100 protein-coding genes (1 of these 100 only partly in view) are annotated in these 104,992 nt (G+C 67.1%); 39 read left to right on the top strand and 61 right to left on the bottom strand.

Annotated features, from left to right (window positions below; all coding sequences use genetic code 11):
- The 4 genes from ASF81_RS13800 to holA form a co-directional block, all read left to right on the top strand.
- Nucleotides 1–438, top strand: the 3' portion of a protein-coding gene (locus ASF81_RS13800) for a DUF3576 domain-containing protein (RefSeq protein ID WP_017505409.1). Its footprint begins 27 nt before the window's first position; only the last 438 of its 465 coding nucleotides appear in the window; the start codon falls outside the window, past its left edge; its stop codon occupies nucleotides 436–438.
- Between the two features lie 158 nt (nucleotides 439–596).
- Entirely contained in the window at nucleotides 597–3,176 is a 2,580-nt protein-coding gene (gene leuS, locus ASF81_RS13805) for a leucine--tRNA ligase (protein WP_055809571.1), read from the top strand.
- Complete coding sequence (gene lptE / locus ASF81_RS13810; protein ID WP_055809574.1) at nucleotides 3,176–3,655, top strand: LPS assembly lipoprotein LptE; 480 nt, start codon at nucleotides 3,176–3,178, stop codon at nucleotides 3,653–3,655. Before leuS ends, lptE begins: the two co-directional genes overlap by 1 nt.
- Nucleotides 3,652–4,704 carry a DNA polymerase III subunit delta gene (gene holA / locus ASF81_RS13815; RefSeq protein ID WP_055809577.1) on the top strand — a complete coding sequence of 351 codons (1,053 nt, stop codon included), beginning with the start codon at nucleotides 3,652–3,654 and terminating at the stop codon, nucleotides 4,702–4,704. Before lptE ends, holA begins: the two co-directional genes overlap by 4 nt.
- A 2-nt stretch (nucleotides 4,705–4,706) precedes the next feature.
- On the opposite strand, the gene ASF81_RS13820 is transcribed toward holA, so the two are convergent.
- The 11 genes from ASF81_RS13820 to hemE all read right to left on the bottom strand — a co-directional run bounded on the left by ASF81_RS13820 (nucleotide 4,707) and on the right by hemE (nucleotide 15,120).
- Nucleotides 4,707–4,889, bottom strand: coding sequence for a hypothetical protein (locus ASF81_RS13820; RefSeq protein WP_055755069.1), 183 nt, complete (start codon nucleotides 4,887–4,889; stop codon nucleotides 4,707–4,709).
- 26 nt (nucleotides 4,890–4,915) lie between these two features.
- Entirely contained in the window at nucleotides 4,916–5,806 is an 891-nt protein-coding gene (locus ASF81_RS13825) for a ParB/RepB/Spo0J family partition protein (protein WP_082503581.1), read from the bottom strand.
- A gap of 24 nt (nucleotides 5,807–5,830) precedes the next feature.
- Nucleotides 5,831–6,649 carry a ParA family protein gene (locus ASF81_RS13830; protein ID WP_039246649.1) on the bottom strand — a complete coding sequence of 273 codons (819 nt, stop codon included), beginning with the start codon at nucleotides 6,647–6,649 and terminating at the stop codon, nucleotides 5,831–5,833.
- Nucleotides 6,630–7,262: a 16S rRNA (guanine(527)-N(7))-methyltransferase RsmG gene (rsmG, locus tag ASF81_RS13835; protein WP_055809582.1), complete on the bottom strand. Its 633-nt coding sequence runs from the start codon at nucleotides 7,260–7,262 to the stop codon at nucleotides 6,630–6,632. Before rsmG ends, ASF81_RS13830 begins: the two co-directional genes overlap by 20 nt.
- Entirely contained in the window at nucleotides 7,262–9,142 is a 1,881-nt protein-coding gene (gene mnmG / locus ASF81_RS13840) for a tRNA uridine-5-carboxymethylaminomethyl(34) synthesis enzyme MnmG (protein WP_156363287.1), read from the bottom strand. The genes rsmG and mnmG overlap by 1 nt, the downstream gene beginning before the upstream one ends.
- A 102-nt stretch (nucleotides 9,143–9,244) precedes the next feature.
- Nucleotides 9,245–10,555 carry a tRNA uridine-5-carboxymethylaminomethyl(34) synthesis GTPase MnmE gene (mnmE, locus tag ASF81_RS13845; protein WP_055809588.1) on the bottom strand — a complete coding sequence of 437 codons (1,311 nt, stop codon included), beginning with the start codon at nucleotides 10,553–10,555 and terminating at the stop codon, nucleotides 9,245–9,247.
- A gap of 36 nt (nucleotides 10,556–10,591) precedes the next feature.
- On the bottom strand, nucleotides 10,592–10,816 hold the full coding sequence (locus tag ASF81_RS13850; RefSeq protein ID WP_055755073.1) for a DUF6489 family protein: 225 nt from the start codon (nucleotides 10,814–10,816) through the stop codon (nucleotides 10,592–10,594).
- An 82-nt stretch (nucleotides 10,817–10,898) separates the two neighbouring features.
- Entirely contained in the window at nucleotides 10,899–12,332 is a 1,434-nt protein-coding gene (rho, locus tag ASF81_RS13855) for a transcription termination factor Rho (protein ID WP_055755074.1), read from the bottom strand.
- Nucleotides 12,333–12,539: 207 nt separating this feature from the next.
- The gene (locus ASF81_RS13860; RefSeq protein WP_055809591.1) at nucleotides 12,540–13,007 is read right to left on the bottom strand and encodes a CopD family protein; all 468 of its coding nucleotides are present in this window, start codon (nucleotides 13,005–13,007) and stop codon (nucleotides 12,540–12,542) included.
- Complete coding sequence (hemH, locus tag ASF81_RS13865) at nucleotides 13,004–14,065, bottom strand: ferrochelatase (RefSeq protein ID WP_055809594.1); 1,062 nt, start codon at nucleotides 14,063–14,065, stop codon at nucleotides 13,004–13,006. Before hemH ends, ASF81_RS13860 begins: the two co-directional genes overlap by 4 nt.
- Nucleotides 14,062–15,120: a uroporphyrinogen decarboxylase gene (gene hemE, locus ASF81_RS13870; RefSeq protein WP_055809597.1), complete on the bottom strand. Its 1,059-nt coding sequence runs from the start codon at nucleotides 15,118–15,120 to the stop codon at nucleotides 14,062–14,064. The genes hemH and hemE overlap by 4 nt, the downstream gene beginning before the upstream one ends.
- A 449-nt stretch (nucleotides 15,121–15,569) precedes the next feature.
- Here hemE and ASF81_RS13875 point away from each other — a divergent pair, with 449 nt between their 5' ends.
- From ASF81_RS13875 to dnaQ, 5 genes are read left to right on the top strand one after another with little or no spacing between them, the layout of a single operon-like run.
- Nucleotides 15,570–16,439: a pyruvate, water dikinase regulatory protein gene (locus ASF81_RS13875; protein ID WP_055809600.1), complete on the top strand. Its 870-nt coding sequence runs from the start codon at nucleotides 15,570–15,572 to the stop codon at nucleotides 16,437–16,439.
- The gene (locus ASF81_RS13880) at nucleotides 16,436–17,032 is read left to right on the top strand and encodes a nucleoside triphosphate pyrophosphatase (RefSeq protein WP_369814916.1); all 597 of its coding nucleotides are present in this window, start codon (nucleotides 16,436–16,438) and stop codon (nucleotides 17,030–17,032) included. Before ASF81_RS13875 ends, ASF81_RS13880 begins: the two co-directional genes overlap by 4 nt.
- Nucleotides 17,029–17,859, top strand: a complete 831-nt coding sequence (locus ASF81_RS13885) for a shikimate dehydrogenase (RefSeq protein WP_055809605.1) — start codon at nucleotides 17,029–17,031, stop codon at nucleotides 17,857–17,859. Before ASF81_RS13880 ends, ASF81_RS13885 begins: the two co-directional genes overlap by 4 nt.
- On the top strand, nucleotides 17,856–18,488 hold the full coding sequence (coaE, locus tag ASF81_RS13890) for a dephospho-CoA kinase (protein ID WP_055809608.1): 633 nt from the start codon (nucleotides 17,856–17,858) through the stop codon (nucleotides 18,486–18,488). Before ASF81_RS13885 ends, coaE begins: the two co-directional genes overlap by 4 nt.
- A 24-nt stretch (nucleotides 18,489–18,512) precedes the next feature.
- On the top strand, nucleotides 18,513–19,235 hold the full coding sequence (gene dnaQ / locus ASF81_RS13895) for a DNA polymerase III subunit epsilon (RefSeq protein ID WP_055809611.1): 723 nt from the start codon (nucleotides 18,513–18,515) through the stop codon (nucleotides 19,233–19,235).
- Between the two features lie 69 nt (nucleotides 19,236–19,304).
- Here dnaQ and dapB read toward each other — a convergent pair whose 3' ends face one another.
- From dapB to dnaK, 3 genes are all read right to left on the bottom strand, one after another.
- A complete protein-coding gene (dapB, locus tag ASF81_RS13900) occupies nucleotides 19,305–20,054 on the bottom strand; it encodes a 4-hydroxy-tetrahydrodipicolinate reductase (protein ID WP_055809615.1) in 750 nt (249 codons plus the stop codon).
- The gene (dnaJ, locus tag ASF81_RS13905; RefSeq protein ID WP_055809618.1) at nucleotides 20,051–21,253 is read right to left on the bottom strand and encodes a molecular chaperone DnaJ; all 1,203 of its coding nucleotides are present in this window, start codon (nucleotides 21,251–21,253) and stop codon (nucleotides 20,051–20,053) included. The genes dapB and dnaJ overlap by 4 nt, the downstream gene beginning before the upstream one ends.
- Nucleotides 21,254–21,428: 175 nt before the next feature.
- Nucleotides 21,429–23,369, bottom strand: a complete 1,941-nt coding sequence (gene dnaK / locus ASF81_RS13910) for a molecular chaperone DnaK (protein ID WP_255353582.1) — start codon at nucleotides 23,367–23,369, stop codon at nucleotides 21,429–21,431.
- A gap of 257 nt (nucleotides 23,370–23,626) precedes the next feature.
- Between dnaK and ASF81_RS13915 the strand changes: the two genes are divergently transcribed.
- The 5 genes from ASF81_RS13915 to ASF81_RS13935 are packed head-to-tail and all read left to right on the top strand — an operon-like array spanning nucleotide 23,627 to nucleotide 26,855.
- Nucleotides 23,627–23,995, top strand: a complete 369-nt coding sequence (locus ASF81_RS13915) for a hypothetical protein (protein ID WP_055809622.1) — start codon at nucleotides 23,627–23,629, stop codon at nucleotides 23,993–23,995.
- Nucleotides 23,958–24,596 carry an alpha-ketoglutarate-dependent dioxygenase AlkB gene (locus tag ASF81_RS13920; RefSeq protein WP_055809626.1) on the top strand — a complete coding sequence of 213 codons (639 nt, stop codon included), beginning with the start codon at nucleotides 23,958–23,960 and terminating at the stop codon, nucleotides 24,594–24,596. The genes ASF81_RS13915 and ASF81_RS13920 overlap by 38 nt, the downstream gene beginning before the upstream one ends.
- A gap of 43 nt (nucleotides 24,597–24,639) precedes the next feature.
- Nucleotides 24,640–25,398, top strand: coding sequence for a dienelactone hydrolase family protein (locus tag ASF81_RS13925; RefSeq protein ID WP_235559379.1), 759 nt, complete (start codon nucleotides 24,640–24,642; stop codon nucleotides 25,396–25,398).
- 58 nt (nucleotides 25,399–25,456) lie between these two features.
- Nucleotides 25,457–25,936 (top strand): Rrf2 family transcriptional regulator, encoded by a 480-nt coding sequence (locus ASF81_RS13930; RefSeq protein WP_055809629.1) that lies wholly within the window; start codon nucleotides 25,457–25,459, stop codon nucleotides 25,934–25,936.
- Nucleotides 25,914–26,855, top strand: a complete 942-nt coding sequence (locus tag ASF81_RS13935) for an NAD(P)/FAD-dependent oxidoreductase (RefSeq protein WP_235559380.1) — start codon at nucleotides 25,914–25,916, stop codon at nucleotides 26,853–26,855. The genes ASF81_RS13930 and ASF81_RS13935 overlap by 23 nt, the downstream gene beginning before the upstream one ends.
- Here ASF81_RS13935 and ASF81_RS13940 read toward each other — a convergent pair.
- The 5 genes from ASF81_RS13940 to typA all read right to left on the bottom strand — a co-directional run bounded on the left by ASF81_RS13940 (nucleotide 26,852) and on the right by typA (nucleotide 34,852).
- A complete protein-coding gene (locus tag ASF81_RS13940; protein WP_055809633.1) occupies nucleotides 26,852–27,316 on the bottom strand; it encodes an OsmC family protein in 465 nt (154 codons plus the stop codon). The genes ASF81_RS13935 and ASF81_RS13940 overlap by 4 nt on opposite strands.
- Nucleotides 27,316–28,371 carry a tryptophan--tRNA ligase gene (gene trpS / locus ASF81_RS13945; protein ID WP_055809637.1) on the bottom strand — a complete coding sequence of 352 codons (1,056 nt, stop codon included), beginning with the start codon at nucleotides 28,369–28,371 and terminating at the stop codon, nucleotides 27,316–27,318. Before trpS ends, ASF81_RS13940 begins: the two co-directional genes overlap by 1 nt.
- A 125-nt stretch (nucleotides 28,372–28,496) precedes the next feature.
- Nucleotides 28,497–30,092 (bottom strand): murein biosynthesis integral membrane protein MurJ, encoded by a 1,596-nt coding sequence (gene murJ, locus ASF81_RS13950; protein WP_055809640.1) that lies wholly within the window; start codon nucleotides 30,090–30,092, stop codon nucleotides 28,497–28,499.
- A 170-nt stretch (nucleotides 30,093–30,262) separates the two neighbouring features.
- Nucleotides 30,263–32,968: a [protein-PII] uridylyltransferase gene (glnD, locus tag ASF81_RS13955; protein WP_055809643.1), complete on the bottom strand. Its 2,706-nt coding sequence runs from the start codon at nucleotides 32,966–32,968 to the stop codon at nucleotides 30,263–30,265.
- 51 nt (nucleotides 32,969–33,019) lie between these two features.
- Nucleotides 33,020–34,852, bottom strand: coding sequence for a translational GTPase TypA (typA, locus tag ASF81_RS13960; RefSeq protein ID WP_055755091.1), 1,833 nt, complete (start codon nucleotides 34,850–34,852; stop codon nucleotides 33,020–33,022).
- 233 nt (nucleotides 34,853–35,085) lie between these two features.
- On the opposite strand from typA, the gene ASF81_RS15190 reads away from it, so the two are divergent.
- On the top strand, nucleotides 35,086–35,391 hold the full coding sequence (locus tag ASF81_RS15190; RefSeq protein ID WP_162237600.1) for a UrcA family protein: 306 nt from the start codon (nucleotides 35,086–35,088) through the stop codon (nucleotides 35,389–35,391).
- On the opposite strand, the gene ASF81_RS13970 is transcribed toward ASF81_RS15190, so the two are convergent.
- The 5 genes from ASF81_RS13970 to ASF81_RS13990 all read right to left on the bottom strand — a co-directional run bounded on the left by ASF81_RS13970 (nucleotide 35,388) and on the right by ASF81_RS13990 (nucleotide 38,293).
- Nucleotides 35,388–35,885, bottom strand: coding sequence for a GNAT family N-acetyltransferase (locus tag ASF81_RS13970; RefSeq protein ID WP_055809650.1), 498 nt, complete (start codon nucleotides 35,883–35,885; stop codon nucleotides 35,388–35,390). The two genes, ASF81_RS15190 and ASF81_RS13970, sit on opposite strands and share 4 nt — an antisense overlap.
- Nucleotides 35,885–36,319, bottom strand: coding sequence for a DUF1178 family protein (locus ASF81_RS13975; RefSeq protein WP_055809653.1), 435 nt, complete (start codon nucleotides 36,317–36,319; stop codon nucleotides 35,885–35,887). The genes ASF81_RS13970 and ASF81_RS13975 overlap by 1 nt, the downstream gene beginning before the upstream one ends.
- A gap of 6 nt (nucleotides 36,320–36,325) precedes the next feature.
- Complete coding sequence (locus ASF81_RS13980; protein WP_055809656.1) at nucleotides 36,326–37,165, bottom strand: carbon-nitrogen hydrolase family protein; 840 nt, start codon at nucleotides 37,163–37,165, stop codon at nucleotides 36,326–36,328.
- Between the two features lie 3 nt (nucleotides 37,166–37,168).
- Nucleotides 37,169–37,426, bottom strand: coding sequence for a glutaredoxin 3 (gene grxC / locus ASF81_RS13985; RefSeq protein WP_055755096.1), 258 nt, complete (start codon nucleotides 37,424–37,426; stop codon nucleotides 37,169–37,171).
- 72 nt (nucleotides 37,427–37,498) lie between these two features.
- Nucleotides 37,499–38,293: a ComF family protein gene (locus ASF81_RS13990; RefSeq protein ID WP_055809658.1), complete on the bottom strand. Its 795-nt coding sequence runs from the start codon at nucleotides 38,291–38,293 to the stop codon at nucleotides 37,499–37,501.
- On the opposite strand from ASF81_RS13990, the gene ASF81_RS13995 reads away from it, so the two are divergent.
- The gene (locus tag ASF81_RS13995) at nucleotides 38,292–39,194 is read left to right on the top strand and encodes a methyltransferase domain-containing protein (RefSeq protein WP_055809661.1); all 903 of its coding nucleotides are present in this window, start codon (nucleotides 38,292–38,294) and stop codon (nucleotides 39,192–39,194) included. The two genes, ASF81_RS13990 and ASF81_RS13995, sit on opposite strands and share 2 nt — an antisense overlap.
- Here the strand turns inward: ASF81_RS13995 and ASF81_RS14000 are convergent.
- Genes ASF81_RS14000 through ASF81_RS14015 form a run of 4 tightly spaced genes read right to left on the bottom strand, consistent with a single transcriptional unit; the run spans nucleotide 39,191 to nucleotide 42,107 of the window.
- Nucleotides 39,191–39,379 (bottom strand): Flp family type IVb pilin, encoded by a 189-nt coding sequence (locus tag ASF81_RS14000; RefSeq protein WP_039246696.1) that lies wholly within the window; start codon nucleotides 39,377–39,379, stop codon nucleotides 39,191–39,193. The genes ASF81_RS13995 and ASF81_RS14000 overlap by 4 nt on opposite strands.
- 25 nt (nucleotides 39,380–39,404) lie before the next feature.
- The gene (locus ASF81_RS14005; protein WP_055809665.1) at nucleotides 39,405–39,818 is read right to left on the bottom strand and encodes a (deoxy)nucleoside triphosphate pyrophosphohydrolase; all 414 of its coding nucleotides are present in this window, start codon (nucleotides 39,816–39,818) and stop codon (nucleotides 39,405–39,407) included.
- The gene (gene argJ / locus ASF81_RS14010; RefSeq protein ID WP_055809669.1) at nucleotides 39,815–41,209 is read right to left on the bottom strand and encodes a bifunctional glutamate N-acetyltransferase/amino-acid acetyltransferase ArgJ; all 1,395 of its coding nucleotides are present in this window, start codon (nucleotides 41,207–41,209) and stop codon (nucleotides 39,815–39,817) included. Before argJ ends, ASF81_RS14005 begins: the two co-directional genes overlap by 4 nt.
- A 1-nt stretch (nucleotide 41,210) precedes the next feature.
- Nucleotides 41,211–42,107 carry a peptidylprolyl isomerase gene (locus ASF81_RS14015; protein ID WP_369814919.1) on the bottom strand — a complete coding sequence of 299 codons (897 nt, stop codon included), beginning with the start codon at nucleotides 42,105–42,107 and terminating at the stop codon, nucleotides 41,211–41,213.
- A gap of 244 nt (nucleotides 42,108–42,351) precedes the next feature.
- Here ASF81_RS14015 and secA point away from each other — a divergent pair, with 244 nt between their 5' ends.
- Together secA and ASF81_RS14025 are read left to right on the top strand one after the other, a co-directional pair.
- A complete protein-coding gene (gene secA, locus ASF81_RS14020; protein ID WP_055809675.1) occupies nucleotides 42,352–45,201 on the top strand; it encodes a preprotein translocase subunit SecA in 2,850 nt (949 codons plus the stop codon).
- Nucleotides 45,202–45,284: 83 nt separating this feature from the next.
- Entirely contained in the window at nucleotides 45,285–46,445 is a 1,161-nt protein-coding gene (locus tag ASF81_RS14025; protein WP_055809678.1) for an aminotransferase class V-fold PLP-dependent enzyme, read from the top strand.
- On the opposite strand, the gene ASF81_RS14030 is transcribed toward ASF81_RS14025, so the two are convergent.
- A complete protein-coding gene (locus ASF81_RS14030; protein ID WP_055809681.1) occupies nucleotides 46,446–47,342 on the bottom strand; it encodes a hypothetical protein in 897 nt (298 codons plus the stop codon). It lies immediately after the preceding gene.
- A gap of 449 nt (nucleotides 47,343–47,791) precedes the next feature.
- Here ASF81_RS14030 and ASF81_RS14035 point away from each other — a divergent pair, with 449 nt between their 5' ends.
- Together ASF81_RS14035 and ASF81_RS14040 are read left to right on the top strand one after the other, a co-directional pair.
- Nucleotides 47,792–52,648, top strand: a complete 4,857-nt coding sequence (locus ASF81_RS14035; RefSeq protein WP_055809685.1) for an NAD-glutamate dehydrogenase — start codon at nucleotides 47,792–47,794, stop codon at nucleotides 52,646–52,648.
- A gap of 110 nt (nucleotides 52,649–52,758) precedes the next feature.
- Nucleotides 52,759–53,226: a universal stress protein gene (locus tag ASF81_RS14040; protein ID WP_055809688.1), complete on the top strand. Its 468-nt coding sequence runs from the start codon at nucleotides 52,759–52,761 to the stop codon at nucleotides 53,224–53,226.
- Here ASF81_RS14040 and ASF81_RS14045 read toward each other — a convergent pair.
- A complete protein-coding gene (locus ASF81_RS14045; RefSeq protein WP_055809691.1) occupies nucleotides 53,223–53,690 on the bottom strand; it encodes a MarR family winged helix-turn-helix transcriptional regulator in 468 nt (155 codons plus the stop codon). The two genes, ASF81_RS14040 and ASF81_RS14045, sit on opposite strands and share 4 nt — an antisense overlap.
- Nucleotides 53,691–53,815: 125 nt before the next feature.
- On the opposite strand from ASF81_RS14045, the gene ASF81_RS14050 reads away from it, so the two are divergent.
- Nucleotides 53,816–54,235, top strand: coding sequence for an organic hydroperoxide resistance protein (locus ASF81_RS14050; protein WP_369814920.1), 420 nt, complete (start codon nucleotides 53,816–53,818; stop codon nucleotides 54,233–54,235).
- On the opposite strand, the gene ASF81_RS14055 is transcribed toward ASF81_RS14050, so the two are convergent.
- On the bottom strand, nucleotides 54,232–55,347 hold the full coding sequence (locus ASF81_RS14055; protein WP_055809696.1) for an MltA domain-containing protein: 1,116 nt from the start codon (nucleotides 55,345–55,347) through the stop codon (nucleotides 54,232–54,234). The genes ASF81_RS14050 and ASF81_RS14055 overlap by 4 nt on opposite strands.
- Nucleotides 55,347–55,985 (bottom strand): TIM44-related membrane protein TimA, encoded by a 639-nt coding sequence (timA, locus tag ASF81_RS14060; protein ID WP_055809699.1) that lies wholly within the window; start codon nucleotides 55,983–55,985, stop codon nucleotides 55,347–55,349. Before timA ends, ASF81_RS14055 begins: the two co-directional genes overlap by 1 nt.
- A gap of 198 nt (nucleotides 55,986–56,183) precedes the next feature.
- On the opposite strand from timA, the gene secB reads away from it, so the two are divergent.
- Both secB and ASF81_RS14070 read left to right on the top strand, forming a co-directional pair.
- Entirely contained in the window at nucleotides 56,184–56,696 is a 513-nt protein-coding gene (secB, locus tag ASF81_RS14065) for a protein-export chaperone SecB (RefSeq protein ID WP_017505358.1), read from the top strand.
- A gap of 9 nt (nucleotides 56,697–56,705) precedes the next feature.
- Complete coding sequence (locus ASF81_RS14070; protein WP_055809703.1) at nucleotides 56,706–57,656, top strand: DMT family transporter; 951 nt, start codon at nucleotides 56,706–56,708, stop codon at nucleotides 57,654–57,656.
- 53 nt (nucleotides 57,657–57,709) lie between these two features.
- Here ASF81_RS14070 and ASF81_RS15140 read toward each other — a convergent pair whose 3' ends face one another.
- From ASF81_RS15140 to coaBC, 3 genes are read right to left on the bottom strand one after another with little or no spacing between them, the layout of a single operon-like run.
- Complete coding sequence (locus ASF81_RS15140; RefSeq protein ID WP_156363291.1) at nucleotides 57,710–57,883, bottom strand: hypothetical protein; 174 nt, start codon at nucleotides 57,881–57,883, stop codon at nucleotides 57,710–57,712.
- A 15-nt stretch (nucleotides 57,884–57,898) separates the two neighbouring features.
- Nucleotides 57,899–58,354 carry a dUTP diphosphatase gene (gene dut / locus ASF81_RS14075; RefSeq protein WP_055809706.1) on the bottom strand — a complete coding sequence of 152 codons (456 nt, stop codon included), beginning with the start codon at nucleotides 58,352–58,354 and terminating at the stop codon, nucleotides 57,899–57,901.
- Nucleotides 58,351–59,580 (bottom strand): bifunctional phosphopantothenoylcysteine decarboxylase/phosphopantothenate--cysteine ligase CoaBC, encoded by a 1,230-nt coding sequence (coaBC, locus tag ASF81_RS14080; RefSeq protein WP_055809843.1) that lies wholly within the window; start codon nucleotides 59,578–59,580, stop codon nucleotides 58,351–58,353. The genes dut and coaBC overlap by 4 nt, the downstream gene beginning before the upstream one ends.
- Nucleotides 59,581–59,682: 102 nt before the next feature.
- Here coaBC and ASF81_RS14085 point away from each other — a divergent pair, with 102 nt between their 5' ends.
- Nucleotides 59,683–60,195: a hypothetical protein gene (locus ASF81_RS14085; RefSeq protein WP_055809709.1), complete on the top strand. Its 513-nt coding sequence runs from the start codon at nucleotides 59,683–59,685 to the stop codon at nucleotides 60,193–60,195.
- A gap of 35 nt (nucleotides 60,196–60,230) precedes the next feature.
- Nucleotides 60,231–61,100 (top strand): HAD family hydrolase, encoded by an 870-nt coding sequence (locus ASF81_RS14090; RefSeq protein WP_055809713.1) that lies wholly within the window; start codon nucleotides 60,231–60,233, stop codon nucleotides 61,098–61,100.
- A 9-nt stretch (nucleotides 61,101–61,109) separates the two neighbouring features.
- Here the strand turns inward: ASF81_RS14090 and ASF81_RS14095 are convergent, their stop codons facing one another.
- Genes ASF81_RS14095 through sdhC form a run of 7 tightly spaced genes read right to left on the bottom strand, consistent with a single transcriptional unit; the run spans nucleotide 61,110 to nucleotide 66,123 of the window.
- The gene (locus ASF81_RS14095; protein ID WP_055809716.1) at nucleotides 61,110–61,457 is read right to left on the bottom strand and encodes a PilZ domain-containing protein; all 348 of its coding nucleotides are present in this window, start codon (nucleotides 61,455–61,457) and stop codon (nucleotides 61,110–61,112) included.
- A 24-nt stretch (nucleotides 61,458–61,481) separates the two neighbouring features.
- Nucleotides 61,482–62,294, bottom strand: a complete 813-nt coding sequence (locus ASF81_RS14100; RefSeq protein ID WP_082503583.1) for a kinase — start codon at nucleotides 62,292–62,294, stop codon at nucleotides 61,482–61,484.
- Between the two features lies 1 nt (nucleotide 62,295).
- Nucleotides 62,296–62,616 carry a 2Fe-2S iron-sulfur cluster-binding protein gene (locus ASF81_RS14105; protein ID WP_055809719.1) on the bottom strand — a complete coding sequence of 107 codons (321 nt, stop codon included), beginning with the start codon at nucleotides 62,614–62,616 and terminating at the stop codon, nucleotides 62,296–62,298.
- Between the two features lie 53 nt (nucleotides 62,617–62,669).
- Nucleotides 62,670–63,464: a succinate dehydrogenase iron-sulfur subunit gene (locus ASF81_RS14110; protein ID WP_055755116.1), complete on the bottom strand. Its 795-nt coding sequence runs from the start codon at nucleotides 63,462–63,464 to the stop codon at nucleotides 62,670–62,672.
- Nucleotide 63,465: 1 nt separating this feature from the next.
- Nucleotides 63,466–65,250 carry a succinate dehydrogenase flavoprotein subunit gene (gene sdhA, locus ASF81_RS14115; protein ID WP_055809722.1) on the bottom strand — a complete coding sequence of 595 codons (1,785 nt, stop codon included), beginning with the start codon at nucleotides 65,248–65,250 and terminating at the stop codon, nucleotides 63,466–63,468.
- A gap of 7 nt (nucleotides 65,251–65,257) precedes the next feature.
- The gene (sdhD, locus tag ASF81_RS14120) at nucleotides 65,258–65,662 is read right to left on the bottom strand and encodes a succinate dehydrogenase, hydrophobic membrane anchor protein (RefSeq protein WP_055755118.1); all 405 of its coding nucleotides are present in this window, start codon (nucleotides 65,660–65,662) and stop codon (nucleotides 65,258–65,260) included.
- On the bottom strand, nucleotides 65,659–66,123 hold the full coding sequence (gene sdhC / locus ASF81_RS14125; RefSeq protein WP_017506653.1) for a succinate dehydrogenase, cytochrome b556 subunit: 465 nt from the start codon (nucleotides 66,121–66,123) through the stop codon (nucleotides 65,659–65,661). Before sdhC ends, sdhD begins: the two co-directional genes overlap by 4 nt.
- A 206-nt stretch (nucleotides 66,124–66,329) precedes the next feature.
- Between sdhC and ASF81_RS14130 the strand changes: the two genes are divergently transcribed.
- The 3 genes from ASF81_RS14130 (at nucleotide 66,330) to alaS (ending at nucleotide 70,754) form a co-directional block, all read left to right on the top strand.
- On the top strand, nucleotides 66,330–66,923 hold the full coding sequence (locus ASF81_RS14130) for a hypothetical protein (RefSeq protein WP_055809724.1): 594 nt from the start codon (nucleotides 66,330–66,332) through the stop codon (nucleotides 66,921–66,923).
- 52 nt (nucleotides 66,924–66,975) lie between these two features.
- Nucleotides 66,976–67,836 (top strand): pirin family protein, encoded by an 861-nt coding sequence (locus ASF81_RS14135; protein ID WP_055809727.1) that lies wholly within the window; start codon nucleotides 66,976–66,978, stop codon nucleotides 67,834–67,836.
- Between the two features lie 272 nt (nucleotides 67,837–68,108).
- Complete coding sequence (gene alaS, locus ASF81_RS14140; RefSeq protein WP_055809730.1) at nucleotides 68,109–70,754, top strand: alanine--tRNA ligase; 2,646 nt, start codon at nucleotides 68,109–68,111, stop codon at nucleotides 70,752–70,754.
- 379 nt (nucleotides 70,755–71,133) lie between these two features.
- Here alaS and ASF81_RS14145 read toward each other — a convergent pair whose 3' ends face one another.
- The 3 genes from ASF81_RS14145 to ASF81_RS14155 form a co-directional block, all read right to left on the bottom strand.
- Nucleotides 71,134–71,688 (bottom strand): DUF2939 domain-containing protein, encoded by a 555-nt coding sequence (locus ASF81_RS14145; protein ID WP_055809735.1) that lies wholly within the window; start codon nucleotides 71,686–71,688, stop codon nucleotides 71,134–71,136.
- Between the two features lie 50 nt (nucleotides 71,689–71,738).
- The gene (locus ASF81_RS14150; RefSeq protein ID WP_200932977.1) at nucleotides 71,739–72,320 is read right to left on the bottom strand and encodes a DUF2939 domain-containing protein; all 582 of its coding nucleotides are present in this window, start codon (nucleotides 72,318–72,320) and stop codon (nucleotides 71,739–71,741) included.
- Nucleotides 72,321–72,525: 205 nt separating this feature from the next.
- The gene (locus ASF81_RS14155; RefSeq protein WP_055809741.1) at nucleotides 72,526–73,746 is read right to left on the bottom strand and encodes an NADP-dependent isocitrate dehydrogenase; all 1,221 of its coding nucleotides are present in this window, start codon (nucleotides 73,744–73,746) and stop codon (nucleotides 72,526–72,528) included.
- Nucleotides 73,747–73,923: 177 nt separating this feature from the next.
- Here ASF81_RS14155 and ASF81_RS15145 point away from each other — a divergent pair, with 177 nt between their 5' ends.
- The 4 genes from ASF81_RS15145 to ASF81_RS14170 are packed head-to-tail and all read left to right on the top strand — an operon-like array spanning nucleotide 73,924 to nucleotide 76,317.
- On the top strand, nucleotides 73,924–74,091 hold the full coding sequence (locus tag ASF81_RS15145; RefSeq protein WP_156146789.1) for a hypothetical protein: 168 nt from the start codon (nucleotides 73,924–73,926) through the stop codon (nucleotides 74,089–74,091).
- Nucleotides 74,055–74,267, top strand: a complete 213-nt coding sequence (locus tag ASF81_RS14160) for a DUF2945 domain-containing protein (RefSeq protein WP_055809746.1) — start codon at nucleotides 74,055–74,057, stop codon at nucleotides 74,265–74,267. Before ASF81_RS15145 ends, ASF81_RS14160 begins: the two co-directional genes overlap by 37 nt.
- Nucleotides 74,264–75,412, top strand: a complete 1,149-nt coding sequence (locus ASF81_RS14165) for a DUF1176 domain-containing protein (protein ID WP_055809750.1) — start codon at nucleotides 74,264–74,266, stop codon at nucleotides 75,410–75,412. Before ASF81_RS14160 ends, ASF81_RS14165 begins: the two co-directional genes overlap by 4 nt.
- Complete coding sequence (locus ASF81_RS14170; RefSeq protein WP_235559381.1) at nucleotides 75,409–76,317, top strand: NAD(P)/FAD-dependent oxidoreductase; 909 nt, start codon at nucleotides 75,409–75,411, stop codon at nucleotides 76,315–76,317. Before ASF81_RS14165 ends, ASF81_RS14170 begins: the two co-directional genes overlap by 4 nt.
- 9 nt (nucleotides 76,318–76,326) lie before the next feature.
- On the opposite strand, the gene ASF81_RS14175 is transcribed toward ASF81_RS14170, so the two are convergent.
- The 9 genes from ASF81_RS14175 to ASF81_RS14215 all read right to left on the bottom strand — a co-directional run bounded on the left by ASF81_RS14175 (nucleotide 76,327) and on the right by ASF81_RS14215 (nucleotide 87,262).
- Nucleotides 76,327–78,159: a DUF885 family protein gene (locus ASF81_RS14175; RefSeq protein WP_055809756.1), complete on the bottom strand. Its 1,833-nt coding sequence runs from the start codon at nucleotides 78,157–78,159 to the stop codon at nucleotides 76,327–76,329.
- Nucleotides 78,160–78,307: 148 nt separating this feature from the next.
- Nucleotides 78,308–80,542, bottom strand: coding sequence for a polyribonucleotide nucleotidyltransferase (gene pnp / locus ASF81_RS14180; RefSeq protein ID WP_055809759.1), 2,235 nt, complete (start codon nucleotides 80,540–80,542; stop codon nucleotides 78,308–78,310).
- Between the two features lie 297 nt (nucleotides 80,543–80,839).
- Entirely contained in the window at nucleotides 80,840–81,109 is a 270-nt protein-coding gene (gene rpsO, locus ASF81_RS14185) for a 30S ribosomal protein S15 (protein WP_017506665.1), read from the bottom strand.
- Nucleotides 81,110–81,188: 79 nt separating this feature from the next.
- Nucleotides 81,189–82,118, bottom strand: coding sequence for a tRNA pseudouridine(55) synthase TruB (truB, locus tag ASF81_RS14190; RefSeq protein ID WP_055809762.1), 930 nt, complete (start codon nucleotides 82,116–82,118; stop codon nucleotides 81,189–81,191).
- A 43-nt stretch (nucleotides 82,119–82,161) separates the two neighbouring features.
- On the bottom strand, nucleotides 82,162–82,614 hold the full coding sequence (gene rbfA / locus ASF81_RS14195; protein ID WP_055809765.1) for a 30S ribosome-binding factor RbfA: 453 nt from the start codon (nucleotides 82,612–82,614) through the stop codon (nucleotides 82,162–82,164).
- 65 nt (nucleotides 82,615–82,679) lie between these two features.
- The gene (locus ASF81_RS14200; RefSeq protein ID WP_055809768.1) at nucleotides 82,680–83,360 is read right to left on the bottom strand and encodes a DUF2459 domain-containing protein; all 681 of its coding nucleotides are present in this window, start codon (nucleotides 83,358–83,360) and stop codon (nucleotides 82,680–82,682) included.
- Nucleotides 83,357–83,908, bottom strand: a complete 552-nt coding sequence (locus ASF81_RS14205; protein ID WP_055809772.1) for a hypothetical protein — start codon at nucleotides 83,906–83,908, stop codon at nucleotides 83,357–83,359. Before ASF81_RS14205 ends, ASF81_RS14200 begins: the two co-directional genes overlap by 4 nt.
- 71 nt (nucleotides 83,909–83,979) lie before the next feature.
- The gene (locus tag ASF81_RS14210) at nucleotides 83,980–84,663 is read right to left on the bottom strand and encodes an outer membrane lipoprotein carrier protein LolA (RefSeq protein WP_055809775.1); all 684 of its coding nucleotides are present in this window, start codon (nucleotides 84,661–84,663) and stop codon (nucleotides 83,980–83,982) included.
- A gap of 187 nt (nucleotides 84,664–84,850) precedes the next feature.
- Entirely contained in the window at nucleotides 84,851–87,262 is a 2,412-nt protein-coding gene (locus ASF81_RS14215) for a DNA translocase FtsK (protein WP_055809779.1), read from the bottom strand.
- A gap of 140 nt (nucleotides 87,263–87,402) precedes the next feature.
- Here ASF81_RS14215 and ASF81_RS14220 point away from each other — a divergent pair, with 140 nt between their 5' ends.
- Nucleotides 87,403–88,659, top strand: coding sequence for a UbiH/UbiF/VisC/COQ6 family ubiquinone biosynthesis hydroxylase (locus ASF81_RS14220; RefSeq protein ID WP_055809784.1), 1,257 nt, complete (start codon nucleotides 87,403–87,405; stop codon nucleotides 88,657–88,659).
- On the opposite strand, the gene ASF81_RS14225 is transcribed toward ASF81_RS14220, so the two are convergent.
- The 5 genes from ASF81_RS14225 to dapF all read right to left on the bottom strand — a co-directional run bounded on the left by ASF81_RS14225 (nucleotide 88,656) and on the right by dapF (nucleotide 94,054).
- On the bottom strand, nucleotides 88,656–89,471 hold the full coding sequence (locus tag ASF81_RS14225; RefSeq protein ID WP_039246771.1) for a SirB1 family protein: 816 nt from the start codon (nucleotides 89,469–89,471) through the stop codon (nucleotides 88,656–88,658). The two genes, ASF81_RS14220 and ASF81_RS14225, sit on opposite strands and share 4 nt — an antisense overlap.
- A gap of 12 nt (nucleotides 89,472–89,483) precedes the next feature.
- Nucleotides 89,484–89,885 carry a YraN family protein gene (locus ASF81_RS14230; RefSeq protein WP_200932981.1) on the bottom strand — a complete coding sequence of 134 codons (402 nt, stop codon included), beginning with the start codon at nucleotides 89,883–89,885 and terminating at the stop codon, nucleotides 89,484–89,486.
- A 5-nt stretch (nucleotides 89,886–89,890) separates the two neighbouring features.
- Complete coding sequence (gene rsmI / locus ASF81_RS14235; protein WP_055809787.1) at nucleotides 89,891–90,763, bottom strand: 16S rRNA (cytidine(1402)-2'-O)-methyltransferase; 873 nt, start codon at nucleotides 90,761–90,763, stop codon at nucleotides 89,891–89,893.
- A complete protein-coding gene (locus ASF81_RS14240) occupies nucleotides 90,760–93,090 on the bottom strand; it encodes an NADP-dependent malic enzyme (protein WP_055809790.1) in 2,331 nt (776 codons plus the stop codon). The genes rsmI and ASF81_RS14240 overlap by 4 nt, the downstream gene beginning before the upstream one ends.
- 133 nt (nucleotides 93,091–93,223) lie before the next feature.
- Nucleotides 93,224–94,054 (bottom strand): diaminopimelate epimerase, encoded by an 831-nt coding sequence (dapF, locus tag ASF81_RS14245; protein ID WP_055809852.1) that lies wholly within the window; start codon nucleotides 94,052–94,054, stop codon nucleotides 93,224–93,226.
- Between the two features lie 40 nt (nucleotides 94,055–94,094).
- Between dapF and ASF81_RS14250 the strand changes: the two genes are divergently transcribed.
- The 4 genes from ASF81_RS14250 to ASF81_RS14265 all read left to right on the top strand — a co-directional run bounded on the left by ASF81_RS14250 (nucleotide 94,095) and on the right by ASF81_RS14265 (nucleotide 100,414).
- Nucleotides 94,095–94,889 carry a potassium channel family protein gene (locus ASF81_RS14250; RefSeq protein ID WP_055809794.1) on the top strand — a complete coding sequence of 265 codons (795 nt, stop codon included), beginning with the start codon at nucleotides 94,095–94,097 and terminating at the stop codon, nucleotides 94,887–94,889.
- Nucleotides 94,890–94,989: 100 nt separating this feature from the next.
- Complete coding sequence (locus tag ASF81_RS14255; RefSeq protein WP_055809797.1) at nucleotides 94,990–97,176, top strand: prolyl oligopeptidase family protein; 2,187 nt, start codon at nucleotides 94,990–94,992, stop codon at nucleotides 97,174–97,176.
- Between the two features lie 169 nt (nucleotides 97,177–97,345).
- Nucleotides 97,346–99,556 carry a prolyl oligopeptidase family protein gene (locus ASF81_RS14260; RefSeq protein ID WP_055809800.1) on the top strand — a complete coding sequence of 737 codons (2,211 nt, stop codon included), beginning with the start codon at nucleotides 97,346–97,348 and terminating at the stop codon, nucleotides 99,554–99,556.
- Nucleotides 99,557–99,658: 102 nt separating this feature from the next.
- Complete coding sequence (locus ASF81_RS14265) at nucleotides 99,659–100,414, top strand: thioredoxin family protein (RefSeq protein WP_055809802.1); 756 nt, start codon at nucleotides 99,659–99,661, stop codon at nucleotides 100,412–100,414.
- Here the strand turns inward: ASF81_RS14265 and ASF81_RS14270 are convergent.
- Nucleotides 100,411–101,487: a phosphotransferase family protein gene (locus ASF81_RS14270; protein ID WP_055809805.1), complete on the bottom strand. Its 1,077-nt coding sequence runs from the start codon at nucleotides 101,485–101,487 to the stop codon at nucleotides 100,411–100,413. The genes ASF81_RS14265 and ASF81_RS14270 overlap by 4 nt on opposite strands.
- Before the next feature lie 37 nt (nucleotides 101,488–101,524).
- A complete protein-coding gene (glpK, locus tag ASF81_RS14275) occupies nucleotides 101,525–103,054 on the bottom strand; it encodes a glycerol kinase GlpK (protein ID WP_055809808.1) in 1,530 nt (509 codons plus the stop codon).
- Between the two features lie 38 nt (nucleotides 103,055–103,092).
- Here glpK and ASF81_RS14280 point away from each other — a divergent pair, with 38 nt between their 5' ends.
- Complete coding sequence (locus ASF81_RS14280; protein WP_055809812.1) at nucleotides 103,093–104,073, top strand: threonine/serine dehydratase; 981 nt, start codon at nucleotides 103,093–103,095, stop codon at nucleotides 104,071–104,073.
- Between the two features lie 62 nt (nucleotides 104,074–104,135).
- A complete protein-coding gene (locus ASF81_RS14285) occupies nucleotides 104,136–104,603 on the top strand; it encodes a MaoC family dehydratase (protein WP_055809814.1) in 468 nt (155 codons plus the stop codon).
- Nucleotides 104,604–104,992: the final 389 nt, after the last annotated feature.

Raw genomic sequence — 104,992 nt, forward strand, 5'->3', positions numbered from 1 at the left:
AACGTCGCGGTCGTGCTGGTCTCGGGCGTGGCCCTGGGCGCGTCCCTGTCGGCCTGCTCGAGCATTCCCTTCGTCGGCGGCAAGAAGTCTGCGCCCAAAACGAACGTGCAACAGGGCATCGGCGTCAACGCCTTCCTGTGGCGCGCCTCGCTCGACACCCTCAGCTTCATGCCGCTGCTGACCGCCGATCCGTGGGGCGGCGTCATCAACTATGACTGGTACATCAACCCCCAGACGCCGAACGAGCGCTTCAAGGCGACCGTCTTCATCCTGGACACCCGTCTGCGCGCCGACGCGCTGAACGTCACGGTGACCAAGGAAGTGAAGGGCGCCGATGGTCAGTGGACCGCCGCCCCGGTCGCCGCCCAGACCGAGGCCGATCTGGAAAACGCCATCCTAACCAAGGCGCGCCAGCTGAATCTGTCGAACGCCGGCTAAAGCCGGCGCTCGCGTTGTTTGTAGCGCTACCGCCCTTCGGGCTGCTTGAGCGCGACGCGTCCAAGAGTTTGTGGGACGCATTACTTCTTGGGCGCTGTCGTCCTTCGGGCTAGTTGAGCCGGGAGGGCGTCAGCGCCCTTTCTACTTTCAGGACGACCGTGGCCCGTTACGAACCCAAGACCGCCGAACCCCGCCAGCAGGCCCGATGGGCCGAGGCTTCCGCCTTCGTCACGAAGGACACCGGTCGGCCGAAATACTATGTGCTGGAGATGTTCCCCTATCCGTCGGGCAACATCCACATGGGTCACGCCCGCAACTATGTGATGGGCGACGTGGTGGCGCGATCCAAGCGCGCGCAAGGGTACGACGTCCTGCATCCGATGGGCTGGGATGCCTTCGGCATGCCGGCCGAGAACGCGGCCATGGAGCGCGGCATCCACCCGAAAGGCTGGACCTATTCCAACATCGCCAATATGCGCGAGCAGCTGAAGCTGCTGGGCCTGTCGCTGGACTGGTCGCGTGAGTTCGCCACCTGCGATCCGGAATACTACGGCAAGCAGCAGGCTTGGTTCCTTGAGCTGTATCGGCGCGGTCTGGTCTATCGCAAGGATGCGGTGGTCAACTGGGATCCCGTCGACAACACGGTCCTGGCTAACGAACAGGTGATCGACGGACGCGGCTGGCGCTCGGGCGCCCTGGTCGAGAAGCGCAAGCTGAACCAGTGGTTCCTGCGCATCACCGACTATGCTGACGACCTGATCGACGGTCTGAAGACCCTGGACCGCTGGCCCGAAAAGGTCCGGCTGATGCAGGAGAACTGGATTGGCAAGTCCAAGGGCGCGACCCTGTGGTGGGATATCGCCGAGGCGCCGGCCTTCCTGCCCGCCTCCCCCGAGGGCGAACCCAATCACGCCCGCGATCCGATCGAGGTCTACACCACCCGCCCCGACACCCTGTTCGGCGCCAGCTTCCTGGCCTTGGCGCCCGACCATCCCCTGACTAAGGCCATCGCCGAACATCGGCCGGACGTGGCGGACTTCATCAAGGCCTGTGCTCAGACCGGCACCAGCGAAGCCGAGATCGAAAAGGCCGAGAAGCTGGGCGTGGATCTGGGCGTTCGCGTCCGCCATCCCTTCGATCCGGACAAGACCCTGCCCGTCTGGGCCGCCAACTTCGTGCTGTCGACCTATGGTTCGGGCGCGATCTTCGGCTGCCCGGCCCATGACCAACGCGACCTCGACTTTGCCCGCAAATACGATCTGCCGGTGACGCCGGTGGTCAAACCCGACGACGCCGAGACAGTCGAAATCGGAACCGAGGCCTATGTCGGCCCCGGCCGCATCTTCAACTCCGACTTCCTGAACGGCATGGACGTCGAGGCCGCCAAGGCCGCCGCGATCGCCAAGGTCGAGGCCGCCGGCCAAGGCCGCGCCGAGACCATCTATCGGCTGCGCGACTGGGGTGTTTCGCGCCAGCGATATTGGGGCTGCCCGATCCCGATCATCCACTGCCCGTCCTGCGGCGTCGTTGAGGTTCCCGCCGATCAGTTGCCGGTGGTCCTGCCTGATGATGTGACCTTCGACGTGCCCGGCAACCCGTTGGCGCGTCACGCCGCTTGGAAGCACGTCAAATGCCCGTCGTGCGGCGCAGATGCGACGCGCGAGACCGACACGCTGGACACCTTCGTCGATTCCAGCTGGTATTTCGCCCGCTTCACCGATCCGACAGCCGAGGCGCCGATCGACAAGGCCGCCGCCGACCGCTGGCTGGCCGTCGATCAATATATCGGCGGGGTCGAACACGCGGTCCTGCACCTGCTGTACGCCCGCTTCATCACCCGCGCCCTGTCTGACGCCGGCATGCTGTCGGTGAAGGAGCCGTTCGCCGGCCTTTTCACCCAAGGCATGGTCGTCCACGAGACCTATCGCCGGGCCGACGGCGCCTGGGTCGAGCCGACCGATGTGGAGCTGAAGAACGACAACGGCGTCCGCTCGGCCCGCCAGCTGTCGACCGGCGAGACCCTGGTCATCGGCGACATCGAAAAGATGTCAAAGTCGAAGAAGAACGTCGTCGCCCCAGCCGAAATCCTGGAAAGCCACGGCGTGGACGCTGGTCGCCTGTTCGTCCTGTCCGACAGCCCGCCCGAGCGGGACGTGCAGTGGACCCCTGGCGGCGTCGAGGGCGCCAGCCGCTTCGTCCAGCGCGCCTGGACCCTGTTCGACACCTATGACGCCGGTTTCGCGGGCGAGGACAAGGCCAACGCCGAGCTGCTGCGCGAGACGCACAAGGCCATCAAGGCTGTATCCGAAGGGGTCGAAGGCTTCCGCTTCAACTCGGCCATCGCCAAACTCTATGCCTTCGTCGCCACCATTCGCGACAATGCCCAAGCCGGCGGCGACGCCAAGCGTCAGGCCCTTTCGGCGCTGGCCCGTCTGATCGCCCCCTTCACCCCGCACCTGGCCGAAGAAGCCTGGACGCGGCTGGGGGAAGACGGGATGGTTCTGGACGCGCCGTGGCCCGTGTGGGACGCTGCGCTCGCGGCCGACGACGAGGTGGTCCTGCCCATCCAGATCAACGGCAAGCGTCGCGCGGAAATCCGCGTGCCGCGCGGCATGGAGCCGTCCGAGGTCGAAGCCCTGGTCCTGGCCGACGAAACGGTCAAGGCGCGGCTGGAGGGTCTGAGCGTGAAGAAGATCGTCGTGGTCAAGGACCGCATCGTCAATCTGGTGGCCGGCTGATGCGTATTGCGGCGACTTGCGCGGTTCTCGCGTCTCTGGCGGTTTCCGCCTGCGGCTTCACGCCCATGTACGCCGAGCCGGCCGTGGGTTCATCCCTGCGCCGGATCGCCGTCACGACCCAGGATGACCGTCTGGGCTATCGCCTGCGCGAGCAGCTGGAAGACGTCCTCGCCTGGGATCGCGGCGCGACGCCGTTGTATCGCCTGACGACCGAGGTCCAGCAGAACCGCCGCTCGCTGGGTCGCCGCATCGACGACACCGCCACCCGCTATGAACTCACGGTCAAGGCGACCTGGACTCTGACCCCGGCTGCCGGCGGAATGCCTGTCAGCGGCACGGAAACGGTCACCACGACCTACGCCACCGCCGACCAGCCCTATGCCGCCATCGCCGCCCAGCAGGACGGCGAGGAGCGCGCCGCAGCCGAACTGGCTCGCCTGATCCGACTGGATCTGATGCAGGCGCTGTCGAACCCGTGATCCTGGCCAAACGCCCCGAGATCGATCGTTTTCTAAAGGCGCCCGATCCGGCGATCCGGGCGGCGGTGATCCACGGCAAGGACCGGTCCGGCGTCGCCGAGCGGGCCGAGATGCTGTGCAAGACGGTCACGCCCGATCTGAACGACCCCTTCAATGTCACTGTCCTGACCGACAGCGACATCGATGGCGACGAAACGAAGCTGGAAGAAGCGCTGACGGCCATGTCCCTGATGGGCGGCCGTCGTCTGGTGCGCATCCGTCTGTCGGCGCTGAAGCCCGGCGTGGATAAGGCCGTCGCCGCCGCGCTGAAAATCCACGCCGATGGCGGCTACAATCCCGACGCCATGATGGTGGTCGAGGCCGACCAGCTGGGCCGCGAATCCGCGCTCAGAAAGGCGGCCGAGAAGGAGAACGGCGCGGTCGGCATCGTCTGCTACGAGGACGAGACTGGCGATGTCGCCCGCATGGTCCGAGACGCCCTGGCCGCCGACAAGGTGGGCCTGACGTCCGATGCCCTAGACCGTTTCGTCGCGCGCCTGCCGCGCGAGCGGGGTTTGATGCGGCAGGAGATCGAGCGGCTGGCCCTGTTCATCGGCCCCGGCTCCAGCAAGACGCTGGATATGGATGCGCTGGAGCATCATCTTGGCGTCGAGCCGGACGCCTCCCTGTCGGATGCGGCCCTTCAGGCTTTTGGCGCGCGTCCTGGCCCGGCGCAGGCGGGGCTCAGGCGCGCCTTCGCCGAGGGCGAATCGTCGGTGCTGGCCGTTCGCTCCGCTGCGATCCATCTCGGAAAGCTGCGTCGGATCAATATCTTGCAGGCGAACGGCGCGAACGCCAAGGAGGCCGCCAAGGCCGCCGGCGTCTTCTGGAAACAGGAGGCGGAAATGCTGCGTCAGGCGCGATCCTGGCGGCTCGAAGCCCTGGACGGGGTCTTGGACAGCATCAACACGGCCGATGTCGCCACCAAGACGACCGGAATGCCGGACCAACTGATCGCAGAACGCCTGCTGCTGGAAATCGCAAGTCGCGCCAGACGCCTAGGGCTTTAGCCCTAGCCGCGCTTTGACGCCTTGCGGAAGGCGGGCTGGGCCATGGCGACATTGCGCGCCGACACAGCCTTCTCTTCGGCCTTGGCGCCCGGTTGGGCGTTGAACCCATGACCCGCCTTGGCCTTCTTGGCGGCGAGCGCCTGTTTCAGCTTGTCGGCGGCGGTGGGTGTCGTGTCTTCAGTCATATCGACACCCTAGCACAGTCCGCCGCTCAGCCGCGCATCAAACGGCGGCACAGGTCGTCGAGCTGCTCCAGCGAGCCGTAGCCGATCGTCAGTTCGCCCTTCCCGCCCTTGTCGGACAACTGCACTTTCAGGCCCAGCGCATCGGCCAGATCCTGCTGCAGGGCGGCGACATCGGCCGCCCCTTCCCCGCCGACGGCCGCCGACGCCGACTTGGTCTTCGTCGGCTTCGGCCCCTCGACCGCTCGGCGCGCTAGGGCCTCTGTCTCACGGACGCTAAGACCGTCCACAAAGGCGATGTCCGCCAACTGACCCGGATCGGGCGTATTGATCAGGGCTCGGGCGTGACCCGCGGACAGCTTGCCTTCGCGCACATAGAACAGCACCCGCTCAGGCAGTTGCAGCAGGCGCATGGTGTTGGCCACATGGCTGCGGCTCTTGCCGACCACGCCCGCCACCGCATCCTGCGTCCGCCCGAAGCGCTCCATCAGAACGCGGTACGCCTCGGCCTCTTCCAGAGGGTTCAGATCCGCGCGCTGGACGTTCTCGACGATCGCGACTTCGAACACCTCGACGTCGTCCATCTCGTGGACCACGATCGGCACCTGGGTCAGGCGCGCCGCCTGTGACGCGCGCCAGCGGCGTTCGCCGGCGATAATCTGCCAGACGCCCTCCTCACCCGGTTGGGTCCGCACCAAAATCGGCTGCAGAACCCCCTTGTCGCGGATCGACGCGGTCAGTTCCTCCAGATCTTCTTGGCGGAAGGTCTTGCGCGGCTGGTCCGGATTGGGCTTCAGGCTTTCGATCGGTACGCGTTGCACACCGGCGGGCACGGGCGCGTCGGATGCGACCGGCGCCTCGGCGTCCTGTCCCATCAACGCCGACAGGCCGCGGCCCAGACCTCTTTGTCGTTCAGCCAAGATACTGTTCCGTTCTATTAAAACTCAGGCGGCCAGCTTCAGGCGCTGGCGTTCGCGCTTCACCACTTCCTTGGCCAGCCGCAGATAGGCCTGGCTGCCGGCGCACTTCAGGTCATAGATCAGCGCCGGCTTGCCGAACGACGGTGCCTCGGCGACGCGGACGTTGCGCGGGATCACGCTCTCATAGACCTTGTCGCCGAAGTGAGCGCGCACGTCGTTGGCCACCTGGCCCGACAGGGCGCTACGACGATCGAACATCGTCAGGACCAGGCCCTGGATTTCCAGCGACGGGTTGAGGCTGTGCTTGACCATATCGATGGTGCGCATCAGCTGGCTCAAACCTTCCAGGGCGAAGAACTCGCATTGCAGCGGCACCAACACTGCGTCCGCCGCCGCCATCGCGTTCAGCGTCAGCAGGTTCAGCGACGGCGGGCAGTCGATCAGCACATAGTCATACGCGGTAGGGCCGTCGTCGTGCGCGCGAAGAGCATCACGCAGCCGATAGGACCGGCGATCAGCCTGGCTCAGTTCGATCTCGACGCCCGACATGTCGGCATCAGCGGGTACGATCCACAAACCCGGCACCGTCGTCTGCACCGAGGCATCGGCGATGGAGCGCTGATCCACGACAACATCATAGATGGTGACGCGCCGTGTTTCACGTGGAACACCCAGACCTGTGGAGGCATTGCCCTGTGGGTCCATATCCACGATCAGCACGCGCTCACCGATGGCGGCCAGGGCGGTGCCGAGGTTGATGGCTGTCGTCGTCTTGCCGACCCCGCCCTTCTGGTTGGACACGGCGAGGACGCGGGCGGGCTTTCTAGCGCGTTGAGCGGGCACGGCGGAGGCTCCGGATTGTCACGATGCGGCCGCGCACGTCGCTTCGCGACGGGGCCAGTTCAGCGTCGAAATGCCAGAATTTGCGCGCTTCGATCAACTCGGATTCGGCACGCTCCCCCTTCAGGAACAGACCTTGTGCACCCCTTTGGAAGTAGGGCTGTGCATAACCCAGCAGTTTCTCCATCGGCGCGACGGCGCGTGCCGTGACAATGTCACACGTCACAGACTGCGCCTCAGCCCGACCGACGATGACCGTCGCCGGCAAGGACAAGGCATTCACGACCTCCTGCAGAAATCGGCAGCGTTTGGCCAAGCTGTCGATAAGCCAAACATGCGCGCCGTCTCGTCCCTTCAGCATGATGGAAAGCACCAGGCCGGGAAAGCCGGCTCCTGCCCCCAAATCCGCCCAGGTCTTGGCTTCAGGCGCCAGATCAAGCAGTTGCGCACTGTCCCAGACATGGCGGTTCCAGAAGTCCGGCAGACTGTCCGGACCCACCAGATTCATCACCGCATTGGCCTCGACCAACCGCAGCCGAAAGGCCTCGAGGTCGGCGATCTGTTCGGACGACGCATTGGCGCGTGCACGAAACGCCTGTTGTTCGGCCTCCAACATTAGGCCGCGACCGACGCCTTTGGCGCGCGCTTCACACAGGCCAACAGCGCCGTCAAAGCGCCGGGCGTCATCCCCTCGATCCGGCCAGCTTGGCCCAATGTGCGAGGTTGGATGCGCGCCAGCTTTTCCTTGACCTCATTCGACAGACCGCCAACGGCGCCATAGTCGAGATCGGTCGGGAGCATCAGCCCCTCCTCCGCCTTCAGGGCATCCGCATCCTGCGACTGTCGATCCAAGTAGTTGGCGTAGGCAGCGTCGATCTGGACCTGCTCGCGCACGTCAGAGTTCCACGTCGAGATCACAGGCACGGCTGGGACAAATTGTTCCAATGTCACATCAGGGAACGCCAGCAGTTCGCGCATCGAGCGCCGACGACCATCAGCATTGACCGAAATGCCGAGTGCCCCGGCCTCATTGGGCGTGAACAGTGTTTCACGTGAAACAGCACTCGCGGCTACAAGAGACGAGGCTTTGGCTTCAAAACGAATCCGCCGCTCATCGCCGACGATGCCCAGCTCGATTGCAATGGGTGTGAGCCGAAGGTCGGCATTGTCGGCTCGCAGCGTCAGCCGATACTCCGCCCGGCTGGTGAACATCCGATACGGTTCGGTAACGCCGCGCGTCACCAGATCGTCGATCATGACGCCGATATAGGCCTGATCACGCCCCAGGATCACCGGTTCCTGCCCCGCCGCCGACCGCGCGGCGTTCAGCCCCGCCATCAGCCCCTGAGCCGCAGCCTCCTCATAACCCGTGGTGCCATTGATCTGCCCAGCCAAATACAGCCCGGGCCGCTTCTTGACCTCGAGCGCCGCCGTCAGCTCGCGCGGATCGACGTAGTCGTATTCGATGGCGTAGCCGTATCGGAAGACCTCAACCGCCTCCAACCCCGGAATGGTGCGCAAGAAAGCGAGCTGCGTCGGCTCCGATACCGAGGTCGAAATCCCATTTGGATAGACTGTGGGATCGTCCAGGCCTTCCGGCTCCAGAAAAATCTGATGGCTCGTCTTGTCGGCGAACCGCACGACCTTGTCCTCAATCGACGGACAATAGCGCGGTCCCCGGCCCGACAGCTTGCCGCCATAGACGGCGCTCTCGCCAAGATTCTCAGCGATGATCCGATGGGTCTCCTCAGTCGTGTGGGTCACGCCACAGGCGATCTGGTGCACGTCGATCCGGTCAGTCAAGAAGGAGAAGGCTGACGGCGTTTCGTCCGCCTGCTGCATTTCCAGACGGTCCCAGGCGATCGTACGCCCGTCCAGACGTGCGGGCGTACCTGTCTTCAGACGTCCCATCATCAGGTCGGCGGCATGAAGATCGGCGGCCAGACCCGTCGAAGGCTCCTCGCCATGCCGCCCCGCCGGGATGCGCTCGTCGCCGCGATGGATGACCCCGTTCAGGAAGGTGCCGGTCGTCAGGACGACCGCCCTAGCGCCAACCGTCTCTCCCTCGCCGGTCACGACGCCGACCACACGGTCGCCTTCAAGGATAAGCCGCTCGGCCATCCCCGCCATCAGGGTCAGGTTGGGCGTCGCCTGGAGTTCGGCCTGCATGGCCTCGCGATAGAGGCGACGGTCGATCTGGCTGCGCGGACCCCGAACGGCGGCGCCCTTGGATCGATTCAGAAGGCGGAATTGGATGCCGGACACATCGGCCAGCCGGCCCATGACGCCGTCCATTGCGTCGATCTCGCGAACGAGATGCCCCTTCCCCAGCCCCCCGATCGCCGGATTGCACGACATTTCGCCGACCGTCTCCAGCTTCTGGGTCAGCAGAACCGTACGGGCGCCGGCCCGTGCCGAGGCCGCCGCTGCTTCGCAACCGGCATGGCCGCCGCCGATGACGACCACGTCGAAGAGGAGATCAGGGGGAGATATCATCGCCGCCACATAGGGCAAAATAGGTGCGATCGCCAGAGGCGGGCGAGTTTCATCGGTCTGCAACTCACCTCTGTTTCACGTGAAACACCGGTATGGCTAGACCTACTTTCCGATGCAGAAGGTAGAAAAGACTTCGCCCAGAATGTCCTCAACACCGATCGCACCTGTGACGCGGGCCAGAGCATCGGCAGCCCGTCTGAGGTCGTCGCCGCCCATTTCCGGCGCCACATTGAGCGCAGCCCGCGCCGCATCGACGCTTTCCAACGCCTCAAGCAAACGCAGTCGATGGCGCTCTTGTGTCACGGCAGGGAAGTCGGCGCCGGAAAGATCTCTCGCAAGACGGGAAGCAATCCAGTCCCGAAGCTCGATCAGGCCTTCACCGCTCGCGGTGCTGAGCGCTAAAGTCTCAAGACCATCTTCCCCTCCTGACCAAGCACCAAGGTCGGATTTTGTCGCCACGATCAGATCGCCATCCTTGATGTAGTTCGCAGCCACCCCGGCCGGGTCGCCAGGCGCGCGGACCCAGAGACGCAGGTCGGCTTGTTCAGCGCGTACCCGGGCGCGACGAACGCCCTCGGCCTCGACCGGGTCATCGCTGTCTCTCAGGCCGGCTGTGTCCGACAAGGTCACAGCATAGCCGCCGATTACCAGATCGGCATCCAGCACATCCCGTGTGGTGCCGGCGATCGGCGTCACGATGGCCGCCTCACGCGCAACCAACGCATTGAACAGCGACGATTTGCCGGCGTTTGTCTCTCCGATCAGGACGATGCGATAACCGTCCCTCACCCGTTCGCCACGCCGCCCCGTATCGACCGCGCGTCTCAGGTCGGCTCCAAGTCGGTCCAGCACCGGCCCCGCCGTACGGGCCAGGTTGTCCGGCACCTCTTCATCGGGAAAATCGATCTCGGCCTCGACCAGAGCCAAGGCGTGAAGAAGATCACGGCGGAAACCGGCATAGGTCTCGCTGAGCTTTCCGTCCAATTGACCCAAGGCCTGTTTGGCCTGGGCGCTGGTCTCCGAGTCTATCAGATCGGCGACCGCCTCGGCTTGCGCCAAATCCATGCGGCCATTTTGAAACGCGCGGCGTGTGAACTCGCCGGGGTCCGCCGGGCGCAAGCCCAACGCAATCAAGGCCCGGCTCGCGGCCTCGATGACGGCACGACCGCCATGAAGATGCAGTTCGGCGGCGTCCTCACCCGTGTAGCTGTTGGGCGCCACAAAACGCAGCACTAGCGCCTGATCGATGTGATCGCCGGCATGGCTGAGGTCACGCACCGACGCGATGCGCGGCTTCAAACGGGTTGCGCCCAGCGCCGTCAAAGCGGCCTCGACGCCAGGGCCCGACAGGCGGAGAACCGCAATGGCGCCTCGGCCGGGCGGCGTCGCCAAGGCGAAGATGGTGTCGATCATCAACTCAGACCGAGCGGCTCCGGAGCGGGCGGAAGCTCACTTCACCGCCGCTTCCATCAGGCGTCGGAATTGGTCCTGAGCCTGCAGGCCGAAGCTGGTCCAGGTCTTCATCAGTTCCTCAGGCTGCATGGCGGCGACATTGGCCTCCATCCGCTTCTGCATCTCCGCGACCATGGCCTCGTTCAGCGGCGTCACGTCCGGCAGGCCGAGAAAGGCGCGCGCCTCTGCCGGCGTGCAATCGACTTCCACATTGACCTTCATCGCACGGTCTCCTGTTTCACGTGAAACGCCATTTCTACCCTAACGCCACGCGCGCGGCGCGTGGCTGCTTGAGGATGACGGATCAGGTGTTCATCGACTGGAAGAAGTCCGAGTTGTTCTTGGATTGACGCAGTTTGTCGAGCAGGAACTCGATCGCGTCCTGCGGTCCCATCGGATTCAGGATGCGGCGCAGGACATAGGTCTTGGCCAGCTGGTCCTTCGGCGTGATCAGGTCTTCCTTGCGGGTGCCGGATTTCAGCACGTCGATGGCGGGGAAGATGCGCTTGTCGGCGACCTTGCGATCCAGCACGATCTCGGAGTTGCCGGTGCCCTTGAACTCTTCGAAGATCACCTCGTCCATCCGGCTGCCCGTGTCGATCAGGGCGGTGGCGATGATGGTCAGCGAACCGCCCTGCTCCACGTTACGCGCGGCGCCGAAGAAGCGCTTGGGCCGTTGCAGGGCGTTGGCGTCGACACCGCCCGTCAGCACCTTGCCCGAGGAGGGGACGGTGGCGTTGTAGGCGCGGCCCAGACGCGTGATGGAGTCCAGCAGGATCACCACGTCCTTCTTGTGTTCGACCAGACGCTTGGCCTTTTCGATCACCATTTCGGCGACAGCGACGTGGCGGGTGGCGGGCTCGTCGAAGGTCGAGGCGACGACCTCGCCCTTCACCGTGCGCTGCATGTCCGTCACTTCTTCGGGGCGTTCGTCAATCAGCAGGACGATCAGGAAGACTTCCGGGTGGTTGCGTTCGATCGACTTGGCGATGTTCTGCAGCATCACTGTCTTACCGACGCGTGGCGGCGCCACGATCAGGCAGCGTTGGCCCTTGCCCAAGGGCGCGACGATATCGATCACCCGGCCCGAGCGATCCTTCAGCGTCGGATCCTGGATTTCCATGTGCAGCCGCTCTTCGGGATAGAGCGGCGTCAGGTTATCGAACAGGACCTTGGTCTTGACCGCTTCGGGGTCTTCCAGATTGATCGTGTCGACCTTGAGCAGGGCGAAGTAGCGTTCGCCTTCGCGTGGCGCGCGCACGGCGCCATGGACGGTGTCGCCCGAGCGCAGGCCGAAGCGGCGGATCTGCGACGGCGAGACATAGACGTCGTCCGGCCCCGGCAGATAGTTGGCGTCGGAGCTGCGCAGGAAGCCGAAGCCGTCCGGCAGGATTTCCAGCACGCCGTCTGCGATGATCTCGACTTCTTCGTCGGCCAAGGCCTTCAGGATGGCGAACAGCAGATCCTGTTTACGCAGGTTCGAGGCGTTCTCGACCTCCAGCTGTTCGGCGAAGGCGACCAGGTCGGCCGGGGTCTTCTCGTTCAGTTCGGCGAGCGTGATGCGGCCGTTGGCGACGACGGGCTCGCCGTCCTCTTCATCGTCCGCTGTCGTATCCACGCCGGAATCGGCGCCCGCCGCCTCGCCGGCTTCATGCGCAGCGCCGTGATGGGTGGGGGCTTCAACCTCCACGCCTTCGTTCTCGGGGGTGTCGGGATTGGTGTCGCGGACGTCGGTCATGATGCAGGCTCGCGGGCGCACACGGCCAGAAGGCTGCGGCACGGGTCTCTGAAAATGTCTGGCCGGAAGGCCGAAGGGAGGTGCGACGGGCTCCCGCTGGCTCCAAGGCCTGCAGGCGTCACGAAAGAGAGGGACCGCCGGCGCGGGACGCCAAACGGTTCGCCGCCAGCGGAACCACAGGCGGCCGACGAGGTCAAGCGGAGCCGCTTATCGGAACGTCCACTCCGTCGTCACCGACAGCACCATGACGATGGCCAGAACGAAGGGCACTTCGTTCGTCATACGCCAGAACTTGCCGGAATATTTCGACGTGCCGGCGGCGATCTTCTTCCTTTGGGCCGCCAGGAAGCCGTGCCAGCCGCTGAGCAGGAAGACGCCCGTCAGCTTGGCGACCATCCACGGCTCGGCCAGGAAGGCGGCGCCGCGCGCCAAGACGTCGATATGGATCAGCCACAGACCGAACACCCAGGCCAGGATCATCGCCGGGTTCAGAATGATGCGCAGCAGCCGCGTCTGCCACAGGCGCAACAGGGTCTGCATTTCGCTTTTCAGCGGTTCGGGTTTGGCGTTCTGCTCGGCGTCATAGGCGTAGAGCCGAGGCAGGAACAGAAGACCCGCCATCCAGGCGATCACCGCCAGAATGTGCAGCCCGCGTGCGAGATCATAGGGGTTCATGCCGCCTGCCCTCCCTTGCGATGCGGACAGGCCTTCCAGTCCGCCTTGCACCCCTGGCCGAACGGCGCGACGCCCGCGTGGGATAACGCGCCCACTGCCGCGTCAGCTAGGGCGTCAATGAACAGTGGCTCAATCCCGACCGCCGGCGCCCGCAAATAGGGACTGGCCCCTTTTTCGTGGGCCAGTTCGCCATATTCAATATCCAGTTCGACCAAGGTCTCGATATGCTCCGAGACAAAGGCGATAGGCGTGACGACGACCCCAACGCCATCTTTGGCTGCGGTTTCAATGGCTTCAGGCGTTGACGGGCCCAGCCATTTCATCGGCCCGACCCGGCTTTGGTAGCAGATGGCGTGGTCGATCGGCCCGCGCTGCGCCTCGATGGCAGCGATGACGGCGGCGACCGTCGTCTCGATCTGCTCCTGATAGGGATCGCCCTTGCCGGTCACCAGCTTCTCGGGGATGCCGTGGGCGGAGAACAGCACCCGCACCGGCTGACCCACTGCCTCGTCCAGCTTCTCGCCGATCGCCTGGGCCTGGGCCTCAACCCAGCCTGTCGCGGCCGGATAGCAGCAGACGGCGCGGCTGACGCCCGGGCCGGTATAGGCGGCGTTCCAAGCCTTCAGCGAGGATTCCGTCGTCGTGGTCGAAAACTGCGGATAGAGCGGCAGCAGGATGACCTCGTCGGGTCCGAAGGCGGCGACCTCTGCCGCCGTCTCCTCGGTCAACGGATGCCAGTAGCGCATGGCGATGAAGACCTTGACCTCATCGCCATCGAGCCGCGCGCCAACCACCGCCTGCAAAGCCTCGGCCTGACGACGGGTTTCGGGCAGCAGCGGCGATCCCCCGCCCATCAGGGCGTAGTTGGCCTGGGCGCTGGTTTCGCGCCGGCTGGAGATTAGTTTGGCCAGAGGCGTGCGGAAGATCCCCGGAAGGCCGATGATGGCTGGGTCGTTGAACAGGTTGAACAGGAACGGCTTGACCGAAGCCTGATCGTCCGGCCCGCCCAGATTGAACAGCACCACCGCAATGCGGCGGCCGGGGGTCGCATTGCTCATTGGGCGCCGATCCGTCTCAAAACCTGTTCGACATGGTCGATCGGCACGTCCGGCAGGATGCCGTGGCCGAGGTTGAACAGCCAGGGCCCCTGCCCCCAGGCTTCCATCAGCTGATCGACACGTCGGTCCAGCAGATCCCCGCCGGCGCGCAGCAACAGCGGGTCGAGCGCCCCCTGGATAGGCTTGATCTGCTGCACCCGTTTGCCGACCTCGAGCGGGCAAGCGGTGTCCAGGGCGACGGCATCGACCTCGACCGCCTCGGCATACCGCTCTGCGAGCGCCGCAGAGCCCCGTGGGAAGCCGATGAGGGGTACAGTGACCCCCAGCTCCCGCGTGCGCTTCACCAGCGCCTGGTGGGACTTCAGGACCAATCTATCGAACAGATCATCCGGCAGACCCTCGGCCCAGCTCTCGAAAATCTTCAGAACCTGGGCCCCGGCGTCGGCCTGCATCTTCAGATACCTGGCCGTGGCCTCGACCAGAACCTCCAGCGTCTCGTCGACGCGCTCGGGATCGGCATAGGCGTAGGTGCGGGCCTGGGCGCGTTCGCCTTTGCCGATGGTGCGCGCCTGTCCGTCCAGCATATAGGTCGCCACGGTCCAGGGCGCGCCGGCGAAGCCGATCAGGGCGCGTTCCGGCTCCAGGGCAGCGCGCACGATCGACAGGGTCTCACCCACCGCCGACAGTTGCTCGCCCGCCGCCGGAGCCAGTTCGGCCATCCGACCCGGGATCGGCATTTCGCCCAGCCGCGGCCCTTCACCCGTTTCGAACCAGACGTCCTGGCCCAGGGCGCGCGGGATCAGCAGGATGTCGGCGAAGACGATGGCCGCATCGAAGCCGAACCGGCGCATCGGCTGAAGCGTCGCCTCGGCGGCCATTTCCGGGTTCAGACAGAAGGCGATGAAGTCGGGCGCCTCGGCCCTCAGCTTGCGATATTCCGGCAGATACCGACCGGCCTGGCGCATGAACCACACCGGCGGACGCTCCAACGTCTCCCCGCGGAGAGCCCGGAGCACCAAGGGTGTCGGATCGGCAGTCTGGGTCTGATCGGTCATCCCGGAGGATTAAGGTCACAGCCCCCCGCTCTCAATCCCTAATCAGATTAAGAATTAAAAGATTCGAAGTGGCAGGTAGGGCGGTGGAATGGCGGGGATGACTCGATCGGAGGCGGCGGAACAAAAGCGGATATCCACGTCTGCGATATCCCTAACGGGGATGTCGGAATGACCAATCCCGCCGGTGGACAATCCCTAACGAAACCTTAACCGGCAAGGGTTTGCGGGGACTTGCGGCTGTGAACGCGGTTAAGCACCGTTAACCTTTCATTAGGATTTTCCACAGCGGTTGGAAATTCGGTTTCCGCCTTGGGATGATCCGGCGGCGGACGACCAACGCGATCCACCATCATCCCCGCTCGCGGGCGGATCGATCAGCGGCTAAGAAAAACGGCGCCCCGACGGTCCAACGCCGTCCCCCAACTTTCAACAGGGAGACAGACAGTCTCATGAGCCCTGCGAGACCCTCGGGACCGGCCCGTCTGGCCACCTATTTCCACGTTCACCTGGTGTCGGACTCCACCGGCGAGACCTTGAACGCCATGGCCAAGGCGGTGACCGCGCGCTTCGACGGCGTCATTCCGATCGAGCACATCTATTCCCTGGTGAGGTCGGCAAAGCAGATGGAGCGGGTGCTGCAGGAGGTGGAGTCCGCGCCGGGCGTCGTTCTCCACACCCTGGTCGACCGCGATCTGCGCGAGCAGCTAGAAGAAGGCTGCCGTCGCCTGGACATGCCCCAGATCGGCGCGCTGGATCCGCTGGTCGGGGCCATGTCGCGCTATCTCGGCGCGGCCCTGTCCACCCGCGTCGGCGCCCAGCACGCGCTGGACCACGACTATTTCAACCGGATCGCGGCGCTGGACTTCGCCATGGCCTACGACGACGGCCAAGGCTCTCTGGATCAGCTGGAGGGCGCCGACGTCGTTCTGTGCGGGGTCAGCCGGACATCCAAGACCCCCACCTGCATCTATCTGGCCCACCGGGGCATCCGGGCGGCCAACGTGCCTCTGGTGCCGGGCCAGGAGGACGGCGAGCGGCTGACCAAGCTAAAGAACCCCTTGGTGATCGGCCTGACCGTGTCGCCCGATCGGCTGGTTCAGATCCGGCGCAACCGCATCGACAATCTGAACGCCAGCCAGTCGTCGAACTACACCGATCAGGACGCTGTGCGCGACGAGACGATCAAGGCGCGCCGCGCTTTCGAGCGGCGCGGCTGGCCCACCATCGACGTGACCCGCCGTTCGGTGGAAGAGACGGCGGCGGCGATCACCAATCTTCTGAGCGAGCATCGCAACCACAAGATCGGGACGACCTGGTGAAATCTGAAACTCTCATCCTGGCGTCCAAAAGCGCGGCTCGCCGCGCCATGCTGGAAAACGCCGGCGTCGCCTTTGAGGTGCGCGTCGCCGATGTGGACGAGGACGCCATCAAGGCCGTGTCGAGCAACCTGGACGCCGCCGCCCTCGCCGTTCGTCTCGCGGAAGCCAAGGCCTTGGCCGTTTCGCGTGATGACGAGACCGCCTGGGTGCTGGGCTCGGATCAGACCCTGGCCTTTGACGGCGGCCTGGTCTCCAAGGCCAGCTCTCTGGACGCGGCGCGCGAGCGGCTGAAAGCCATGCGCGGCAAGTCGCACCAGCTGCATTCCGGCGCAGCGCTGGCGACCAAGGGCCAGATCGTCTGGTCCGGTGTCGATACGGTTCAGATGCGGATGCGCGATTTCTCGGACGCCTTCCTCGACGCCTATCTGGCGGCCGAGGGCGAGGCCCTGCTGTCCTGTGTCGGCTCCTACCGGCTGGAGGGGCTGGGCTCGCAGCTGTTCGAGGCGGTGGACGGCGACTATTTCACGGTGCTGGGCCTGCCGCTCTGGCCGGTGTTGAAAGAGCTGCGTCGGGCGGGGGTGATCGCGGCATGAGTACGCACCGCATAACCGGGGCCGCCATGGTCGCCGGGATCGCCGGAAATCCCGTCGCCCATTCGCTCAGCCCGGTCATCCACAACGCCTGGCTGGCGGCCGGCGGGATCGACGGCGCTTACGTTCCCTTCGCCCCTGCCGATGCGGCCGGGTTTCAGGCCTTGGTCGCCGCGGGGCGCGCCGGTCTGATCATGGGGCTGAACGTCACCGCCCCGTTCAAGGAACAGGCCTTCGCCCTGGCGGATCAGGCGACGGCGGCGGCGCGGCTGACGTCCTCGGCCAATATCCTGCAGTTCGAAAACGGCCGGGTGCTGGCCGACAGTTCCGACGGAGTCGGCCTGATGCTCGGCCTGAAGGAACAGGCGCCGGACCTGGACGTGGCCGGGCGGCCGGTGGTGATGCTGGGCGCCGGGGGCGCGGCCCGTGCAGGGTCCGGCGCCTTGGTCGAGGCCGGCGCCGAGGTGCGCATCGTCAACCGTTCGCCCGAACGTGCTGAGGCCCTGGCCGCCGATCTTGGACCCTCGGTTCGGGTCATGGCGGACGGCGACGCCTTCGACGGCGCGGCCCTGGTCATCAATGCGCTGAGCGTCCCGCCCAGCATCGACTTCGACCGAATCGCGCCCGGCACGGTGGTGATGGACATGACCTACAAGCCGCTGGCCACGCCCTTCCTGACGGCGGCGCGCGAACGCGGCCTGCGGACAGTGGATGGACTGGCCATGTTGATCGGCCAGGCGGCGCCGTCGTTCGAAGCCCTGTTCCGCCGCCCGCCGCCGCGTCTCGATCTTCGGGTCCTCTTGATGACCTATCTGGGCGAGACGGCATGATCCTGCTCGGCCTCACCGGCTCCATCGGCATGGGCAAGTCGACGACGACGGCCATGTTCGCCGATCTGGGCGCGGTCGTCTGGAACGCCGACGACTCGGTGCACCGCCTCTATCTGCCCGGCGGTGCGGCGGTCGGTCCTGTAGGCCAAGCCTTTCCTGGCGTCGTCGTGGACGGCGCGGTCGATCGCACGCGTCTGGCCGAGGCGCTTGGGAAAGACGACACGGCGTTCCGTCGTCTGGAAGCCATCGTCCACCCCCTGGTCGCCCAGGATCGCGCGGCGGATCTGGAAGCGGCGCGCACGGCGGGTGTGAAACTGGCGGTTCTGGACATCCCCCTGCTGTTCGAGACGGGTGGGGACAGGGCCGTCGACGCCGTCGTGGTGGTCACCGCCGATCCGGCGATCCAGGCGGAGCGCGTCCTGGCCCGTCCCGGCATGACCCGCGAACGGTTCGACGCCATCCTGGCGCGCCAGATGCCGGACGCCGAAAAGCGTGCGCGGGCGGATTTCGTCATCGACACCGGCCGGGGTTTGGAGGCCGCGCGGGCCGAGGTCGAGGCGATCGTGGCCGCCGTTCTGGACCCGTCGTGGATATCTCCCCGGCGAGGCGCGGCGAGCCTTTCGCGCTGAGGCGAATGCCGCCATTAAGGGCGAATGGCGCGCGAGATCGTTTTGGATACGGAAACCACCGGCTTCGACCCCAAGACGGGCGACCGGTTGATCGAGGTCGGCTGTATCGAGATCCAGGACCTGCTGCCGACGGGCCGCACCTTCCACCGGTTCGTCAATCCCGAGCGGCTGATCCCGCCCGACGCCATCCGGGTTCACGGCATCACCGACGAAAAGGTCAAGGATGCGCCCAAGTTCGCCGAGATCGCAGACGAGCTGATCGAATTCATCGGCGATGCGCAGATGATCGCCCACAACGCCGCCTTCGACCGTAACTTCATCGACTTCGAATATGCGCGGTGCGGCCGGCCGATCACCGGCGAGGCGCGCTGGATCGATACGCTGAAACTGGCCCAGACCCGGTTTCCGGGCATGCCCAACTCGCTGGACGCCCTGTGCAAACGCTACAAGGTGTCGCTGGTCGAGCGGACGCTGCACGGCGCCCTGATCGACGCCCGTCTGCTGGCCGAGGTCTATCTGGAGCTTCGCGGCGGCAAGGAGCGGGTGCTGGACCTGTCGTCCGCGCCGGTCGGTCGTGGCCCCGGCGGCGTCATCGAAACCGCCGCCTACGGCCAGCGCCCCCGCCCCCTGGCGCCGCGCTCCACGCCCGAGGAACAGGCCGCCCACGTCGCCTTCCTCGCCAAGGCGCTGAAGGACCGCTCTCTGTGGGAAGCCTACGGCCTGCCGGCGCAGGAAGACGCGGCTTAGTCTCTTTTTAGCGCTCAAGTCGTGAGCGACCGCGTCGCGAACGTAGCGCGGCGCGTCAGCGCCTAAAAACTATGCCTGCCGGAAGCCCAGCACGTCCTGCATGTCATAGAGACCGGGCCCTCGCGTCCGCACCCAGGCGGCGGCGGCGACCGCGCCCTTGGCGAACAGCGACCGATCGATCGCCGAATGGCTCAGGGTCAGCACCTCATCTTCCGACGCGAACAGCACCGTGTGCTCGCCGATGATGCCGCCGGCGCGGATGGAGGAAAAACCGATCTTGCCGCTCTCGCGCTCGCCCTGGACCCCGTCGTAGGGTTTGGAGCGCAGGTCATCCAGATCGGCGAACCGCCCCTCGGCGGCGGCTTCGCCCAGCATCAGGGCCGTGCCCGAGGGTGAATCGACCTTGCGGCGGTGGTGGGCCTCGGTGATCTCGATGTCCCAGTCCTGGGCGTCCAGACGCTGGGCGGCGTGCTGGACCAGGCCGATCAGGATGTTCACGCCCAAGGAGAAGTTGCCGCTCTTGACGATGGCGACCTTCTCGGCGGCCTTCATCAGGTCGGCCTCCTGCTCTTCTGTGAAGCCGGTCGAGCCGATTACCAGGGCCGGGCCGCCGCGCTCGGCTGCGCTCTGGGCCAGGGCCACCGAGGCGGCCGGGGTCGAGAAGTCGATGATCACGTCGCACAGCGACAGGTCGGCGGTCTCGCCCCAATCGAAGCGGGCGGCGACCACCACGTCCTCGCGGGCATCCAGAACCTGAGAGACCGCACGCCCCATCCGGCCGCGATAGCCGGAAATGCCGGCGTGGAAGATTGCGCTCAAACCGCGTTCTCTTTCGACCCGTCCGCGTCCTGACTGCCCAGGATGTCGGCCCAGAAACGCTTCGCCTTTCCGGCAAAGCTGGAATTCCTGGGGTTCTGCCCCTCCCCGAACGACAGGGCAAGCTCTTCCAGCAACTCACGCTGGCGCGCGGTCAGATCGGTGGGCGTCTCGACGAACAGCTCGACGACCAGATCGCCCCGGTTGCGGCCGTTCAGATGGGGCATGCCCTTGCCCTTGATGCGCACGGTCTTGCCGGTCTGGGCGCCGGCCGGCACGGCGACCGAGGCCTTGCACTTGCCGTCGCAGGCCGTGGAGACCAGGCAGGGCGCGTCGATCTCGCCGCCCAGAGCCGCCACCGTCATCGGCACGGGCACGGTGACCAGCAGGTCCAGATTGTCGCGCTCGAACAGGTCGTGCGGCGTGACAGAGATGAAGACGTACAGATCGCCGCGCGGTCCGCCGCGCTGGCCCGCATCGCCCTCGCCCGACAGACGGATGCGCGAACCGTCGTCCACGCCGGCGGGGATTTTCAGGTTCAGGGTGCGGGTTTTGCGAACCTGGCCATGCCCGTGGCAGGTGGTGCAGGGATCGGCGATCATCTGACCCTGGCCGTGGCAACGGGGGCAGGTGCGCTCGACCTGGAAGAAGCCGTTGGCCTGGCGCACGCGACCGGCGCCCTGGCAGGTGGTGCAGGTGACGGGCTTGGTCCCCGGCTTGGCGCCTGACCCCTCGCAGGTGTCGCAGGTCATGGTGGAGGGGATGTCGATCTCGACGTCTTCGCCCTTGTAGGCCTGCTCCAGGGTGATCTCCAGATCGTAGCGCAGGTCCGAGCCCCGGCGTGGTCCGCCCTGCTGGCCCCGGCCCTGACGTCCGCCGAACGCGTCGCCGAACGCATCGCCGAAGACCTGGGAGAAAATGTCGTTGATGTCCGAGAATCCCTGGCCGCCCTGGCCGAAGGGATTGCCGCCCCCGCCGCCGTTCACGCCCGCATGGCCGTAACGATCATAGGCCGCGCGCTTGTTGTCGTCCGACAGCACCGTATAGGCCTCGGACAGCTCCTTGAACTTGGCCATCGACTCTTCCGAACCGCCGTTGCGGTCGGGGTGGTGAACCATGGCCAGCTTGCGGTAGGCGGCTTTCAGGCCGGGGGCGTCGATCGTGCGTTCGACACCCAGAACTTCGTAATAATCACGCGCCATCGGGCGTTCGTCCTCATACTTCCCCGTTCGCTTTCGCCTCGCCTCTTATCGAGCGTTGGTCGAAATCGATGTCCCGGCTGACATGGGGTCCGGGACCAATGATGCAAGTTTCATGAAAAGGCCCCGCCTATCGCAAGACAAGCGGGGCCGTATCATTTCAGCGACCTGTGACGGATCAGGCGCTCTTCTTGTCGTCGCCGTCCGTGTCCGACACTTCCTCGAACTCGGCGTCGACCACGCCGTCGTCGGCCGGCTGGCCTTCGGCGGCGGCGTCGCCCTGTTGCTGGGCGTACATGGCTTCACCCAGCTTCATCGAGGCCTGGACCAGGGTGTTGGTCTTGGCGCGGATGTCTTCTGGATCCGTGCCTTCGCGCGCAGTCTTCAGCTCGGCCAGTCCGGTCTCAATGGCCGTCTTCTCGTCGGCGCCCACCTTGTCACCGTGCTCGGCCAGGGCCTTTTCGGTAGAGTGGATCAGGCTGTCGGCGGCGTTCTGCGCCTCGACCAGATCCTTCTTGGCCTTGTCGGTGGCGGCGTTGGCCTCGGCTTCCTTGACCATCTTGTCGATGTCGGCGTCCGACAGGCCGCCGTTCGCCTGGATGCGGATCGACTGCTCCTTGTTGGTCGCCTTGTCCTTGGCCGAGACGTTGACGATGCCGTTGGCGTCGATGTCGAAGGCGACCTCAATCTGCGGCATGCCGCGCGGCGCCGGCGGAATGCCCATCAGGTCGAACTGACCCAGCATCTTGTTGTCCGACGCCATCGGACGCTCGCCCTGGAAGACCCGGATCGTCACAGCCGACTGGTTGTCGTCGGCGGTCGAGAAGGTCTGGCTCTTCTTGGTCGGGATCGTCGTGTTGCGCTCGATCAGGGGCGTGAACACGCCGCCCAGGGTTTCGATGCCCAGGGTCAGCGGCGTCACGTCCAGCAGCAGCACGTCCTTGACGTCGCCTTGCAGAACGCCGGCCTGAACGGCGGCGCCCAGGGCCACGACTTCGTCAGGGTTCACGCCCTTGTGCGGCTCCTTGCCGAAGAAGGCCTTCACGGCTTCCACGACCTTGGGCATGCGGGTCATGCCGCCGACCAGAACCACTTCGTCGATGTCCGAAGCTTTCAGGCCGGCGTCGGCCAGGGCCTTCTTGCACGGCTCGATCGTGCGCTGGACCAGATCCTCGACCAGGCTTTCCAGCTTTGCGCGCGTCAGCTTGATGTTCAGGTGCAGCGGACCCGAGGCGTTCATGGTGATGAACGGCAGGTTGACCTCGTACTGGGTCGTGGTCGACAGCTCCTTCTTGGCCTTTTCGGCCTCTTCCTTCAGGCGCTGCAGGGCCAGCTTGTCCTGGCGCAGGTCGACCGACTGCTCCTTCTTGAACTCGTCCGCCAGGTAGTCGACCAGACGCAGGTCGAAGTCTTCGCCGCCCAGGAAGGTGTCGCCGTTGGTCGACTTCACCTCGAACACGCCGTCGCCGATCTCCAGGATTGAGACGTCGAAGGTGCCGCCGCCCAGGTCATAGACGGCGATCTTCTGGCCGTCGTTCTTTTCCAGACCATAGGCCAGCGCCGCCGCGGTCGGCTCGTTGATGATGCGCAGCACTTCCAGGCCGGCGATCTTGCCGGCGTCCTTGGTCGCCTGACGCTGGCTGTCGTTGAAGTAGGCCGGCACGGTGATCACGGCCTGGGTGACCTTGTCGCCCAGATAGGCCTCGGCCGCTTCCTTCATCTTGGTCAGGGTGAAGGCCGAAATCTGCTGCGGGGAATAGTCCTTGCCGAAGGCGCGCACCCAGGCGTCGCCGTTCGGGCCCTTGACGATCTCATAGGGCACCATGCCCTTGTCCTTGGCGACGACGGGATCATCGAAGTTGCGGCCGATCAGGCGCTTGATCGCGAAGAAGGTGTTGGACGGGTTGGTGACGGCCTGGCGCTTGGCGGGTTGACCCACCAGCACTTCCGCGCCGTCCTGGATCGCCACGACCGACGGGGTCGTGCGGTTGCCCTCGGCGTTTTCGATCACCTTCGGCGTCTTGCCGTCCATGACGGCGACGCACGAGTTGGTGGTGCCCAGGTCGATGCCGATAATCTTGGCCATGTGTTCTTCAGTCTCTCTGGTTCGGCGGGCGATGCGGCGGCCTTCGACGAAGCGCCGCGCGTGACCGCCCCCGGTTGGGTTGGCGTGGATCAGGCTGGATAGCCCCAAGTTTCGCGGGGTTTCTCCGAAGCTGGCCCCGATATGGGAAAATCCCCCCCGCCCGCAAGGGCGTTATGCGATTCAAAGCTTTCGAAGAACGCGGAAATTCGAAGATGCAGAGACAGCGATCGTCGGGCATAAGATTTCCCGTCGCGATCTGGGGACCGCGATCGAGGAAGGGAGAGGAAACAATGATCAAGACCCTGCTGAAGGCCGTCGTCGCGGCTGCCGTTCTTGTCGGCTCCGCTGCGGCCGCCGCGCCGCCTGCTGCGACGCCCATGGTCCAGTCGAAGGACGGCTATGATCGGCACGTCACCATCAAGAACCGCACCGGCTGGACCATGTTGCGCTTCTACGCGTCGGATTCACGCAGCGACGACTGGGAAGAGGACATCCTGGGCTCGGACGTTCTGGAAAGCGGGCAGGATGTGCGCATCAACATTGATGACGGCTCGGGCGCCTGCATCTATGACTTCAAGGCCGAGTTCACCAACGGTCAGGAGCTGACGCGGTCGCGCATCAATGTCTGTGAGGTCAGCGAATACACCTATACCCGTTGAGGTGAAGAGCGCCGTCGAGGGCTTCCGGCTCTGGCCGGGGGCGCTCAATGCAGCGGCGCAGGCTGATCTGGTCGCCGAGGTGTTCGCCCGACTGGATGACGCGCCGCTTTATCGGCCGACCACACCGGGCGGTCGGCTTTTTTCGGTTCAGATGAGCAACTTCGGTCCGCTGGGCTGGGTCTCCGACCGGGGCGGCTATCGCTACCAGTCGATCCATCCCGAGACCGGGCGACCCTGGCCGGCGATCCCGACTGTGCTGCTCAATCTGTGGCACGCCACGGTCGGCTGGCCCACACCGCCGGACGCCTGTCTGGTCAATCTGTATCGCGATGCGGCGAAGATGGGCCTGCATCAGGACAAGGACGAGGCCGATCTCGGCGCGCCTGTCCTGTCGGTGTCGTTGGGAGACACGGCCACGTTCCGCATCGGCGCGGCGGACGGCGGACGCACCACGACGTTGAGACTGGACAGCGGCGACGTCAGCGCCCTGACCGGACCCGCGCGCCTGGCCCGCCACGGCGTCGACCGCGTGCTGGCCGGATCGTCGCGCCTGATCCCCGGCGGCGGCCGGCTGAACCTGACGCTGCGCCGCGCCGGTTGAGCACCGGATTTTTGGACTGGCTTTCGCCGTCCGGCTGCGGCGTATGTCGGAGATGGATGATCTGAAGCGTCGTTGGGCCCGGCTGGAGCCCGCCATCACCGTCGTGGGCCCGGACGACGACCGGCCCCGTCCTGCAGTGCTGATGTTCCATGGCTGCGGGGGTCTGCGCGATCACCTGCCCCGCTATGCCGAGGTCGCCAAGGCGGCGGGCTGGCGCGCCTTCATCATCGATTCCTACGGCCCGCGCGGCTGGGGCCGGGCCTTCACCCTGGCGGCGGTCTGCACAGGCTTGTCGTTCCGGGGCTATGAGCGGGTGGGCGACGTGCTGGCGGCGATCCGGGGCGTTTCGGCACGCCCCGATGTCGACGCGACGAAGCTGGCCCTGGCCGGGTGGAGCCACGGCGGCTGGTCGATCATGGAGATGATGAGCGGCGCGCCGACGCCCGGCGCCTTTGGCGTGATCGATCCCGCCGAGGCCGACTTGTCCGGCGTCAAGGCGGTTTGGCTGGCCTATCCCTACATCGGCCCGTTCGCCTTCAACCGGTTGAAGCCCTGGCGGCATTGCCCGCGCGTCCTGGCCGTCACCTGCAAGCGCGACCACCTGACCACTGTGCGCAACGCCGAACAGGTCAACGCCATGATCCGCAACTGCGGCTCCGAGGTCGAAAGCTGGATCGCCGCGGGCACTCACGCCTTCGACGAACCCACCAACAATGGCCCGATGCGCCACGATCCGACCCTGACGGTCGAGGCCCTGCGCCGTTTCGGCGCCTTCCTGACCGACGCCGTCCCACACGGCTGAAAAATAAAGCAGACCCGCGCTCTTGACGGGCGATCCATCACGTAACAATTGCAGTTACATGAAAAGGGATTCTCGTCTGTCCAACATCCTCCATGCCCTGCTGCACATGGCCGAGCATGAGACACGCACCGGCTCGCCCATGACCTCGGACCAGTTGGCGGTCTGCCTTTCGACCAATCCCGTGGTGGTGCGCCGAACCATGGCCGGTCTGCGCGAGCAGGGATTGGTGGCGTCGGAAAAGGGGCATGGCGGCGGCTGGCGCCTGTCGCGACCGCTGGATCAGGTCACTCTGGGTCAGGTGAACACAGCCCTTGGCGGCGCGGATCTGTTTCCGGCCGCTCCGCCTGTCGAGGCCGACGGCTGCCTGGTCGAGGCGGCGGTCAATGACGCCCTGGCCGAGACCTACGCCGCCGCCCGCGCCCTGCTGATCGCGCGTCTGAACGACATAACCCTGGCCGATCTGGCGGCGGATTTCTCGCGCCGCATGGCCGAACATCCCAAGAGAGACCTCCTGCATGCCCACGCCCGAAAGTCCTGACGTCATGCCGCACGACGCCCTGATCATCGGCGGCTCCTATGCCGGCCTGTCCGCAGCCATGCAGCTGGTCCGCGCGCGCCGCCGCGTTCTGGTCATCGACGACGGCCGGCCGCGCAATCGGTTCGCCGCTCGCGCCCATGGCGTCCTGACAAATGACGGAAAGCCCGGCGCTGAGATCACGGCGTCGGCTCGAGCCCAGGTCGCGGCCTATCCGACCGCCGCCTTCCGCATGGCGGAGGCGGTCGAGGTCGAACGGATCGATGGCGGTTTCTCGGTCGCCTTCGCTGACGGCACACGGACAAGCGGTCGCCGGCTGCTGCTGTCGCACGGTGTCGAGGACGTGCTGGTCGACATCCCGGGGGTGAAGGAACGCTGGGGCCGCACCGCCCTGCACTGTCCCTGGTGCCACGGCTATGAGATCGGCGGCGGCCCCATCGGCGTGCTGGGGCGCGGCGATCACGTGGTCCAGTATGCGGCGACGGTCGCCGAATGGGGCCAGGTCACCCTGTTCATGGATCTGGACGTCGGCCTGTCGCCCGAGGACGCCCATCTGCTGGATCGACGCGGGGTCACCATCGAGGCCACGCCCATCGCGCGGCTGGAGGGCGAGGCGCCGGACCTGAGCGGCGCGCGGCTGACCGACGGACGGTTCTTCGAGCTGAAGGCTATCTTCGTCGGCGCCAATGTGCGCGTCGCCAGCCCCTTCGCCGAGCGGCTGGGCTGCGAGATGACCGAAACCCCGATGGGGCGCGTGATCAAGGTGGACGCCATGCAGCAGACGACCCAGCCGGGCGTCTTCGCCGCCGGCGACTTGGCGCGCGCCGCCTCCAACATCACCCTGGCGACCTCGGATGGCATGATCGCCGCCCACGCCCTGTTCAGGTCCCTGGTCGAGGAAGAGACGGCGGTCGCCGCCTAGCCGATCGTCGCCTCGACCGTGATGGTCGCGCGGACCGAATGGGCCATTTCGCAATGGTCGTGGGCCTGGTGGTGCAGGGCGTCGATCTCGGCCTGATCGGGTTCGCGGCCGGCGAAGCTGGTGAAGGGGCGCAGCGTCACCTCGGCGAGGTAGCGCTTGCCGTTCTCGTCCTTGCCCATCTTGCCCGACGCCTCGTCGACATAGGTGTCGACCACCAGGCCGGCGTTGGCGGCGAAGGCCAGGAACCACAGCATATGACAGCTGGACAGAGAGGCGATCATCGCCTCTTCCGGATCGACGCCGGCCGGATCGGACATCGGCACGGGCACGCTGGAGGGCGCCGACGACCCCGGCACCACCGCACCGCCGTCGAAGCTCCAGGAATGGGCGCGGCTGTAGCCCTTGTCCAGAAAGGGCTGGTCGCCGCGGGTCCAGACGACCTTGGCCTCGTAGACGCCCATTACGCCCTCCAGAAGCCGACGATCTTCTTGACCTCGTCCACCACAGGATCAGCGACCTCGGCGGCGCGTTCGGCGCCGGCCTTCAGCACGCGGTCGATCTCGGCCGGGTCGTCGATCAGGCGGCGCATCTCGGCCGTCACGGGCGCCAGAGACGACACCGCCAGGTCCGCCAGCGCCGGCTTGAAGGCGCCGAAGCCCTGGCCGCCGAACTGTGCGATCACCTGTTCGCGGGTCAGGCCCGCCAACGCCGCATAGATGGCGACCAGATTCTTGGCCTCGGGCCGTTCGTTCAGGCCCTCCAGGGTTTCCGGCAACGGCTCGGGATCGGTCTTGGCCTTCTTGATCTTGGAGGCGATCGTGTCGGCGTCGTCGGTCAGGTTGATGCGGCTGTTGTCGGACGGATCCGACTTGGACATCTTGGCCGCCCCGTCGCGCAGGGACATGACGCGGGTCGCCGGTCCCTGGATGATCGGCTCGGGTACGGGGAAGAAGCCGGGAACGCCGAAGTCGTTGTTGAACTTGGCGGCGATGTCGCGGGTCAGCTCCAGATGCTGTTTCTGGTCCTCTCCGACCGGCACTTCGGTGGCCTTGTACAGCAGGATGTCGGCCGCCTGGAGCACGGGATAGGTGTAGAGGCCGACCGAGGAGCGTTCCTTGTGCTTGCCCGACTTCTCCTTGAACTGGGTCATCCGGTCGAGCCAGCCGAGGCGGGCGACGCAGTTGAAAATCCAGGCCAGCTCGGCATGGGCGCGTACGGCCGACTGCGGGAAGATGATCGCCTTTTCCGGATCCAGGCCCGAGGCCAGATAGGCGGCGGCGATCTCGCGCGTCTGGGCCGTCAGTTTGGCCGGATCCTGCCACACGGTGATGGCGTGCATGTCGGCGACAAAGACATATACCGGCGCGCCCTGGTCCTGCAGTTCCACGAACCGCTTCAGGGCGCCGAGATAGTTGCCCAGGTGCAGCGCGCCTGAGGCCTGGATGCCGGACAGGATGCGGCGCGGGCCGTCATAGTTAGGGACGGGGGTCGCAACGTCCGGGGTTTGGTCGGTCATGGGATCGGGTCTCGGAAAGTCGAAAGGCAGGCGTGGCGAGGCAGGCGGCGGGTCAGCCGCGCCATCGCAGGTCATGGATCAGGCCCGAGGTCGTCATGGCCTCGCGCTTATCGGTTCGCCGTCTGTCAGTCCAGACCAGAGACCGCGCCGCCGCCGGGCTCGCGCCTCAGCGTAGCCTTCAGTTCCGAGATCGTGACGGCCCGGAACGCCAGCAGGCAGAAGCCGTAAAGGCCCGCCCCGGCGCCGCAGACCACCAGGACGGCGATCTCCTTGGCCAGGAACAGGCGGCTAAGCTGCGGATAGAAGACGTCGGCGGCGAACAGCAGGGCGGCCATCATGGCGCTGGCGGCGATGACGCGCGCGATGCGCGACAGGAAGGCCGGCGACGGCCGCCAGCTGTTCTCGCGGATCAGGACCCCGCCCAAAAGGGCGACATTGACCCAGGCCGAGGTGCTGGTGGCGATGGCCAGGCCCAGCACCCCGTCCCAGCCCTGACGGCGGAACCAGAAGAATAGGGCCGAGCCCAGGATGACGGTGATGACCACGCTGGCCACGGCGAAGATCATCGGACGGCGCGTGTCCTGGCGCGCGAAGAAGGGCGGGGTCAGAACCTTGGCCAGGACGAAGGCCGGCACGCCCCAGGCGAACTGACGCAAAACATCGGCGGTGCGGGCGGCGTCGGCCGAGGTGAAGGCGCCGCGCGTTACGGTCGCGTCGATGATGAAGAAGGGAATGACGAACAGGGCAACCGCCGCCGGCAGGGTGAAGGCCATCGCCAGATTGATGCCGTCGTCCAGCGTCTTCTGCCCGCCCTCGTGATCCCCATCGACAAACGCCTTGGTCAGGCGCGGCACCAGGGCCAGGCCGATAGCGACGCCCACCAGGCCCAGCGGCAGTTGATACAGCCGGTCGGCGTTATACAGCACCGAACGCGCGCCCTCGTCCGACCCTGTCAGGAACTGCGACACCAGAGAGTTGATCTGAAGCGCCCCGCCCGCCAGGGCGCCGGGCACGGCGAGCGCCAGGGTGTGACGCACATTCGGCGTGATGCGCGGAAGGCCGATCTTCAGCCGAACGCCCAGACGCCGCACGCCCCACCACAAGAGACTGGCCTGGATCAGGCCCGACACCGTCACCGCCGCCGTCACCATCAGCAGCACCGTCTCCTGCGGAATCGGCAGGATCAGCGGCGGCATTAGGGCGGCCAGGGTGCACAGGTTCAGAAACACCGGCACGGCCGCCGACAGAGCGAACCTACCGCCCGTGTTCAGTACGCCAGACAGCAGCGAGGCCACGGTCATACAGGCCAGATAAGGCATGGCCAGTTGGGTCGCGATTACGGCGGCGCGCAGCACCTCGGGCTGACCCTGATAGGCCGACAGCAGCCATGGCATGATCCAGGGCATCACGACCTGAAGCAGGATGCAGAAGCCGGCGACCACGGCCAGCATGAAGCTGAGCGCCTCGGACGCCGTGACAGCGGCGGCTTCCTCGCCCTCGCGCGCCCGAACCCCGCCATAGACCGGCACGAAGGCCTGGGCGAAGGCGCCCTCGGCGAACAGGCGGCGGAACATGTTGGGCAGCATCAACGCCGTGGTGAAGGCGTCCATCATCGGCCCCTGGCCGAAGCGCGCCGCCAGCGCCATGTCGCGCACGAAGCCGAGAATTCGACTGCCCAGCGTCAGGGTCGACTGCACCAGGGTGTTTCGGGCGAGGCTCATGCGATCTTTGGCTCTATTCTCCCCGCTCATCCCCGCGAAAGCGGGGATCCAGTGCTTTCGCGGCGCACTGACCTGTCCGGGATTGGCATATCGCCAACTCGAAAAGCCTGATCGCCCAAAGACCTGGGTCCCCGCTTTCGCGGGGATGAGCGGACATTTGATCCTATCGCTTAGCGCGCTTGTTCGCCGGGCGATACGGGCTTTGCGCGCGGGCTGCGGCGGCCCAGGTCGGAGACGTCGCGTGCGCTGGCGCGAGCCGAGGCGACCTTGCGTCCGGCGGGCGCGGGCGCGCGGCTGTCCAGCACGGCCTCAAGCGCGGTGCGCAGTTCGGCGATCCGCTGTTCCGAGGTGATCTTCCGCCCCTTGCGATCCACGACGTAGAAACTGTCCACCGCCCGCTCGCCATAGCTGGCGACATGGGCGGAGCGGATGCTCAGGCCTTCGTCGTTGAACACGCGCGACAGGTCCGCCAGCAGGCCCGGCCGGTCGGCGCAGGACACCTCGACTACGGTGGCGAGCTCGCTGGCGTGGTGATCGACCATCACCACGGGCCGGACTTCGAAGGCCGCCTTGCGCGCATTGCCGGTCGGATCGGGCGCCTGGCCGATACGGCCCTCGCCCCGCGCGGCCTTTTCCAGCGCCTCGACCAAAGCCTTCAGGCGACGCGGCTCGGCCTGGCCATAGGGTAGGCCCGCGCCGTCCTGAACACGAAACACGTCCAGAACGACGCCGTCCTCGGTCGCCACGCGGGCGTCGGTCACGTCGGCCCCAAGCGCGGCCATGGTCTGGGCCAGGTCGGCGAACAGGCCTGGCCTGTCGGCCGCTGCGATGGAGATTTCGGTGGTCTGGACCGTCAGCCCCTGTACAGGCGCGGTCGGCGCCGCTTCAGCCGCCGCGCCTGTCTCGCGCGCCCGCTGGACCAGGGCCGGATGCGCCGACAGCGGATCCTCGCGCGTCACGTCCTCGCCCCGGAACAGGGCGGCGACCTGGTTGTAGAGGGTGCGCATCAGCTGACCCTTCCAGCCGTTCCACACGCCCGGCCCCACGGCCCGGATATCGGCGACGGTCAGGACCAGCAGCATCCGCAGTCGCTCGGGATCGCCGACAAGTTCGGCGAAGGCGCGGATGGTCGCCGGGTCCGACAGGTCGCGCTTCTGGGCATAGTCCGACAGCGCCAGATGGCTGCGCACCAGCCAGACGACCAGTTCGATCCGGCGCGGATCGACGCCCAGCCGCTCGCAGGCCCGACGCGCGGCGATGGCGCCGTCCTCCAGCTGCCCCCGCTCGCCGCCCTTGCCGACGTCGTGCAGCAGCATGCCCAGCATCAGGGCTTCCATGTCCGAGATCAGGTGCACGATCTCGCTGGCCATCGGGTGGTCGGTCTTCAGCTTGCCGCGCGCGATGTCGTTGATGATGCCGATGGCCTGAAGCGTGTGCTCGTCGACCGTATAGGCGTGGTACATATTGAACTGGGTCTGGCCGACAATCCGCCCCCATTCGGGCAGGAACCGGCCCAGCAGACCCGTCTCGTTCATGATGGTCAGGACGCGATAGGGCCGTTGACCGTGCGCCAGAACGTCCAGGAACGCCCGCGTCGCCGCCGGATCGCGCCTCAGCCGCGGCGTCACCAGCGACAGCGACCGCGTCACCGCCGAAAAGGCGTCCGGGTGTAGGTCCAGGTCGTGCTTGTCGGCGCAGACGAACAGGGTCAGCAGCTTGACCGGATCGGCGGCGAACACCTCCGGCCCCTCGACCGATAGACGGCCCTGGTCGATCCAGAACCCCTCGACCTCCAGCTTGCGGCGGGGGGCGGGCCGAAACGGCGCCATCAGCCGCGACAGGCCGTGCGCCGTCTTCTGGTGGCGCGCCTCCAGCTTGGCCGACATGGCGCGGGTCAGGGCGCCGACGTCGCGGGCCACCAGAAAGTATCGCCGCATGAACCGCTCGACCGCCGGCTCGTCGCCGCGCCCGCGCCAGCCCATGCGCCGGGCCACCTCGGGCTGCATGTCGAACGTCAGCTTCTCTTCGGCCCGGCCCGCGATCAGATGCAGATGGATGCGGACCCGCCACAGGAAGTCGAACGCCTCGTCCGACGTCCGTCGCTCGCGCGGGGTGAACAGCTCGTCCATCACCGTCGCGCCCAGCCGGCTTTCGGGCGCCAGGGACCGGGCGATCCAGTACAGGGTGTTCAGGTCGCGCAATCCCCCCTTGCCGTCCTTGACGTTGGGTTCGACCTTGTAGCGGGTCGAGCCGGCCTTTTCGTGCCGGGCGGCCCGCTCCTCCAGCTTGGCGGCGATGAAGGGGCGCGGATCGGATTTCGACACCATGTCGCGAAACCGGCCGATCATCAGCTGGGCCAGCGCCTCGTCTCCCGCCAGCGGACGCGCCTCCAGCAGGGTCGTCCGCACCGTCATGTCGGTGCGCGACAGGCTCAGACACTCTTCGACCGAGCGCACCGCCGACCCGACCTTGGCCCCCAGGTCCCACAGCACATAGAGGACGAACTGGATCACCTGCTCGCCGCGCGGCGTCGCCTTGGACGATCTCAGGAACAGCAGGTCCAGATCGGAATGGGGCGCCAGCACGCCCCGGCCGTAACCCCCGACCGCGACCAGGGCCAGCCGCTCGGCCTCGACCGGCGAAGTCGGCCACAGCGTCTGGGTCGTTACTCGCCACAGGCCAGCCAGCATCTCGTCGGCGGCGGCGGCGTACAGACGCGCCACGTCGCGGCCCTTCATGCCGCCGTCCAGCTTGCGCTCCGCCCGGGCGCGGGCGGCGTCATAGGTCTCGCGCAAAACGACAGAGACCGCCGCGCGCGGGTCTTCCGCGCGGGCGGCCTCGTCAAGGCGGTCATCCAGACTGGGCGAGGCGTTCATGTCAGCCGTCTATAGGCCGCATCCCACCGCACGTCAGTCAGGGATTGCTGACTACTCCGGGCGAACGCGCTTCTTGCGGAACGACGGGTTCAGCGTCTGCTTGCGCAGGCGGATGGACTTGGGCGTCACTTCGACCAGCTCGTCGTCGTCGATATAGGCGATGGCCTGTTCCAGCGACATCTGGCGCGGCGGCGTCAGGCGCACGGCCTCGTCCTTGCCGGAGGCGCGGACGTTGGTCAGCTGCTTGCCCTTGATCGGGTTGACGTCCAGGTCGTCCCAGCGCGCGTTCTCGCCGATGATCATGCCCTGATAGGTCTTTTCGCCGGCGCCGACGAACATGATGCCGCGGTCTTCCAGGTTCCACAGGGCGAAGGCGGCGGTTTCACCGTCAGAGTTCGAGATCAGAACGCCCTTCAGACGACCGGCGATCGCGCCCTTGTGCGGCTCATAGTGGCTGAACACGCGGTTCAGCACGCCCGAACCGCGCGTGTCGGTCAGGAACTCGCCCTGATAGCCGATCAGCGAACGCGACGGCGCCTTCAGGCTGATGCGGGTCTTGCCGGCGCCCGACGGGCCCATGTCGGTCATTTCGGCCTTACGCGCCGACAGCTTCTCGATGACGATGCCCGAGAACTCGTCGTCGACGTCGATCATGACGTCTTCGATCGGCTCCAGCTTCTCGCCGTTCTCGCCGGTCTGGAACACCACGCGCGGACGCGAGATCGAGACCTCGAAGCCTTCGCGGCGCATGTTCTCGATCAGAACGCCCAGCTGCAGTTCGCCACGGCCGGCGACTTCATAGGCGTCGCCGCCTTCGGTCGTAGTCACGCGGATGGCGACGTTGGCCTCAGCTTCCTTCAGCAGGCGATCACGGATGACGCGCGACTGGACCTTGTCGCCTTCGCGACCGGCCAGGGGGCTGTCGTTGACCGAGACGGTCATGGAGATGGTGGGCGGATCGATCGGCTGGGCGGGCAGAGGCTCGGTGACTTCCATGGCGCACAGGGTGTCGGCCACGGTCGCCTTGGACATGCCGGCGATGGCGACGATGTCGCCCGCTTCCGAACCCTCGTCCAGGGCCTGACGCTTCAGTCCGCGGAAGGCCAGCACCTTGGTGATGCGGCCGCGTTCGATTTCCTTGCCTTCACGGTCCAGAGCGTGGATCGCCATGCCGGGAACGGCCTTGCCGCTCTCGATGCGGCCGGTCAGCAGACGGCCCAGGAACGGATCGCTTTCGATCAGTACGTCCAGCATGCGGAAGGGCTTGTCGCGGTTGGCCTGGACGGCGGGCGGCGGGACGTGATCGACGATCAGGTCGAACAGCGGGGCCAGATTGTCGTTGGGCTGGTTCAAATCCAGCGTCGCCCAGCCGTTGCGGCCCGAGGCGTAGATGTGCGGGAAGTCCAGCTGCTCGTCCGTCGCGCCGATGGCGGCGAACAGGTCGAAGGTCTCGTTGTGGACGCGGTCCGGATCGGCGTGGGCGCGGTCGACCTTGTTGATGCACAGGATCGGGCGCAGGCCCATCTTCAGCGCCTTGGTCAGCACGAACTTGGTCTGGGGCATGACGCCCTCTTCGGCGTCGACCAGGATGACGCAGCCGTCCACCATGCCCAGGATGCGCTCGACCTCGCCGCCGAAGTCGGCGTGGCCGGGGGTGTCGATGATGTTGATGCGGGTTTCACCCGCCTTGCCGTTCCAGAGCACCGAGGTGCACTTGGCCAGGATGGTGATGCCGCGCTCTTTTTCCTGGTCGTTGGAGTCCATCGCGCGCTCGGTCTGCGCCTCGTTGGCTCGGAAGACGCCGGATTGGGCGAGCAGTTGGTCCACCAGGGTCGTCTTGCCGTGGTCGACGTGGGCGATGATGGCGACGTTGCGCAGGTTCATTTGAGTATCGCGAAAAGGCGCGGCCGGCATACGGGCGGCCGCTGGTCATGAAAAGGCATGCGGGAGGCGCGCGCCTCTTACAGGCATGTGGACAGAAAGACCAGAGCGGGCGTTTGTCGCGCCGATCGCCGCCTTACCGATATTTCATCCGCGACGCCGCATCCGACGCCGTCGACGGACGCCTCCTTCCCACGACGGGCCTGACGCAGGCCCATTCCGAAGGGGAAATGACGATGGATTTGATGATCGCAGCCGCGCTTGCCGCCGCCTTGGGCGCGGGCCAGGCGCCGGACATGCATGTAAACGCCGAGGGGTTGAACATGGCTCGACCCGGCGAGGCGATGATCCTGGCCGGCCGCATTCGCGCCGCCAGCCATGACTGGTGCGCCCTCCATCGCGCGGTCCTGACGCCTGACAGTCTTGGCGACGCCAGCGTCTGCGAGCGTGAAATGAGACGCCGGGCCTATGTCGCCCTGCCCCGTCCTCAGCGCATCCATTTCGTGCGCGCGGGCGGCCAGACCGCGCTCAATCGGCGCTAGAGCGGTCGCAGCATATAGCGGGCGTCGGCGCCGTAGCTGGCCAGTTTGGCCGCCATGGCCTCGGCGGGCTGCTCGACGAAACCGTGTCGAGACCAGAAGCCGACGGCGTCATTGACCGCGACCAGGGCGACGGCGGGCCAGCCGTCTTCCGTCGCCTGTTCGGCCAGCCGCTCGACGATGGCGCCGGTCACGCCCCCGCCCCGCGCCTCGGGGTGCAGGGCCAGATCGTGCAGATAGATCAAATCCGGCTGAGCCGGCAGGCCCTCGATCACCGTGTTCAGCGGCGGCGCGCTCTCGGCCTTCCACGGATAGGCGATCAGATAGCCCCGCGCGGCGCCCTCGCCCTCCGCCAGCACAAAACAGCCGCGCGGATAAAGCGCCAGCCGGTTTTGAAAACAGGCGCGATCCTCGAAATGGTCGGGAAACGACAGCCGCGCCACCTCCACCACCGCATCGATGTCCGTAGGCCGCATGGGCCGCCATTGCAGAGTCATCAGTTCACCTTGGACGGGTCTGGCGGCGCGTCAGGCAGGGCGGAAACCGGAACGCCGTCGTCCTTCAGCTTCTTCACCTCGGCGGGCGTGGCCTCGCCATAGATTTCGCGCTTCTCGGATCGGCCCTCGTGGATGTCGCGCGCCTCGCGGGCGAAGGCGTCGCCGACGTAGTCGAAGTTGGCCTCGACATGGGCGCGGACCTCGCGGGCGGCGGCCATCATCATCGTCTGCATCTTGGCGGCGACGTCAGAGGCGGGATCGGCCTTGCGGGCGCCGCTGACGGCCGGGGCCATGATCGCCTTTTCCACCGCGTGCGAACCGCAGAACGAGCATTCCACCAGCCCCCGCGCCGCCTGGTCGTCATAGTCGGTCGAGGAGCCGAACCAGGCTTCGAAGGCGTGGGCCTGGTCGCATTTCAGGGCGTAGCGGATCATGGGGCGTCAAACAGCGGGCAGGTAATCGCGATCGTGGGTCAGGCTGGGCACGGCGGCGCGCGCCCTGGCCACGGCCTCCATGTCCAGTTTCGCACGCACGATGCAAGGTTCGTCGTGATCCGCCTTGGCGATGATCTCGCCCCACGGGCCGACGACGGTGGATCGCCCCCAGGTGCGGCGACCGTCCTCGTGCAGTCCGCCCTGCGCCGGCGCCAGGACGAACGCCCCCGTCTCGATGGCGCGGGCGCGCAACAGGGTCTCCCAATGCGCCTCCCCGGTCGGGGCGGTGAAGGCGGCCGGCACGGCGATCATCGACGCCCCCGCCTTGGCCAGATGCCGATGCAGGTGGGGAAAGCGGATGTCGTAGCAGATGGTCAGGCCCAGCCGACCCCAGGGCGTATCCGCGACCGCCGCCCCGTCGCCGGGCCTCACCGTCGCGCTTTCACGATAGGTCTCGCCATTGGGCAGGTTCACGTCGAAGACATGCAGCTTGTCGTATCGGGCCACAATCCCGCCCGACGCATCGATCAGCAGCGATCGATTGGCGGCGCGGCCATCTCCCGCTTGGCCTGACCGGACGATGGCCGAACCGATCAGCAGCCAGACGCCCAGTTCCGCCGCCAGACGACGCAGACCCAGAACGGCGACGTCCTCGTCCTCGGTCGTGATCGCCGCATCGCGCCTGTCGCGGCGTTGCTCCAGGACATTGGTCCCCTCGGGCGTTAGGACGAACTTCGCCCCGCCCGACGCCGCCTCGCGGATCAGGGGCTCGACATGGGCCAGCGCCTCTCGCGCCGTCGCCGGCGTGCGCGTCTGGATCAGGGCGATGTCGAGCCCGCTGCTCATGGATCAGGCGGCCAGAAGTCCGTCCAGCTTGCCGTCGCGATCCAGCGCGTGGATGTCGTCCGAGCCGCCGACGTGCTGGCCGTCGATGAAGATCTGCGGGAAGGTCATGCGGCCGCCGGACTTTTCGACCATCTCGGCCTTCTTGTCGGGATCGTTGGACGCGACGATCTCGGTATAGTCCACGCCCTTCTTTTTCAGCAGCGACATGGCGCTGAAGCAGTAGGGGCAGCCAGGCTTGGTGTAGATGACGACGTCGGCCAAGTTCAGATCTCCAATATAAAATTCAGCGCCCTCAAGCAGCGACCCGCCGCGCGGCGAGTGATAGGGCGCTCTTCACATAGTCAGTTCACGGGCGTTTCGCACCCGCGCGATGACGGCGAGATCCACGGCGCGCGCTCCGGCGTCGATCAGGGCGCGCGCGCAGGCCTCCCCGGTCGCGCCCGTGGTCAACACATCGTCGATCAGAAGGATGCGTCGTCCCCGGATCCGACGCCGGCCCGCCTCGGTCACGGCGAAGGCCTTCTTGACGTTCAGCCGCCGCCCGCGCTGGCTCTTGCCGCCCTGGCTGGTCGTGTGGGTCGTGCGGACCAGGGCGTCGGGCAGATAGTCGCGGCCGGCGTGCCGGGCCAGCGGCCGGGCGATCTCGGCCGCCTGATTGAACCGCCGCGACAACAGGCGAAACCGATGCAGCGGCACGGGCAGGATCACGTCCGCCTCTTCGACTAGATCGGCCGCGGCCCGCCCGATCCAGCGCGCGAACAGGGGCGCGAACTGCTGCTGGTCCCCGTGCTTGAACCTCAGGATCAGGCCGCGCGACGCCTCGTCATACAGGCATGCCGCCCGCGCTCTCCCGAACGCATAGGGCTTGGCGATACAGGTGGCGCAGCGATCCTCGGCGAAGGCGCCGCCGTCAAAGTCGAAGGCCGCCCCGCAGCCGTCGCAGACCGGCGCTTCCAGAAATTTGATCCGGCTCCAGGCGTCGGGCGTCAGGCCGGCCGCAGCCGTCGCCTCTCGGCTATCATGCGCCATCGGCGGCAGGATCAGGTCGGCCAGTCCCCGCCCCGCTCCGCGCAAGTGACGGCCCGCCCCTTCCCAGGCGCGCCGCCAGCCCCCATCCTGTGCGTCCATGACCGCCCCCCAATCCCCTTCCAACGGCCCCCCGCGCATCTTCGACGCCGTTCGACGTCAGGCGCGGCTGGCGCGGTCCGCCGCCCGGTTCCCCCAGGCTGACTTCCTGAACGCCCGCGCCGCCGCCAACGCCGCCGAGAGCCTGGAAGCCATACTGCGCGATTTTCCCGTTGCGGTCGATCTGTCCGCCCATCCAGGCGTGTTTCATGCGGCGGTCCGGTCCAGCGACGCCGCGGGACGGGTCGGCCCCGTCCAGACGCCCGTCTCCCTGGCCCAGCGCGCAGCGCCGGGTGCGGACGCGCTGCCGCTGGCCGACGCCTCGACCGATCTGATCGTCTCTCTTTTGACCCTTCACTGGGCCAATGATCTGCCCGGCGCCTTGGCCCAGATCCGGCGCGCGTTGAAACCGGACGGCCTGTTCATCGGCACGCTGTTCGGCGCGGGCACCCTAAAAGAGCTACGCGCCGTCCTGACCGAGGTCGAACTGGAGGAGCGCGGCGGCGCCCAGGCGCGTGTCTCGCCCTTCGCTGACGGCTATGACGGGGCGGCCCTGTTGCAGCGCGTCGGGTTCGCCCTGCCGGTGTCGGACGTGGACCGCTTCACTGTCCGCTACGCCGACCTGTTCGCCCTGATCCGCGACCTGCGCGCCATGGGCGAGACCAATGTCCTGCACGGACCTGTTCGGCCGTTGAGCCGCCGTATCGTGGCGCGCGCCGCCGCCCTCTATGCCGAGCGATACGGTCTCGACGACGGCCGCATACCGGCGACGTTCGAGATCATCCACCTGGCCGGCTGGAAACCCCACGACAGCCAGCAGAAGCCCCTGCCGCGCGGCTCGGCCAAGACGCGGCTGGCCGATGCCCTGGGCGTCAAGGAAATGACGGGCGACGAGCCGGACTAGCTGATCGCGGCCTGTATGGCGGCGCTCAGCTTGTTCACTGTGGCGGCCAGGCCGCCGTTCTGGCTGTTCGCCAAGGCACTGATCGAAGTCACGATCGCCAGGAAGATCAGGGCGCAGAGCAGCCCGTATTCGATGGCTGTGGCCCCGCTCTCATTGCGCAGGAACCGGCCGATAAGACGTCGCATGGCCGGCCTCCCTGGTCGGCGGTGGTCAGAGCAGGTCGCGCAACCAGGCGACCAGAGGTTCGTCCGCCGGCGGCATGGGATAGTCCGAAAGTTTGCTCGGCTTCACCCAGGCCAGGCCGTCGTGTTCACGCGCCGTGACCACGCCGTCCCACCGTCGGCAAAGATACAATGGCATCAACAGGTGAAACGAATCGTAAGCGTGACTGGCGAAAACGAATGGCGAGAGACAGTTTTCGCTGACGTCGATGCCCAGCTCTTCCTTCAACTCGCGGATCAGGCCCTGTTCGGGCCGCTCTCCGGGCTCGACCTTGCCGCCCGGAAACTCCCACAGACCGGCCAGCTTCTTGCCCTCGGGACGCTTGGCGATCAGAACCCGCCCATCCACGTCAACCAGGGCGACGGCGACGACCAGGACGGTGGGAAGGGGCGAAGCGGTCACGAGCGATAGTCGCCGTTGATCTCGATGTAGCCCTTGGTCAGATCGCAGGTCCACACGGTCGCCGACGCCCGTCCCGAACCCACGTCGACGGTGATGTCGATTTCGGGGTTCTTCATATAGGCGGTCATCTTGGCCTCGTCGTAGGTCGGGGACGGGGCGCCGTCGATGGCGGCCTGGTGCGGACCGAACTTGATGGCCAGGCGGTCGCGATCGACCGGTTCCTCGGTCTTGCCCACCGCCATGACGACCCGGCCCCAGTTGGCGTCCTGACCGGCGATGGCGGTCTTGACCAGAGGGCTGTCGGCGATGGACTTGGCCAGCTTGCGGGCCGAGGCGGGCGAGGCGGCGCCGTCCACCGTCACCTTGACGAACTTGGTCGCGCCTTCGCCGTCGCGCACCAGCTGGTGCGCCAAGTCCAGCATCACCTTGTCCAGGGCGGCCGAGAAGCTCTTCAGCCGGCGATCCCCGACCCGCCCGATGCGCGGCGCGCCCGAGGTGCCGGTGGCGAACAGCAGGGCCGTGTCGTTGGTCGAGGTGTCGCCATCCACCGTCACGCTGTTGAAGGTGGTGCGTACATGCAGGCCCAGCAGAGCCTGCAGCACGTTCGGATGGATGTCCGCATCGGTGACGATGAAGGCCAGCATGGTCGCCATGTCCGGTGCGATCATCCCCGATCCCTTGGCGATGCCGGCGATCCGGACCTTGTAGCCTTCGATCTCGGCCTCGGCGTAGGAGCCCTTGGGGAAGGTGTCGGTGGTCATGATGCCGCGACCGGCCCGGGCCCAGGCGTCCGCCTCCAGTCCGTTCTCGATCTCGGGCAGTTTGGCGACGATCTTCTTGTCATCCAGCACCACGCCGATCACGCCGGTCGAGGCCAGCATGACGTCGCGCTGACGACAGCCGAACCGTTTGGCGACCTCCGAGGCCGTGCGCCGCGCCGCGTCCGCGCCGGCCTTGCCGGTGAAGGCGTTGGCGCATCCGGCGTTGATCACCAGGGCGCGCACATCCTTGCCGCCCTCGGCCCCGGCCAGATGCTTCTTGCACCAGTCCACGGGCGCCGAGCCGATCTTGTGGCGGGTGAAGACCCCGGCGCAGCTGGTCCCCCGCGCGAACCGGAACACCACCAGGTCGTCGCGCTCATGCTTGTAGAAGCCGGCGCGCGCGGTCGCGATCTCGACCCCGCCGATCGGCGGAATGGTCGGGAACGGCACGGCCAGGGGCGAGATGGCCAGACCCGGCTTGCCGGCGGCGGCCGGCGCAGGCGCGGCGGCTGGCGCCGCATCCGATCCCGGCGTGCGGGTTGCGCGCTTCAGCGCCGTGGCGAACGGGTCCAGCGCCTTTTCGAATGCATGCTCGATCTTCTGGCCGGTCGTAGAGGGAGGCTTGGTCATGTTAGGCGCCCGGAGAAGCGGAAGGAGCAGGCGATGCGGGCGGCGTCTGCGCGGGCAGGCGGACATCCACCTTGGCCTTGCCGCGAAGTTGTTCCAGCAACTGTCGCACGCCCTCATAGGTCAGATAGCGCACGATCTGCGGTCGGGCCTGCTCCAGCGTCGGCGGGTTTTCCTTGCGCCGGTCCTCGACCCTCAGAACCGCCCAGCCGCCCTCGGTCTGGAAAGGCCCGACGGTCGATCCGGCCGGCTTGTCGCGCAGGGCGTCGGCATAGGCTTGGGGCATCACATCCAGCGTCGAATAGCCCAGATCCCCGCCGGAAAACCGCGTCGCCTCGTCGATCGACCGCTCCGCCGCCACCGCCTCGAAGCCAGCGCCCTGGCCCAGAATGCCGATCACGGCGTCCGCCTCGGGCTTGGTGCGCGACAGGATCAGCCGCACGCGGATCTCTTCCGAGGTCTTCGCCAGCCGCAGCTGCTCATTATACAGGGTCTGCACAGCCTGGTCCGAGACAGCCTTGTTGACCACGCTCTCGACCAGCATGTCGCCCAGGATGCGTTCGCGCGTCGCTTCCAGACGCCGCTGCGCCAGAGGCGAGGAGTCCAGCCGCCGCCGCTGCGCCTCTCCGGCCAGCAGCTTTTGGTCGATCACCTCGTCCAGCACCCGGCGGAAGAGATCCGACGTCGTATCCAGCGCCTCGTCCTCGCCGATCAAACCTTGGGCAACCGCCTCGCGCTTCACATCCGAGGCCCAGATGGTCTCGTCCTGGACCGTGGCCACGGCCTGGTCCCCCTGTTCGGGCGGCCGGTTTTCGCCGCCGCGCGAACAGGCGGCGGTTGAAAGCGTCGCCGTCAGCAAGGCCGCCGTCAGAATGCGTGAAGATCGCCGGAAGGGGGTCAAGGGGGCGCTCCGTCGAAGGCGGCCGAAAGCCCCTCGCGTTGACAGGGGTTAGGCCGGTGCTTAAGTCCCGCCTGCGCCCAAGTCGAGGGGTTTTGATCGTCTGCGCGGCCCTTCGCGCGCGCCTGATGCGGCGCTCCGGGGCTGCGGTCGGTCAGGGCCTCTCTCACGGCGTCCGTATCGCCGCCCCTCACGGGATTTCAGAGCCGCTCAGCTCGCAGACGCTCGACCGCTTACCGGATCCAATATGCTCGGCTTCGCCAAGAAACTTTTCGGCTCTTCCAACGACCGCAAGGTCAAGGCCTTCCAGGACCACGCCCAGCGCATCAATGCGTTGGAGCCCAAGTTCGCCGCCCTGTCCGACGACGAACTGCGGATGATGACCGACGCCTTCCGCGACCGGCTGGCGAACGGCGAGACCCTGGACAAGATCCTGCCCGAAGCCTTCGCCGTCGTGCGCGAAGCCTCCAAGCGCGTGCTGGGCCAGCGTCAGTATGATGTTCAGCTGGCCGGCGGCATGATCCTGCATGAAGGCGGCATCGCCGAGATGCGGACCGGCGAAGGCAAGACCCTGGTCGCCGTCGCCCCGGTCTATCTGAACGCCCTGCCCGGCAAGGGCGTGCACGTCATCACCGTCAACGACTACCTGGCCCGCCGCGACGCCGAGACGATGGGCAAGGTCTATCGCTTCCTGGGCCTTGAGGTCGGCGTCATCGTCAACGGTCTCAGCCAGGGCCAGCGCCAGCAGGCCTACAACGCCGACGTCACCTACGGCACCAACAACGAGTTCGGCTTCGACTATCTGCGCGACAACCTGGTCTATGACCGGCGCGAGATGGTGCAGCGTCCGCACAACTTCGCCATCGTTGACGAGGTCGACTCCATCCTGATCGACGAGGCGCGCACGCCTCTGATCATCTCGGGCCCGACCGAGGACCGTTCGGATCTCTACAAGATCCTCGACGGCCTGATCAAAGACCTGATCAAGGACAAGGACACCTTCGAGCTCGATGAGAAGCAGAAGCAGGTCCTGCTGACCGAGCTGGGCTCCGAGCGGATGGAAGAAGCCTTGGAGGCCGGCGGTCACTTCGCCGCCGACACCACGGGCCTGTACGATGCCGCCAACATCAGCCTGGTTCACCACGCCAACCAGGCCTTGCGCGCCAACACCCTGTATCAGCGTGACAAGGACTATATCATCAAGGGCGGCGAGATCGTCCTGATCGACGAGTTCACCGGCCGCATGATGACCGGCCGCCGCCTGTCCGAAGGTCTGCACCAGGCCATCGAAGCCAAGGAAGACGTCAAGATCCAGCCCGAGAACCAGACCCTGGCCTCGGTGACGATCCAGAACTACTTCCGCCTGTACGAAAAGCTGTCGGGCATGACCGGCACGGCTGCGACCGAGGCCCAGGAATTCGGCGACATCTACAAGATGGACGTGCTGGAAGTGCCGACCAACCGGCCGATCCAGCGCAAGGACTACGACGACGAGGTCTATCGGACCCACGCCGAGAAGAACCAGGCCATCGCGCGCCAGATCGCCGAATGCCACCTCGCCGGTCAGCCGATCCTGGTCGGCACCGTGTCGATCGAGCGTTCGGAACAGCTGTCGGACCTGCTGAGCCGCTTCGAATACAAGGTCGAAACCTCGCGCACGCTGAAGCCGGAATATGCGGGCAAGGCCAAGGAAGCCGAGAAGATCGGCGACGCCGCCTATGACATCACCTACGAGACCAAGCTGCGCGGCATTCCCCACAGCGTCCTGAACGCGCGCCAGCACGAGCAGGAGGCCTATATCGTCGCCGACGCCGGCCTGCCGGGCGTGGTGACCATCGCCACCAACATGGCGGGCCGCGGCACCGACATTCAGCTCGGGGGCAACCTCGAGATGAAGATGCAGAAGTGGCTGCTGGAACAGCGCAACATGGCCGTCGAGGTCACGCCGGAAATGGAAACGGCCAAGGAGGCCGAGTTCAAGGCCGAGATCGCTGTCCAGAAGAAGATCGCGCTTGAGGCCGGCGGTCTGTTCGTTCTGGGCACCGAGCGCCACGAGAGCCGCCGGATCGACAACCAGCTGCGCGGCCGCACCGGCCGTCAGGGCGACCCCGGCACCTCGAAATTCTACCTGTCCTGCGAGGACGACCTGCTGCGCATCTTCGCCGGCGACCGCCTCGACTCGATCATGAAGACCTTCGGCGTGGCTGAGGGCGAGGCCATCACCCACCCTTGGCTGAACCGCGCCATCGAGACCGCCCAGAAGCGCGTCGAGACCCGCAACTACGACATCCGCAAGAACCTGCTGAAATACGACGATGTCGTGAACGACCAGCGCAAGGCCGTGTTCGAACAGCGTCAGGAGTTCATGGACTCCGAGGATCTGTCGGAACTGGTCGGCGACTTCCGCCGCGACGTCGTGTCGGACCTGGTCGAACGCTATATGCCGCCCAAGGCCTATGCCGAGCAGTGGGACATCGACGGCCTGGACGAAAAGGTCCGCTCGACCCTGGGGCTTGAACTGCCGCTGCACGACTGGGCCGCCGAGGAAGGCGTGTCGAACGAGGAGATCGAGGAGCGGCTGCTGGCCGCCGCCGACGCTCGCGCCGCCGAACGTCTGGAACAGATCGGCGCCGACCAGACTCGCGGTCTGGAAAAGCAGTTCATGTTGCAGATGATCGACATGCAGTGGCGCGAGCACCTGGTCCATCTGGACCACCTGCGCGGCGTCATCGGCCTGCGCGGCTATGGCCAGCGCGACCCGCTGAACGAATACAAGACCGAAGCCTTCTCGCTGTTCGAGAACCTGCTCTACGACCTGCGCCACAACGTCACCCGCTGGCTGATGACGGTCGAGTTCCGCTTCCAGGCTCCGCCCGAATTGCCCGAGTTCCAGGAAATCCACCTGAACCCCGGCACCGGCGAGAACGAGATGGCTGATCCGTCGGCCCAGAACCCCGAAGGCACGCTGATCGGCGACGACCGCTCCAAACTGCCGATCGAGGCCCTGCCGCCCGGCTGGGAAATGACCGGCCGCAACTCCCCCTGCCCCTGCGGCTCGGGCCGCAAGTTCAAACACTGCCACGGGGCCCTGGTTTAAGAGGCGCGCTACCCGGGGCGCTATCGCTCGCCGCGTGGCGGCTCGCTGCTTGAGCGCTGGGTGAGATGTCCTAAAGAAGAGGGATGACCTACAAGTCCCTTTTCTCCCGCGCCCTGTCAGCGGCGCCCGGTCGGCTGCATTTCGCCGCGCACAGCCATCACCTGTGGCCCGACGCCAGTTTCGAGGCGCAGCTGCAGACCTGGCTCGACGCCAACTTGCATGCCGACCACAAGTGGGATCTCGTCTTCGGTCAGGTGATCCCCGAGGCCCAGGCCCATGTCGCGGCCGAGCTGGCCCTGCCCTCGCCCGACAGCATCGTCTTTTCGTCCAACACCCACGACTTCCTGCTGCGTCTGTTTTCGGGCGTGGAGACCAAGCCGGTCCGCATTCTGGCGACCGACGGCGAATTTCACTCCTTCCGTCGTCAGGCCGAACGGTGGGAAGAGGTCGGGGCGGCGCTGGTCACGCGCGTTCCGCTAGCCCCTTTCGACACCTTCGCCGACCGCTTTATCGCCGAGGCGTCCAAGGGCGGTTACGACTGGATCGTGGTCAGCCAAGTCTTCTTCCGCACCGGGGGCCTGTTCGACCGGATCGAGGAGCTTGCCGCCCTGGCGAGACCCGAAGGGCCTTGGGTGCTGATCGACGGCTATCACGGCTTCATGGCGACACCGACCGACCTGTCGGCGGTGGCGGACCGGGTCTTCTATGTCTCCGGCGGCTACAAATACGCCATGTCGGGCGAGGGCGTCTGCTTTCTGCACGCCCCGCCCGGCTTCTGCCCGCGTCCTGTCGTCACCGGCTGGTTCGCGGAGTTCGGCGACCTGTCGGGGCCTCCCGGCGGCGTCCAATACCGCAGCGACGGCGGTCGCTTCTGGGGCGCCACCTTCGACTGCACGCCGCTGTATCGTTTCAACGCCGTGCGCCGAATGCTGGATCAGCAGGGGCTCGACACCGCCGCCATCGCCGCCCATGCGCGCGATCTGGCGACCACGTTCCAGCAGGCCGTTCAGTCCGGACAGGCCGGGGTGTTGTCTCAGGCCGAAATCCTCAATCCCGTCGAGGGCGATGCGCCGCGCGCCCGTTTCCTCGCATTGCGTCATCCCGACGCCCAAGCCTGGTGCGCGGGTCTGCGGGTAGCGAACATCGTCACCGATGTGCGCGAGGACGTCATCCGCTTCGGCTTCGGCCTGTATCAGGACGCCGAGGACGTCGATCGCCTGGTCGCGGCCTGCCGATCCCTCTGATCAGTAGAAGGTCGTGTCGTCCTGCTTGCTGGGCGCCGGGGCCGTGCGCGGCGGCGTCCTCGGTTGGTTCGATGCGGGCGGGGTCGCCTGGCGGGCTTCAGGCGAGGGCGGCGTCGGCGTGGTCCCGCTCCCCGGCGCATTGACCGGAGGGATCGCCGGCAGGTCCGGATAGGGCATGGCCGAGGGGCGGGCGTCCTGCGCCGGCGCCGCTTCATCGGGCGCGATTGGTCCCGTGTCGGACTGCCCCAACCGGTCGGGCGCGCCGACATCGTCGCGGATGAAGGCCCAGGCCTGCCGATCCGAGCAGCCGCAGGCCTTGAGGAAGCCCTGCTTATCCCGCCACAGGATCAGCGGATAGCTGATGTCGACGCCGGACTCCTGGAGCAGTTGGCTGAGCCGTTCGTTGAAGCGACGGCCGGCCTCCACCACGGCGGTGCGCGCCAGATTGCCGTCCGCCTGCGGCACGCCGGCGGCGGTCCAGCTGTTCGCCGGCGTCGCCATCCAGCGTTGATAAAGCGGCCAGTCGCGCGTCAGCCACAGCTCCGCGACCGTCGCCCGCTCCGCCGCCGTCGATTGCGCCGCGCCTTCCAGATCGGGGCGGGCGAACAGGATGTAGCGCGTCTCGATCCCCGCCGCCTTCAGCTTGGGCGCCTCGTCGCGCGCGTAACGCAGGGCCGAGGCGCTGTCGCGATAGGTGACGATATACAGGGCCTGTCCCCCGCTGCCGTCCGACACCCAGGACGCCTCGTCCAGCAGTTGTTGCACCTCGGCCTGATTGCGGCTGATCGTGACCGGCTGGAACCGCGAATAGAAGTTCCAATAGGCCCAGTATCCGGCGCCGGCGAGCAACAGGCCGACCACGGCCGCCACGATCGAACCCATCAAAAAGCGACGCATGTAATCGGGTGCTCCAGCTTCACCGTTGACCCATCCTAACGCATAGCATCGGAATCCGTTGTCGCCCGCATTCGCCGACGTCTTCATCGCCGCTCAGAGGCGCCAAAATGTCGCGAAAGATTCCGCCTGATCTGCTCTTGAACGGCGCAGGGGGCTTCCCATTTTCGATTTCGACGCTGCGGGACACTCCCCCTCCGAACCGCAGCGAAGCGAAGCCGGCGCCCTCCCCTCCCCTCCAGGCGCCGCTCGCGCAGGCCGCCGGACTCCCCCAGTCCGGCGGCTTTCTGCTTTGTGGCGCTGCACAATAATTCCAACCTGATCACTGATCATTACAATGAACGGTCGCCAGGGGCTTCCCGAGCGACCGGACCTGGCCTAGTCAGCGGGGGTGGCGCCTCGTCGCGCCGCATCCCTTGCGGCCCTGCCGCGTCGTTCGAGACTGCTCGTCCATGACCGCCCACGATCTGCGCCAACCCGTTCAGCCGATCACCAAGGCCGCGCTGGAGGCGGCCTTCGCCAAGATCGTGGGGACCGGGCCCGGCGCAGTCGAACAGACCTATCTGACCCAGGCGCACGAGGACTATTCCGCCGATGAGACGCCTGAGCTGAGCGGCGAGGATCTGGCCGCCCTGCTCGCCGCCTCCTGGACCGCCGCCAAGTCCTATCCGACCGACGCGGCCGCTCCCGCCATCACCGTCGGCCCGCTGCACGGCGCATCGGACAAGGTGCTGGATTACGATCTGGTGCGCATCGTCCAGTCCGACGCTCCCTTCCTGGTCGACAGCGTCATGGGCGCCCTGGCCGAGGCCGCCGTGTCCGTGCGCGCCCTGTTCCACCCGGTGGTCGAGCTGGACGGCCGCCGCCTGTCGATCATCATGCTGGTCATCGACAGCGTGCCTCAGGAGCGTCGCGACGCCCTGGGCGAAGGCTTGGCCCAGAGCCTGTCGGACGTCCACGCCGCCGTCGCCGATCACGACGCCATGACGTCTCTGATGCGCCAGGCCGTGCAGCGTCTGGAAGAGACCCCGCCCCCAGTCGATCCCGCCGTCCTGGCCGAGAACATCGCCTTCCTGAAGTGGCTGAAGAGCGACCATTTCGTCTTCCTGGGCGCGCGCGACTACGACTATCCGCTGAACGCCGACGGCGACTATGAGGCCGAGGCGCCGCTGGGCCTGTCCACCGACGGCCTGGGCATTCTGGCCGATCCCGAGCGCACCGTGCTGCGTCGTGCGTCGGAACCCGCCGTCCTGACGCGCCAGATGCGCCGCCAGCTGGACCTCAGCGAACCGGTGACGGTGGCCAAGGCCAACGCCCGCTCGCGCGTCCACCGTCGCGCCTACATGGACTATGTCGGGGTCAAGCGTTACGGCCCGGACGGCAAGGCGACGGGCGAGACCCGTTTCGTCGGCCTGTTCACGTCGGAAGCCTACGACCAGCTGACGACCGAGGTGCCGCTGCTGCGTCGCAAGGTGGCCAACGCCTTGGCCCGCGCCGACAAGGCGCCCGGCAGCCACAATGAGAAACGCCTCAAGAACATCCTTGAGAATTATCCGCGCGACGAGCTGTTCCAGGTCAGCGAGGACGAGCTGCTGTCCATCGCCCTGGGCATCCTGCACCTCTACGACCGGCCGCGCATCCGTCTTTTCTCGCGCCAGGATCCGTTCGACCGCTTCGTCTCGGTCCTGTGCTTCATCCCGCGCGAGAAGTTCGACTCCGCCGTGCGCGAACGCATCGGCCAGATCATCGCCCGCGCCTGGGGCGGCCGCATCTCGGCCTGGTATCCGGAGCTGTCCGACGCGCCCCTGGTGCGCATCCACTACATCATCGGCGTCGAGCCCGGCGCCCACCCGATCCCGGACGCCGCACAGCTGGAGGCCGACGTCGCCGAGGCCGGTCGCGGCTGGGTCGATCGTTTCGAAGGCGCCCTGCGTCGCTCGGGCGTCGAGGAAGTCGCCGTCGGTCCGCTGAGCGCCCAGTGGGCCAAGGCTTTCGGCGCCGCCTATCGCGATCGCTATGACGCCGACGAGGCCGCGATCGACCTGCAATATGTGAACCGGCTGAACGAGACGGGTCTGCCGGGCGAAGGCAAGGCCGTCGCCGTGCGCGCCTTCCGCACGCCGGACGACAGCCGACTGCAGTTCCGCTTCAAGCTCTATCGTCGCGGTCCGGCCGTGCCCCTGTCCGACGTCCTGCCGATCCTGGCTGACATGGGCCTGAAGACGCTGGAGGAATACGGCTATCCGATCCGCCCGATGGGCGAGGAGGAGATCCACGTCCACGAGTTCCTGATGGAGGATCCGCGCGGCGAGGCGCTGGTCTTCGACGATGTGAAGGGCCCGTTCGAGGACGCCTTCGCCGCCGTCTGGACCGGCCGCAACGAAAGCGACGGCTTCAACCGCCTGGTGATCGAACTGGGCGTGGAATGGCGCGACGCCGCCCTGATCCGCACCCTGGCCCACTATCGCCAGCAGACGGGTCTCGACCCCTCCCAGACGGTGCAAGAAGAGGCCCTGCGCGAATATCCCGACGTAGCGCGCGCCCTGCTGTCGCTGTTCAAGGCCAAGTTCGCGCCCGAAGGGGGCTCGGCTGACGACCGCGCGCCGGCTGTCGCCGAGCTGGACGCCAAGATCGTCACCCTGCTGCAGGACGTGAAGAGCCTGGATCACGACCGGGCCCTGCGCCGCATCGCCGCCCTGATCGGCGCGATCAAGCGCACCAACTATTTCCAGCTGGACGCCGACGGTCAGCCCAAGCCGCACATCTCGATCAAGATCGCCTCGCGCGAGCTGGACGACCTGCCGCTGCCCAAACCCTATCGCGAAATCTTCGTCTGGGCGCCGCACGTCGAGGGCGTGCACCTGCGCTTTGGTCCCGTCGCGCGCGGCGGCCTGCGCTGGTCGGACCGTCGCGACGACTTCCGCACCGAGGTTCTGGGCCTGGTCAAGGCGCAGCAGGTGAAGAACGCGGTCATTGTGCCGGTCGGCTCCAAGGGCGGCTTCTATCCCAAGCAACTGCCCCGCACGACGGACCGCGAGGCCATCCAGGGCGAGGCCATCCGTGCCTATCGCACCTTCCTGTCCGGCCTTCTGGACATCACCGACAATATCGCCGCCGACGGTTCGGTGACCCATCCGGCCAATGTCATCGCCTGGGAAGGCGACGACCCCTATCTGGTCGTGGCCGCCGACAAGGGCACGGCGACCTTCTCCGACATCGCCAACGGCGTCTCGGCCTCCTACGGCTTCTGGCTGGGCGACGCCTTCGCCTCGGGCGGCTCCATCGGCTATGACCATAAGGCCATGGGCATCACCGCGCGCGGCGCGTGGGAGGCGGTCAAGCGCCACTTCCGCGAAATGGGCAAGGACATCCAGACCCAGCCCTTCACCATGGTCGGCGTCGGCGACATGTCCGGCGACGTCTTCGGCAACGGCGTCCTTCTGTCCAAGGCCACGCGTCTGGTCGCCGCCTTCGATCACCGCGACATCTTCATTGATCCGAACCCGGATCATGTGACCAGCTGGACCGAACGCAAGCGTCTGTTCGACCTGCCGCGCTCGTCCTGGCAGGACTATGACAAGGCGCTGATCTCGGAGGGCGGCGGCGTCTTCTCGCGCTCGGCCAAGTCGATCCAGCTGACGCCGCAGATCAAGGCGGCCCTGGACATCGCCGAGGACGAACTGGACCCGGTCAGCCTGATCCGCGCCATCCTGAAGGCGCCGGTCGAACTGCTCTATCTGGGCGGCATCGGCACCTATGTGAAATCGGCGGCCGAAACCGACGCCCAGGTCGGGGACAAGGGCACCGACGCCCTTCGCATCAACGCCGACGAACTGCGGGTCAAGGTGGTGGGCGAGGGCGCAAACCTCGGCTTCACCCAGGCGGGACGCATCGCCTTCGGTCAGGCCGGCGGCCGGATCAACACCGACGCCATCGACAACTCCGCCGGGGTCGATACCTCCGACCACGAGGTCAACATCAAGATCCTGGTCGGCTCAGCCGTGACCAACGGCGTCCTGCCGGCCGAGGAGCGCACGCCGCTTCTGGCCTCCATGACCGACGAGGTGGGCCTCAAGGTGCTGGCTCACAACTACGACCAGACCCTGGCCCTGACCCTGCAGCAGGCCGAAGGCGTTGGCGCCCTGGACGCCCAGCAGCGGTTTATGCAGAGCCTGTCGGCGCGCGGAAAACTGGACCGCAAGGTCGAAGGCCTGCCCAACGACGCCCGCGTCAAGGAGCTGATGACGGCGGGCATTCCGCTGGCCCGGCCGGAGCTGGCCGTCCTGATGGCCTACGCCAAGCTGGAGCTGTCGGACGATATCGTCGCCTCGCAGGCGCCCGAGGATCCCTTCTTCGAACAGATCCTGGTCCGCTACTTCCCCGAGGCTCTGGCCCGGTTCGAGCCGGAGATGAAGAGCCACCGTCTGCGGCGCGAGATCATCGCCACGGTCATGGCCAACGAAGTCGTCAACATGTGCGGCCCGACCTTCCCCGACCGTCTGCGCGGCTCGGCGGAATGCGACACCACCGCCCTGATCATCGCCTTCGAGGCCGCGCGCCGCGTCTTCCGTCTGGACGAAGCCTGGGACGCCGTTTCGGCCCTGGACCTGAAGATCTCGGCCGAGGCCCAGATCGCCCTCTATCAAGAAATCGCCGTCGTCCTGCGTCGTCAGACCTTCTGGTTGGCCCGCCGCGCCAAGGGCGGTCTGTCGGTTCAGGCCCTGATCGACCGCTATCGTCCGATCGCCGACGCCTTGCAGGCCGAGGGCGCGCCGGTCCTGTCGCGCTTCGAACAGGGGCGTCTGGATGCGCGCGTCAAACGCTTCGCCGACCACGGCGCGCCTGAGGATCTGAGCCGCAGCATCGCCATCATGCGCCCCCTCGTCGCCGCCTCCGACATCGGGGACTTGGCGCAGGAGGCGAACTGGCCGGTCGCGGCCATGGCGCGCCTGTATCACCAGGTCGGGGCCGCCTTCGACTTCGACCGTCTGCGCGCCGCCGCCGGCTCCATTCCGTCTGCGGATCATTTCGATCGTCTCGCCGTCCGTCGTCTGATCGAGGACCTGATGAACGAGCAGGCGGCCCTGACCCGCGCCGTCGCCCGCGCCTCCGATCCGTCGGTCGGCGTCAGCGAGGACGCGGCCGAGACCGCCGTTGACGCCTGGATCGGCTCCAAACAGGCGACGGTCGAGGGCGTGCGCGCCTCGGTGGACGAGATCGAACAGTCGGGCTCGGGATGGACCTTCGCCAAACTGACGATCGCCAACGCGACGATCCGCGATCTGGCGACAGCGGCGGTGAATTCTTGAGGTGTGCTATCGGCCTTTAGGCGTACTTGAGCACGCTATGTGGACGCTCTGCTTGACGAAGCCGTCGTCGCACGGCCTCTTCAGCCGCTGATCAGGCTGGGGAGGCCGCAATGCCGAGAAAGTTCCTCGTCGTCGTCGACGACAGTCCGGAGTTCGAGGCCGCCCTGCGGTTCGCCTCGCGCCGGGCGAAATCGACGGGCGGGCGCGTGGTCATGCTGCGCGTCCTGCCGACCGACAGCGACGCCCACTGGTCGGGCGTGCGCGAGGAAATCGAACGCCAGCAGCGCCAGGAGGCGGAAATCCTGCTCAACCGCCTGGGCGAGGAGGCGCAGACCCGCTCCGGCGCCGCGCCGGTCTTCCTGATTGAAAAGGGCGACGCCCAGGCCGCGATCAAGAAGGTCGTCGCCGCCGACCCTGAGATCAAGATCCTGGTGCTGGCCGCCGGAACCAGCTCGCGCGGCCCCGGCCCGCTGGTCTCGGCCATCATCAAACAGGGCGCGCAGATCGGCGGCCGCAAACTGCCCGTCACCATCGTCCCCGGCGAACTGACCGAAGACGAGATCGAAGACCTGGCCTAGCCCTCGGCCGGCGGCTGGGCCGCCCGCAGCTTGTCGCGCAGCGCCCCCAGGCCTTGGCGCAGGTCGGTCAGGGCTTCGGGCGTCATCTCGGTGGCGTCCAATACCGATTGCGGCAGGCAGGCGGCCTCGACAGCCAACGCCCGTCCTGTGTCGGTCAGGCTGACGCGCACCACCCGCTCATCCGCCCTGTCGCGCGCCCGCGTCACCAGCCCGGCCGCCTCCAGCCGTTTGATCAGCGGGGTCAGGGTATTGGATTCGAGAAACAGCTGCTCGCCCAGCCGGCCGACCGTCTGTTCGTCCTCACGCCAGAGCAGGGCCATGGCCAGGAACTGCGGATAGGTCAGGCCCATCCGGTCCAGCAGCGGCTTGTAGAACCGGTTGAACGCCAGGTTCGCCGAATAGGCGGCGAAACACAGCATGTCATCGACGGCCATGGCGGCGGAGGGGGGGGCGAGTGAGGTCATAGGCAGATAATAATCGCACGCGATACAATCGCAAGCTTGACGCCTCCTACCGGGCGCACTAAATCACGTCACGCGATTAAATCGCGCACGATATTTACGCCCTTCCGGAGCTGATCCCTATGTCCATCAATACCCTGTACCGCACCACCGCCGTCGCCACGGGCGGCCGCGACGGCCGCGCCGCCACCAACGACGGCACCCTGGATGTCGCGCTGGGCACGCCCAAGGAGTTGGGCGGCGCCGGCGTCGGCAATAACCCCGAACAGCTGTTCGCGGCCGGCTATGCCGCCTGCTTCCTCGGCGCCATGAAGTTCGTCGCCTCTCAGGGCGGTTACGCCAAGGTGCCAGCCGACGCCGCCGTCAACGCCACGGTCGGCATCGGTCCGCGCAGCGACAAGGGCTTCGGCCTAGAGGTGGCGCTGGAGGTCAGCCTGCCTGGCGTGGATCGCGCCGAGGCCGAAGCCCTTGTCGCCGAGGCGGATACCGTCTGCCCCTATTCGCACGCCACGCGGGGCAATATCGCGGTGACCCTGACCGTCGCCTAACCCTTCGGGACCAGGCGCCACATCCTTAAAGGATGGCGTACGGTTCCGGCCTCGGCCCCGGCCGCGTCGCCGCGCCCCATATAGAGGTCGGCCCGCACAGGTCCGCGAATGGCCGATCCCGTGTCCAGCGCCATGGCCAGACCGCGATAGCTGGCCGTGGCGCCGCGCAGATTGCCCCCGTCGGCCTCCAGCCAGACCAGTTCGCCATAACGCCAGTGGGCCGGGTCGACCGCGATGGCCCGCCGCTCGGTCAGGGGCACGCCTGCCGCCCCCGCCGGGTGGCCGTCATCGTCCGGGTCCAGCCGGAAGAAGATGTAGCGTGGGTTCAGCGCCATGACCGCCTGCGCCTCGTAGCCGCGGTGGCTGGCCAGCCAGTCCCGGATCGCATCGCCGGAGGTGCCGTTCTGCGGCAACAATCCCTGCTGCGCCATCGGTCGGGCGATGCCTACGAACGGCTTGCCGTTGTCGGCGGCATAGGCGGCGCGGCCGCGCGTGCCGTCCTCGAACGTCAGATAGCCCGACCCCTGGATCTGCAGAAAGAACAGGTCCTCGGCCCGCATCCAGGCCAGGGCCTGCTCGGGCCGAGCGGCGGATTCGATATAGGCCCGGTCGCCGGCGGCGCGTGGATTGGCGGGCTTGGGCAGGACGGGGGCCGAGAACTCGGCGTCCGGCCGTCGCCGCGCCGGATACTCGGGCGCGAAATAGGAGGTCAGCAGGCCCGGTCGCCCGTCCGGCGTCTGAGCCGGGATCGCGCTGAAGCTGGCCTCGAAGAAGGCGCGCGCCTGCGACGGCGTGATCGTCATCGTCGTCGCCATGGCCTTGGCGCGTCCGCAGACCCGGCGTGCGGCCTCGTCGCGCGCCGCGCCGCACCCATCCACATAGGCCCGAAAGGCGGCCAGATGGTCCTCCTGGCTCCAGCCCGGCAGCACGGCGGGGCTCAGAGCGTCGGACGGCGCGGGAGGCGGGGTCGGATTGGGCGATGGCGTATAGGGGATCGGCCCTGTCTGCGGCCCTGTCGTCCCCGTCGGCGTCATCGGCCCGGTCGAACAGGCCGCGACAGCCAGGGCGGCCGTCAGCGTCGCCAGCGCGCCCGACCGGCCGCGGACCGCCATCAGGCGTTGGCCGGCTCGACGCGCGCCAGGACCCAGTTCGGGTCCGCCGCGCCCAGGGTGCGTTCGAACGTCCAGTGTTCGGCCGTGCGGCGTTCCTCGACCAGCGGCTCGCCCGTCGTCGCGTCCGCCGTTTCGCCAGAAGCCTTGGTCACCCGGCTGCGCAGTTCGGCCAGGAAGCGCACCTTGGCCACGGCCTTGTCGCCCTCGGCAACTGCGCCTTCCAGATCGGCCCGGGGCGGATACAGGAACTCGACGGTCTCGGTCTCGCCACGCGTCTCGCGCGCTGCGATGCCGGTCTCGAACGAGGCGAAGACGTTGGGCTTCAGCAACGGCTTCAGCGCGGTCCGGTCGCCGGCGGCGTAGCCGCGAACGATGGTCTCATAGGCCTGACGCGCGCCGTCCAGGAAACGGGCCGGGTCGAACGCCGGATCGCGCGCCTTCAGGCTGGCGATGGAAGCCAGGGTCGCCGGGTCGATCGCCGCGACTTTGGGCGTTTCGGCTTGGGCCGGGCCGGGCGGCGCGATCTTGGCGTCTTCCTGCGGCTGACGGCCCACCCGCTTGCCCAGCACATTGTAGAGCTGGAACAGCACAAAGGCTGCGATGAAGGCGAAGATGACGACCTGGAACTGAACCGGCATGTTCAAGAGGAGATTCCTGTAGCGAACGACGGGTGCGCCAAACACTGAGTCTGGCGTGATTACGGGCTCATATAGGGTGAGGCAAGGCGAAGCGCGCCCCCAATCGCGCGCGCGACGTTGCGGCCAAGCGTCCCGGCATGGTAGTCGCGGCGCCTCATTCCGGCCTCATCGGCCCCAAACTGCGCCAAAGACCGTTTCATGACCGACGCCGCTCCTCCCGCCGAACAGCCCCAGCAAGGCGACGCCCAACAGGGCCAGCCCGCCGGTCCCGGCTTCCGCATCCTGGCGCAATACGTCCGCGACTTCTCGTTCGAGAACCCGCGCGCCCCTGAATCCCTGCGCATCGACGGCAAGCCCGCGATCGACCTCGGCGTCGAAATGGCCGCCCAGGGTCGCCCCGACGGCCTGTTCGAACTGGATCTGAAGCTGTCGATCAAGGCGACCCACGAGAACCAGCCCGTCTTCCACGTCGAACTGGTCTATGGCGGCCTGTTCCAGCTGGCCAATGTCCAGGAGCAGGACATCGAGCCGCTGCTGCTGATCGAATGCCCGCGCTACCTGTTCCCGTTCGCGCGCGAGATCATCTCGGGCGCCACGGCGGACGGCGGCTTCTATCCCCCGTTCCAGCTGGACCCCATCGACTTCGCCGCCATCTACATCGCGCGCCAGCAACAGATCGCCCAGCAGCCGGTCGAAACCGGCCAGGCCTAAGCGCGCGACATGGTCGCCGCCGCGCGGCCTTCGCCTGATCCATCGAAAGCCGCGGGCCAGGACATCGTCCGCGGCATTCTTCTGCGCGTCGCCGCCGCGGGCTGTTTTTCGATCATGACGGCGACGTTGAAGCTGGCGTCGCAGGATGGCGTCGCGGCGCCGGAAATGCTGTTCTACCGCGCCTTCTTCGGCCTGCCGGTGGTGCTGGCCTGGGTGCTGACCCAGCCGGGCGGCCTCTCGGCCCTGTCGACGCGCCGCCCCCTGGCTCATCTGGGACGCAGCGCCCTGGGCGTCGCGGCCATCCTGTGCCTGTTCCAGACGCTGACGCTGCTGCCTCTCGCCGATGCGACGACCCTCAGCTTCACCGCTCCGATCTTCGCCACCATCCTGTCCTTCTTCGTGCTGAAGGAGGCGGTCGGCCCGCGCCGCTGGGCCGGCGTCGCTGTCGGCTTCATCGGCGTGATCGTGGTCATGCGGCCGGGCGTCGGCCAGTCGGTCCTGCCGCTGGCGGGCGTGGCCTTCGCCCTGATCGGGGCGGTGCTGACGGCCGGCGTGACCATCACCCTGCGCCAGCTGCGCGACACCGAACACGTCGCCGCCATCGTCTTCTGGTTCTTCGTCGCCTGCTCGGTCGTGGGGGCGATCCTGCTGCCCTTCATCGGCCATTGGCACACGATCGGCACCTTCGGCCTGCTGGTCGGATCGGGCGTCGCTGGCGGTCTGGCCCAGCTCTTCATGACCGCCTCGCTGCAAAAGGCCCCGGTCGCCGTGGTCGCGCCCTTCGACTATCTCCAGATCGTCGGCGCCATCGTCTTCGGCTGGTGGCTGATGGCCGCGACGCCCACCCTCACCACCCTGGCCGGTGCCGCCCTGATCGCGAGCAGCGGCCTCTACACCGCCTGGCGCGAACATATCCGCCGCAAGGCCAGCCTCATCCAGCCAACCGCGCCGCTGGTGTAGAAAAGCGGCCCAGACCCCACGCTGCCATCCAAGTGCCTGGATCCAGGTCGCGCTTAGGTAAGCGCCATCATGCCAAGCGTGAGGAAGAGGGCCGCGATGGGCAGGATGACCCAGGGCGCGCTCGATCCGGTAATCAGATACGCTGCCAGATTCAGCAGTGTCATTATGGCTAACCAGAAGATGGTGCGTCTGGCGATCAGCGCCCAGATTTTCGACATCGGCGCCATGTCGCTTTCGTGTCCCTACCGCCCCGTCGACCCGAACCCACCCGTTCCGCGCGCCGTCTCGTCCAGCGTTTCGACCTCGATCCAGTTCGCGCGCTCATGCCGGGCGATCACCAGCTGGGCGATGCGTTCACCGCGGCGGATGACGAAGGGCTCGGCGCCGATGTTGGCCAGGATCACGCCGCACTCCCCGCGATAGTCGCTGTCGATGGTGCCGGGCGCATTGGGGCAGATGATGCCGTGTTTCAACGCCAGTCCCGAGCGCGCCCGCACTTGGGCCTCATAGCCCAGCGGCAGGGCGATCTTCAGCCCTGTCGGCACCAGCGCCCTCTGGCCCGGCGCCAGGGTCATCGGCTGATCCTCAGGCACGGCGGCGCGCAGGTCCATGCCCGCCGAACCGGCCGTCTCATAGGCGGGCAGGGGCAAGCCTTCGGAATGCGGCAGGCGCAGAATTTGGATCGGGGTCTCGGTCATTCGGGGGCCTTGAAAAGATCGGCGATGCGGGCGGCGACGGCCCGGGCGATGGCGGTCTTGGACTGGCGCGGCCAGGTTTCGGTCTTGTCGGCAGTGACCAGCAGCACGGCGTTGCCGTCCGATCCGAACACGTCGTCGGACACGTCGTTGCCCACGATCCAGTCGCAGCCCTTTCGCGAAAGCTTGGCGCGCGCATTGGCCTCCAGATCCGTCGTTTCGGCGGCGAAGCCGATGACCAGGGCCGGGCGGTTCGGACCGGGCGCGGCGACGCCGGCCAGGATGTCGGGGTTCTCGATCAGGGCCAGGGTCGGCGGGCCGCCCGGTCCCTTCTTGATCTTGCCGCCGGCGATGGTGTCCACGCGCCAGTCGGCTACGGCGGCCGACAGCACGGCGATGTCGGCGGGAAGGGCGCTCTGCGTCGCCGCCTGCATCTCCAGCGCGCTCTCCACATCGATCCGCGTCACGCCGGTCGGCGCCGCCAGCGCCGTCGGCCCCGACACTAACGTCACCTCGGCCCCAAGTTCGGCCAAAGCGGCGGCTATGGCGTAGCCCTGTTTGCCGCTGGAGCGGTTGGTCAGGCCCCGCACCGGGTCGATCGGTTCGAACGTCGGCCCGGCCGTGACCACGGCCTTGCGTCCCTTGAGCGGTTGTCCGGCCGCGCCTGCCAGCAGGCCCGAAATGGCGTCCAGGATCGCGGCGGGCTCCGCCATCCGACCCGGCCCATATTCGCCGCAGGCCATCTCTCCGTCATCCGGCCCCACCACCGCCACGCCATGGAAGCCGGGAAAGGCCTTCAACCGCTGCATATTGGCCTGAACCGCCGGATGCTCCCACATCCGCACATTCATCGCCGGCGCCAACAGCACCCGTTTGTCCGTGGCGATCAGGGTCGTCGAGGCCAGGTCGTCGGCCAAACCGTTCGCCGCCTTGGCGATCAGCCCGGCCGTCGCAGGCGCCACCACCACTAGGTCTGCCCAGCGCGACAGCTCGATATGGCCCATGCTGGTCTCGTCTTCCGGGTGGAACAGGCCCGAGCGCACCGGATGGCCGCTCAGCGCCGCCAGCGACAGGGGCGTCACGAACTCGGCCCCGGATTCGGTCAGGATCACACGCGTCCGCCCGCCCGCCTTGGCGATCAGCCGCACCAGTTCCAGCGCCTTATAGGCCGCGATGCCGCCGCCCACGATCAGCAGGATCTTGCGGTTCGAAAGGAGGCGATTGTCCATGTCCACGGTCTAGCCGCCGCGCGTGACGCCGTCGAGACGAGAACATTGCACGAACAATAAAGTTGTGCTTTCGTCGCGTCCAGCGGGTATCTGGAGGGAAGAATGAGAACGCTGAGAAGGGGAGGGGCCGCGCTGGTCCTGTGCGGTCTGCTGGCGCTTGCCGGCTGCGACAACAGTTCGGCGGTCGAGACGCGGGATCGGACGGCGAGCGCCGAACCCGTCGCCCTGACGTCCATGCCGGCAACAGGCGAAGAGGCCGCAACGCCGCAGGAAAAGCCGGTCCTGACCGCCAATCGGCGCGAAACCGTCGACGCCAAGATCGCGCGTCTCTATGACCGCAACGGCGCAGACTTCGGCGCACGCTCGGCCGAGGATTATCTGACCAAGGTCACGGCTTTCACGACAAAGCCTCCGCGCGACGCCGAGACCGTCAAACGGCCCAACGGCGACACCCTGATCTATCAGGCCTCGACCAACACCTTCGCCGTGGTGGCCCGCAACGGGTCGCCCCGCACCATGTTCAAGCCGACGACGGGCGCCGACTACTGGGCCGAGCAGAAGGCGGCGGCGCCCACCTTCGGCCAGCGGCGCCAATCGACGGGCGCGGCGGGCTGATATAGAGGGCGGGCTTCCACTGAGGATCTCGCCCCATGTCCGATACGGCCGAACCCAAGACCCCGCTGCTGAAGACCGCCCTGATCTATGATTTCGACGGCACCCTGGCGCGCGGCAATATGCAGGAGGTGTCCTTCATCCCCTCCGTCGGCATGGGCATCGGCGCCTTCTGGGAAGAGGCCGAGCGCCTGACCAAGGACGCCGACGGCGACGGCATCCTGATGTACATGCAGCTGATGCTGCATCACGCGCGCCAGAACGGCGCCCCGGTGACGCGCAAGACCCTGCGCCAGCACGGCGAGGCGGTGGCTCTGTTCGAGGGGCTGAAGGATCTCAGCTGGTTCGACCGGATGAACGCCTTCGGCGCCAAATACGGGCTGGAGATCGAGCATTACATCATCTCCGCCGGGCTGGAGGAGATGATCGACGGCACGCCGATCCGCCCCGCCCTGACCCACGTCTTCGCCTCCCACTACGTCTATGACGACAAAGGTGAGGCGGCCTGGCCGGCGGTCGGCGTCAACTACACCACCAAGACCCAGTATCTGTTCCGCATCAACAAGGGCGTGAAGAACCACTGGGAGCACGAACGCATCAACCACTTCATCCCCGACGACGAGCGCGCCGTGCCCTTCGACCGGATGATCTTCATCGGCGACGGCGACACCGACGTGCCGACCATGAAGATGATGCACACCAAGGGCGGCTTCTCGATCGCCGTCTATGATCCGCGCTCCAACGAGCGGGATCAGAAGAAGGTCTATTCCCTGATCTCGGAGGATCGGGTGAACTTCGTCGCCGCCGCCGACTATCGCGAGGGATCGGCGCTGGACCTGATCGTCAAGGGGCTGGTGGGCCGCATCGCCATCAACGCCGGCTCCATGCCCGCCGACACGGCGGACTAGGCCGGTCAATCAGCGCCCGCCGGCCCTCAGCCAGGCGTCGCGCGCGGGGATCAGCCTCGCCGGCGCCAGGCCTCTCAGCGACTTGGCCCCGGTCTGTTTCAGCCCGGCCGCCTGCCCGCGCTGCCAGACGACGGTGGCGGGATAGGCGACGCCCGCGGCCACATCGACCACGACCACCTCGCGCGGCAAGGCCCCGCCTCTGTCCAGCCGCAGCTTCATCCCTGCGTCCGACAGATCGACGATCAGACACGCCGTCTCCAGGCCGGGCGCGCAGATGACGCCGCGCGCGTTTGCGGGTCGGCGCGCGCTCATGCGGCGGTCGGGCTCGACGGTGGGCTTGGATCCAAACAGGCTCATGGTCCGATAACGCACAGATGCGGCTCAGGCGCCAAGCCCGCCTTCAAGGCTGCGAACCCCGCGGTCCCGGTCCAGGGCGACGATCATTTCCGCCTCCACGCCGCCCGTCATCATATGCCGGCTCAGGCGCTCATAATGCTGGATGAAGACCGCCAGGGCCGCGCGTCGCTCGGGCGATACGGCGTCCTGCCCAATCAATCCCGCCTCCTGCTCGCAGCGCCAGTCCAGCACGACATCGAACCCTGGCGCCTTCAGAAAGATCAGGGCGTCCAGCCGCGCGCGCAGGCGGAGGTAGGGCTGGCTCAACGCTGCATTGACCGCCCTGCGCCATTCGCCCCCGACATCCTTCTGGGCTTCTAGGGCGTTGATCGGTGCAACCAGGTCCGCCTCGGCCTGAGGCGTCGCGCCTAGGCACCATCCCTCCAGCACGATGACCCGCGGCCGACCCTTCACGACAGGCCAGTCCGCCTCGGCCGCCCGGTCGTCAGCCAGCTTGTCGAAACGCAGCAGAGGCGTCAGATCGTCCGGCCCCGCCCCCTGCAACCGATCCAGCAGACGGTTCAGAAGGCCCAAGTCATGCGTCCCCGGCGGCCCGCGCGTGGCGAACAGCGGATGCACCCGCGCCGCCATGGCCGCCCGCTCCGCCTTGGTCAGATAGACGTCGTCCAGCGACAGGCTCGCCCCGGCGAACCGCTCGGCGACGGCCTTAGCCAGGGTCGATTTTCCCGAACCCTGCGATCCCGCGATCCCCAAGATCGGCGGACCGTCCTGGCCCATCGTTTCGGTGCGCTGGTCGATCCATCGGCCGATCTGGTCGATCAGCCGCGCGTCGATCATTTCAGTGCTGGTTTTCCGGCAACCGCACGATCAGGCCGTTCAGGGCGTCCGACACCCGGATCTGGCACGACAGGCGGCTGTTCGCCTCGACCTCTTCGGCGAAGTCCAACATCGACTCTTCCATGGCCGACGGCTTGCCCGTCGCCTCTCGCCAGGCTTCGTCGACATAGACATGGCAGGTCGCGCAGGCGCAGGCCCCGCCGCAGTCCGCGTCGATGCCCGGCACATTGTTGCGGATCGCGCCTTCCATGACGCTCAGCCCCGACTTCACGTCGACGACGTGCTCGGTTCCGTCATGCTCGATATAGGTGATGCTGGCCATGCGCCGCTCTTAAACGAGGCGGCGCCGGAGGCAAGGCCCCCGGCGCCGGATACTCAGGCCGCCTTCTTGCGGCTCGGCGCGACCATCAGCTTCTTGGTCTCGGCGATGGCTTTGGCCGGGTTCAGGCCCTTGGGGCAGACCTGGGCGCAGTTCATGATCGTGTGGCAGCGATACAGTTTGAACGGGTCTTCCAGGTCGTCCAGACGCTTCTGGGTCGCGTCGTCGCGGCTGTCGGAAATCCAGCGATAGGATTGCAGCAGCGCCGCCGGGCCCAGGTACTCTTCCTGGTTCCACCAGTAGCTGGGGCACGAGGTCGAGCAGCAGGCGCACAGGATGCACTCGTACAGGCCGTCCAGCTTCTCGCGCTCGGCCGGGGTCTGCAGACGTTCCTTTTCAGGGTCCGGTTCGTCCGATTGCAGATACGGCTGGATCGAGTCGTACTGGGCGTAGAACAGGCTCAGGTCCGTCACCAGGTCCTTGACCACCGGCTGGTGGGGCAGGGGGGAGATGGTGATGTTGTTGGACGCGCATTCGTCCCAGCCCTTGGTGCAGGCCAGGGCGTTGCGCCCGTCAATGTTCATCGAGCACGAGCCGCAGATGCCCTCGCGGCACGAGCGCCGGAACGACAGGGTCGGATCGATGGTGTTCTTGATGTGGATCAGCGCGTCCAGCAGCATCGGCCCGTGATCGCCGGTCGGCACCTCATAGGTGTCCCAGCGCGGATCGGCGTCGGTTTCCGGATCGTAGCGATAGACCTTGTAGGTCTTCACGTCCTTGGAGCCCGGCGCGGCCTTGTGGACCTTGCCGGTCGTCGGCTTGGAGCCTCTGGGGAGAGTAAGCTGGACCATCTTAGTAAACCCGCGCCTTCGGTTCGATATACGCGATGTCGTCGGACATGGTGTAGTTGTGGACCGGACGATAATCGATCTGGACCTGCTCGCCCGGACGCTTCCACGCCAGGGTGTGCTTCATCCAGTTGACGTCGTCGCGATCGGGATAGTCTTCGCGGGCGTGGGCGCCGCGCGATTCCGTGCGGTTCAGGCCGCCCTCGATCGTCACCATCGCCTGGGCGATCAGGTTGTCGTACTCCAGCGTCTCGACCAGGTCCGTATTCCAGATCAGGCCGCGATCGGTGGTCTTGATGTCGGCGCCGGCCGCCTCGATGGCGCGCAGCTTGTCGGTGCCCTGCTGCAGGGTTTCGCCGGTACGGAACACCGCCGCATCGGCCTGCATCGCGCGCTGCATCGACAGACGCAGCTCGGCGGTCGGGGTCGAGCCGTCGGCGTAGCGGAAACGATCCAGGCGGGCCAGGTGCTGGTCGGTCTGGCTCTTGGAGGCCGACGGCACGGCCGAGGCCTTGTCGACGACTTCACCGCAGCGCAGGCCGACGGCGCGGCCGAACACCACCAGGTCGGTCAGGGAGTTGGAGCCCAGGCGGTTGGCCCCGTGAACCGAAACGCAGGCCGCCTCGCCCACGGCCATCAGGCCGGGAACCACGCTGTCGGGATTGCCGTCGCGCAGCGTCAGGACTTCGCCGTGATAGTTCGTGGGGATGCCGCCCATGTTGTAGTGAACCGTCGGCAGGACCGGGATCGGCTCCTTGGTCACGTCCACGCCGGCGAAGATCTTGGCCGACTCCGAGATGCCCGGCAGGCGCTGGTGCAGGATCTTCGGATCCAGGTGATCCAGGTGCAGGAAGATGTGGTCCTTGTTCGGACCCACGCCGCGGCCTTCACGGATTTCGATAGTCATGGAGCGCGAGACCATGTCGCGCGGGGCCAGGTCCTTCACGGTCGGCGCATAGCGCTCCATGAAGCGCTCGCCTTCCGAGTTGGTCAGATAACCGCCCTCGCCGCGTGCACCCTCGGTGATCAGGCAGCCGGCGCCATAGATGCCGGTCGGGTGGAACTGTACGAACTCCATGTCCTGCAGCGGCAGGCCGGCGCGCAGCACCATCGCATTGCCGTCGCCGGTGCAGGTGTGGGCCGAGGTGGCGCTGAAGTAGGCGCGGCCGTATCCGCCGGTCGCCAGAACCACCATCTTGGCGCGGAACTGGTGAAGCTGACCGTTGTCCAGTTGCAGCGCCGTCACGCCGGTGCAGGCGCCGTCCTGCATGATCAGGTCCAGCGCGAAATATTCGACGAAGAACTTCACCTCGCGGCGCACCGACTGGCCGTACAGGGTGTGCAGGATGGCGTGGCCGGTTCGGTCGGCGGCGGCGCAGGTGCGCTGCACCGGGCCTTCGCCGAAGTTGCGGGTCATGCCGCCGAAGGCGCGCTGATAGATCTTGCCTTCTTCGGTGCGGCTGAAGGGCACGCCCCAGTGTTCCAGCTCATAGACGGCCTTGGGCGCGTTACGCACCAGATATTCGATCGAGTCCTGGTCGCCCAGCCAGTCCGACCCCTTGACGGTGTCGTACATGTGCCATTGCCAGCTGTCCTCGCCCATGTTGCCGAGCGAGGCGGAGATGCCGCCCTGGGCCGCGACGGTGTGCGAGCGGGTGGGGAAGACCTTGGTCACGCAGGCGACCTTCAGCCCCTGCTGGGCGGCGCCGAGCGCGGCGCGAAGGCCCGAGCCCCCGGCGCCAACGACGACGACGTCGTATTCGTGATCGATCAGTTCGTAAGCGGCCATCAGTTAATCAGGCTCCGAAACCCGCGGGCAGCGGCGCCGAACCCAGCGCCAGCCGCACGATGAAGAAGACGCTGGCGGCGGCCAGCACCAGGAAGACGACGTTCAGCAGCAGGACCAGAAGGCCGCGCGTTCCGACGTTGGGCACGTAGTCTTCCAGAATGACTTTCCAAGCTAGGCTGACGTAGCCGAAGAAGATCACCGAGGTGATCGCCATCAGGGCCGCGTTCAGCGGATTGGCGAACCAGGCCATCGCCGCGTCATAGCCGGCGCCCGCCAGGGTGAAGCCGGTCGAGGCGACCCAAAGGCCCAGCGGCAGCAGGGCCACCAGCAGGATGCGTTCGATCAGCCATTCGCCGGCGCCGTGACGCTCGGAGACCTTGACGTTGTTCTTGAACTTTGCGGCGCCGCTCACAGCGAAACCCTCCCCGTGGCGAACAGCACGACCCAGAACAGCACGGCCAGCGGGATCGGCCCCCAGACCGCGATGTTCGACAGGGCGGTCGCCGACTTCACCGTCAGCCCGTTGCCGGTGTCGTTATAGGTGTGGCGCGCGCCGTTCAGGATGAAGGAGAACAGCACCACCGTCAGACCGAAGAAGACCAGCAGGCCCAGCGGCGATCCGGCCAGATCGAGCGCGCTCTGGAACGCCTCGGGCCCGAACGCCAGCGCGCCCAGCCAGGCCAGGACGAACAGCACGCCGACCGTGGCGGCGATGATCGTCGCGCGGAACAGGATGGAGGCCGTCATGGTGACGTGCCAGCGCCAGACGCCCATGTGGGGCGACAGCGGCGCGATATGTCCGTTCGGTTGAGTGACGAAGCGACCCGTCCGGTCGCTTGAGGCGCCACCCGGCGTCGGGTTGGGCTGGTTCATGCGAATGGTTCTCAAAAGCGAATGAATTCAATCGCCGTGTGCGGTTGCGAAGGCTTTTGTGACCCTGTGGGGCCGGTGTCAACGCACAGACCCCCAGATCGACGGATTGTGCGGTTTACGTCGGTTCCATCACGACGGATCACGTTTGCGTTCTGCGCCCGATCGACGGCTAGGCGACGCGCCCGGCGATTTGGCAGGGTGGGCTCATGTTGCTGCTCGCCCTGATGTCCGCCGTCGCCCTGGAGCCCGCCATCCAGACGACCGGTCTTCTGGACGCGACGCCGGAAACCTATCGCGCGCCGTCCGTCCGCCCCTATCAGCCGCCGTCCCGTTTCGGACGCGAAACGGCCGAGGGGGACGCCGCGACCGACCTGCATCGCCGCCCCCTGACGGCTCCGGTCGCGGTCGACGACTACGCCGGCGACTACGAGTTCAGCCCCTCCGACAGCCAGACGACCTATGATCAGGGCGTGGCCCAGGCCGCGATCGACGCCGAAGCCGCAATGGGCCCGCTGGACGGCCGCTGGCGCATCGCCCAGCCGGACGGAAGCCCCTTGCTGTCGCTGTCCCTGACTGACCGGGGCGAGGGCCGTAGGGTTGAGGGCGCCTGGCGAAGTCTGGACGCGCCGGCCGGGATCGACCGAATGGGCTTCGCCGGCCCGGTCTCCACCCTGGGCGAGGTCATCGTCATCCCTCTGTCGGAGGGCGAACTGCGTCTGCATGCGGCGGCGAACGGCTGGGCCGGCGAATGGATGCGGGACGGCCGCGCCCGTCCTGTCACGGCGACCCGTCCAGGCTGATCTCGCCCACCCTGGTCTCGTCAGGGCTGATCCGCCACCCTATATGTAGCGAATGACCCAGCCCCGTTCCGTCCTTCGCCTGCACCCCGCCCATCGCGACGACATCGGCGACCTGACCACCCGGCGTCCGGTGCCCGGCCCCGGCCTGGACCAGATCGATCCCTTCCTGTTCCTGAACCACCACGGGCCCCAGACCTATGCGCCGGGCAACGCCGGCCTGCCGTTCGGCCCGCACCCGCACCGGGGCTTCGAGACCGTCACCTTCATTCTGGACGGCGAGCTGGCCCACAACGATTCCGGCGGCGGCGAGAGCATCATCAAGGCGGGCGGCATCCAGTGGATGACCGCCGGCTCGGGCCTGATCCACGCCGAACTGTCACCGGCCGCCTTCAAGCGCGACGGCGGGCCGATGGAAATCCTGCAGCTGTGGGTCAACCTGCCGTCGCGGCTGAAGATGACCAAGCCGGACTATATCGGCCTGCAGAAATCCGACATCCCGACCTTCACGACCGAGGCCGGCGTCACGGTCGAGCCGGTCTCCGGCGACTGGCTGGGCGTCAAGGCGCCGATCCAGTCGCTGATCGACATTCATCTGGCGGTCGCGCGCCTGCCCGCCGGCGCGACGTTCGAGACTCCCGTCGCCCGTGGCCGCAACGTCTTCCTCTATGGCGTCAAGGGCGAGATCGCCGTCGCCGGAACCCCCGTGCCCCAATGGAACCTCGCCGCCCTGTCCGACGGCGATGCGGTTCAGATCACGGCGACCACCGACGCCGTCGTCCTCCTGGGCCACGCCAATCCCATCGGCGAGCCGGTCTTCAGCCACGGCCCCTTCGTCATGAACACCCGCGACGAGATCATCCAGGCGATCCAGGACTATCAGTCCGACAAGTTCGGCCCGCCGCCGAGGGTGTAAGGCAGGCGCTTCCGTCACCTCCCTGCTTTGCGGGGAGGTGGCGCGGCGCTTCTTCAGCGCAGTGACGGAGGGGCTCTTCGGACCGTCACCGACCAAGGGCAGGGAAGCGGCCACAACCCCTCCACCGCTTCGCGGTCCCCCTCCCCGCAAAGCGGGGAGGAGACATCGTGTTCTCTGGCTCGCACGCCTCTCCCCCCGGAGATGATGCGCTCCCCGCCAAAACCCTATATGACGCCGGTTCCTAGCGACCGCCCCAGCCGAAGACACGACGAATGCCCAGCCTGAACGAGATCCGCGCCACCTACCTCGACTATTTCGCGGCGGACGGCCACGCCAAGGTCCATTCGGCGCCCCTGGTGCCGCAGAACGATCCGTCGCTGCTCTTCGTCAATGCGGGCATGGTGCCGTTCAAGGACTATTTCACCGGCGCCGCCAAGCCGCCCTATCCGCGCGCGACCAGCTCGCAGAAATGCGTCCGCGCCGGGGGCAAGCACAACGACCTGGACAATGTCGGCTACACCGCGCGCCACCTGACCTTCTTCGAGATGCTGGGGAACTTCTCGTTCGGCGACTATTTCAAGGAACACGCCATCGAGAAGGCGTGGAACCTGGTCACCCAGGACTTCGACCTCGACCCCAAACGCCTCTTGGTCACCGTCTATATCGATGACGACGAGGCCGCCGCGATCTGGAAAAAGGTCACCGGCTTCTCCGACGACAAGATCATCCGCATCGCCGGCTCGGACAACTTCTGGGCCATGGGCGACAGCGGTCCCTGCGGGCCCTGCACCGAAATCTTCTGGGACCACGGCGACAAGATCGCCGGCGGCCCTCCCGGTTCGCCGGACGAGGACGGCGACCGCTACGTCGAGATCTGGAACAACGTCTTCATGCAGTATGAGAAGGAGAACGATCAGATCGTTCGCAACCTTCCCAAGCCCAGCGTGGACACCGGCATGGGTCTGGAACGGATGACCACCGTGCTCCAGGGCGTGCATTCGGTCTTCGAAACCGACCTGTTCAAGACCCTGATCGCCGCGTCCGAAGACGCCACCTCGACCAAGTCGGACGGCGACCAGGCCGCCAGCCACCGGGTCATCGCCGACCACCTGCGCTCGTCGTCCTTCCTGATCGCCGACGGCGTCACCCCGTCGAACGAAGGCCGGGGCTATGTGCTGCGCCGCATCATGCGCCGCGCCATGCGCCACGCCCACCTGCTGGGCGCCGCCGATCCCCTGATGCACCGTCTGGTCCCGACCCTGGTCGCCCAGATGGGCGACGCCTATCCTGAACTGGCCCGCGCCCAGCCCTTCATCGAGGATACGCTGAAGCAGGAAGAGGTCCGCTTCCGCACCACGCTCGGCCGCGGCATGGCCCTGTTCGACACGGCGGTTCAGGGCTTCCGTCCCGGCGACATGCTGGACGGCCAGACGGCCTTCACCCTGTCCGACACCTACGGCTTCCCGCTGGACCTGACCCAGGATGAGGCCCGTCGTCGCGGCTTCTCGGTCAATGTCGACGGCTTTGAGACCGCCATGGCCGAACAGCGCCAGCGTTCGCGCGAGAACTGGAAAGGCTCGGGCCAGACCGCCAACACCAACGAATGGCTGGCGATCCGCGACCGTATGGGGCCGACCGTCTTCACCGGCTACGACAATATCGAGGGCTCGGGCGAGGTCCTGGCTCTGATGAACGCCGGCGCGCCGGTCGAGACGGCCGAGGCCGGCGACATCGTTGAAGTCTTGTTCGACACCACACCCTTCTATGCCGAAAGCGGCGGCCAGGCCGGAGATCACGGAACCCTGGAATGGCCGGGTGGCGAGGCCGAGGTCATCGATGTGCGCAAACACGCCGGCGACCTGCATGTCCTGGTGGCCCAGGTCACGGCCGGCAAGCTGGAGATCGGAACCCGCGCCGCCCAGCTGGTGGACGCCGAGAAGCGCCGCACCAGCCGCGCCAACCACTCCGCCGCCCACCTGCTGCATACGGCGCTGAAGAATGTGCTCGGCCCCGCAGTCGCCCAGAAGGGTCAGCTGGTCGACGCCGAGCGCGCCCGCTTCGATTTCAGCCACGGCGCCCCGCTCACCGAGGCCGAACTGTCGGCCATCGAGACCGAGGTCAACGCCGTCATCCGCCAGAACGTCCCGGCGGAGACGAAACTGATGGCCCCGCAGGAGGCGATTGAGGCCGGCGCCATCGCCCTGTTCGGCGAGAAATACGGCGACGAGGTCCGCGTCCTGACGCTCGGTCGCTCGCTGGTCAGCGACAACGCCCCCTATTCGGTCGAACTGTGCGGCGGCACCCACGTCGCGCGCACCGGCGACATCGCCCTGTTCAAGATCGTTCAGGAAACCGGCGTCGCCGCCGGCGTGCGCCGCATCGAAGCCCTGACCGGCGAGGCCGCGCGTCAGTATCTGCTGGCCCAGGCCGGCGTCGCCCGTTCGCTGGCCCAGAGCTTCAAGGTCCAGACCGCCGACGTCCCCGCCCGCGTCGACAGCCTGACCGCCTCGGTCAAGTCGCTGGAGAAACAGGTCGCCGAGCTGAAGAAGCAGCTGGCCCTTGGCGGCGGCTCGGGCGCGTCGTCCGCGCCTGAGGAGATCAACGGCGTCAAGCTGATGGCCCGCGTGCTGGACGGCGTGGACGGCAAGGGTCTGCGCGGCGTCGCCGAAGACTTCAGGAAACAGGTCGGCACCGGCGTGGTCGCCCTGATCGGCGTCACCGAGGGCAAGGCCGCGGTCACCGTCGCCGTGACCTCCGACCTGACAGACCGCGTCAACGCCGCCGACCTGGCTCGCGCCGCCGTCATCGCCATGGGCGGCCAAGGCGCCGGCGGCAAACCCGACTTCGCCCAGGGCGGCGCCCCCGACGGCTCCAAGGCCGAAGACGGCCTGGCGGCGGTGCGCGCGGCGCTGGCTTAATCGCCTCGATCCTTCTCCCGGTGGGAGAAGGTGGCCCGCAGGGCCGGATGAGGGTCGATGGGCCAAGTCGCACCAGCCGACCCTCGCCCTTTCGCGCAAGTACGATCGCTGCTCGCTCGTGCGCTCAAGCCCTCTCCCGAAGGGAGAGGGTAATCCATCGAAATTTGGAACCTGACAGCCTTGCAACTCAGCGGCTTAGACGGCCGCAGCGTCCGCTTCCTGCGCATGCCGCAGGGACGGCCTATACTCTGCGCTCACCACAGAGGAGGCCGCGCACCCAAAGGCAAAGTGCACCAATTGCACTCACTTTCTGATCGACGCCCCGCCGTCCAATCAGACGAATTAGACACTTTAGACGGTGTTTTTGTCCCCGACCGTCTCAACCCATCGGGTCGGGCGTCAGATCGACCCCGGCCAGCTTCCAGGTAAATGGCGTGCGGCGTTCCATGATCAGCACCAGCGCATCGTCCGGCCGGTCGTCGCGCGTCAGGGTGACGGCGAAGGTGTTGAGCCCGCGATAGGCCCAGGACTGGCGGATCTTGTCCTTGTCCGCGGCCGGCGTGTCGTCGGCGGGCACGGGCCGTTCCGGTTCGGGCGTCTCGCCGGAGCGAACCATGGCGGCGATGCCCTGCGGCGTGACGAAGTTGTCCACCGCGCCTTCGACCAGCGACGGGGCCAGCAGCATGCCCAGCGCGGCCAGGCCGGTGTCGCCCTTGGTCCGGTTACGGATTTCCAAGGCGGCGCGCGCGTTCAGCTCGCTCTTCAGGCTGGTGCGGAACGCCGGGAAGTCCACCTGCCGCTCCAGCCCGGCCGCATCCCCCGTGCGCGCGGCCCGCACCAGCGCCTGGGCGGCGACGAAGGGCGAGGCGAACAGGGCGACGACGACGCCGATGACGACGGCGATCAGGGCTCCGGTTATGATCTTGCGGCTCATGTCGTCTCCTTGGAAAGCCAACGCAGGCTGGGCGGCGTCGGTTGCCGGGTTTATCGGGGGGTGACGGTGACGGCCGGCGTCGCCGGCGCCGTCCCGTCGGGCAGGCCGATGTGAACCAGCTTCCACTCGAACGGCCCGCGCCGCTCGAAGGTGAACAGGGTGCGCGACCCGCCCTGATCCGTCACCGCCATGCGCGCCCGGTTGACGCTCCAATAGGCGGGGCTGGGCCAGGGCTTGCGGCTGCGTTCCGAGGCCGGCGCCACGCCCGCCGCCGTGCGCTGGCTGGCGTATCGGCCCTCGCCCTTCAGCAGGGCGTCGAGGGCGGCGGGCGTCAGATAGGCGTCGACGTCCGGCTGGCGCAGGATCGGGTTCTGCTCGATCTGACGCCTGAAGGCGCCGATGGGATCTTCCAGGAAGGACGGCGCAGGCGCCATCGCCTCGGGCCGCCCCGCCAGCTGCGGCCGCAACGACTGGCGCACGGCGTTGAAGTCGATCAGGCGCGCCAGCCCCGCCACGTCGTTCGCCTCGGCCGCCGACCGAATGGCGAAGAAGGCCACCGCGGGCGCCGCGAAGAAGGACAGCACCGCCACGACCACCGCCGCCAGCACCAGGTTTCCGAACAGCCGCTTCACGAACGCATCCTCATTACCGCCGATCATGCACGCCCCGGCCCTTCGCACAACGAAAAGCCCCGCCGGAGCGATCCGACGGGGCCATTCTTGTTTGTCCTATCGCGCTTCGCGCTGCTTGAGGACGTCTCCTCCCCCATCGGGGGAGGGGGACCGCGAAGCGGTGGAGGGGGCCGGACGCCTCGTGGCGTTCCAACTCCCCTTATCCTCAGCCCACGTCCGGCAGAGCGGTCTTCAGGTTCTCGGCGACCTTGTCGAGGAAGCCCTCGGTGGTCAGCCAGCCCTGCTGATCGCCGACCAGCAGCGCCAGGTCCTTGGTCATGAAGCCGGCCTCGACGGTGTCCACGACCACCTTCTCCAGGGTGTCGGCGAACTGATCCAGGGCGGCGTTGCCGTCCAGCTTGGCGCGGTGCTTGAAGCCGCGCGTCCAGGCGAAGATCGAAGCGATCGAGTTGGTCGAGGTGGCCTCGCCCTTCTGATGCTGGCGATAGTGGCGGGTCACGGTGCCGTGGGCGGCCTCCGTCTCCAGCACCTTGCCGTCCGGCGTCATCAGGACCGAGGTCATCAGGCCCAGCGAGCCGAAGCCCTGGGCCACGACGTCGGACTGCACGTCGCCGTCGTAGTTCTTGCACGCCCAGACAAAACCGCCGGACCACTTCATCGCAGCCGCGACCATGTCGTCGATCAGGCGGTGCTCATAGGTCAGGCCGCGCGCCTTGAACTCCTCGGCGTAATGTTCGTCGAACACTTCCTGGAACAGGTCCTTGAAGCGGCCGTCATAGGCTTTCAGGATCGTGTTCTTGGTCGACAGATAGACCGGGTAGTTGCGCTGCAGGCCATAGGCGAAGCTGGCGTGGGCGAACTCGCGGATCGAGGCGTCCTGGTTGTACATGGCCATGGCCACGCCGGCGCCCGGGGCCTTGTAGACCTCATGCTCGATCACTTCGCCGTCCTCGCCGACGAACTTGATCGTCAGGGTGCCGGGACCGGGCATCAGGAAGTCGGTGGCCTTGTACTGGTCGCCGAAGGCGTGACGGCCGACGACGATCGGCTGGGTCCAGCCCGGAACCAGGCGCGGCACGTTCGAGCAGATGATCGGCTCGCGGAAGACCACGCCGCCCAGGATGTTGCGGATGGTGCCGTTCGGCGACTTCCACATCTTCTTCAGGCCGAACTCCTGCACGCGGGCTTCGTCCGGGGTGATGGTGGCGCACTTCACGCCGACGCCGTGCTTCTGGATCGCGTGGGCCGCATCGATCGTCACCTGGTCGTCGGTGGCGTCGCGGTGCTCCATGCCCAGGTCGTAGTAGTCCAACTCGAGATCCAGGAACGGGAAGACCAGCTTGTCCTTGATCATCTGCCAGATGATGCGGGTCATTTCGTCGCCGTCGATGTCGACGATGGGGTTTTCGACCTTGATCTTGGCCATGCGTGCGGTCCGCCTGTGACTGTGGGGAAGGGAATGTCGTGGCGGCGGTATAGCGAGGCCGCGCGCCCGCGCAAACCCCGCCGCCCGTCGTCGCCGCCCGGAATAACGCAGATCGGTCCTGAACCCTTTGCCGCCCCCGGACTTCTCTTGAACCCAGCAACAGAGATGGACGGCAGGATGACGGAGGAAGAGCGCCAGCTGGTGGATCGCTGGATCGTCACCTTCTGCGAGGCGCCGCCCGTGATCGATGCGGAACTGATGCGCAGGCTGATCGCTGAACAGGAAGCGACACAGCAGGAAGCACAATCATGTCAGAAAAGACGTTCAAGGCCGGCGACAAGGTGAAGTGGGACCACAGCCAGGGCACCACGACCGGCAAGGTGGTCAAGAAGGTCACCTCGGAGACCAAGATCAAGGGCCACAAGGTTGCGGCCTCCAAGGATAATCCGGAGTATATCGTCGAGAGCGCCAAGACCGGCGCACTCGCGGCGCACAAGCCGTCGGAGTTGAAGAAGGCATGACTCTGAACGGCCTGTGGCGCGGCGTCGCCCTTTCGGCCCTTGTCCTGTCTGCGCTGTCCATCGCCGGATGCGGAGACAAGGATGCGGCCAAGATGCCTGCCGCGACCAAGGCCGCCCGTTCTGCTGCGCCGGCCGCCGCTGCGCCGGTGCTGCAGATCCGCCCTGAAACCAAGACTTTCCGGGATTGGAGCGCCACCTGCGGCAACGACGGGACATGCTGGGCCTTCGGCTTTGCGCCAGAGTTCGCAGCCGGTTGGGTCCGTATCACCCTGGCGCCCGGCCCTGACGCCCAGCCGCAGATCCTCTTCGGCTATTGGCCCGAAGGCGAGGCCAAGGGCGCCGGCTCCCTCAGCCTGACCATCGACGGCCGCGCCTATCCGGCCGTGCTCGGCGAGGCGAGCGACGCCGAGGCGCCCGTTGGTGAAATCCGCGACGGCGCCCGTACCGCCCTCGACGCCCTGGCCCAGGGCAAGGTCATGATCATTCGCGGCGCCTCGACCCAGGAGGTGTCGCTGCACGGCGCCGCCGCCGCCCTGTTGTGGATCGACGAGAAGCAGGGACGTCTGGATACGCCAACTGCCCTGATCCGACGCGGCGACCGTCCGGCCGCCCTTGTGCCGGTCGCGCCGTCGCTGCCGACCGTCACCCCCGCCCCGGCCGTCGATCAGGCCGGGTTCGGCGATCAGAACCAGCGCCTGCCCGCCGCGCTGCGCGCCCGCACCGAGGTCGGCGATTGCCTAAAGGAATCCGCCACGCCCGACATCAGCGACATGGTCATGTCCGCTCGCCTGGACGCCCGCACCGAGCTGTGGGCCGTGCCCTGCGGCGCCGGCGCCTACAACCTGACGCACAACTGGTATCTGACGGGGCCGGGTGGTCGCGATCCGCGACCTGCGGTCCTCGCCGGATCGGAAGGGCCCGGGTCCGATCCGGTCATGCCCGACAACGCGACCATCAACGGCGCCTATGATCCCAAGACCCGCACCCTGTCGGCCTTTGCGAAGGCGCGCGGCCTCGGCGATTGCGGCGCGGCGCAGACCTGGGCCTGGACGGGACAGGGCTTCACCCTGACGCAGGAAAGCGTGATGGGCGAATGCGCCGGCGTGCCGTCCGACCTGTGGCCTGTTACCTGGCGCACGCGGTGAACGACCCAGAGGTTCTGATCATCGGCGCCGGTCCGGCCGGCCTGACGGCGGCGACCTATCTCGGCCGCTTTCGTCGGCGGACCCTGGTGGTGGATGGCGGCGCGCCGCGCGCCTGCTGGATTCCGCTCAGTCACAATATGCCGGGCTTTCCCGCCGGCGTCACCGGCGCGGACATCCTCAAGCGGATGCGCGAGCAGGCCGAGGAGTATGGCGCGGTCGTCGAATCGGGTCGCGTCCAGCGGCTGACCCAGGACGGCGACGGCTTCGTCGCCGAGATGGATGGCCGCACCATCCGCGCCCGCGCCGTCCTGCTGGCGACCGGCGTCGTCGATCACCATCCGGATCTGCCGGGTGTCGAGGACGCGGTGCGCAAGGCGCTGGTCCGCATCTGTCCCATCTGCGACGGCTATGAGGCGACCGACAAGGCTGTCGCCATCATCGGCCAGAGCGACAAGGGCGCGCGGGAGGCTGCCTTCATGCGCACCTATTCCGACCGTGTGACCCTGATCCATATCGGCGCGCCCGACGCGCTCAGCCGGCGCGACGAACTGGAACGGCTGGGCGTCGAACTGATCCTGGCGCCGCTGGACGCGATCGACATCGAAAACGACCGGGTGACGGCCCTAAGTTACGCCGGCCAGAGCCGCGCATTCGACCTTGTCTATTCGGCGTTGGGCACATCGCCGAACGCCGAACTGGCCGAGGGGCTGGAGGCGCGTCTGGCCGACGACGGCCGGTTGGAGGTCGATCTGCATCAGGCCACGAGCGTGCCGGGCCTCTATGCCGCCGGCGACGTCGTGCGCGGCCTCAACCAGATCGCCGTCGCGACCGCCGAAGCCGCCGTCGCCGCCACCGACATCCACAACCGCCTGCGCCAGGCCGACGGCCTGACCGTCGCCGACTGAGCGCCGAAACTAGGCCTGGGTCGCGACCCAGCCGTCGACGATCCGTTCCAGCACCGACAGGGGCACGCCGCCGGCGGCGAGCGCCGTGTCGTGGAAGCCCTTGATGTCGAACTTGGGTCCCAAGGTCGTCTTAGCCTTTTCGCGCAGGCGGACCCATTCGTTGTGGCCAACCTTGTAGGCGCAGGCCTGGCCCGGCCATCCGCAATAGCGTTCGACCTCGGACGTCGCCGCGCCTTCCTGATCGCCATAGGCCTCCATCATGTAGCGGATGCCCTGTTCGCGGCTCCAGCCCTTGGAATGGATGCCGGTGTCGACCACCAGGCGCGCGGCGCGGAACATCAGCGATTGCAGGTAGCCGATCTGACCCATCGGATCGTTCTCATAGGCGCCCAGTTCGTCGGCCAGCTGTTCGGCATATAGCCCCCAGCCTTCGACGTAGGACGAGAAGCCCAGCAGGTTCATCAGCAGCGGCGCGGACTCGCTCTCCTGCTGCAGGCTGATCTGCAGATGGTGACCCGGCGTCGCCTCGTGATAGGTCAGGGTCGGCAGGGTCCAGGACGGCCATTCCGCCGTGTCCTTCAGATTGATCCAATAGATGCCGGGCCGCGTCCCATCCAGGCTGGGCGAGTTGTAATAGCCCATCGGCGCCCCGGCCTCGATCTCGGTGGGGACGCGCTTGATCTCGACCTTGGCCTTGGGCAGACGGCCGAAGGCGTTGGGCAGGCGGGCCTGCATGTCGGCCATTTGGGCGTTTAGCTTGGCGATCAGCTCGGCCTTGCCGGCGTCGGTGTTGGCGTAGACGTATTTGGGATCATCCCCCAAGGCCTTGATCCGCTCGGCGACCGAACCCTGCGTCAGGCCTTGCGCCTTCAGCAACACATCGGCGCGCGCCGTCAGATCGGCCATTTGTTCCACGCCGGTGCGGTGGATTTCGTCGGCGGTCAGCCGGGTCGTGGTGATGTAGCGCAGGCTGTTGGCGTAATACTGCTCGCCCTGCGGCAGGCGGCGCACCGAGGCCTCGTGCACGGCGTTCGGTTGGGCTGCCTTCAGCACGGCGTTCTGGGCGGCCAGGGCCGGATAGACCCGCTCGGTCACAAGCCGTTCGACCTGGGCGCCCCAGTCGCCGATCAGACCCTTGGCGCGGGCCCGGTCGACGATCGACTGGGTCAGGGGCGAGCTCGCCGCCGGGGTCGCCAAGACGCCGTCCTGCTGGCGGATGGCCTTGGCCAGGATGAAGTCGGGCGGGATGACGCCCAGCGCATAGTCTTCCTTCAGTCGATCCGTCTCGGCCAGCAGCACGTCGGCGAAGGCGCTGACGCGGGCGACATAGGCGTCGGCGTCGGCGGCCGTCTCGATGGTGTGCTGGTTGGCCAGGAAGTCGGGCGTGGACTGATAGGCGCCGCCCTGCTGGCTAACGCGGTACGGATTGGGCCAGCCGCCCTGGCCGTAGGGGATGTCGTAGGTGGCGATCACCCCGTCCAAATTCTGGGTCAGGCTGTCGTAGTAGTTGGCGTTGCGGGCATCGAGTTTAGAGCGGTCGATGCGGGACAGTTCGGCGCGTTGGCGACGCGTGAAGGCGCGCTGGTCGTCTTCCTCGGCGCGTGTCGGAACGGTCAGTTTGGACTTGGCGGCGGCGCGGTCGCCCTTGTCCATGCCGAACATGGTGACGACCTCAGGGCTCTTGTCCAGCGTCTGCTCGAACGTGGCGTCCATGAAGGTTTTGAGTTGGGCGGCGGCGTCGCCCTGCGATGCCCCGGCCTGACGCGCGAAGGCGGGGCCGCCCACGGCGACGAGACCGGCGCCCAAAGCGGCGGACTGAAGAAGACGACGACGATCGAACATGGAACGGCCCCTCGAACTTGGATGCGGCAATGGAAACTGCATGGGCCGAAGCGGCAAGTGAAATCGCGGACAGCCGTTGCGCGGCCCCAAAGAAAAAGGCCCGGCGGATCGCTCCGCCGGGCCTCATCAGTCTTGGATGCGAGGTCGCTTAGTCGCGACGGCGACGTCCGCGATCGCCACCGCGATCACCGCCGTCACGTTTCGGACGACCGCCGGTGTCTTCCGACAGGGGCTCTTCGCCACGCTCGGCGCGCTCGGCGTTGATCTTGGCCGTCAGGTCTTCGCCCGTGGCCTGATCGACAACCTTCATCGACAGCTTGGTCTTGCCGCGATCGTCGAAGCCCAGGAACTTGACCTTGACCTCTTGACCTTCCGACAGGACGTCGGCCGGGTTGGCGACCCGTTCCAGAGCGATCTGGGACACGTGGACCAAGCCGTCCTTGGCGCCGAAGAAGTTCACGAAGGCGCCGAAATCGACGACCTTGACGACCTTGCCGGAGTAGATGGTTCCGACTTCCGGCTCCGACGCGATGGATTGGATCCAGGCCTTGGCGGCGTCGATCTTCTCCTGGTCGTTGGCGGCGACCTTGATTGTGCCGTCATCGCCGATGTCGATCTTGGCGCCGGTCTTCTCGACGATCTCGCGGATGACCTTGCCGCCCGAACCGATGACTTCACGGATCTTGTCGACGGGGATCTTGACCGTTTCGATCTTGGGCGCGTGTTCACCCAGTTCGGCGCGCGGCGCATCCATGGCCTTGGACATCTCGTCCAGGATGTGCAGGCGACCGGCCGAAGCCTGCGTCAGGGCCTGCTTCATGATCTCCTTGGTGATGCCGGCGACCTTGATGTCCATCTGAAGGCTGGTGATGCCTTCAGACGTGCCGGCGACCTTGAAGTCCATGTCGCCCAGGTGGTCTTCGTCACCCAGGATGTCCGACAGGATGGCGAACTCACCCGACGGCTCCAAGATCAGGCCCATGGCGATGCCCGAGACCGGACGGACCAGCGGCACGCCGGCGTCCATCAGGGCCAGCGACGAACCGCAGACCGTGGCCATCGAGGACGAGCCGTTCGACTCGGTGATCTCGGAGACCAGACGGATGGTGTAGGGGAAGTCTTCCTTGGTCGGCAGCATCGGACGGATCGCGCGCCAGGCCAGCTTGCCGTGACCGATTTCGCGACGGCCGGGCGAACCCATGCGGCCCGCTTCACCCACCGAATAGGGGGGGAAGTTGTAGTGCAGCAGGAAGTTCTCTTTGTAGGTGCCCTGCAGGCTGTCGATGTACTGCTCGTCCTCGCCGGTGCCGAGGGTGGCGACGACCAGCGCCTGGGTTTCCCCACGCGTGAACAGGGCCGAACCGTGGGTGCGCGGCAGGACACCGACTTCCGACACGATGGCGCGGACCTTGTCGAGGGCGCGGCCGTCGACGCGGTGCGCGTTCTCGATGATGTCGCGACGCAGGACTTCGGCTTCGCACTCCTTGAAGGCGGCCGAGAACTTGGAACCGTCGACGCCGTCGGGGTTCTCGTCGGTCTTCACCAGCTTGGCGGCGGCGGCCTTTTTGGCGGCGTCGACGCCCGAACGGCGCTCGTATTTGCCGGCGTGGGTGTAGGCGCTCTTGATGTCTTCGCCGACCAGCGACTTGATCGAGGCGACGACGTCGGAGTGATCTTCGGCCTGGAAGTCGAAGGGCTCCTTGGCGGCGTGTTCAGCCAGTTCGATGATGGCGTCGATCACCGGCTGCATGCCCGCATGCGCGAACATCAGGGCCTCGAGCATCTTCTCTTCCGACAGCTCCTTGGCTTCGGATTCGACCATCATCAGGGCGTCTTGCGTACCGGCGACCACCAGGTCGAGGTCCGAGGACGGGATCAGGTCGATGGCGGGGTTCAGCACCAGCTCGCCGTCGATCAGGCCGACGCGCGCGGCGCCGATGGGGCCCATGAAGGGCACGCCCGAAATGGTCAGGGCGGCCGAGGCGGCGACCATGCCCAGAACGTCGGGGTCGTTTTCCATGTCGTGCTGCAGCACGGTCACGACGACCTGGGTCTCGTTCTTGAAGCCCTTGACGAACAGCGGGCGGATCGGACGGTCGATCAGGCGGGAGACCAGGGTTTCCTTCTCGGACGGACGGCCTTCACGCTTGAAGTAGCCGCCCGGGATCTTGCCGGCGGCGAAGGTCTTTTCCTGATAGTTGACCGTCAGGGGGAAGAAATCCAGGCCGGGCTTGGGCGCACGGCCATAGACGACGGTGGCCAGAACCACGGTCTCGCCGTAGGTCGCCAGCACGGCGCCATCGGCCTGGCGGGCGATGCGGCCCGTTTCCAGGGTCAGCGGGCGGCCGGCCCAATCGATCGTCTTGCGTTTGATGTCGAACATATTTCGTCTTTCGTATCCCGGACGGCGTATTCCGTGCGGGGTCCCATCATGGGGCGGATGCGTCGGCGTTCAGTCCTTCGATCCAGAGGCCGCCGCGCCATCGCGACGACCGGGAGAGGACCGTCATGGCCCTCGCAGCTGCGCCGGTAAGTCCTGCGGCGCACAGGTCGTGTCTTGTAGTCACGCTTCCCGGGCGGCCAACCGGCAGCCACTTGGCCTGGAAGCGCTTAGTTGCACAACGAGGCGCGGACGTGACCGCCCGCGCCTCGAAAGCGTATTCTATACTGTTCCGACGCCTTAGCGGCGCAGGCCCAGTTTGGAGATGAGCGCCTGGTAGCGACCGGCGTCGACCTTGTTCAGGTGGTCGAGCAGGCGGCGACGTTGCGAAACCATCTTCAGAAGGCCACGACGCGAGTGGTTGTCCTTCTTGTGGGTCTTGAAGTGTTCGGTGAGGTTGGCGATGCGTTCCGACAGGATCGCGACCTGAACCTCGGCCGAGCCGGTGTCGCCAGCGGAGCGGGCGTTATCGGCGATGATCTCGTGCTTGCGTTCAGCAGTAACCGACATCGTAGAGTCCTTTCTTGGCCTATCGCGCTTCGCGCTACTTGAGGCCGTGGGGTCTCGGCCCTTGCCGGATGGCGCGGGCCTAGAGGTTGAAAACGCGGTCGGGTTCTAGCCGGCCGGCCCGCAACTGACAGAGGGCGACGAGGGTCTGGCCCTGAAAGGCTGAAACCGTGCGCGAACCGCCGGTGAGACGATCCTTGAGGGTTTCCACCTGACGGGGGAGCAGAACGATCGGGCGTCCCTGCCGAAGCGAGAAGGCGTCCTGTTCATTCACGGCCAGTTCCGGGATGTCGTCCAGAGCGGTCGCGACGGCAAGCAAGCCTTCCGAGGCGGCGCCCCTATGCACCATTTCCTCCAGAGAATCCAGAGTGACGGCGTTTTGCGTGCTGAACGGCCCCACGCGCTCGCGTCTCAGGGCGCTGACATGACCCTCGGCGCCGAGGGCGGCGGCCAGATCGCGGGCCAGCGAGCGGACATAGACGCCCTTGCCGGTGCGGATGGTCAGTTCCACGTGGTCGGCGTCGGGCGCATCCGTCACCTCGGCCGAATGGATCGTCACCCGGCGGGCCTGAAGCTCGAACTCCACCCCGTCGCGGGCCAGGTCATAGGCGCGGGCGCCGTCCACCTTGATCGCGGAAAAGCGCGGCGGCGTCTGGTCGATCTCGCCGACGAAGGCAGGCAGGGCGGCTCTTACCTGATCGACCGTGGGACGCACGTCGGAGCGGCCGATAATCTCGCCCTCGCGGTCCACGCTGTCGGTCGAGACGCCCCAGTTGATGGTGAAGCGATAGACCTTCTGCGCCTCCATCATCATCGGCACGGTCTTGGTCGCCTCGCCCAGCGCGATGGGCAGGATGCCGCTGGCCAGCGGGTCCAGCGTTCCGGCGTGACCGGCCTTCTGGGCGTTGAACAGGCGACGGATGCGGCTGACGGCCTCGGTCGATCCCATCTCGAACGGCTTGTCCAGGCAGACCCAACCGTCGACGATGTCGCCCTTCTTCTTGCGAGCCATTATGCTTGGCCTACCGCGCTTCGCGCTACTTGAGGCCGGAGGATCACTGATCGCCCTCGTCGTCGCGGCGCTCCAGGTCGGCGCGCACGCGGGGGTCGTCGAACAGGCGGTCGATGTGGCTGGCGGCGTCGAAGCTTTCGTCGTGGCGGAACTTCAGGTCGGGCGTGAACTTCATGTCCAGGCGACGGCCCAGCTGGCCGCGCACGAATTTGGCGTGGACGTTCAGCGCCTTGATGATCTCGCTCTCATGGCCATTGGTCGGCGCGGCCTCGACGCCGGCGCCGAGAGGCTCGACGAAACAGGTGGCGTGTTTCAGGTCCGGCGACAGGCGCACCTCGGTCACGGTGATGGACACCCCGGCCAGGGCCTCGTCGCGGATATCCTCCTCGCGCAGGATGTCGACCAGGGCGTGACGGATCAGCTCGCCGGCGCGCAGCTGGCGCTGGCTGGGTCCGGCGGGGCCGGAGGCGTTGCGGGTGTGTTGCTTGTGGGCCATCGGCCTCTCCTTCTTGTTCGCCCGCTGGGGATCGGACCCGGCCGGATAGGCGAAAGTCGGGCGGTCTAGTCCCGCAGCGGGGGTCTGTCCAGTTTTCGCGCCCGTTCGGCGGTCCGAACCGAGCGCATCACCTCGCCCGAGGTGATGGCCGGAACAGGCCGGATCGCCACGCCGCCGGCGTTCAGGACACCGGCAGTCCAGTGATTGCACAGATGCAGGATGGAGAAGGTCTCGCGGCTGGCGAAGAAGCGCGCGTCGTCGCCGGGACGCAGGGCTGCGATGTGCGGCCGGCCGTTCGACAGATCAAGCGAGGCCTCGACCCGCGCGGCCAGACGATCGAACGCGGCGCGGCTCAAGGTCAGGGCGGCGCTGTCTTCGCCATAGGCAAGGCGCGGATCGTCGCGTCGAGGGGCCAGCATCAGCACCGATCGATTGCCGGGATGCAGAAAGGCGCGCGCCCCGTCGGGCAAGCGATCCGAAATCGGCCGCTGATCGACGTAGAATTTCGCATCGCCCCAGCCGATCAGTATCCAGTCGCCGGGCGCCAAGGATTGGACTGCAAGCGCCAGAGGACCGCCGCGGCGTTCAAGCGCGGCGCGCGGGACGGCGATATCGGTGTGAAAGCCGTTGTCGAGCACCTGAATGACGACGGGGTCTGTCGCCCGATCCGTCGCGCCGGGCCGGGTCCAGGTCAGAAGCGCCGCCGCCAGGCCGATCAGCGCCGCCAGCATCATGGCTCGCATCATCGGCTGAGGTCCAGCACGGCGCACAGGCGGTCGTCGGCCAGCAGGGCGCCCGGCGGCGGTCCCTGTCGCACCGGCATGAGGACGAAACCGTCGCGCCGCACGGCCAAGGCCAGCCATCCGACGGGATGACCGGCGCACAGCCGCGTGTCTTCGTCAGCCGTGACGCGCCGCACCTCAATCTGGGCCGTCGGCGGCACGGCCATGGCGTCGGTGAAACTTTTTGAGACGCTGGCCTGCTGATCCGCCTGAACCAGCCGATGCGGCGACGAGGTCAGGCGGCCGCCCGTGGTCGTGCTCAGCGCGCCGCCGTCCACGTCGAGCGCCATGTCGGACTTGGCCGCGACGTAGCGGCCGGACAGCACGACTTCCCCGACCTCGACCTGTCCGGACACGCGAGGTCTGGCAGAGGCGTCGATCGGCGCGATCAGGCGATTCAGAGCCGGTTCGACCACCATTGCGCCCAGCATGAACAGGCTGAAGGCGCCCGCGCCGACCGCCGCGATCCATTTCAGCGATGGGACGCCGGATGGCGGGGCGGTCGCGCTCATGCGGCCAATCTAGGGGAACAGGGGTTGAGGAATGGTCACCCGCCCCCAAGAACACTCTAGACTGAACGCCCTTAGTTGCGGCCGGGACGACGGGTCGGATCGCTGAGCTGGAACAGGCGCGCCGACAGGCCGGACGCGGGCCGCAGCGCGGTCAGCTGGGTCCGGGTGCGGGCGCCCTGAGGATCGGTGATGGTCCATTCCTGCAGCCGCATCGGATTGCCGGCGAAGGCCAGCACGACCTGACCGTCGTTCGGGCGGTTGGAATCCCGCGCCGTGATGGCGAATGCGCCCGAGGCCATCCGGGTCACGCGCTCGATACGCACGCCCTGATCCAGCCGCACATTGCGCGCCAGGAAGGTGGACAGCGGGGTGCGACCCAGCGGCACCTGCTGGAAGCTGTTCAGACGCGGGTCGTAGCGTTTGACGTTATAGCCGTCCGACACGACCAGCAGACCGGCGGGGTTGGTGTATTCGAACCGCATCTTGCCGGGACGCTGCAGATAGAAGCGGCCCTGGCGCGTCTGGCCGTTCGGGCCCGTTTCGGTGAAGGTCCCTTGCGCCGAGGTCAGGGCCTGAAGATAGCCCTGCGCCTGTTGCACCACGGCGCGATCCTCGGCCGACAGGTTGGACTGGGCATGGGCGGCGTCGAAGGCGCCCAGCGCGATCAGGCCGGTCGTCAGGCCGGCGCCCAGCAGCAGGCTGCGGCGGTGCAGATCGGCGGCCGGCAAGGCCAGGGTCTTGGTGCGCGAGGTCATGAAGTTCGTCTCCCGTTCGGGATGGTTGTCGATCCTGCCGTCTTGCCCGGTTGGCTTGGCGTCGGAATGACGCGAGCCTGACCATATTCCGGCGCTGCGATGAAGCCCTGTTCATCGAAATGCTGAAGCTTGGACGCGATAGCGGGTCAGACAACGGCTCCGAGCCGCAGCCGTTCCTCGATTGTTGTCACACCATCGGCGGAGGGCCGGCCAGGACGTCACGCTTGCCGGCGTGGTTGGCGGGGCTGACCACGCCTTCCTGCTCCATCCGCTCGATCAGGGAGGCGGCGCGGTTGTAGCCGATCTGGAGCCGACGCTGGACGTAGCTGGTCGAGGCCTTGCGGTCGCGGGTGACCACGGCGACGGCGCGGTCGTACAGGTCGTCGCCCGAGCCTCCGCCGCCGCTTTCGTCGAAACCGTTATCGCCGTCGCCGTCGGGCTCGTCGGTGATCAAATCCAGATAGTCGGGCTCGGCTTGGGCCTTCAGGTGTTTGCAGACGTCCTCGACCTCCTTGTCGTCGACGAACGGGCCGTGCAGGCGGGTGATCCGCCCGCCGCCGGCCATGTAGAGCATGTCGCCCTGGCCCAGCAGCTGCTCGCCGCCCTGTTCGCCCAGGATGGTGCGGCTGTCGATCTTGGACGTGACCTGGAAGGAGATGCGGGTGGGGAAGTTGGCCTTGATGGTGCCGGTGATGACGTCCACGGACGGGCGCTGAGTGGCCATGATCAGGTGTATGCCGGCGGCGCGGGCCATCTGGGCCAGACGCTGAACCGCGCCCTCGACGTCTTTGCCGGCGACCAGCATCAGGTCGGCCATCTCGTCCATGACGACGACAAGGAAGGGCAGGGGTTCGGGGCGGATCTTCTCGGACTCATAGACCGGGCGGCCCTGGTCGTCGAAGCCGGTCTGGACCGTGCGTTCGAAATGCTCGCCCTTAGCCTGGGCCTCGCGGGCGCGCTCGTTGTAGCTGGCGATGTTGCGCACCCCCAGTTTGGACATGCGGCGATAGCGGTCCTCCATCTCGCGCACGGTCCATTTCAGGGCGACGACGGCCTTTTTCGGATCGGTCACGACCGGCGCCAGCAGGTGCGGGATGCCGTCATAGACCGACAGCTCCAGCATCTTGGGGTCGATCATGATGAAGCGGCACTCCGCCGGGCTGTGGCGATACAGGATCGACAGGATCATGGCGTTGACCCCCACCGACTTGCCCGAGCCGGTGGTGCCGGCGATCAGCAGGTGAGGCATGCGCGCCAGGTCGGCGACATAGGGTTCTCCGCCGATGGTCTCACCAAGCGCCAAGGGCAGCAGGTGACCCTTCTTGTCGTATTCGGCGCTGGCCAGAAGGTCGCGCAGATAGACGGTCTCGCGCTTGGCGTTGGGCAGTTCGATGCCGATGGCGTTACGGCCCTGAACCACGGAAATCCGACAGGCGCGGGCGGACATCGACCGGGCGATATCGTCGGCCAGGGCGACCACGCGGCCGTGCTTCACGCCCGGCGCAGGCACCAGTTCGTACAGCGTCACGACAGGGCCGGGACGGATCTGGTCGATCACGCCGCGCACGCCGAACTCCTGCAGCACGCCTTCCAGCATCTTGGCGTTCTGTTTCAGGGAGTCCTCGTCCACCGAACCGACGCGCTGGGCCGGCTTGGTCAGGATGCCGAGCGGCGGCAGGTCGAAATCGCCCTCGGGCCGCACGAAGTCGAAAGCCTGCTGGTCCAAGTCGTCCTTGCGGACCTTGGGCGCCTTGACCGCAGCGACGCGCGGCTCGACCGGGCGGGCGGCCGAGGGGCGGGGCGCGGGCTGGACGGCGTCGTCCTCCCAAGGCGGCAGGTCGTCATAGGCGGTCTGAGGCGGCTCTTCGGAGTAGGTCGGGGCCAGCGGCGTCTCTTCCGGTGGGGCCGCGCGGGGCGCTCGGGCCTTGGCAGGCGCCTTTTCGCGGGCGGCCTGGGGCTTCGGCTGAGGCGGCGCGGGTGCGCGCAGCGACTGGCCCCAGTGCAGGACGTCCAGAAAATCCATGGCGCGCAGGCCGATGGCGAAACCGACCAGCCACAGCCCAGCGACCAGGAAGACGAGGCCAGCGATGATCCGACCGCCGGGAATATGCAGGGCGCCGATCCCGCGCGCCGCCAGGCCTGTCACCGCATCGCCCCACAAACCGCCCAGACCGGCGGCGAGCGGCCAGGCGGCGGGCGCGGCCAGGGCGGCGAGCGCGCTGGACAGCAGCAGCACCCCGCCGGTCGCAGCCAGGGCCTTCAGCGGCGTGGGCTTGAGCCTTTGCTGGATCGCATCGCCGACCGCGCGCGCCAGGCCGAAGGCGACCAGCAGCAGGGCGGCAGGCCAGGCCGCAAGGCCCAGCGATTGCATGAACAGGTCGGCGAACAGGGCCCCGTTCGCCCCAAGCCAGTTGGTCGTCGGCAGGCTGGAGGCGGCGTTCAGACTGGCGTCCGCCGGATTCCACGACACCAGGGCGACCAGCAGCAGGGTCGCCAGCAGCGCCTGCAAGACGCCCCTGAACCGCACCACGAAGGGCGCGTCCCACAGGATGCGGGCGCTGATCCAGGCCTGGCGGCCGATGACGAGGGCGGTGGACATGAAGGGTCGAACCTTCCGGCGGCTGACGTTCGACCGCCTTTGTCGCACCCACAGGGTTAAGGGGCTGTTTACCAGCTTGGCCTTGGCGAGGGACAAACCGTCCTCTGGACCTTTGGCCCCGACGGCGCGACAAGCCTGTCATGGCTGACATCGAACGCTACGACATCGTCATCGCCGGCGCGGGGCTGACCGGGGCGGCCTTCGCCCTGGCGGCGGCGCAAGCGCAGTTGAAGGTCGTGATGGTCGATCCGCAGCCGTTCAGCGCCCAGTTGGCGCCGACTTTCGACGGACGGTCGACCGCCGTGGCCTTTTCGACCTTCCGCATGCTGGACGCGCTGGGCCTGGGCGAAAGCCTTCGTCCCCACGCCTGTCGGATGGATCATATTCTGGTGACGGACGGGCGTCGGCCGGGCGCGGCCAGTCGGTCCGCCTCGCCCGCCTTCCTGCGCTTTGACGCCGACGAGATCGGAGGCCGCACCGGCGGCGAGCCGCTGGGCTATATGGTCGAGAACCGTCGCATCCGTGCGGCCCTGGCCGAGGCGGTGACGCGCGCGGGGATCGCGGTGCGGGCCCCGGCTTCTGTCGCCAGCGTCGCGACCGATGCGGGCAAGGCGACCGTGACCCTGGCCGACGGATCGACCCTGATCGCGCCCCTGGTCGTCGGCGCCGAGGGGCGAGGCTCGGCCGTGCGCCGCGCCGCCGCGATCGAGACTGTCGGCTGGGGCTATGGCCAGAGCGGCGTGGTGGCCACGGTGCGGCTGGGTCGCGACCACGGCAATGTCGCGCACGAATATTTCCTGCCCAGCGGCCCCTTCGCCGTCCTGCCTCTGACGGATCAGCGCGCCAGCCTGGTCTGGACCGAGACGACGCGACGGGGCGAGGCGCTGCGCGACGCCTCGAACGACGCCTTCCACGCCCATCTGATGCGGCGGTTCGGAGAGTTTCTGGATGGCGCGACGGTCGAGGGCCCGCGCTTCGTCTATCCGCTGTCGCTGAGCCTGGCGGAGAAGCTTATCGCGCCGCGCATCGCCTTGATCGGGGATGCGGCGCACGGTGTTCACCCCGTCGCCGGTCAGGGTCTGAACATGGGGCTGAAGGATGCGGCGGCTCTGGCCGAGGTGCTGGCCGAGGCCGCGCGTCTGGGCGAGGACATCGGGTCGGAAACCGTGCTGGAGCGTTACGCCCGCTGGCGCCGGTTCGACAACGCGGCCCTGGCGGCGGGGTTCGACGCCTTCGTGCGTCTGTTCTCGAACGACATCGCGCCGGTGCGTCTGGCGCGCGACCTGGGCATGGCGGCGGTCAACCGCATCGGCCCTCTGCGCCGCGCCTTCATGCAGGAGGCGGGCGGCGCGACAGGCGACTTGCCTCGCCTGCTGCGCGGCGAGGCCGTCGTCTAGTTCAACTGCATCCGCACGCGTTCGAAGGTCGTGAACCGCCGCGCCTCCTCGACGCCGTCCAGACCCTGAGCCCGCGCCAGGGCTTGCAGAGAGCCCGCGAGCGCCCCCTGCTTCTCGCGCGCCGAGGCGACATCGAGCCACGGCCGGTGGTCTTCGGGGTCCAGCAGGGCACGACGCAGGGCCGACCGCTCCGCGCCTTCATAATCCCGACCGCGAATGGCGCGGCTGAACAGCACGTTCTGCAGCCGGATCAGCGACTGACGATCCGTCACTGGCGCCATCAGAAGATCCAGCCGATCCGCGACGTGCGGCATCAGACCGGCGCGAAGCGCGCGCCGCGTCAGTTCGCTGGGCAGGATCAGCCGCCCCTGGCTGAACGGATCCAGGGCGACGGGACCTTCCGGCGTCTCGACGCGAACCATGAAATGGCCGGGAAAATCGACGCCGGCCGCCGTGATGCCGGCCGCGCGCGCCGCGTGCAGATAGAAGACCGCCAGCACGGCGGACAGGCCGCGCCGACGCTCGGCGACTGCGATGATGTCGGTGTTGTCGGGATGGTCGTAATGGATCAGGTCGCCGTTCAGCCGCAGGTCCGCGCACAGGGTTTCGGCCAGGGCCTCGTCGGGACCTTCGCCGCCAATCCGCTCCTTCAGCCGCTCGCAGGCGTTGCGGGCCAGGGCGCGAACAGGCTCGGGATCACGCAACGGATGGTCATGGATGGCGCAGGCGATCGCCGCCTCCAGCAGGGGGAAGGCGTCGTCTTCGGCCTGACCGGCGGCGGTCAGGACGGCCTCGGCCTCCTCGCGCGTCATGCGATCCCCTCGTCAGCGCCTCTCGACGCCGCGAAGATGACGTGGAACGCGCCAGGGAGCCAGCGCCACCATATCAATTCTCAATTCCAGACGTTGCAGGCCCGGCCGATTGCGCCGGATCGCCTCGCCCGCCGCGATCAGTCGATCGTACTGGACCGGCTTCAGCGCCAGCAGGGCCGCCTCCATCGTCGCGCGGCGCTTGACCTCGACCACCGCCAGCACCCGACCACGACAGACCAGCAGATCGATCTCGCCGGCCCGGCTCTTCAGACGGAAGCCGAGAACGCGATAGCCGCGCAGGATGAGCCAGAAGGCTGCGATCCATTCGGCGGCGTGACCGGACTTGAACGCCATCCCGCCCTTCGCCTGACGCCACGCCGCCTTGGAGCGACGGACCGGCGCGGGACGAGACAAGCGCTTCACTTGCCCTTCAGCTCCAGCGCCCGGCGATAAAGGGTTTTTCGGTTCAGACCCAAAGCCTTGGCGACCTCCGAGGCGGCGTCGCCGGTGGACAGGGTCTGAAGGGCGTCGATCAGGGCGGCGTCCGCGTCGGCTTCGGTCGCCTGGACCGCTTCGCCGGGGCCGACGACCACGACGATTTCGCCCTTGGGACTATCCAGACGGGGATCGACGGCCAAGTCGTCCAGCGTCCCGCGCACACACTCTTCATAGAGTTTGGTCAGTTCGCGGGCGACAGCGGCGGGGCGCGGGCCCAGCACGGCGGCCATGTCGGTCAAACTGTCCTTCAGGCGCGGCCCGCTTTCGAAGAAGACCAGCGTCTGGCGCTGGCTCTTCAAGCCTTCCAGCGCGGCGGTGCGGCCTGCCGTCTTGGGCGGCAGGAAGCCGGCGAACAGCACCCGGTCGGCGGGCAGGCCGGCGATGCACAGGGCGGCCAACAGACTCGAGGCGCCGGGGATCGGATGGACGGGCAGGCCTTCGGCGATCACCGCACGGGCGACGACGAAGCCGGGGTCGCTGACCAACGGCGTGCCCGCATCCGAAACCAGGGCCACCACCTGACCCTCACGCAGCCGTTCGATCGCCTGTTCGGCGGCGCGACCGGACGCATGGTCGTCGCAGCGTTCCAGCCTGGCCTTCAGACCATAGGCGCTCAGCAGTTTGGCGGTGACGCGGGTGTCCTCGGCCAGCACCAGATCGGCGGCGGCCAGCACGTCCAGCGCCCTCAGCGTCATGTCGCGCAGGTTGCCGATCGGCGTGGCGACCAGATAGAGGCCCGGCTCAACCCGCCGGGGCGGCGGGGCGGCGGGCGGAAATGGCGAGGCTTCGCTCAACGCTCGACCACGGCCGCGGGGGGACGCGGCGCCGAGGTCAGGCCCGAGCCCTGGAAGGCGGGACCGGCGTCATAGGCGGCGAAGGTGGCGGCGGTGATGATCTCGCTGACCGAGGCGCCCAGAGACACGATCTGCACCGGCTTCTCCAGACCGACCAGCAGCGGACCGATCACGGTCGCGCCGCCCAGGGCCTGAACCAGCTTGGTCGAGATGGCGGCCGAATGGATGGCGGGCATGACCAGGACGTTGGCCGGCTTGGTCAGGCGGTTGAAGGCGTAGGCGGCGTGACCCTTGGGATCCAGCGCGACTTCCGGCGGCATTTCGCCTTCGTATTCGAAATCGACGCCCTTCTTGTCCAGGATGCGGATCGCCTCACGAACCTTCTCGGCGCGGTCGCCGGGCGGGTTGCCGAAGGTGGAATAGGACAGGAAGGCCACGCGCGGATTGCGACCCAGCTTCCTCACCGTATCGGCCGCCTTGACGGCGATGTCGGCCAACTCCTCGGCGTTGGGCAGTTCATGAATCGTGGTGTCGGCGACGAACAGGGTGCGGCCCTTGGCCAGCAGGATCGACAGGCCGATCAGGGTGTCGTCCACGTCCAGCACGCGCTGGACCTCCTTCAGCGCCATGTTGAAGTTGCGTGTCACGCCCGCGACCATGGCGTCGGCCCGCCCTTTGGCGACCAGGGTGGCGGCGAAATAGTTGCGGTCCTGATTGATCATCCGCTGCACGTCTCGGCGCAGATAGCCCCGGCGCTGAAGTTTTTCGTACAGCCAGTCGGTGTCCTCGACATTGTGGTCGGAGACGCGGGCGTTGGTGATCTCGATGCCCAGCTCGTCGAAGTTCAGACCGGCCTCGGCGGCGTTCTGACGGATCAGATCCTCGCGGCCGACCAGGATCGGGGTGCCCAGATCGGCCTGTTTGAAGCCCCAGGCGGCGCGAATGACGGCGGGTTCTTCGCCCTCGGCGAAGACGACGCGCTTGTTCGGCCCGCCGCGCACGGCCGAGCTGATTTTCTGCATCAGGGCGGCGGACGGATCGACGCGCGAACGCAGCGCGTGACGATAGGCGTCCATGTCCTCGATCTGGACGCGGGCCACGCCGGTGTCCATCGCCGCCTGGGCGATGAAGGGCGGTATGTACCAGATCAGGCGCGGGTCGAAGGGCGTCGGGATGATGTAGTCCGGGCCGAACTTAAGCTTGCGTCCGCGATAGGCGGCGGCGACCTCGTCCGGCACGTCTTCGCGCGCCAGGGCAGCCAGGGCCTGGGCGCAGGCGATCTTCATCTCGTGGTTCACGCGGCGCGCCCGCACGTCCAGCGCGCCCCGGAACAGATAGGGGAAGGCCAGGACGTTGTTGACCTGGTTCACATAGTCCGAGCGGCCCGTGGCGATGATGGCGTCGGAACGCACAGACTTGACGTCCTCGGGCGTGATCTCGGGGTCGGGGTTGGCCATAGCGAAGATGATCGGATTGGGCGCCATAGAGGCGACCATCTCCTTGGTGATCGCGCCCTTGGCGGACAGGCCCAGCACCACGTCGGCGCCGACCATGGCCTTGGCCAGAGTGCGCAGGGGCGTATCGGTGGCGTGGGCGGCCTTCCACTGGTCCATGCCGTGGTCGCGACCCTTGTAGACGACGCCGTCGCGGTCGCAGATCACGGTGTTCTCGGCCTTGACGCCCGCGGCCTTCATCAGGGCGATGGAGGACAGGCCCGCCGCCCCGGCGCCGGCCAGAACGACCTTGATCTCGTCCAGCTTCTTGCCGGCGATATGGACCGCATTGATCAGGCCGGCGGTCGAGATGATGGCGGTGCCGTGCTGGTCGTCATGGAAGACGGGGATATCCAGCAGGTCCTGAAGCTCGCTTTCGATGACGAAGCATTCGGGGGACTTGATGTCTTCCAGATTGATGCCGCCCCAGGTGTCGCCGATGTTCTTGACGACGGTGATGAACTCGTCCGGGTCGGTGGTCTTAACCTCGACGTCGAAGCTGTCGACGTCGGCGAACCGTTTGAACAGGACCGACTTGCCCTCCATGACCGGCTTGGAAGCCATGTGACCCAGGTTGCCCAGGCCCAGGATCGCGGTGCCGTTCGAGATGACGGCGACCAGATTGCCCTTTGAGGTGTAGTCGTAGGCCTTGTCCGCATCGGCGGCGATGGCCAGGACCGGCACGGCCACGCCCGGCGAATAGGCCAGCGACAGGTCGCGCTGGGTCGCCATCGGCTTGGTCGGCGCCATGGAAATCTTGCCCGGCGTCGGGATGCGGTGGAAGTCCAGCGCTTCGTCGTCGGAGAAGGTTTGCTTTTCGGTCTGATCGGGCATCGGTCGTCCAGGGCGTCGGCGTGGCTGTAACCGTTCGTGTCCTAGAGGCTGGGACGGGCCGCGCCAACCCTTGACGCGGAGGAAGCCTGCGCAATCGGCCCGTAGACTTGCCTGCGCGTCAGCGTCAACGCCGTCAGATCGACAGCACGCCCGTCCGTTCGATCTCGACCGGCCCGGTCATCAGGACGTGATCGGTTTCCGCATCCCAGTCGATGAGCAGTTCGCCGCCATCGACGACGACCGTCGCCTTGCGTTCGGTCAGGCCGCGCCGCGCAGTGGCGACCAGGGCGGCGCAGGCGCCGGTGCCGCAGGCCTTGGTCAGGCCGGCCCCCCGCTCCCAGACCCGCAGACGGATGTGATCGCGGTCCAGCACGTTTGCGAACCCGACATTGACCCCTTGCGGGAACAGCGGGTGATGCTCGACCAGCGAGCCGGAACCGGTGACGAAGCCGTCGTCTTGGCGGTCGGTGAAGAAGACCACGTGCGGATTGCCCATGGAGACGGCGCCGGGCGTGTGCAAGATCGGCGCGTCGATCGGGCCGACCTGAAGCTCTATCCCGCGCGTGTCCATCTCTTCGGCCAGCGGCACCTGGGTCCAGCCCAGGCGAGGCTTGCCCATGTCCACGGTCACACGGTGGTCGCCGGCGCGCGTCGCCGTCGTCGGGCCGCCCGCCGTGTCGATCACCACGCGGTCCGACGCGTTCGCCTGCATCAACAGCCAGCCAACGCAGCGCAGGGCGTTGCCGCAGGTCTCCACCATCGATCCATCGGCGTTCCACACCCGCATGAAGGCGTCGGCCGTGTCTGACGGTTCGATGGCGATCAGCTGGTCGAAGCCTTCGCCCGTCTGGCGGTCGCCCAGCGCACGAATCTGGTCCTCGCCGGGAGCGAACGGCTGTTCCAGCGCATTGACGACGACGAAGTCATTGCCGGCGCCGTTCATCTTGACGAAAGGACGGGTCATGCAGGCCATATAGGCCCAACCCAGCGTCGCGGAAACCAGCGTGTCCCAGACCGAAACCGACCCCAAGGACAACGGCCTGCGACTGCGCGCCCGGCTGCGCTACCTGTATCACGGCAGTCAACGGCCGGCGGTGCGGTTCCGCTTGACCGTCATCGTGATCGACCTGGCGATCATCGGCTTTTTCCTTGCGGCGCCCATCCTGAAGAACATGGGCTGGGCCTTCTATGCGCTGGACTATTTCATCGCCGCCATCCTGGCCCTGGACCTGGCCGCGCGGGCCTATGCCTATGCCAACATCAAGGATTGGCTGAAGCGGCCGATCGTCTGGGTCGACCTGTTCGTGCTGGCGACCCTGCTGTTTCCGGCCTGGCTGTTCAATCTCGGCTTCCTGCGGATGCTGCGGCTGTGGACCCTGCTGAACTCGGACTTTTTCTGGCGCACCGTGGGGGCGCGGTTCGACGATACGCGGGTTGAAGGGATCGCGCGCGCCCTGGCCAATCTGATCACCTTCGTCTTCGTGGCGACCGGCTTCGTCTATGCGACCTTCAGGGGGCATGACGGCATCGCCGGCTATGTGGATGCGCTGTATTTCACAGTGGCCACCCTGACGACGACCGGATTTGGCGACGTCACCCTGCCGGGGCCGTGGGGGCGGTTGTTGTCCATAGCCGTCATGCTGGTCGGCATCACCCTGTTCCTGCGCCTCGCCCAGGCCCTGATCCGACCGCACAAGGTGCATTTTCCCTGCGATCGCTGCGGCCTGCAGAACCACGACCCCGACGCCGTCCACTGCAAGGCGTGCGGCAATCTGCTTTGCATTCCCGACGAGGGATGATGCGGCGCGTTCCGCCGGTGTGACAAAACGGTAAGGTCGCACGGCTTGCCGCACGGGAAGGCGTCGTTAAGGTGCCGGCTTCGTTTTCGGGGACCTGTCCATGATCCGTGCTTCCGCCGTCGCGCTTGCGACGCTTCTCGCCTCCACCAGCCTGACCTCGGTATCCATGGCCCAGACCCCCGCCTCCTCACCCGCCCCCGCATCTGGCGGTTTCGCGACCAGCGACGCGACCGATCCCTATCTGTGGCTCGAAGAGGTCGAGGGCGCGCGGGCGATGGAATGGGTCAAGGCCCACAACGAACGCACCTTCGCCGTGCTGCAGGGCGACGCGCGCTATGAGCCGCTGCACCAGCAGGCGCTGGAGATCGTCCAGGCCCAGGACCGCATCCCCTCGCCCGGCTTCACCCACGACGGCCATATCGACAACTTCTGGCAGGACGCCCAGCATGTGCGCGGGCTGTGGCGCCGCACGACGCTGGACAGCTATCGCACCGCCACGCCCGAGTGGCAGACCATCCTCGACATCGACGCCCTGGCGGCGGCCGAGGGCCAGAACTGGGTCTACAAGGGTTCGACCTGCCTTCAGCCCGAAGAACGCTATTGCCTGATCAGCCTGTCGAACGGCGGCAAGGACGCGGTGACCCTGCGCGAGTTCGACACGGTCGAGCGCAAGTTCGTCGACGGCGGCATCACCCTGCCGGAATCCAAGGGCGGCGCATCCTGGATCGACAAGGACACCCTGCTGATCTCGCGCGACTTCGGTCCCGGCACCCTGACCAACTCGGGCTATCCGATGGTGGTCAAGCGGATGAAGCGCGGCCAGACGCCCGACCAGGCCGAGACCCTGTTCACTGGCCAGCCGACCGACGTGTCGGTGTCCGGCTATACGCTGCGCGACGCCGATGGGGCGGTGAAGGCGACGCTGATCAACCGTTCGGTGGACTTCTATTCGTCCGAGACCTGGCGCCTGGGCGACGACGGCGCCCTGACCCAGCTTCAACTGCCGCCCAAGTCCGACATCACCGGCCTGGTCCAGGGGCAGCTTTTGGTGTCGCTGAAACAGGACTGGACCGCGCCTTCGGGTCAGGATTTCAAGACCGGCGACCTGATCGCCTGGCCGCTGGAGGCCTGGCTGGCCGACCAAGCGACCCCGGCTCAGCTGGTGCTGCGTCCGACCGAGCGCCAGGCCATCGAGGGCGTCAACGTCACGCGCAACCGGCTGGTCGTGGCCCTGTATGACAATGTGCGCGGTTCGGTGCGGGTCTACACGCCAGGCTCAGAAGGGAGTGGCGGCGAATGGGCGCACACGACGCTGGACCTGCCCCAGAACGTCTCGGTCGGCGTCGGTTCGGCTTCGGAGAAGGACGACAAGGTCTTTGTCAGCGTCACCGGCTATCTGAACCCGTCCAGCCTATGGCTGGCCGATGCGGCGACCGGCGCGGTGGATCAGGTCAAGTCCATGCCGGCCAAGTTCGACGCTGCCGGCATGACGGTCGATCAGCACGAGGCCCGTTCGGCCGACGGGACAATGATCCCCTATTTCGTGGTGCATAAGGCGGACATGCCGCTGGACGGCTCCAACCCCACGCTGCTGTACGGCTACGGCGGGTTCGAAAGCTCGCTGCTGCCGGGCTATTCGGCGACGGTCGGCAAGCTGTGGCTGGAGCGGGGCGGCGTCTATGTCATCGCCAATACGCGCGGCGGCGGCGAGTTCGGCCCGCGCTGGCACGAGGCGGCCCTGCAACAGAACCGCCAGCGCGCGCACGAGGACTTCCAGGCCGTGGCCTTGGACCTGATCGCCCGCGACATCACCAGCCAGCCCAAGCTGGGCATCATGGGCGGCTCGCAAGGCGGGCTGTTCATGGGCGCGATGCTGACCCAGCGGCCGGACCTGATCAACGCCGCCGTCATCCAGGTACCCCTGTTCGACATGCTGCGCTTCCACAAGCTGCTGGCCGGCGCCTCCTGGATCGGCGAATACGGCAACCCGGACATCCCCGAGCAGCGCGCCTGGATTCAGCAATATTCGCCGTATCAGAATCTGCGTGCGGGCCAGCCCTACCCCGAGGTCTTCATTCATACCTCGACCAAGGACGACCGCGTCCATCCAGGCCATGCCCGCAAGGCGGCGGCACGCCTTGAGGAGCTGGGCTATCCGGTCCTGTTCTACGAAAACGTCGATGGCGGCCACGCAGCCGGGGCGAACCTGCGCGAAACCGCGCGTCGCCTGGCGTTGGAATACACCTATCTGTCGCGCCGCCTGATGGACACGCCGGCGCAGGAATAGTCCTTCTACAATCCTCCCCCATGAAGCGCAGCGAAATGGGGGAGGGGGACCACGAAGTGGTGGAGGGGGCGACCCCGCGCACCGTGTCTGGTTCCGCCCCCTCCACCGCCTGACGGCGGTCCCCCTCCCCCGCGACGCGGGGGAGGATCAGATTTGCGGAGTTCAAGCCATGCGTCACCTGATCCTGTCCGCCGCGATTCCGGCGATTTTGATGGGGGCCTGCGCCACCGCGCCTGCCACAAATGACGCTTGGGTGACTTTTGACCCAGAGCGCATGGGGCCGCCGCCCCACTTCCCCCGCGATCTGACCCCGGCGGGCGTCGCGGCGGCCGACGACCATCTGGCGCTGGAGCAGGTGGACGGGGCCGAGGCCATGGCCTTCGTCGCCGAGGAGAACCGAAAGTCCCTCGCCGTCTTGACCGGCGACCCGCGCTACGAGACCTTCCGCGCCGAGGCCCAGGCGATCCTGACCGCCACCGACCGCATCCCCAGCCCGTCCTTCCTGGGCGACGGCGTCGGCAACTTCTGGCAGGACGCGACCAATCCCAAGGGCGTCTGGCGTCGCACGACGCTGGACAGCTACCGCACTGCGACGCCGCAGTGGGAGACCCTGCTGGACATCGACGCCCTGTCCAAGGCCGAGGGCAAGGACTGGGTGTTCAAAGGCGCCGACTGTCTGGCGCCGGACGACACCCGCTGCCTGATCAATCTGTCCGACGGCGGCAAGGACGCGGTGGTCGTGCGCGAGTTCGACCTGACCACCAAGCGCTTCGTCGATGGCGGGTTCAACCTGGCCGAGGGCAAGCACCGCATCGAATGGCTGGATCGCGACACGCTTCTGGTCGCCACCGACTTCGGCGCCGGAACCATGACGGAGTCCGGCTATCCCTTCATCGTCAAGACGCTCAAGCGCGGCCAGACCCTGGCCCAGGCGGCCGAGGTCTATCGCGGCGAACAGGGCGACGGCGGCTATGGCGTCAGCCCCGCCGTCTATCGCGACAAGGACGGCAATGTGACGGCCGTCATCATTACCCGCCCGCTGGACACCTTCCGGTCGGAGACGTGGAGCCTGGGCCACGATGGTAAAACGACTCAGCTTCGTCTGCCCGCCCGCGTCTCGGTCTACGGCGTCCTGAACGACGCCCTGATCTTCTCGCCGGAAGAGAACTGGAATCTACCCAGCGGAGGGGCGTTCAAGGGCGGCGACCTGCTGTCGATAGCGCTCGAGGTGCTTCAAGCGCGCGAAGATCAGGTCATTATCAGCAACGCTGCGCCGCTGATATTCTCGCCCAATGCGCGCCAAGCGGTGGGCGATGTGCGCGTTTTGTCGGACCGTGTGGTCGTTTCCTACACCGACAACGTTCGGGGCAGGGCTGCTGTGTTTCAGGACAGGGGTGAGTGGGGTTGGCCACGTAAGGACATCACCGTCCCCGACAATCTCGCGGTCGGTCTGGGCGACTCGTCCAAATCACGCGGCGAGGTCTTCGTCTCGACCCAGGGCTTCCTCGTTCCACCGACTCTCAGCCTGGCCGATGCGCACGCCGCGAGCCTGATCGCGCTGAAGTCGGCCCCGGCAAAGTTCGACGCGTCTCGCGACGTGACCGAACAGTTCGAGGCGACCTCGACCGACGGGACGAAGATTCCCTATTTCGTCACCCGCCCGCGCGACATGAAGCTGGACGGGTCGAACCCGACCGTCATGCTGGGCTATGGCGGTTTCCAGGTCAGCCTGAACCCGGCCTACAAGCCTGAGATGGGCAAGCTGTGGCTGGAGCGGGGCGGCGTCTTCGTGCAGGCCAACATTCGCGGCGGGGGCGAGTTCGGACCCGACTGGCACCAAGCCGCACTGGACGGAAATCGCCAGAAGGCCTTTGACGACTTCGCCGCCGTGGCGCGCGATCTGGAACAGCGCGGGATCACCAGCCCGCGTCGTCTGGGCATCTATGGTCGGTCGAACGGCGGGGTCCTGACCTCGGTGTCGATCACCCAGCACCCTGAACTGTTCAACGCGGCGGTGATCGAGAGCCCGCTGGTGGACATGCTGCGCTATCACGAACTGCCGGCCGGGGCGTCATGGATCGGGGAATACGGCGACCCGCGCATCCCGGAAGAGGCCGCGTGGATCGCCAAATACTCCGCCTATCAGCAGCTCCGTCCGGGCCAGCCCTATCCGCGCGTCTATCTGACAACCAACACCCGCGACGACCGGGTCCATCCCGGCCATGCGCGCAAGTTCGCCGCGCGCTTGGGCGATATGGGCTATGACCACCTCTATTATGAGGACACGGCCGGCGGTCACTCCAACGACGCCGACCCGGTCGCCAACGCCCGTCGCTGGGCCCGCCACTATGTCTATCTGTCGCAACAGCTGATGGATTGAGGCTTGTTCCTGGGGGCTATCGCGCTTTGCGCTGCTTGAGCCCCGATTGGCTCACGCGAATATGAGGCGCTCCATTGCAGCCCAAGGGCTAAGAACGACGGCATGAACACCAAGGGCTGGATCATCGCGGGCACGGTCATGGCGGGCGCCCTCATGTCCGTCGCCTCGGCGGCCCAGCCGGCGGCGGGGCGTCCGCCGCTTGCGCCGCGTCATGCGTCGGCCAGCGGCCCGCCGGTCGTCGTGGAACTGTTCACCGCCCAGGGCTGCGGCGGCTGCATCGAGGCCAATGCGGCGGTGGAGAAGGCGGCGGCCCAGCCAGGCGTGATCGCCCTGACCTATGGCGTCGACTACTGGGATTACCTCGGCTGGACCGACACCTTCGCCCGGCCGGAGTTCGTTCAGCGCCAGCGCGCCTATCGCGCCGCCCTGCGCCAGCGCGGCGTCTCGACGCCCCAGGTCGTGATCGACGGCCGACGTCAGGTGTCGGGGGCCCGCAGCGTCGAGCTTGAAACCGCCATCGATCAGGAGGCGGTCCGTCAGGCTTGGCCGCCGGAAATCGAATTCCGCGAGAACGGAGCCGGCGTCGGCGTCGGTTCCGGCCGCGCGCCGGTCGGCGGCGCCGAGGTGGTGGCGGTGACCTATACGCCCGGCCCTCAGGTGGTCGAGGTCCGCCAGGGCGAGAACCGCGGCCAGGCCGTGCGGCACATGAACGTCGTGCGCGGTGTGACGCGCCTGGGCGAATGGCGCGGCCGCCCGATGCTCTACGCCCTGCCGTCCGCCCGCCCCGGCGAGGCCGTGGCGGTGCTGGTGCAAGGCAAGACGGACAAGCGCATCCTGGGCGCCGCCGTCAGGGACTAGGCGCCTGCCTGCTTCGCAAAGGCCCACGCCGCGTCGCTGAGCGGACCGACCTGGGCCGCCATGGTCCTGGCGTGGGCGCTGGCGGCCGTGCCGTCGCGGACCCGGCCGGCGATGCCCTGACAGATGGCCGCCAAGCGGAACAGATTATAGGCGTAGAGCCAGTCGAGATTGGCGGGCCGCATGCCTGTCGCCGCGGCGTAGCGTTCGACGGTCTCCTCGACGGACGGGATGCCCAGGGCCTCCAGATCGGCGCCGGCGAGGCCGTTGCGCAGCGAAGCCGGAATGGCCCAGGCGATCAGCAGATAGGAGAAGTCGGCCATCGGATCGCCCAAGGTCGATAGCTCCCAATCCAGCACGGCGCGAACCTCTGCTCGGTCCGGCGCCAGGATCATGTTGTCGAGACGAAAGTCGCCGTGGACGATGCGGCTGGGGCCCTCGGCCGGGAGGCTTTCGGGCAGGAAGGCGATCAGCCGGTCCATCGCCGGAACCGGCTCGGTCTCAGACGCATGGTACTGCTTGGTCCAACGGGCGACCTGACGCGCGAAATAGTTTCCGGCCTTGCCGTAGTCGCCCAGGCCGATGGCGGCGGGATCGAAGGCGTGCAGCCGAGCCAGCGTGTCCGTCTGGGCCTCATAGACGGCGCGCCGCTCCATGGGCGTCAGGCCGGGCAGCTTCAAATCCCAGAAGATCCGACCCTCGACCTTGTCCATCACATAGAAGATCGAGCCGATGACCGTCTCGTCCAGGCATAGGGCATGAGGCTTGGCGACGGGGAAGCCTTGCGCGGCCAGAGCCGAGATGATCTGGAACTCGCGATCCACGGCGTGGGCGCTGGGCAGCAGGACGCCGGGCGGTTTGCGACGCAGCACATAGGCGTGCGTGGGCGTCACCAGTTCATAGGTCGGGTTCGACTGGCCGCCTTTGAATTGTCGCACCGTGAGCGGGCCGGCGTATCCCGAGACGTGGGCGCGCATCCAGGCATCCAGCGCCGCCTCGTCCAGGCGATAGCGCGGATCGACCTCGCGCGTGCCGGAAAAGGCGCTTTGGGCGTCCAGCGGGGCGGCGTCGGTCATGCGGCGGTCCTCGTCGTTTCCTTGAGCCGTCCGGATCTCACGCCCGGTCCGACGCGGCGATGATGGCGGCCTTCACGGCCCGACGCCAGCCGGAAAGCAGACGCTCGCGCTCGTCCGCCTTCATGCGTGGTTTCCAGCAGGCGGGCGCCTCGGCCGGGCGCGCCTCCAAGTCCGGCAAAAGGCCGACGCCCAGGGCCGCCAGGCGCGCGGCGCCCAGGGCCGTCATCTCCTGGAAGGCAGGACGCTCCACCTCGACCTCGCAGATGTCGGCGACGAACTGCATGGCGAAACTGTTGGCGGTGACGCCGCCGTCCACCTTCAGCGTCTTCAGAGGCGGGGCGCCATCGGCGGCCAGGGCGTCGAGTAGGTCGCGCGTCTGATAGGCCAGGGCCTCCAGCGCGGCGCGCACGAAATGGGCCGGACCGGAATCCCGTGTCAGCCCGACGATGGTCCCGCGCGCCTCCGGCTCCCACCACGGCGCGCCCAGACCCGTGAAGCCGGGGACCATATAGACCCCGCCGTTGTCCTTGAGGGTCTGCGCCATCGCCTCCGACTGGCGCGATTCCGAGATCAGCCCGACCCCGTCTCTCAGCCACTGGATCGCCGAGCCGGCCGAGAAGATCGATCCCTCCAGCGCATAGGCGGTCTGGCCGTCGGCCTGATAGCCGAGCGTGCCCAACAGACGCCGTGTCGAGGCCACGGGCTCCGCGCCAACATTGGCGACCAGAAAGGCGCCGGTGCCATAGGTGATCTTGGCGTCCCCGGCCTTCAGCGCCCCATGCCCGACCAGGGCCGCCTGCTGGTCCCCCGCCGATCCGGCGATGGGCAGAGGCTGGCCGAACATCGCCGGATCGCTCTCGCCGATCACACCCGCGCAAGGGACGATGTCAGGCAGGGCTTCGCGCGGGATGTCGAACAAGGCGCACAGGTCGTCACGCCATTCGACCGTCCTCAGATCCATCAGCGACGTGCGTGATGCATTGGTCGCATCGGTGGCGTGGACCCGGCCGCCGGTCAGCTTCCAGATCAGCCAGGCGTCTATCGTGCCCAGCTTGACCTCGCCCTTCGTCGCACGCTCCCGCGACCCGGGCACGGCGTCCAGGAGCCAGGCGAACTTGGTCGCCGAGAAGTAGGGATCGAGGATCAGGCCGGTGGCGGTCTGGACTATCGGCTCGTTGCCCTGGGCCGTCAGACGGGCGGTGACGTCGGCGGTGCGGCGATCCTGCCAGACGATGGCGCGATGCAGCGGCTCGCCGGTCGCCGCGTCCCAGATCACGGCCGTTTCGCGCTGATTGGTGATGCCGATGGCGTTGAAGCGGGCGACGCCTCCGGTCTTGCGCACCACCTCTCGACAGGTCTGGAGCGTCGCGGTCCAGATTTCGGCCGCGTCATGCTCGACCCAGCCGGACTTGGGGAAATGCTGGGCCAGCTCGATCTGGCTGACCGCGGCGGGCCTTAGATCCCCTTTTTCTTCGCCTACCGCGCTTCGCGCGGCTTGAGGCGCGACCTCGAAGGCGATGGCGCGGGTCGAGGTCGTGCCCTGGTCGATGGCGAGGATCAGGCTCATGGTTCTCTCCCGGCTGCGTCTTGGGCTAAGGGGAGCATATGACGACGCACCTGCCCAGCTATGAAGGCGTTCTCGACGCCGCCCGCCAGATCGATGGTGTCGCCGTCCGCACGCCCCTGCTCGAAAGCCCCGCCCTGAACGCGGCGGTCGGCGGGCGGGTTCTGATGAAGGCCGAAAGCCTGCAACGGGCTGGGGCCTTCAAGTTTCGCGGCGCCTACAACCGCATCAGCCGACTGACCGACAAGGAGAAGGCGCGCGGCGTCGTCGCCTTCTCGTCCGGGAACCATGCCCAGGGGGTCGCCGCCGCCGCCACCATGGTCGGGACGCCGGCGATCATCGTCATGCCGTCGGATTCGCCCAGGGTGAAGGTCGAGGGCGTGATCGGCTTCGGCGGCGAGGTGCGCTTCTACGACCGCTGGACTGAAAGCCGCGAGGCCATCGGCGCGGCCATCGCCGCCGAGCGTGGCTCGATCCTGGTTCCGCCGTTCGATGATCCCTTCATTATCGAGGGCCAGGGGACGGCGGCGCTGGAAATGGTGGATCAGGCGGATGCGCCCTTCGACCAGCTGCTATGCGGGGCGTCCGGCGGCGGGTTGATGGCCGGGATCAATCTGGTCATGGCCGAACGCAGTCCGGCGACAAAGGTGTTCGTGGTCGAGCCGGAAGCCTTCGACGACACGGCGCGGTCGCTGGCGGCCGGAGAGCGGGTCGGTCATCCACAGGGCGCGCCCTCGATCTGCGACGCCCTGATGTCGCCGATGCCGGGTGTGCTGACCTGGCCGATCAACCGGCGGCTGGCGGGGGCGATCACCGTCTCGGACGGCGAGGTCGCCGAGGCGATGCGGTTTGCGTTCCGCCATCTCAAGATCGTCCTCGAACCGGGCGGCGCCGTTTCGCTCGCGTCCCTGCTTGCCGGAAAGATCGAGACGAAAGGACGGACGACGGCCATCGTCCTTTCGGGCGGCAACGTCGATCCGACACTGTATGCCGAGATCATCGAGGGGCGCTTTAGCGGCTGAGGATCTTTTCTTCGTGACAAGGGTCGGCCAACCTCACATCAAATGAACTGAGGAAACGCACAATGACCCAGGTTAGTGAACTTCAAGCATTGATCGGTCAGGAGGTTGGGGTGTCGAAATGGTTCGACGTCACTCAGGCCCGGATCGACGCCTTCGCCGATTGCACCGAAGACCACCAGTTCATCCATGTCGATCCGGAAGCGGCCAGGGCCACGCCATTCGGCGGGACAATCGCGCACGGCTTTCTGACCCTGAGCCTCGCTTCAGCCATGAGCTATGACGCCGTGGCGCCGCTGGATGGCGTCGTGATGGGCGTGAACTACGGTTTCGACAAGCTGCGGTTCCTGGCGCCGGTGCCGGCGGGATCACGCATTCGCGGTCGCTTCAAGCTTTTATCGGCCGACGACAAGGGCGACGGACGCTGGTTGCTTAAGCACGAACTGACGGTCGAGATCGACGGGGCCGACAAGCCGGCGCTGATAGGAGAGTGGCTCGGGATGCAGATGGTCGATCCAAAGATCGAGCCGTGACACTCGCATAGGTTAGAGTGTCTCGCTGCGGGAGATTGTGACGCATCAACGGCTAGAGATTAACTATTCTGTGCGTGGACGCCAAATTCATCTGTATCATCAAGGCCACGGTATCGCCTTTGCTGATCGATGCCGTCACGTTTCCGCCTCGACCTTATACAGCAAGGCTGGTAAGACCCGCGTAGGCGGTAGACCCGCCCCCTACTATAACAGAGGCGGAGGGATACCCCCCTATGCGTATGAAGACTTTCGTGCTGGCCTCCAGCGCAGCGGCCGCCCTGGCCCTGTCGGCTGGCGCCGCATCGGCAGAACCCAATGGCTGGTACGGCGCCATCGACGCCGGCTATCGCGTCATGGACGATATTAACATGGAGGCCGCTTCGACTGGC

Source organism: Brevundimonas sp. Leaf168 (genome assembly GCF_001423685.1).
In the GTDB taxonomy this organism is placed as follows: domain Bacteria; phylum Pseudomonadota; class Alphaproteobacteria; order Caulobacterales; family Caulobacteraceae; genus Brevundimonas; species Brevundimonas vesicularis_C.

Bases quoted from the DNA above. Each gene is read 5' to 3' on its own strand.
- ASF81_RS14220 (WP_055809784.1), top strand. From the start codon at position 87,403: ATGGCTGACATCGAACGCTACGACATCGTCATCGCCGGCGCGGGGCTG.
- alaS (WP_055809730.1), top strand. From the start codon at position 68,109: ATGCCCAGCCTGAACGAGATCCGCGCCACCTACCTCGACTATTTCGCG.
- ASF81_RS13875 (WP_055809600.1), top strand. From the start codon at position 15,570: ATGAGCCCTGCGAGACCCTCGGGACCGGCCCGTCTGGCCACCTATTTC.
- ASF81_RS14160 (WP_055809746.1), top strand. From the start codon at position 74,055: ATGTCAGAAAAGACGTTCAAGGCCGGCGACAAGGTGAAGTGGGACCAC.
- timA (WP_055809699.1), bottom strand. From the start codon at position 55,985: ATGCCGGTTCAGTTCCAGGTCGTCATCTTCGCCTTCATCGCAGCCTTT.
- ASF81_RS13940 (WP_055809633.1), bottom strand. From the start codon at position 27,316: ATGGGCGTCTACGAGGCCAAGGTCGTCTGGACCCGCGGCGACCAGCCC.
- ASF81_RS13915 (WP_055809622.1), top strand. From the start codon at position 23,627: ATGATCAAGACCCTGCTGAAGGCCGTCGTCGCGGCTGCCGTTCTTGTC.
- ASF81_RS14055 (WP_055809696.1), bottom strand. From the start codon at position 55,347: ATGGCGGTCCGCGGCCGGTCGGGCGCGCTGGCGACGCTGACGGCCGCC.
- ASF81_RS13995 (WP_055809661.1), top strand. From the start codon at position 38,292: ATGACCGCCCCCCAATCCCCTTCCAACGGCCCCCCGCGCATCTTCGAC.
- typA (WP_055755091.1), bottom strand. From the start codon at position 34,852: ATGAACCTGCGCAACGTCGCCATCATCGCCCACGTCGACCACGGCAAG.
- ASF81_RS13975 (WP_055809653.1), bottom strand. From the start codon at position 36,319: ATGATCCGCTACGCCCTGAAATGCGACCAGGCCCACGCCTTCGAAGCC.
- ASF81_RS14175 (WP_055809756.1), bottom strand. From the start codon at position 78,159: ATGTTCGATCGTCGTCGTCTTCTTCAGTCCGCCGCTTTGGGCGCCGGT.
- ASF81_RS14100 (WP_082503583.1), bottom strand. From the start codon at position 62,294: ATGATCGACGCGCGGCTGATCGACCAGATCGGCCGATGGATCGACCAG.
- ASF81_RS13935 (WP_235559380.1), top strand. From the start codon at position 25,914: ATGCCCACGCCCGAAAGTCCTGACGTCATGCCGCACGACGCCCTGATC.
- ASF81_RS13820 (WP_055755069.1), bottom strand. From the start codon at position 4,889: ATGACTGAAGACACGACACCCACCGCCGCCGACAAGCTGAAACAGGCG.
- ASF81_RS13920 (WP_055809626.1), top strand. From the start codon at position 23,958: ATGTCTGTGAGGTCAGCGAATACACCTATACCCGTTGAGGTGAAGAGC.
- ASF81_RS14135 (WP_055809727.1), top strand. From the start codon at position 66,976: ATGACCCAGCCCCGTTCCGTCCTTCGCCTGCACCCCGCCCATCGCGAC.
- ASF81_RS14095 (WP_055809716.1), bottom strand. From the start codon at position 61,457: ATGAGCCTGTTTGGATCCAAGCCCACCGTCGAGCCCGACCGCCGCATG.
- ASF81_RS14090 (WP_055809713.1), top strand. From the start codon at position 60,231: ATGTCCGATACGGCCGAACCCAAGACCCCGCTGCTGAAGACCGCCCTG.
- ASF81_RS14280 (WP_055809812.1), top strand. From the start codon at position 103,093: ATGACGACGCACCTGCCCAGCTATGAAGGCGTTCTCGACGCCGCCCGC.
- ASF81_RS14260 (WP_055809800.1), top strand. From the start codon at position 97,346: ATGCGTCACCTGATCCTGTCCGCCGCGATTCCGGCGATTTTGATGGGG.
- hemH (WP_055809594.1), bottom strand. From the start codon at position 14,065: ATGAGCAATGCGACCCCCGGCCGCCGCATTGCGGTGGTGCTGTTCAAT.
- dnaJ (WP_055809618.1), bottom strand. From the start codon at position 21,253: ATGGCGCGTGATTATTACGAAGTTCTGGGTGTCGAACGCACGATCGAC.
- ASF81_RS13980 (WP_055809656.1), bottom strand. From the start codon at position 37,165: ATGAGCAGCGGGCTCGACATCGCCCTGATCCAGACGCGCACGCCGGCG.
- ASF81_RS14255 (WP_055809797.1), top strand. From the start codon at position 94,990: ATGATCCGTGCTTCCGCCGTCGCGCTTGCGACGCTTCTCGCCTCCACC.
- ASF81_RS14030 (WP_055809681.1), bottom strand. From the start codon at position 47,342: ATGCGTCGCTTTTTGATGGGTTCGATCGTGGCGGCCGTGGTCGGCCTG.
- coaE (WP_055809608.1), top strand. From the start codon at position 17,856: ATGATCCTGCTCGGCCTCACCGGCTCCATCGGCATGGGCAAGTCGACG.
- truB (WP_055809762.1), bottom strand. From the start codon at position 82,118: ATGGCTCGCAAGAAGAAGGGCGACATCGTCGACGGTTGGGTCTGCCTG.
- ASF81_RS14105 (WP_055809719.1), bottom strand. From the start codon at position 62,616: ATGGCCAGCATCACCTATATCGAGCATGACGGAACCGAGCACGTCGTC.
- rbfA (WP_055809765.1), bottom strand. From the start codon at position 82,614: ATGGCCCACAAGCAACACACCCGCAACGCCTCCGGCCCCGCCGGACCC.
- ASF81_RS14145 (WP_055809735.1), bottom strand. From the start codon at position 71,688: ATGAGCCGCAAGATCATAACCGGAGCCCTGATCGCCGTCGTCATCGGC.
- ASF81_RS14240 (WP_055809790.1), bottom strand. From the start codon at position 93,090: ATGCCCGATCAGACCGAAAAGCAAACCTTCTCCGACGACGAAGCGCTG.
- ASF81_RS13930 (WP_055809629.1), top strand. From the start codon at position 25,457: ATGAAAAGGGATTCTCGTCTGTCCAACATCCTCCATGCCCTGCTGCAC.
- ASF81_RS14085 (WP_055809709.1), top strand. From the start codon at position 59,683: ATGAGAACGCTGAGAAGGGGAGGGGCCGCGCTGGTCCTGTGCGGTCTG.
- ASF81_RS14225 (WP_039246771.1), bottom strand. From the start codon at position 89,471: ATGACGCGCGAGGAGGCCGAGGCCGTCCTGACCGCCGCCGGTCAGGCC.
- glpK (WP_055809808.1), bottom strand. From the start codon at position 103,054: ATGAGCCTGATCCTCGCCATCGACCAGGGCACGACCTCGACCCGCGCC.
- ASF81_RS14130 (WP_055809724.1), top strand. From the start codon at position 66,330: ATGTTGCTGCTCGCCCTGATGTCCGCCGTCGCCCTGGAGCCCGCCATC.
- hemE (WP_055809597.1), bottom strand. From the start codon at position 15,120: ATGACCGATCAGACCCAGACTGCCGATCCGACACCCTTGGTGCTCCGG.
- rho (WP_055755074.1), bottom strand. From the start codon at position 12,332: ATGACCGACGTCCGCGACACCAATCCCGACACCCCCGAGAACGAAGGC.
- secB (WP_017505358.1), top strand. From the start codon at position 56,184: ATGACCGACGCCGCTCCTCCCGCCGAACAGCCCCAGCAAGGCGACGCC.
- ASF81_RS13860 (WP_055809591.1), bottom strand. From the start codon at position 13,007: ATGAACCCCTATGATCTCGCACGCGGGCTGCACATTCTGGCGGTGATC.
- ASF81_RS14205 (WP_055809772.1), bottom strand. From the start codon at position 83,908: ATGAGCGCGACCGCCCCGCCATCCGGCGTCCCATCGCTGAAATGGATC.
- glnD (WP_055809643.1), bottom strand. From the start codon at position 32,968: ATGAACGCCTCGCCCAGTCTGGATGACCGCCTTGACGAGGCCGCCCGC.
- ASF81_RS14000 (WP_039246696.1), bottom strand. From the start codon at position 39,379: ATGCGACGTCTTATCGGCCGGTTCCTGCGCAATGAGAGCGGGGCCACA.
- ASF81_RS14155 (WP_055809741.1), bottom strand. From the start codon at position 73,746: ATGGCCAAGATCAAGGTCGAAAACCCCATCGTCGACATCGACGGCGAC.
- ASF81_RS14270 (WP_055809805.1), bottom strand. From the start codon at position 101,487: ATGACCGACGCCGCCCCGCTGGACGCCCAAAGCGCCTTTTCCGGCACG.
- ASF81_RS14040 (WP_055809688.1), top strand. From the start codon at position 52,759: ATGCCGAGAAAGTTCCTCGTCGTCGTCGACGACAGTCCGGAGTTCGAG.
- ASF81_RS14110 (WP_055755116.1), bottom strand. From the start codon at position 63,464: ATGGTCCAGCTTACTCTCCCCAGAGGCTCCAAGCCGACGACCGGCAAG.
- ASF81_RS15145 (WP_156146789.1), top strand. From the start codon at position 73,924: ATGACGGAGGAAGAGCGCCAGCTGGTGGATCGCTGGATCGTCACCTTC.
- ASF81_RS14210 (WP_055809775.1), bottom strand. From the start codon at position 84,663: ATGACCTCGCGCACCAAGACCCTGGCCTTGCCGGCCGCCGATCTGCAC.
- ASF81_RS14265 (WP_055809802.1), top strand. From the start codon at position 99,659: ATGAACACCAAGGGCTGGATCATCGCGGGCACGGTCATGGCGGGCGCC.
- coaBC (WP_055809843.1), bottom strand. From the start codon at position 59,580: ATGGACAATCGCCTCCTTTCGAACCGCAAGATCCTGCTGATCGTGGGC.
- ASF81_RS13990 (WP_055809658.1), bottom strand. From the start codon at position 38,293: ATGGACGCACAGGATGGGGGCTGGCGGCGCGCCTGGGAAGGGGCGGGC.
- dnaQ (WP_055809611.1), top strand. From the start codon at position 18,513: ATGGCGCGCGAGATCGTTTTGGATACGGAAACCACCGGCTTCGACCCC.
- lptE (WP_055809574.1), top strand. From the start codon at position 3,176: ATGCGTATTGCGGCGACTTGCGCGGTTCTCGCGTCTCTGGCGGTTTCC.
- murJ (WP_055809640.1), bottom strand. From the start codon at position 30,092: ATGAGCCTCGCCCGAAACACCCTGGTGCAGTCGACCCTGACGCTGGGC.
- mnmG (WP_156363287.1), bottom strand. From the start codon at position 9,142: ATGATATCTCCCCCTGATCTCCTCTTCGACGTGGTCGTCATCGGCGGC.
- ASF81_RS14035 (WP_055809685.1), top strand. From the start codon at position 47,792: ATGACCGCCCACGATCTGCGCCAACCCGTTCAGCCGATCACCAAGGCC.
- sdhC (WP_017506653.1), bottom strand. From the start codon at position 66,123: ATGAACCAGCCCAACCCGACGCCGGGTGGCGCCTCAAGCGACCGGACG.
- rsmG (WP_055809582.1), bottom strand. From the start codon at position 7,262: ATGTTGGAGGCCGAACAACAGGCGTTTCGTGCACGCGCCAATGCGTCG.
- ASF81_RS14285 (WP_055809814.1), top strand. From the start codon at position 104,136: ATGACCCAGGTTAGTGAACTTCAAGCATTGATCGGTCAGGAGGTTGGG.
- ASF81_RS13885 (WP_055809605.1), top strand. From the start codon at position 17,029: ATGAGTACGCACCGCATAACCGGGGCCGCCATGGTCGCCGGGATCGCC.
- ASF81_RS13970 (WP_055809650.1), bottom strand. From the start codon at position 35,885: ATGACTCTGCAATGGCGGCCCATGCGGCCTACGGACATCGATGCGGTG.
- trpS (WP_055809637.1), bottom strand. From the start codon at position 28,371: ATGACCGACCAAACCCCGGACGTTGCGACCCCCGTCCCTAACTATGAC.
- ASF81_RS15190 (WP_162237600.1), top strand. From the start codon at position 35,086: ATGGATTTGATGATCGCAGCCGCGCTTGCCGCCGCCTTGGGCGCGGGC.
- ASF81_RS14200 (WP_055809768.1), bottom strand. From the start codon at position 83,360: ATGATGCGAGCCATGATGCTGGCGGCGCTGATCGGCCTGGCGGCGGCG.
- dut (WP_055809706.1), bottom strand. From the start codon at position 58,354: ATGACCGAGACCCCGATCCAAATTCTGCGCCTGCCGCATTCCGAAGGC.
- dapF (WP_055809852.1), bottom strand. From the start codon at position 94,054: ATGACCCGTCCTTTCGTCAAGATGAACGGCGCCGGCAATGACTTCGTC.
- ASF81_RS15140 (WP_156363291.1), bottom strand. From the start codon at position 57,883: ATGGCGCCGATGTCGAAAATCTGGGCGCTGATCGCCAGACGCACCATC.
- sdhA (WP_055809722.1), bottom strand. From the start codon at position 65,250: ATGGCCGCTTACGAACTGATCGATCACGAATACGACGTCGTCGTCGTT.
- pnp (WP_055809759.1), bottom strand. From the start codon at position 80,542: ATGTTCGACATCAAACGCAAGACGATCGATTGGGCCGGCCGCCCGCTG.
- ASF81_RS14045 (WP_055809691.1), bottom strand. From the start codon at position 53,690: ATGACCTCACTCGCCCCCCCCTCCGCCGCCATGGCCGTCGATGACATG.
- ASF81_RS14025 (WP_055809678.1), top strand. From the start codon at position 45,285: ATGACCTACAAGTCCCTTTTCTCCCGCGCCCTGTCAGCGGCGCCCGGT.
- ASF81_RS14215 (WP_055809779.1), bottom strand. From the start codon at position 87,262: ATGTCCACCGCCCTCGTCATCGGCCGCCAGGCCTGGATCAGCGCCCGC.
- ASF81_RS14070 (WP_055809703.1), top strand. From the start codon at position 56,706: ATGGTCGCCGCCGCGCGGCCTTCGCCTGATCCATCGAAAGCCGCGGGC.
- ASF81_RS13925 (WP_235559379.1), top strand. From the start codon at position 24,640: ATGTCGGAGATGGATGATCTGAAGCGTCGTTGGGCCCGGCTGGAGCCC.
- ASF81_RS14165 (WP_055809750.1), top strand. From the start codon at position 74,264: ATGACTCTGAACGGCCTGTGGCGCGGCGTCGCCCTTTCGGCCCTTGTC.
- rpsO (WP_017506665.1), bottom strand. From the start codon at position 81,109: ATGTCGGTTACTGCTGAACGCAAGCACGAGATCATCGCCGATAACGCC.
- ASF81_RS13850 (WP_055755073.1), bottom strand. From the start codon at position 10,816: ATGAAGGTCAATGTGGAAGTCGATTGCACGCCGGCAGAGGCGCGCGCC.
- argJ (WP_055809669.1), bottom strand. From the start codon at position 41,209: ATGACCAAGCCTCCCTCTACGACCGGCCAGAAGATCGAGCATGCATTC.
- mnmE (WP_055809588.1), bottom strand. From the start codon at position 10,555: ATGATCGACACCATCTTCGCCTTGGCGACGCCGCCCGGCCGAGGCGCC.
- secA (WP_055809675.1), top strand. From the start codon at position 42,352: ATGCTCGGCTTCGCCAAGAAACTTTTCGGCTCTTCCAACGACCGCAAG.